General features: G+C 73.4%; 111 protein-coding genes, 3 tRNA genes and 3 pseudogenes (1 of these 117 only partly in view). 47 read left to right on the forward strand and 70 right to left on the reverse strand.

The window, feature by feature from the left end:
- Positions 1-118: 118 nt before the first annotated feature.
- The 9 genes from K8Z61_RS10980 to K8Z61_RS11020 form a co-directional block, all read right to left on the reverse strand.
- Entirely contained in the window at positions 119-439 is a 321-nt protein-coding gene (locus K8Z61_RS10980; protein ID WP_224129427.1) for a hypothetical protein, read from the reverse strand.
- 352 nt (positions 440-791) lie between these two features.
- The gene (locus K8Z61_RS10985; RefSeq protein WP_224129429.1) at positions 792-1145 is read right to left on the reverse strand and encodes a hypothetical protein; all 354 of its coding nucleotides are present in this window, start codon (positions 1143-1145) and stop codon (positions 792-794) included.
- On the reverse strand, positions 1142-1462 hold the full coding sequence (locus K8Z61_RS10990) for a hypothetical protein (protein WP_224129431.1): 321 nt from the start codon (positions 1460-1462) through the stop codon (positions 1142-1144). The genes K8Z61_RS10985 and K8Z61_RS10990 overlap by 4 nt, the downstream gene beginning before the upstream one ends.
- 150 nt (positions 1463-1612) lie before the next feature.
- A complete protein-coding gene (locus K8Z61_RS10995; protein ID WP_224129432.1) occupies positions 1613-1930 on the reverse strand; it encodes a hypothetical protein in 318 nt (105 codons plus the stop codon).
- Positions 1927-2133, reverse strand: coding sequence for a hypothetical protein (locus K8Z61_RS11000; protein WP_224129434.1), 207 nt, complete (start codon positions 2131-2133; stop codon positions 1927-1929). The genes K8Z61_RS10995 and K8Z61_RS11000 overlap by 4 nt, the downstream gene beginning before the upstream one ends.
- Positions 2134-2225: 92 nt before the next feature.
- Positions 2226-2963 (reverse strand): hypothetical protein, encoded by a 738-nt coding sequence (locus K8Z61_RS11005; RefSeq protein ID WP_224129436.1) that lies wholly within the window; start codon positions 2961-2963, stop codon positions 2226-2228.
- Positions 2960-3742, reverse strand: coding sequence for a BRO family protein (locus tag K8Z61_RS11010; protein ID WP_224129438.1), 783 nt, complete (start codon positions 3740-3742; stop codon positions 2960-2962). Before K8Z61_RS11010 ends, K8Z61_RS11005 begins: the two co-directional genes overlap by 4 nt.
- A complete protein-coding gene (locus tag K8Z61_RS11015) occupies positions 3739-3945 on the reverse strand; it encodes a helix-turn-helix domain-containing protein (protein ID WP_224129440.1) in 207 nt (68 codons plus the stop codon). Before K8Z61_RS11015 ends, K8Z61_RS11010 begins: the two co-directional genes overlap by 4 nt.
- Complete coding sequence (locus tag K8Z61_RS11020) at positions 3945-4226, reverse strand: hypothetical protein (protein WP_224129441.1); 282 nt, start codon at positions 4224-4226, stop codon at positions 3945-3947. Before K8Z61_RS11020 ends, K8Z61_RS11015 begins: the two co-directional genes overlap by 1 nt.
- Before the next feature lie 186 nt (positions 4227-4412).
- On the opposite strand from K8Z61_RS11020, the gene K8Z61_RS11025 reads away from it, so the two are divergent.
- The 7 genes from K8Z61_RS11025 to K8Z61_RS11055 all read left to right on the forward strand — a co-directional run bounded on the left by K8Z61_RS11025 (position 4413) and on the right by K8Z61_RS11055 (position 8606).
- Positions 4413-4937, forward strand: a complete 525-nt coding sequence (locus K8Z61_RS11025; RefSeq protein WP_224129443.1) for a hypothetical protein — start codon at positions 4413-4415, stop codon at positions 4935-4937.
- A gap of 279 nt (positions 4938-5216) precedes the next feature.
- Positions 5217-6011: a RelA/SpoT domain-containing protein gene (locus K8Z61_RS11030; protein ID WP_224129445.1), complete on the forward strand. Its 795-nt coding sequence runs from the start codon at positions 5217-5219 to the stop codon at positions 6009-6011.
- An 18-nt stretch (positions 6012-6029) separates the two neighbouring features.
- Positions 6030-6287 (forward strand): hypothetical protein, encoded by a 258-nt coding sequence (locus tag K8Z61_RS11035; protein WP_224129447.1) that lies wholly within the window; start codon positions 6030-6032, stop codon positions 6285-6287.
- Positions 6288-6388: 101 nt separating this feature from the next.
- Positions 6389-6832 carry an ImmA/IrrE family metallo-endopeptidase gene (locus K8Z61_RS11040; RefSeq protein ID WP_224129449.1) on the forward strand — a complete coding sequence of 148 codons (444 nt, stop codon included), beginning with the start codon at positions 6389-6391 and terminating at the stop codon, positions 6830-6832.
- 51 nt (positions 6833-6883) lie between these two features.
- A complete protein-coding gene (locus K8Z61_RS11045; RefSeq protein WP_224129451.1) occupies positions 6884-7975 on the forward strand; it encodes a site-specific integrase in 1092 nt (363 codons plus the stop codon).
- Positions 7975-8424 (forward strand): HNH endonuclease signature motif containing protein, encoded by a 450-nt coding sequence (locus K8Z61_RS11050; protein WP_224129453.1) that lies wholly within the window; start codon positions 7975-7977, stop codon positions 8422-8424. The genes K8Z61_RS11045 and K8Z61_RS11050 overlap by 1 nt, the downstream gene beginning before the upstream one ends.
- A 108-nt stretch (positions 8425-8532) precedes the next feature.
- Positions 8533-8606, forward strand: a tRNA-Ile gene (locus K8Z61_RS11055).
- Positions 8607-8618: 12 nt separating this feature from the next.
- On the opposite strand, the gene K8Z61_RS11060 is transcribed toward K8Z61_RS11055, so the two are convergent.
- The gene (locus K8Z61_RS11060; protein ID WP_224129455.1) at positions 8619-9413 is read right to left on the reverse strand and encodes a TSUP family transporter; all 795 of its coding nucleotides are present in this window, start codon (positions 9411-9413) and stop codon (positions 8619-8621) included.
- 78 nt (positions 9414-9491) lie between these two features.
- Here K8Z61_RS11060 and K8Z61_RS11065 point away from each other — a divergent pair, with 78 nt between their 5' ends.
- Positions 9492-9899 (forward strand): hypothetical protein, encoded by a 408-nt coding sequence (locus K8Z61_RS11065; protein ID WP_224129457.1) that lies wholly within the window; start codon positions 9492-9494, stop codon positions 9897-9899.
- Between the two features lie 34 nt (positions 9900-9933).
- Here the strand turns inward: K8Z61_RS11065 and K8Z61_RS19305 are convergent, their stop codons facing one another.
- The 7 genes from K8Z61_RS19305 to K8Z61_RS11100 all read right to left on the reverse strand — a co-directional run bounded on the left by K8Z61_RS19305 (position 9934) and on the right by K8Z61_RS11100 (position 18596).
- A complete protein-coding gene (locus tag K8Z61_RS19305; protein WP_224129459.1) occupies positions 9934-10806 on the reverse strand; it encodes an ATP-binding protein in 873 nt (290 codons plus the stop codon).
- Positions 10807-10859: 53 nt separating this feature from the next.
- Positions 10860-11810, reverse strand: coding sequence for an ADP-ribosylglycohydrolase family protein (locus K8Z61_RS11075; RefSeq protein ID WP_224129461.1), 951 nt, complete (start codon positions 11808-11810; stop codon positions 10860-10862).
- Positions 11807-13486: a nuclease-related domain-containing DEAD/DEAH box helicase gene (locus K8Z61_RS11080; RefSeq protein ID WP_224129463.1), complete on the reverse strand. Its 1680-nt coding sequence runs from the start codon at positions 13484-13486 to the stop codon at positions 11807-11809. Before K8Z61_RS11080 ends, K8Z61_RS11075 begins: the two co-directional genes overlap by 4 nt.
- A gap of 187 nt (positions 13487-13673) precedes the next feature.
- The gene (locus K8Z61_RS11085; protein WP_224129465.1) at positions 13674-14981 is read right to left on the reverse strand and encodes an HNH endonuclease signature motif containing protein; all 1308 of its coding nucleotides are present in this window, start codon (positions 14979-14981) and stop codon (positions 13674-13676) included.
- A gap of 356 nt (positions 14982-15337) precedes the next feature.
- Positions 15338-16543, reverse strand: a complete 1206-nt coding sequence (chrA, locus tag K8Z61_RS11090; protein ID WP_224129467.1) for a chromate efflux transporter — start codon at positions 16541-16543, stop codon at positions 15338-15340.
- Positions 16540-17760: an MFS transporter gene (locus tag K8Z61_RS11095; protein ID WP_224129469.1), complete on the reverse strand. Its 1221-nt coding sequence runs from the start codon at positions 17758-17760 to the stop codon at positions 16540-16542. The genes chrA and K8Z61_RS11095 overlap by 4 nt, the downstream gene beginning before the upstream one ends.
- Complete coding sequence (locus K8Z61_RS11100; RefSeq protein ID WP_224129471.1) at positions 17757-18596, reverse strand: PIG-L deacetylase family protein; 840 nt, start codon at positions 18594-18596, stop codon at positions 17757-17759. The genes K8Z61_RS11095 and K8Z61_RS11100 overlap by 4 nt, the downstream gene beginning before the upstream one ends.
- A 165-nt stretch (positions 18597-18761) precedes the next feature.
- Between K8Z61_RS11100 and K8Z61_RS11105 the strand changes: the two genes are divergently transcribed.
- From K8Z61_RS11105 to K8Z61_RS11115, 3 genes are read left to right on the forward strand one after another with little or no spacing between them, the layout of a single operon-like run.
- Positions 18762-19901, forward strand: coding sequence for a flippase-like domain-containing protein (locus K8Z61_RS11105; protein ID WP_224129473.1), 1140 nt, complete (start codon positions 18762-18764; stop codon positions 19899-19901).
- On the forward strand, positions 19898-20998 hold the full coding sequence (locus tag K8Z61_RS11110; RefSeq protein ID WP_224129475.1) for a glycosyltransferase family 4 protein: 1101 nt from the start codon (positions 19898-19900) through the stop codon (positions 20996-20998). The genes K8Z61_RS11105 and K8Z61_RS11110 overlap by 4 nt, the downstream gene beginning before the upstream one ends.
- Before the next feature lie 2 nt (positions 20999-21000).
- Positions 21001-22800: a phosphatidylglycerol lysyltransferase domain-containing protein gene (locus K8Z61_RS11115; RefSeq protein ID WP_224129476.1), complete on the forward strand. Its 1800-nt coding sequence runs from the start codon at positions 21001-21003 to the stop codon at positions 22798-22800.
- A 58-nt stretch (positions 22801-22858) separates the two neighbouring features.
- Here K8Z61_RS11115 and K8Z61_RS11120 read toward each other — a convergent pair whose 3' ends face one another.
- Positions 22859-24190 (reverse strand): cell wall metabolism sensor histidine kinase WalK, encoded by a 1332-nt coding sequence (locus K8Z61_RS11120; RefSeq protein ID WP_224129478.1) that lies wholly within the window; start codon positions 24188-24190, stop codon positions 22859-22861.
- Positions 24187-24861 (reverse strand): response regulator transcription factor, encoded by a 675-nt coding sequence (locus tag K8Z61_RS11125; protein ID WP_224129480.1) that lies wholly within the window; start codon positions 24859-24861, stop codon positions 24187-24189. The genes K8Z61_RS11120 and K8Z61_RS11125 overlap by 4 nt, the downstream gene beginning before the upstream one ends.
- 101 nt (positions 24862-24962) lie before the next feature.
- Between K8Z61_RS11125 and K8Z61_RS11130 the strand changes: the two genes are divergently transcribed.
- Both K8Z61_RS11130 and K8Z61_RS11135 read left to right on the forward strand, forming a co-directional pair.
- Positions 24963-26258 carry a hypothetical protein gene (locus K8Z61_RS11130; RefSeq protein ID WP_224129482.1) on the forward strand — a complete coding sequence of 432 codons (1296 nt, stop codon included), beginning with the start codon at positions 24963-24965 and terminating at the stop codon, positions 26256-26258.
- 108 nt (positions 26259-26366) lie between these two features.
- Positions 26367-27074 carry a DUF6629 family protein gene (locus K8Z61_RS11135; RefSeq protein ID WP_224129484.1) on the forward strand — a complete coding sequence of 236 codons (708 nt, stop codon included), beginning with the start codon at positions 26367-26369 and terminating at the stop codon, positions 27072-27074.
- Positions 27075-27123: 49 nt separating this feature from the next.
- Here the strand turns inward: K8Z61_RS11135 and gabT are convergent, their stop codons facing one another.
- Positions 27124-28485, reverse strand: a complete 1362-nt coding sequence (gene gabT / locus K8Z61_RS11140) for a 4-aminobutyrate--2-oxoglutarate transaminase (RefSeq protein ID WP_224129486.1) — start codon at positions 28483-28485, stop codon at positions 27124-27126.
- Positions 28486-28604: 119 nt separating this feature from the next.
- Here gabT and K8Z61_RS11145 point away from each other — a divergent pair, with 119 nt between their 5' ends.
- Positions 28605-29495: a LysR family transcriptional regulator gene (locus tag K8Z61_RS11145; protein ID WP_224129487.1), complete on the forward strand. Its 891-nt coding sequence runs from the start codon at positions 28605-28607 to the stop codon at positions 29493-29495.
- A 12-nt stretch (positions 29496-29507) separates the two neighbouring features.
- Here the strand turns inward: K8Z61_RS11145 and K8Z61_RS11150 are convergent, their stop codons facing one another.
- Genes K8Z61_RS11150 through K8Z61_RS11160 form a run of 3 tightly spaced genes read right to left on the reverse strand, consistent with a single transcriptional unit; the run spans position 29508 to position 32040 of the window.
- The gene (locus K8Z61_RS11150; protein ID WP_224129489.1) at positions 29508-30545 is read right to left on the reverse strand and encodes a cation diffusion facilitator family transporter; all 1038 of its coding nucleotides are present in this window, start codon (positions 30543-30545) and stop codon (positions 29508-29510) included.
- The gene (locus K8Z61_RS11155) at positions 30542-30910 is read right to left on the reverse strand and encodes a metalloregulator ArsR/SmtB family transcription factor (RefSeq protein ID WP_224129491.1); all 369 of its coding nucleotides are present in this window, start codon (positions 30908-30910) and stop codon (positions 30542-30544) included. Before K8Z61_RS11155 ends, K8Z61_RS11150 begins: the two co-directional genes overlap by 4 nt.
- 20 nt (positions 30911-30930) lie before the next feature.
- Positions 30931-32040, reverse strand: a complete 1110-nt coding sequence (locus K8Z61_RS11160) for a hypothetical protein (protein ID WP_224129493.1) — start codon at positions 32038-32040, stop codon at positions 30931-30933.
- 156 nt (positions 32041-32196) lie between these two features.
- Here K8Z61_RS11160 and K8Z61_RS11165 point away from each other — a divergent pair, with 156 nt between their 5' ends.
- The 7 genes from K8Z61_RS11165 to K8Z61_RS11195 all read left to right on the forward strand — a co-directional run bounded on the left by K8Z61_RS11165 (position 32197) and on the right by K8Z61_RS11195 (position 37938).
- On the forward strand, positions 32197-33582 hold the full coding sequence (locus K8Z61_RS11165; protein ID WP_224129505.1) for a substrate-binding domain-containing protein: 1386 nt from the start codon (positions 32197-32199) through the stop codon (positions 33580-33582).
- A gap of 104 nt (positions 33583-33686) precedes the next feature.
- On the forward strand, positions 33687-34919 hold the full coding sequence (locus tag K8Z61_RS11170; protein ID WP_224129507.1) for a PKD domain-containing protein: 1233 nt from the start codon (positions 33687-33689) through the stop codon (positions 34917-34919).
- A complete protein-coding gene (locus tag K8Z61_RS11175; RefSeq protein ID WP_224129509.1) occupies positions 34919-35551 on the forward strand; it encodes a MotA/TolQ/ExbB proton channel family protein in 633 nt (210 codons plus the stop codon). The genes K8Z61_RS11170 and K8Z61_RS11175 overlap by 1 nt, the downstream gene beginning before the upstream one ends.
- Entirely contained in the window at positions 35548-35871 is a 324-nt protein-coding gene (locus tag K8Z61_RS11180) for a DUF2149 domain-containing protein (RefSeq protein ID WP_224129511.1), read from the forward strand. The genes K8Z61_RS11175 and K8Z61_RS11180 overlap by 4 nt, the downstream gene beginning before the upstream one ends.
- Positions 35868-36584 carry an ABC transporter permease gene (locus K8Z61_RS11185; RefSeq protein ID WP_224129513.1) on the forward strand — a complete coding sequence of 239 codons (717 nt, stop codon included), beginning with the start codon at positions 35868-35870 and terminating at the stop codon, positions 36582-36584. Before K8Z61_RS11180 ends, K8Z61_RS11185 begins: the two co-directional genes overlap by 4 nt.
- A complete protein-coding gene (locus K8Z61_RS11190) occupies positions 36581-37546 on the forward strand; it encodes an ATP-binding cassette domain-containing protein (protein ID WP_224129515.1) in 966 nt (321 codons plus the stop codon). The genes K8Z61_RS11185 and K8Z61_RS11190 overlap by 4 nt, the downstream gene beginning before the upstream one ends.
- 5 nt (positions 37547-37551) lie before the next feature.
- On the forward strand, positions 37552-37938 hold the full coding sequence (locus K8Z61_RS11195; RefSeq protein ID WP_224129517.1) for a molybdopterin-binding protein: 387 nt from the start codon (positions 37552-37554) through the stop codon (positions 37936-37938).
- Between the two features lie 142 nt (positions 37939-38080).
- Here K8Z61_RS11195 and K8Z61_RS11200 read toward each other — a convergent pair whose 3' ends face one another.
- The gene (locus K8Z61_RS11200; protein WP_224129519.1) at positions 38081-38473 is read right to left on the reverse strand and encodes a tautomerase family protein; all 393 of its coding nucleotides are present in this window, start codon (positions 38471-38473) and stop codon (positions 38081-38083) included.
- A gap of 163 nt (positions 38474-38636) precedes the next feature.
- Here K8Z61_RS11200 and K8Z61_RS11205 point away from each other — a divergent pair, with 163 nt between their 5' ends.
- Positions 38637-39119, forward strand: a complete 483-nt coding sequence (locus K8Z61_RS11205) for a DUF2505 domain-containing protein (protein WP_224129521.1) — start codon at positions 38637-38639, stop codon at positions 39117-39119.
- Between the two features lie 31 nt (positions 39120-39150).
- Here K8Z61_RS11205 and K8Z61_RS11210 read toward each other — a convergent pair whose 3' ends face one another.
- A complete protein-coding gene (locus tag K8Z61_RS11210) occupies positions 39151-39492 on the reverse strand; it encodes a DUF6912 family protein (protein ID WP_224129523.1) in 342 nt (113 codons plus the stop codon).
- Positions 39489-40931, reverse strand: a complete 1443-nt coding sequence (locus K8Z61_RS11215; RefSeq protein WP_224129525.1) for a wax ester/triacylglycerol synthase family O-acyltransferase — start codon at positions 40929-40931, stop codon at positions 39489-39491. Before K8Z61_RS11215 ends, K8Z61_RS11210 begins: the two co-directional genes overlap by 4 nt.
- Positions 40932-41024: 93 nt before the next feature.
- Here K8Z61_RS11215 and K8Z61_RS11220 point away from each other — a divergent pair, with 93 nt between their 5' ends.
- Positions 41025-41462, forward strand: coding sequence for a hypothetical protein (locus K8Z61_RS11220; protein WP_224129527.1), 438 nt, complete (start codon positions 41025-41027; stop codon positions 41460-41462).
- Positions 41459-42886 (forward strand): hypothetical protein, encoded by a 1428-nt coding sequence (locus K8Z61_RS11225; RefSeq protein ID WP_224129529.1) that lies wholly within the window; start codon positions 41459-41461, stop codon positions 42884-42886. Before K8Z61_RS11220 ends, K8Z61_RS11225 begins: the two co-directional genes overlap by 4 nt.
- On the opposite strand, the gene K8Z61_RS11230 is transcribed toward K8Z61_RS11225, so the two are convergent.
- Together K8Z61_RS11230 and K8Z61_RS11235 are read right to left on the reverse strand one after the other, a co-directional pair.
- Positions 42849-44174, reverse strand: coding sequence for a hypothetical protein (locus K8Z61_RS11230; protein WP_224129531.1), 1326 nt, complete (start codon positions 44172-44174; stop codon positions 42849-42851). The genes K8Z61_RS11225 and K8Z61_RS11230 overlap by 38 nt on opposite strands.
- A 24-nt stretch (positions 44175-44198) precedes the next feature.
- Entirely contained in the window at positions 44199-44891 is a 693-nt protein-coding gene (locus tag K8Z61_RS11235; RefSeq protein ID WP_224129533.1) for a hypothetical protein, read from the reverse strand.
- 100 nt (positions 44892-44991) lie between these two features.
- Here K8Z61_RS11235 and K8Z61_RS11240 point away from each other — a divergent pair, with 100 nt between their 5' ends.
- Positions 44992-45234 (forward strand): helix-turn-helix domain-containing protein, encoded by a 243-nt coding sequence (locus tag K8Z61_RS11240; RefSeq protein ID WP_224129535.1) that lies wholly within the window; start codon positions 44992-44994, stop codon positions 45232-45234.
- A 40-nt stretch (positions 45235-45274) separates the two neighbouring features.
- On the opposite strand, the gene K8Z61_RS19310 is transcribed toward K8Z61_RS11240, so the two are convergent.
- Genes K8Z61_RS19310 through sigE form a run of 3 tightly spaced genes read right to left on the reverse strand, consistent with a single transcriptional unit; the run spans position 45275 to position 47898 of the window.
- Complete coding sequence (locus tag K8Z61_RS19310) at positions 45275-46777, reverse strand: S1C family serine protease (protein ID WP_224129537.1); 1503 nt, start codon at positions 46775-46777, stop codon at positions 45275-45277.
- A gap of 57 nt (positions 46778-46834) precedes the next feature.
- A complete protein-coding gene (locus K8Z61_RS11250) occupies positions 46835-47317 on the reverse strand; it encodes a hypothetical protein (protein WP_224129539.1) in 483 nt (160 codons plus the stop codon).
- Positions 47314-47898 (reverse strand): RNA polymerase sigma factor SigE, encoded by a 585-nt coding sequence (gene sigE / locus K8Z61_RS11255; RefSeq protein ID WP_374227940.1) that lies wholly within the window; start codon positions 47896-47898, stop codon positions 47314-47316. Before sigE ends, K8Z61_RS11250 begins: the two co-directional genes overlap by 4 nt.
- A 153-nt stretch (positions 47899-48051) precedes the next feature.
- On the opposite strand from sigE, the gene K8Z61_RS11260 reads away from it, so the two are divergent.
- Positions 48052-48711 carry an O-methyltransferase gene (locus tag K8Z61_RS11260; RefSeq protein ID WP_224129544.1) on the forward strand — a complete coding sequence of 220 codons (660 nt, stop codon included), beginning with the start codon at positions 48052-48054 and terminating at the stop codon, positions 48709-48711.
- Positions 48712-48748: 37 nt separating this feature from the next.
- On the opposite strand, the gene K8Z61_RS11265 is transcribed toward K8Z61_RS11260, so the two are convergent.
- The 7 genes from K8Z61_RS11265 to dapE form a co-directional block, all read right to left on the reverse strand.
- On the reverse strand, positions 48749-49114 hold the full coding sequence (locus K8Z61_RS11265; RefSeq protein ID WP_224129546.1) for a hypothetical protein: 366 nt from the start codon (positions 49112-49114) through the stop codon (positions 48749-48751).
- Complete coding sequence (locus tag K8Z61_RS11270; protein ID WP_224129548.1) at positions 49111-50826, reverse strand: M17 family metallopeptidase; 1716 nt, start codon at positions 50824-50826, stop codon at positions 49111-49113. The genes K8Z61_RS11265 and K8Z61_RS11270 overlap by 4 nt, the downstream gene beginning before the upstream one ends.
- Before the next feature lie 16 nt (positions 50827-50842).
- Entirely contained in the window at positions 50843-51010 is a 168-nt protein-coding gene (locus K8Z61_RS11275; RefSeq protein WP_166191440.1) for a DUF3117 domain-containing protein, read from the reverse strand.
- Between the two features lie 100 nt (positions 51011-51110).
- Positions 51111-51524, reverse strand: a complete 414-nt coding sequence (locus K8Z61_RS11280) for a hypothetical protein (protein ID WP_224129550.1) — start codon at positions 51522-51524, stop codon at positions 51111-51113.
- Positions 51521-51838 carry a DivIVA domain-containing protein gene (locus K8Z61_RS11285; RefSeq protein ID WP_224129552.1) on the reverse strand — a complete coding sequence of 106 codons (318 nt, stop codon included), beginning with the start codon at positions 51836-51838 and terminating at the stop codon, positions 51521-51523. The genes K8Z61_RS11280 and K8Z61_RS11285 overlap by 4 nt, the downstream gene beginning before the upstream one ends.
- Positions 51835-52602 carry a TIGR00730 family Rossman fold protein gene (locus K8Z61_RS11290; protein ID WP_224129553.1) on the reverse strand — a complete coding sequence of 256 codons (768 nt, stop codon included), beginning with the start codon at positions 52600-52602 and terminating at the stop codon, positions 51835-51837. The genes K8Z61_RS11285 and K8Z61_RS11290 overlap by 4 nt, the downstream gene beginning before the upstream one ends.
- Complete coding sequence (gene dapE / locus K8Z61_RS11295; protein ID WP_224129556.1) at positions 52599-53699, reverse strand: succinyl-diaminopimelate desuccinylase; 1101 nt, start codon at positions 53697-53699, stop codon at positions 52599-52601. The genes K8Z61_RS11290 and dapE overlap by 4 nt, the downstream gene beginning before the upstream one ends.
- Positions 53700-53760: 61 nt before the next feature.
- Here dapE and K8Z61_RS11300 point away from each other — a divergent pair, with 61 nt between their 5' ends.
- A complete protein-coding gene (locus tag K8Z61_RS11300; RefSeq protein ID WP_224129558.1) occupies positions 53761-54627 on the forward strand; it encodes a TIGR03619 family F420-dependent LLM class oxidoreductase in 867 nt (288 codons plus the stop codon).
- Positions 54628-54863: 236 nt separating this feature from the next.
- Here K8Z61_RS11300 and ileS read toward each other — a convergent pair whose 3' ends face one another.
- Entirely contained in the window at positions 54864-58181 is a 3318-nt protein-coding gene (gene ileS, locus K8Z61_RS11305; RefSeq protein WP_224129560.1) for an isoleucine--tRNA ligase, read from the reverse strand.
- Between the two features lie 394 nt (positions 58182-58575).
- Here ileS and dapD point away from each other — a divergent pair, with 394 nt between their 5' ends.
- Together dapD and K8Z61_RS11315 are read left to right on the forward strand one after the other, a co-directional pair.
- Positions 58576-59526, forward strand: a complete 951-nt coding sequence (gene dapD / locus K8Z61_RS11310; protein ID WP_224129562.1) for a 2,3,4,5-tetrahydropyridine-2,6-dicarboxylate N-succinyltransferase — start codon at positions 58576-58578, stop codon at positions 59524-59526.
- 102 nt (positions 59527-59628) lie between these two features.
- Positions 59629-60639 (forward strand): hypothetical protein, encoded by a 1011-nt coding sequence (locus K8Z61_RS11315; RefSeq protein WP_224129564.1) that lies wholly within the window; start codon positions 59629-59631, stop codon positions 60637-60639.
- A gap of 58 nt (positions 60640-60697) precedes the next feature.
- On the opposite strand, the gene dapC is transcribed toward K8Z61_RS11315, so the two are convergent.
- Both dapC and fdxA read right to left on the reverse strand, forming a co-directional pair.
- Positions 60698-61801 (reverse strand): succinyldiaminopimelate transaminase, encoded by a 1104-nt coding sequence (gene dapC / locus K8Z61_RS11320; RefSeq protein ID WP_224129566.1) that lies wholly within the window; start codon positions 61799-61801, stop codon positions 60698-60700.
- Between the two features lie 5 nt (positions 61802-61806).
- Complete coding sequence (fdxA, locus tag K8Z61_RS11325) at positions 61807-62133, reverse strand: ferredoxin (RefSeq protein ID WP_224129568.1); 327 nt, start codon at positions 62131-62133, stop codon at positions 61807-61809.
- Positions 62134-62201: 68 nt separating this feature from the next.
- Here fdxA and K8Z61_RS19315 point away from each other — a divergent pair, with 68 nt between their 5' ends.
- A complete protein-coding gene (locus tag K8Z61_RS19315) occupies positions 62202-63119 on the forward strand; it encodes a GNAT family N-acetyltransferase (RefSeq protein WP_224129570.1) in 918 nt (305 codons plus the stop codon).
- 106 nt (positions 63120-63225) lie between these two features.
- Positions 63226-63546 carry a hypothetical protein gene (locus K8Z61_RS11335; RefSeq protein WP_224129572.1) on the forward strand — a complete coding sequence of 107 codons (321 nt, stop codon included), beginning with the start codon at positions 63226-63228 and terminating at the stop codon, positions 63544-63546.
- Between the two features lie 10 nt (positions 63547-63556).
- Here the strand turns inward: K8Z61_RS11335 and K8Z61_RS11340 are convergent, their stop codons facing one another.
- From K8Z61_RS11340 to K8Z61_RS11360, 5 genes are all read right to left on the reverse strand, one after another.
- Complete coding sequence (locus K8Z61_RS11340; protein WP_224129573.1) at positions 63557-65281, reverse strand: VanW family protein; 1725 nt, start codon at positions 65279-65281, stop codon at positions 63557-63559.
- 10 nt (positions 65282-65291) lie between these two features.
- Positions 65292-65711 (reverse strand): hypothetical protein, encoded by a 420-nt coding sequence (locus K8Z61_RS11345; RefSeq protein WP_224129575.1) that lies wholly within the window; start codon positions 65709-65711, stop codon positions 65292-65294.
- Positions 65708-66625, reverse strand: a complete 918-nt coding sequence (gene mshB / locus K8Z61_RS11350; protein WP_224129577.1) for an N-acetyl-1-D-myo-inositol-2-amino-2-deoxy-alpha-D-glucopyranoside deacetylase — start codon at positions 66623-66625, stop codon at positions 65708-65710. The genes K8Z61_RS11345 and mshB overlap by 4 nt, the downstream gene beginning before the upstream one ends.
- A gap of 4 nt (positions 66626-66629) precedes the next feature.
- Complete coding sequence (locus K8Z61_RS11355) at positions 66630-67346, reverse strand: NUDIX domain-containing protein (RefSeq protein ID WP_308116774.1); 717 nt, start codon at positions 67344-67346, stop codon at positions 66630-66632.
- A 307-nt stretch (positions 67347-67653) separates the two neighbouring features.
- Positions 67654-70776, reverse strand: a complete 3123-nt coding sequence (locus K8Z61_RS11360; protein WP_224129578.1) for an Ig-like domain-containing protein — start codon at positions 70774-70776, stop codon at positions 67654-67656.
- 302 nt (positions 70777-71078) lie between these two features.
- Here K8Z61_RS11360 and K8Z61_RS11365 point away from each other — a divergent pair, with 302 nt between their 5' ends.
- Together K8Z61_RS11365 and K8Z61_RS11370 are read left to right on the forward strand one after the other, a co-directional pair.
- On the forward strand, positions 71079-72722 hold the full coding sequence (locus tag K8Z61_RS11365) for a hypothetical protein (protein WP_224129581.1): 1644 nt from the start codon (positions 71079-71081) through the stop codon (positions 72720-72722).
- 10 nt (positions 72723-72732) lie between these two features.
- Positions 72733-73092: a YidH family protein gene (locus K8Z61_RS11370; protein WP_224129583.1), complete on the forward strand. Its 360-nt coding sequence runs from the start codon at positions 72733-72735 to the stop codon at positions 73090-73092.
- A gap of 37 nt (positions 73093-73129) precedes the next feature.
- Here the strand turns inward: K8Z61_RS11370 and K8Z61_RS11375 are convergent, their stop codons facing one another.
- Both K8Z61_RS11375 and K8Z61_RS11380 read right to left on the reverse strand, forming a co-directional pair.
- Positions 73130-75337: a DEAD/DEAH box helicase gene (locus tag K8Z61_RS11375; RefSeq protein WP_224129585.1), complete on the reverse strand. Its 2208-nt coding sequence runs from the start codon at positions 75335-75337 to the stop codon at positions 73130-73132.
- A gap of 299 nt (positions 75338-75636) precedes the next feature.
- Positions 75637-76683, reverse strand: a complete 1047-nt coding sequence (locus K8Z61_RS11380; protein WP_224129587.1) for an NAD(P)-dependent alcohol dehydrogenase — start codon at positions 76681-76683, stop codon at positions 75637-75639.
- A gap of 159 nt (positions 76684-76842) precedes the next feature.
- Between K8Z61_RS11380 and K8Z61_RS11385 the strand changes: the two genes are divergently transcribed.
- The 3 genes from K8Z61_RS11385 to K8Z61_RS11395 all read left to right on the forward strand — a co-directional run bounded on the left by K8Z61_RS11385 (position 76843) and on the right by K8Z61_RS11395 (position 80985).
- Positions 76843-77973, forward strand: coding sequence for an XdhC family protein (locus K8Z61_RS11385; protein ID WP_224129588.1), 1131 nt, complete (start codon positions 76843-76845; stop codon positions 77971-77973).
- Positions 77974-78137: 164 nt separating this feature from the next.
- Positions 78138-80477 carry a molybdopterin cofactor-binding domain-containing protein gene (locus K8Z61_RS11390; RefSeq protein ID WP_224129590.1) on the forward strand — a complete coding sequence of 780 codons (2340 nt, stop codon included), beginning with the start codon at positions 78138-78140 and terminating at the stop codon, positions 80475-80477.
- A 19-nt stretch (positions 80478-80496) separates the two neighbouring features.
- Positions 80497-80985 carry a (2Fe-2S)-binding protein gene (locus K8Z61_RS11395; RefSeq protein WP_224129592.1) on the forward strand — a complete coding sequence of 163 codons (489 nt, stop codon included), beginning with the start codon at positions 80497-80499 and terminating at the stop codon, positions 80983-80985.
- Positions 80986-81026: 41 nt separating this feature from the next.
- Here K8Z61_RS11395 and K8Z61_RS19320 read toward each other — a convergent pair whose 3' ends face one another.
- From K8Z61_RS19320 to K8Z61_RS11440, 9 genes are all read right to left on the reverse strand, one after another.
- On the reverse strand, positions 81027-82271 hold the full coding sequence (locus tag K8Z61_RS19320) for a CdaR family transcriptional regulator (protein ID WP_224129594.1): 1245 nt from the start codon (positions 82269-82271) through the stop codon (positions 81027-81029).
- 120 nt (positions 82272-82391) lie between these two features.
- A complete protein-coding gene (locus K8Z61_RS11405; RefSeq protein ID WP_224129596.1) occupies positions 82392-83180 on the reverse strand; it encodes a hypothetical protein in 789 nt (262 codons plus the stop codon).
- 241 nt (positions 83181-83421) lie between these two features.
- Positions 83422-83494 (reverse strand) — tRNA-Ala (locus K8Z61_RS11410).
- Between the two features lie 80 nt (positions 83495-83574).
- Entirely contained in the window at positions 83575-84534 is a 960-nt protein-coding gene (locus K8Z61_RS11415) for a hypothetical protein (RefSeq protein WP_224129598.1), read from the reverse strand.
- Positions 84535-84710: 176 nt separating this feature from the next.
- The gene (locus K8Z61_RS11420) at positions 84711-85358 is read right to left on the reverse strand and encodes a GNAT family protein (protein ID WP_308116775.1); all 648 of its coding nucleotides are present in this window, start codon (positions 85356-85358) and stop codon (positions 84711-84713) included.
- Entirely contained in the window at positions 85355-85840 is a 486-nt protein-coding gene (locus K8Z61_RS11425; RefSeq protein WP_224129600.1) for a molybdenum cofactor biosynthesis protein B, read from the reverse strand. The genes K8Z61_RS11420 and K8Z61_RS11425 overlap by 4 nt, the downstream gene beginning before the upstream one ends.
- Positions 85837-86274, reverse strand: coding sequence for a cyclic pyranopterin monophosphate synthase MoaC (gene moaC, locus K8Z61_RS11430; RefSeq protein WP_374227951.1), 438 nt, complete (start codon positions 86272-86274; stop codon positions 85837-85839). Before moaC ends, K8Z61_RS11425 begins: the two co-directional genes overlap by 4 nt.
- Positions 86275-86315: 41 nt before the next feature.
- Positions 86316-87611 carry a gephyrin-like molybdotransferase Glp gene (gene glp / locus K8Z61_RS11435; RefSeq protein ID WP_224129604.1) on the reverse strand — a complete coding sequence of 432 codons (1296 nt, stop codon included), beginning with the start codon at positions 87609-87611 and terminating at the stop codon, positions 86316-86318.
- 2 nt (positions 87612-87613) lie between these two features.
- On the reverse strand, positions 87614-88990 hold the full coding sequence (locus tag K8Z61_RS11440) for a UTP--glucose-1-phosphate uridylyltransferase (protein WP_224129606.1): 1377 nt from the start codon (positions 88988-88990) through the stop codon (positions 87614-87616).
- Between the two features lie 24 nt (positions 88991-89014).
- On the opposite strand from K8Z61_RS11440, the gene K8Z61_RS11445 reads away from it, so the two are divergent.
- Positions 89015-89647 carry a 5-formyltetrahydrofolate cyclo-ligase gene (locus K8Z61_RS11445; protein WP_224129608.1) on the forward strand — a complete coding sequence of 211 codons (633 nt, stop codon included), beginning with the start codon at positions 89015-89017 and terminating at the stop codon, positions 89645-89647.
- Positions 89648-89693: 46 nt separating this feature from the next.
- Here K8Z61_RS11445 and K8Z61_RS11450 read toward each other — a convergent pair whose 3' ends face one another.
- The gene (locus K8Z61_RS11450; protein WP_224129610.1) at positions 89694-92375 is read right to left on the reverse strand and encodes a penicillin acylase family protein; all 2682 of its coding nucleotides are present in this window, start codon (positions 92373-92375) and stop codon (positions 89694-89696) included.
- 101 nt (positions 92376-92476) lie between these two features.
- On the opposite strand from K8Z61_RS11450, the gene K8Z61_RS11455 reads away from it, so the two are divergent.
- From K8Z61_RS11455 to K8Z61_RS11470, 4 genes are all read left to right on the forward strand, one after another.
- Complete coding sequence (locus K8Z61_RS11455) at positions 92477-92815, forward strand: FmdB family zinc ribbon protein (RefSeq protein ID WP_224129613.1); 339 nt, start codon at positions 92477-92479, stop codon at positions 92813-92815.
- Positions 92816-92893: 78 nt separating this feature from the next.
- Complete coding sequence (locus tag K8Z61_RS11460) at positions 92894-93568, forward strand: SAF domain-containing protein (protein ID WP_224129615.1); 675 nt, start codon at positions 92894-92896, stop codon at positions 93566-93568.
- Between the two features lie 51 nt (positions 93569-93619).
- On the forward strand, positions 93620-94003 hold the full coding sequence (locus tag K8Z61_RS11465; protein ID WP_224129617.1) for an MscL family protein: 384 nt from the start codon (positions 93620-93622) through the stop codon (positions 94001-94003).
- A gap of 28 nt (positions 94004-94031) precedes the next feature.
- Positions 94032-95075, forward strand: coding sequence for a hypothetical protein (locus K8Z61_RS11470; protein WP_224129619.1), 1044 nt, complete (start codon positions 94032-94034; stop codon positions 95073-95075).
- Between the two features lie 4 nt (positions 95076-95079).
- On the opposite strand, the gene K8Z61_RS11475 is transcribed toward K8Z61_RS11470, so the two are convergent.
- Together K8Z61_RS11475 and K8Z61_RS11480 are read right to left on the reverse strand one after the other, a co-directional pair.
- Positions 95080-95289 carry a hypothetical protein gene (locus tag K8Z61_RS11475; protein ID WP_224129621.1) on the reverse strand — a complete coding sequence of 70 codons (210 nt, stop codon included), beginning with the start codon at positions 95287-95289 and terminating at the stop codon, positions 95080-95082.
- Positions 95286-96461 carry an LCP family protein gene (locus K8Z61_RS11480; protein WP_224129623.1) on the reverse strand — a complete coding sequence of 392 codons (1176 nt, stop codon included), beginning with the start codon at positions 96459-96461 and terminating at the stop codon, positions 95286-95288. Before K8Z61_RS11480 ends, K8Z61_RS11475 begins: the two co-directional genes overlap by 4 nt.
- A gap of 140 nt (positions 96462-96601) precedes the next feature.
- Here K8Z61_RS11480 and K8Z61_RS11485 point away from each other — a divergent pair.
- Both K8Z61_RS11485 and K8Z61_RS11490 read left to right on the forward strand, forming a co-directional pair.
- Positions 96602-96677: transfer RNA gene (locus tag K8Z61_RS11485), tRNA-Arg, on the forward strand.
- Positions 96678-96855: 178 nt separating this feature from the next.
- Entirely contained in the window at positions 96856-97203 is a 348-nt protein-coding gene (locus K8Z61_RS11490; RefSeq protein ID WP_224129625.1) for a hypothetical protein, read from the forward strand.
- 45 nt (positions 97204-97248) lie between these two features.
- Here K8Z61_RS11490 and K8Z61_RS19485 read toward each other — a convergent pair.
- The 9 genes and pseudogenes from K8Z61_RS19485 to K8Z61_RS11530 form a co-directional block, all read right to left on the reverse strand.
- Positions 97249-98301, reverse strand: a pseudogene (locus K8Z61_RS19485) (recombinase family protein); the annotation flags it as partial.
- Entirely contained in the window at positions 98298-98885 is a 588-nt protein-coding gene (locus K8Z61_RS11500) for an ImmA/IrrE family metallo-endopeptidase (RefSeq protein ID WP_224129627.1), read from the reverse strand. The gene K8Z61_RS11500 and the pseudogene K8Z61_RS19485, both read right to left, overlap by 4 nt.
- A gap of 16 nt (positions 98886-98901) precedes the next feature.
- Positions 98902-99291 (reverse strand): helix-turn-helix domain-containing protein, encoded by a 390-nt coding sequence (locus K8Z61_RS11505; protein WP_224129629.1) that lies wholly within the window; start codon positions 99289-99291, stop codon positions 98902-98904.
- 84 nt (positions 99292-99375) lie between these two features.
- Entirely contained in the window at positions 99376-99801 is a 426-nt protein-coding gene (locus K8Z61_RS11510; protein WP_224129631.1) for a WhiB family transcriptional regulator, read from the reverse strand.
- Between the two features lie 73 nt (positions 99802-99874).
- Positions 99875-100684 (reverse strand): replication-relaxation family protein, encoded by an 810-nt coding sequence (locus K8Z61_RS11515; protein ID WP_224129633.1) that lies wholly within the window; start codon positions 100682-100684, stop codon positions 99875-99877.
- A 97-nt stretch (positions 100685-100781) separates the two neighbouring features.
- Positions 100782-103073, reverse strand: coding sequence for a type IV secretory system conjugative DNA transfer family protein (locus tag K8Z61_RS11520; protein ID WP_224129635.1), 2292 nt, complete (start codon positions 103071-103073; stop codon positions 100782-100784).
- 227 nt (positions 103074-103300) lie between these two features.
- Entirely contained in the window at positions 103301-103435 is a 135-nt protein-coding gene (locus K8Z61_RS18960; protein ID WP_263430964.1) for a hypothetical protein, read from the reverse strand.
- Positions 103436-103664: 229 nt separating this feature from the next.
- Positions 103665-103853, reverse strand: a complete 189-nt coding sequence (locus tag K8Z61_RS11525) for a hypothetical protein (RefSeq protein WP_224129637.1) — start codon at positions 103851-103853, stop codon at positions 103665-103667.
- 9 nt (positions 103854-103862) lie between these two features.
- Complete coding sequence (locus K8Z61_RS11530) at positions 103863-104192, reverse strand: hypothetical protein (protein ID WP_224129639.1); 330 nt, start codon at positions 104190-104192, stop codon at positions 103863-103865.
- Positions 104193-104464: 272 nt separating this feature from the next.
- Here K8Z61_RS11530 and K8Z61_RS11535 point away from each other — a divergent pair, with 272 nt between their 5' ends.
- The 4 genes and pseudogenes from K8Z61_RS11535 to K8Z61_RS11550 all read left to right on the forward strand — a co-directional run bounded on the left by K8Z61_RS11535 (position 104465) and on the right by K8Z61_RS11550 (position 110474).
- Positions 104465-105016, forward strand: coding sequence for a hypothetical protein (locus K8Z61_RS11535; protein WP_224129641.1), 552 nt, complete (start codon positions 104465-104467; stop codon positions 105014-105016).
- 33 nt (positions 105017-105049) lie between these two features.
- A complete protein-coding gene (locus tag K8Z61_RS11540) occupies positions 105050-107668 on the forward strand; it encodes a hypothetical protein (protein WP_224129643.1) in 2619 nt (872 codons plus the stop codon).
- 94 nt (positions 107669-107762) lie between these two features.
- A pseudogene (locus K8Z61_RS11545) lies at positions 107763-108953 on the forward strand (IS3 family transposase).
- A gap of 513 nt (positions 108954-109466) precedes the next feature.
- Entirely contained in the window at positions 109467-110474 is a 1008-nt protein-coding gene (locus tag K8Z61_RS11550; RefSeq protein WP_224129645.1) for a hypothetical protein, read from the forward strand.
- A 224-nt stretch (positions 110475-110698) separates the two neighbouring features.
- On the opposite strand, the pseudogene K8Z61_RS11555 reads toward K8Z61_RS11550, so the two are convergent.
- Positions 110699-110703 (reverse strand): annotated as a pseudogene (locus tag K8Z61_RS11555) (leucine zipper domain-containing protein); its annotated part runs 263 nt beyond the window's last position; the annotation flags it as partial.

The following is a 110703-nucleotide window of genomic DNA, read 5'->3' on the forward strand; positions in this document are numbered from 1 at the left end:
TCCACACCGGACTCGCGCACCCGGCCGTCCCCAACTTTCCAGGACAGGAATCTCTGCCACATGCTTGACGCGAGACAGGGCGAGCTGGGGTGTGCGTGTGCGGGGTCGATGTGGATGGTCATCGGGTCCCTCCGGTCTGGTGGTCGGTGTTGGGGGTGCAGGTGTGGAGCTGGCGCCACGGCATGTCGCGGGCTTCGTCTTCGGCGTCGGCCTGGGAGCAGCCGCGCTGCCACTGGAGGTGCTCGACGAGCGCGGGGAAGCGCCAGGCGCGGCGGCCGAGGACGGGGTAGGCGTTGGGGACGCTGGTGGTGTGGCCGTTGAGGTCGCCGGGGTTGAAGGGCCGGTTGGCGGGGGTGAACGGGGAGCCGAGGAACTCGACGGGGGCGCCGCAGTTGATGCAGCGCGGTGTGGTGGTGCGGCGGCGGGTCACTGGCAGCACCCCCGCTGTGTGGGGGTGGTGAAGCAGAGCCCCGGGGAGCAGGCGAGCGTGGCCCGCCGGACGGAAGGGGTGCGGCGGCGCGGGGCGGTGGTGCGCGCGCGGGCTGCCTTCGGCGGAGAAGAAGTCGCCGTTGACTCCCCGGGGTGGCTGGGGGCCGTCCCCGGGCGCGGGTCAGGCCGCGGCCCGGGGACGGTGGTGACGCTGCCCGACCCCCATCGGGTCAGCGTCAGGGTGTCCCGGGCCTGCCGCGCGAGAGGGCGCGGGGTCGACGGGAACACGATCGTGAGGGCGCGCGCGAGGGCGTGGGTGGCGGTGCGGCCGGCGATGCGGGTCAGCGGGGTGAAGGGCTCGGTCATGCGGGCTCGCCCTCCCCGGTGTGGGGGTGCTGCTGGTCGTCGGTGACGAGCCGCAGCCCGGGCGCCTCAGCGGGCCCGCCGGCGGCGGCGGGGGTGTCGTGGCCGGGGTAGCCGTGGACGTCGGGTGCGGTCTGCACCTCGGCGAGGAGCTGCTCGAGCACGGCGAAGTCTGCGCGTGCGGTCGCGGCGGCGACGCGGATCTCGGAGGCGGCCCAGAGCCAGCTGGGGCCAACGTCGTGGAGCCGTCCGGTGCGGACCATCGCCTCGACGATCGCGGCGAGGTCGGCTGCCTCCTGCGAGGTGAGGGACAGGATCACCAGGTCCTGGCCGACGGGGGCGGTGTACTTCACGGCGCCACGTCCTCGGTGTAGGGCCTGTTGCGCCCGCCGTATGCCTCGGCCTTGCAGGGCATGAGCCAGCCGATGTGCTGGCCGTCCTGATCGATGACGGCGGCGCTGTCTGCGTCCGTGCAGCGGAGTCGCCAGCCAAGGGCGGCGAGCGCGGCGAGGTAATGGGCGCCGAACAGGGTCTCCGAGCTGGGGAGTTCGTTCGTCGCAGCACCCATCTGCGTGGCGCGGGACCCGTTGAACTCGTAGTCGAAGAAGACCATGCGGTCGGCGTGCCGATCGGACAGGTCGGCTCGGATCGCAAGGACGCGATCGGTCACCAGCTCCTCGATGGGGGCCGCCGGCGAACCGCACAGCCCAGAGCGGCAGAGGCTCTTCGTGCTCAGGGAGGCCAACCTGCTGGCAGAACTGGCAGTTGCACTCGTGGGGCTCGGCCGGCGGAAGCACGGCGTCCCAGTCCAGGCGGGCGCTCACGGCTTCACGTCCTCGTCCAGGCCGGAGGTCAGGTACTCGTGCGAGAGGTCGAGCAGAAGCTCAGTGCTCCGCAGGGTTCGCGAGGCGGTGAGCACGCAGTACCCGGCGACGACGACACGGTGCCGGCGCGGGTAGTGGCGGCGGCGGAACGCTTCGGTGGCAGCGTCAAGCCGATCGCCGATCGCAAGGACGGCGTCGACGTCCTCCCGGGTGGGTCGCGGGTTCGCGGCGAGCGCGGCCGTCGCGGCCCGGCGCTGCGCGTACAGGTCGACGAGCCCGCGGGCGTCAGCCTCGACGAGGATCGGGAGGCTCACGCGGCACCGCCGGTGGTGTCGTCGGCGTGGAGGAGGGCACGGAGGCGCTGGTTCTCGACGGCGAGGTGGTCGGCGTGCTCGGCGGTGTGGCGAAGCGCGGCAGCCATGTCGACGAGGACGATGACGGCGGCGACGCTGCCGGTGAAGACGATGATCCAGCGGCAGGCGTGGAGCACGTCGGCGAGTGCGGTGAGGTACTGCATGGGGGTGGCTACCCTTCTTCTCGAAGTGGGGAGACCCGGTCTGTTCTTGGCGGAGCGGCCGGGTCTTCTGCTGTCCCGGGACAGGGCGGTGGTCAGGCGGTGGCGGTGAGGTCGCGTTCCCAGGGGGTCTGGTAGCCGCCGGCGCGGTCGATGCGGTCCTGGCGGGCGCGGGCCTGTGCGCGGAGCCGGTCGTCGGCGGCGCGGTCGGCGGCCTTCTGCTCGAGCGCGTCGCGGGTGTCGGGTGCGAGCGCGACGAGGCGGGCGGCGGCGATGGAGGCGTTGAGGGCCTGGTCGAGTCGCCACCGGGCTAGGAGGTCGGTGGAGTCGGCGCGGTCGGTCGGTGGCCGGTGGAGCAGCGCGGGGCCGTGGGTGACGGACAGGAGACGCCGCAGCTGGGTGAGGGCGTCGTGGTGGGTCTGCGCGGCCGTGGAGCCCTGGCCGGCGGTCGCGGTGCTGCACGCGGCGAGCCAGGCGTGGGCCTGGGCGAAGTCCCTGAGGTCGAGGTGGCCGAACGCGGTGGCCTCGGCGTCCCGGCCGGCCGGGGCGGCGACCGCCGGCGAGGCGGGCAGGGCGGTCAGGCAGGCCCGGCAGAACCGGCGGGGCAGCCGGGCGACCGGAGCGTGGCCGGCGTGTACCACGGTCAGCCGCCGGTACGGGCGGCCGCACACCGGCCGGGCGCCGGCCGCGACGTAGCGGCCCGAGCTCGTGACGGGCGCGCCCGGGGCGACGACGTGCACGACACCCGTCGACGCGCGGCGAGCGAGGAGCCCGCCGGCCGCGAGGTGCGCGACCACGCGCAGCGCCGGGGAGTACGACGACGGGGCGCTCACGCTGCGCCGCCGTCGATGACGGTGAGGGCCTGCTCCGAGAGGCGGTCGCGGAGGCGCTCCAGGCCTCGTGCGGTGACGCGTACCTGGGGGTCGGCCTGCTTGCGCTCGCCGGTGCGCTCGTCGTAGTAGCCGGCGGTGACGCGCTCGACGAGAAGGCCGGCGTTGACGGCGGTCTGCATGGCCTGCCAGCGCTGCGCGCGGCGGAAGATCCAGCCGTTGTCGTTCATCCAGTCGAAGAGCTTGCGGGGGCCGGTGGCGATGCCGTCGCGGGCGAGGATCTTCGCGGCGTCGGACACGGTGAAGTCGCCGTCGGCGGCGGCGAGCCCGTTCCAGGCGGCGGCTGGGGCCTCGAGCGCGCGGGCCGCCGCTTGGGCGGCGTCGATGCGTTCCTGCAGTCCACGGATGACCTGGGCGGTCATCTCCTCGAACGAGATCGCGGCCGGGGCGTTGTAGGTGCCGGTCTTCCGGATCGCGGGGAGGACGTCGTGGGTGACCCAGCGCTTGAAGGCCTTCGCCTCGGGGACGCGGCTGCGGATGATCGCCGAGTAGAGGCCGGCTTCGCTGATGACGGTGACGGTCTGCTCGCCGCCAGGGGTACGCACAATGTGCGGACCCTTCTCGTCGTCGTCGAGCATCCGGGTCAGGTCGGAGGCCATGCGGAAGCCGAGGATCCGGGCGACGTCGCCGGCGACGAACCAGGGCTCGCCGTCGATGACGACGACGTGGACCTCGTGGTCCTCGTACCGGAACAGGTCCAGTGCCCCTCCCCCGGCGCTCACGACACCCTCCGGGCAGCGGTGGTCTGGTGGTTGCAGGACTCCCCCATGACCCACGCGTCGAGGCACAGGATGTGGAAGCGCCAGTGCCCACCGGGTCGCCGCTGCGTCCCGTGGAGCTCGCCGGCCTCTGCGGCCTTGCGGACGGTCTGCGGGTGCCGGCTGGTGTACCCGGCGGCCTGAACGGTCGTGTGCCAGATCTGCATCAGGCCACCCGCCTCTGACGAACGCCCAGCGAGCCGGTAGTCACTTCCGGCACGAAGAGGGAGCCCGGAGGGGCGTTCAGGGCCCTTTCGATAGCAGTGGCCGTCTTGGGCGAGCACGTCGTCCGCTCGCCGGACCGCAGGTGGCCAATGATCTGGCGCCCAACGCCCGGCCCGGTCTTTGCCGCCAGAGAGCGATTGGTCTCTCCGCGGAACTCCATGTACTGCCGGAGCGCCTGCGCGCTGATGAGTCGCACCCAGAGCCTCCCTGAGTCGTAGGTCATCTCGTCCTCCTGACCGTAGCCGGATTGGCTAGTGCCTGTCTAGGCACTAGCCAATGTAGCCAGCGGCGGCTACAGGCGCAAGACGAATCTGGCCGCCAAATGCCGCTTACGCCGCTGTAGTTTGTAGCCACCTTGGCTACACGCTTCATTGCTCGGTAGTCATCCCCACCACGAGAGTCCGTAGCCGTGACTGAGTTGTCCGACCTCCTGCGAGCGAACCTGCCGAAGGGCTGGAGCGCGCGTCAGGTTGCCCGCGAGGCCAGGAAGCGTGGCCACAAGCTCAGCGACGCGGCCGCTACCTCGTACATCGGCGGCCGACATGGCACGCCCTCAGATCAAATGCTTGAGGCCCTAGCCGACACACTCAGGATCCCCCTGGCACGGCTGAGATCGGCCGCAGGCCTGGTCGCCCAGGTAGGCGACCCCTGGGTTCCGCCGGAGAGCTCGCGTTACCTGCGCGGAGACCAACGAGCGGCCTTGGAGCGATTGATCGCGACGATGGTGATCCGAGAGGAGGAGGGCCGAGGCGAGCAGGCCGAAGCGAGCTCAGCCGACGACCAGCAGCAGACGTCACGGCCGGCGCTGGCGGTGGCAGATGGCGGCGCAGACGAGGGCGAGGCAGCCGCCGCTGCCGCTCAGGCCGCCGAGTCCGCAGCTGCGCAGCGGAGGGAGATCGCGGAGATGAAGGAGCGGCAGAAGCGTGGCGAGTAGCGGCCCGCGGAGCGTGGCCTGTGGACGCGCGCGCGTTGCTGCTGCAGCAGCATCTACCTCTTCCTCTACCTCTGTGAGCGTTACTTCGCTGCTACCAACGCGTTGGCAACGGCGTTACATCGGTTCGTTTCACGCTCAGCAGGGCTCTTGGGTGCCGTTTCCACAGGCCTGTGGAGAACGCGAGGGCTTGCGATGTTGGCGGCAACAACATCGCGAGAGGTCGCTTTCGCGCCTGTCTAGACCGGGGATCGAACAGTCCAGTTATCCACAGGAACGCGCTTGTCGCAGGGCGCCAAGCTCAAGCAGAAGTTCCACTCCAGGTCGATGACTCCCGAGATGCCCAGCGGCAACCAGATCGACAAGGCAGGCAAGTACCTGCGCGACATCCGGACGGGCCGAATCCCCTCGAGCGAGGTCGACCCCGAGAAGCGCGAGCGGTCCGTTGAGATCGTGACGACGTTCCGAGAGGCGCACGCGGCCCCGATGAACTCGATCCGGATGGGGCTCGAGTCGATGAATCGAAGCCTGCAGCTAGGGGCGGCGATCTCTCAGCGCCACAAGCGGGTTCCGCGGATCGTGCGCAAGCTGACTCGCATGAACGGCACTGGCCTGAGCCGACTCGAGGACATCGGGGGATGCCGCGTGGTCGTAGCTGACATCGCTCAGATGCAGCTGCTGGGAGATCGAATCCGGAAGCGGTGGGCTGCGGACTTCGTTCGACCGCCGCGTGACTACGTGGCCGGCCCTAAGTCGATGGGGTACCGGGCGCACCACTACGTGGTGCGGCGTCACGGGCGAGCGATCGAGGTTCAGGTCAGGACGCAGGGCCAGCAGCGGTGGGCTGACGCGGTTGAGCAGATGGATGCGCGGTGGCTCGAGCTCGGCGCGTTTCTGTCGACGGAGACGATCCAGCTCAAGGACGAGATCGGGCCGACTGCTCTGAGGCGCTACTTCGAACTCGCGGCCGAGATCATCTGGCTCGGCGAGGCCGGTCTCCCAATCCCACCCATGCTGCACACCAACTTCATCCGCGCAAGGACCGAGGTGATCAACGCTGGCTACTACTCAGCCTGACGCGCGTATGCTCTCGTCATGCCCCTGACGATCCACTATCTGCTGGTCTACAGCTACAGCGAGCAGATGCTGATCCGTGAGGTCGCGTTCACCGATGCTGGCGCCGCGACCGTCGCCTATCGCGAGGCCGAGGAAGAGTTCAGGGGCAGGTCAGACCACTTCGAGGTCGTTCTTCTCGGCGCTGACAGCCGCGAGACCATCATGAAGACCCACGGTCACTACTTCGCGTCAACCGGCACCCGCGACGCTTTCGAGGATCTACTCCCCTCCCTCTGAGCCGTCCTCCGCTCTCACGCGGCCAGGCATCACCTCGTACCGATGTCGCTGACCTAGACCAGCGAGCGTCGCTGTCGGTGCTCGCGCCTACCGTTCCCGGGGTGTACCACCCCTGGCGCGCGTTGCGGCATCTCGGCGAGGCCGTGACGATGGCCATCGAGCCGACCGTCGGCAACAAGCCGGCGTGGTACTCCCCCGCGCACGAGCACGTGTCGATCCGGCCTGGCCTGCTCCAGGTCGAGCGCCGCTGCGCGCTCGCGCACGAGCTGGCCCACCGCGACCTCGAGCACACCGGCCAGTGCCGCTACCCCGATGCGACGCGGCAGACGGCGCGGCAGGAGAAGGCAGCCGATCACCTCGCGGCCCGGCGGCTGATCCTGCTGCCTGACCTGATCGACGCCCTTTGCTGGTCGGATGAGCCCGCCGAGGTGGCCGACTGCCTGTGGGTGACGGAGCGGTTCCTGCAGGCCAGGATCGACAACCTGTACGGCGGGGAGGTCGCGATCGTGCGGCAAGCGTTGACCGCGAAGCTCGGCGGCGCGTGACCCATCTCCCGGCGCGTAGAGCGTGGGACCATCGAACGAAGGAGGCCAGGCATGGCGTGGACGGAGCGATTGCCCAGCGGGAAGCATCGCGGCGTCTACCGCGACGCCCAGGGCCGCCGACGTAGCGCCGGGACGTTCGGCCACAAGGCCGAGGCGCTCCGCAAGGCGAGCGCGGCCGAGGAGGACGCGCGGCGACGCACGCGTCGCGACCCGGACGCCTGGAAGCAGCCGTGGGGCGAGTGGGCGAAGACGTGGTGGGCCGCGCGCGACGTCGCGCCTACGACGGCGAAGGCCGACGAGGTCCGGCGCCGTCTCCACCTCGAGCCGCGGTGGGAGAACGTCCCGATCGGGGAGATCACCCGGCACGACGTGAAGGACTGGATCGCGGACCTGCGCACCGAGGGCCGCTCCCCCGAGCTCGTGCGCCGCATCGTGCATCTGTTCTCGGCGTCGATGGTCGCCGCGATGGACGCCGAGATCATCGAGGCGAACCCTGCGGCCCGGCTGAAGCTCGCCGGCGGCGCGAAGGCCCAGGAGCGCTACCTCGAGCGCGAGGAGTACGAAGCCATCCGCGAGCAGCTCCCGACGACCGGGGACCAGCTGCTGGCCGACCTGCTCGTCTACACCGGGATGCGCTGGGGCGAGCTCGCGGGGCTGCACTGGTCTCGGGTGAACCTGCTGAAGAAGCAGCTGCGGGTAGCCGAGACGTTCGACGAGGTCGACGGCCGCATCAAGGCCTACCCGAAGGGCAAGCGGATCCGGGAGGTCCCGCTAACCGACGCCCTGGTCGAGGCGCTCGGCGAGGCCGGCGGCCGCGGCGGTTGCGGGGTCGAGCACGTCGCCGGCGTGTGCAGGAGCAGCCTGGTGCTGACCACCGAGACCGGCCGTCCGGTGCGGAACTCGAACTGGTCGGTGGTGTGGCGCAACTCGGTCGAGCGCGCGGGCGTGGGGCACGTCCGCATCCACGATCTGCGGCACACCTACGCGTCATGGCTGCTGCAGCGCGGGGTCGCGCTCGCTGAGGTCGGGCGGCTGCTGGGCCATGTCTCGACCCAGACGACCGCGAGGTACGCGCACCTGGCCGAGACGCCATGGGACGACATCAGGAGCGCACTGGAGCAGCCGACGCGGAGGGTGGAGTGATGGAGGATCGCTACTGGCGGATGAGCAACGCCAACCCCGAGCGCCGGCGCGAGATCCTCGAGGCGAGGATTCCGGAGGATCAGTCTGGCTGCTGGGAGTGGCCGGGTCGTAAGACCGCGGGCGGGTACGGGGTGATGCGGGCTGGGGTCAGTGGGTCGCACGCGCGGCTCTACGTGCACCGTGCCGCCTACGAACTCTGGGTGGGCCCGATCCCTGAAGGCTTGGTGATCGACCACCTCTGTCGCAACACGCTGTGCTTCAAGCCTCAGCACCTCGAGCCCGTGACGCCAGCGGAAAACACCCGTCGCGGCGAGGCTCCGTCAACCGCGCAGGCGCGCGCCAAGGTCTGCGCCAAGGGACATGAGTACGAGCCTGGGGCCCGGTGCCGGGCCTGCTACAACGCTTGGCAGCGCGAGCGCAGGGCAGCGAAGAAGCAGGCGGTGTCCTGAATGTACGCTCGCGTGGCCGAGACGCCGAGGGACGACATCAGGGCCGCGTTGAGCGTTGCCCCACGATTGCCCCACGACGACGAGGCTCAGGCCTGATTTCACGCCTGAGGGGCGGTAGCTCAGTCGGTCAGAGCAGAGGACTCATAATCCTTGGGTCGTGGGTTCGAGCCCCACCCGCCCTACCCAGTGGTGGCTCACCGGGCGGCCAGCCCGAGGTAGGTCGCGCCGAGGGCGACCGCGAGGACGCCCAGCAGCAGCGTCAGCGCCCGGGTCGGGACGTGCGGCTGCAGGCGGGCCCCCAGGTAGCCGCCGAGCAGGCCGCCCAGTCCGCAGGCGAGTCCGACCGGCCAGTCGGGGGCGATCGAGCCGCTCACCTGGGTCGCGAGCACCGCGTAGGTGGCGGCGCCGACCAGCGAGGTGACGAAGGTCGAGGCCAGCGCCGCCGGCGCGACCACGGCGACCGACAGCCCGCTGCCGACGAGGATCGGCGCGAGCAGCGACCCGCCGCCGATGCCGTACACCCCGCCCACCACGCCGACGACGGCCGCGAGCGCGACCGTCGTCAGGGCGCCCAGCGGCGGCCGTCCGACCGGAGCGGCCAGGACGCGACGGACGAGCCACAGCCCGATCGCCAGCAGCACCGCCCCCACGACCACGCGGAACGGTCGCGGCCCCGGCAGGAGGTGCACGCGGACGATCGAGCCCAGCACCACTCCGGGCGCCGTGCCCCGGAGCAGCAGCCGGGTCAGCCGGCGGGTCTCCTCCGCGACGCCTCCCGACGTCGGACGGCGGCGGTAGCGCCACAGCCCGCCCGGCGCCGCCACCACGTTGAACAGCAGGTTCGTCGGCGTGACCGCCGGGTTGGGGACGTGCAGCACCGCCAGCTGCACCGGCAGCAGGAACACCGCGCCGGAGACGCCGACCGGCGTCGTCACGACCGCGATGCCGAAGCCGGCGAGGAGTCCCAGGACGAGGTCAGCGGGCGGCACGCAGCGACCTCACCACGTCCACGGGTCTCCTCGGAGCCGCGTCCAGCGTCGCGCGCCCGATCGTGATGGGATCTCCCCATGACGAACCCGGCCTTCTCGGAGCCCTCCGCCACCCCGCCCCTGGCGACCCTGCGCCTGCACATGCAGGGCAGCCGCCTCTTCCAGACCCTGACCCCCTCGGTCTACGTCAACGGCGCGATGCAGCGCGTGGCCTTCGGCCCGAACGACATCGTGATCTACGCGGGTCCGACGCACGTGCACTGTGAGGCCCAGTGGATGCGTACGTACGGACAGGCGGACCTGACCTTCGAGGCGACGCCGGGCTCGCTGACCGAGGTCTGGTACGCCCCGCCGGTCAGCCAGTTCTCCCGCGGCAACATCGGCCACGAGCCACAGCGGACCGGCGGCGTCGGCGTGCTGGTGGGGGCGTTCGTCGGCACGCTGCTGCTGATCGCGCTGGTGGTCGTGCTCGTCTCGCTGGGCTGAGCCTGCGGCCCCTGCTCCGCTGCTCGGCGCCGGCTCAGGCGAGGTCGAACTCGAACCAGCTGGTGCAGCGCAGGTCGTCGCGGCCGCTGCGGTCGGCGAGGGCCTCGACGATCTGCAGTCCCCGGCCGGACGTCTCGACGTCCTCCGGCGCGCGGAGCCGCACCGACCCGGCCGAGCCGCGGTCGACGACCCGCACGGCCAGCACCCCGTCGGAGCAGCGCACCTCGATCCGGCAGCCGGCATGGGTGTGGACGATGGCGTTCGCGCAGAGCTCGCCCAGGCAGAGCACCGCGTCGTCGAGCAGGTCGTCGGCGACGTCGTGCTCGGCGAGCCGGCTGCGCAGGAACCTGCGCGCGCGGGCGACGTCGGACGGCTCGTCGCCCATGTCGAAGACCGCGGCCCCGGGCTCGTCGGCGCCCACGAGCGCCGGCCGCCGATGCGCGGCCCGCAGGGCGTCCAGCCGCTCCCCGATGCCGGCGCCCAGGGCGTCGAGCATCGCGACGTCGAGGTCGGCCGGCGGCGCGGGCACGTAGACGATGAAGCCGCCGAGCACGCGTCCCTCCACCGTCAGCGGCGCGGCGCCGACCCCGTGGACGCCCGCCTCGCGCTGTCCCGCGACGAAGTCGGGGAACGCCGACTCGAGCGCGTCGAGGCTGCCGACGGTCGTGCGGCCCTCGCGCGCCGCCACCGCCAGGGGCACGTCGGCGGCGGCGTCGATGGCGCACCAGTCGAGCGACCCCTCCGCGTCGGCGCCGCGCTCGAGGCGGTCGTCGGAGGTGAACAGGAGCCGCCGGCCGCCGCCCTCTGTGAGCGCCAGGCCGACCCGCGAGACACCGTCGAGCCCGGCGAGCAGGGCGAAGACCTCGGTCGCGAAGGCGTCGAGCGCCGTCGGGTCCGCCTCGCTCACGTCGCCATCGTAGGCACCGGTCCAGACCGCGCGAGCGGATCGCTCGGGGCGTCTCAGCCGGCGACCGCCCGGACGGCCAGGTCCGCGAGGTCCTCCCCCGTCAGCCCGGGGTGCCCGTGCACGAGGGCACGCCAGCTGCTCGGCAGCGCCTCGGCCCCGTGCACGGCCCCGAGGAGCCCGCCGGCGATCGCGGCGACGGTGTCGGTGTCGTCGCCGATGGCGATCGCCGCCGCCAGCGCCTCGGCCGGCGAGGTCGTCGCGTGGATCGCCGACCAGGCGGCCTGGAGCGCCGTCACCACCCAGCCGTTGGGCCGGAAGCGCGCCGGCGGGCCCTGCTCGGCCTCGTCGAGCCGCGCCGCCCAGAACGCCCGGGCGTCGGCGGCGAGCGCGTCGAGCCCGATCCGGACAACCTGCTCGCCGGTCAGCACGGCGTGCCGGATCGCGAGGGTCCACAGGACGCAGGCGTCGCCGGCCTGCGGATCGTGGTGGGTCAGCAGGCTCACCCGGCGGGCCGCCAGCGCCGCGGCCCCGGGGTCGTCCAGGTGCGCGAGGGCGACGGGAGCCGTGCGCATGAGGGAGCCGTTGCCGCCGCTGCGGCCCGTGCGCTCGTGCACCGCCCGGGCCGAGGCGACGGCGGCCGCAGCGGTGGGCGCGCCGGCCGGCACCGCGCCGAGGACGGCGCGGGTCTGGATGCCGATGTCGGGCGGTCCGCTCGCGGCCCAGGCCACGAACCGCGCCGTCACGGCGTCGAGGGCCGCCTCGTCGCGCAGGTCGGCGCCGGTGGCGGCGACGTCGAGGACGGCCCAGGCCATCGTCGTGTCGTCGGTCCACTCCCCCGGGGCGAAGCCGCCGAGGCCGCCGCCGATCATCTCCGGGCCCTCCGGGCCCAGCGGCGCCGAGCCGAACTCGTAGCCGGCGCCGAGGGCGTCGCCCACCGCGGTGCCGAGGACGACGCCGCGCACGCGGTCGAGCCGTGCGGCGTCGAGGACGAACGGGACTCTCATCGGGACTCCTCCGCGCTCAGCCCGAGGCGGCGCGCGACCTCCGGGCCGCCGGCAGCGGCGACGATGGCGGGCTCGCCGACCACGACGAGGACGTCGGTGGCGCGCGACATGCCCACGTAGAGCCGCTCGCGGGCGCGGTCGCGCGGCTCCGGCTCGTTGAGGCACAGCACGACGCAGGCGCGCTCGAGGCCCTTCGAGCCGAGCACGTGGCCGTAGAACACGTCCTCGCCCTCCCAGAAGGAGCGCCAGTAGCCGACCTTGCCGTGCCGCTCGACCTGGGCCGTCTGCTCCGGGTGCCGGTGGCCGGTGGTCAGCAGCGCCACCCGGCCCGGCTCCCAGCCCTCCTCGAGCAGCTGCTCGACGGCGTCGTCCGCGGCCTCGAGCACGGCGTCCGGGCCGGGACCCGCCGCCACGAACCGGACGGCGGGCCCCTCGCCGCCACGCGCCTGCATCCGCGACGGGGCGAGCGGGCCGAACGCGTCGTGGATCTGGCGGGTGTTGCGCAGGTTGTGGTCGAGCACGAGCGGCACGAGCTGCACCGGCGGGCGTCCGAACCGGGCGAACAGCCGCTGGTTCTCGTCGGCGAAGACGAACAGGCCGCCGTCGCGCTCGTCGCGCAGGGCGCCGAGCAGCGGGGCCCACCAGGACTCCGCGAAGTCCTGGGCCTCGTCGACCACGACAGCGTCGAAGCGGCGGCCGTCGGGGAGGTGGGCCGCCTGCTCGGCCATCAGCGCCGGCAGGCGCGACTCCCAGAAGTCGCTGTCGTCGTCGCGCGCCATCTCCAGCCCCCAGAGCCGCCCGAGCTCCTCGTAGGTGCCGACGAACGCAGGGCGGTGCCGGCGCGGCCAGCCGGCGACGACCCGCTTGAGGTACTCGGCGAGCCCGACCGAGTAGCACAGCAGCGCGACCCGCTCGGCCGGTCGTCCGCCGCCGCCGCGGCTGAGGTCCTTGGCCTTCTGCAGCGCGAGCACGGTCTTGCCCGAGCCGGCGCCGCCGCGGATCTCGACCCTCCGGAGCAGCCGGGTGACCTGGAGGACGGCCGCCTGCTCCTGGGTGAGCCGGTCGGCCTCGTCGGCCCGCGCCTCCGCGTCGGCGTTGGGGTCGAAGGCCGTGTGCGCGCGGCCGGCGAGGATCTCCGCGACGAGCTCGACGTCGTCGAGGGTCGGGATGCGACAGCCGTGCGCGAGTCCCCAGGCGTTCTGCGGGAGGCGCTCCCCGAGCAGGGCGAGCTCCTCGAGGTCGTGCAGGGCCCACCGGGGCAGCTCGGGCACCGCGAACTCGTGACCGAACCGGCTCGCCGGGGCGACCACGCCGTGCGACCACGCCACCCGTCCCCGGCTGCCCCAGCGGGGGTCCTGCTCGACGTAGCGCCGCAGCGCGTGCTTGGCGTCGCGCGCCTGGTCGACCGGCCAGCACCGCTCGGGGCCGCGGGCCCGGCTGATCCACCAGCCCTCGTCGTCGTGCCACAGCGACCCGCCCTTCACCTCGAGGACGAGGACCCCTGCGTCCGGGATCAGCGCGACCAGGTCGGCCTCGTGGTCCTTCTGCTCGTCGGTGAGCCGCAGGTTCGGCAGCACGAGCGAGCCGCCGGGCAGGCTCTCGCACGCCCGCCGCCACACGCGCTCCTCGGAGGCGGTGACGAACGTGGGGCTCTCGGGGATGCTGCGCGCCGGCATGGCGGCATCCTGACGCGCGCCGCCGACAGTCGCCAGGACTCCCGGGCGCACCGGCAGCCCGATCACCGGGTGGTGTCGGGCTGTGGGCCGTGCGTGCGGTGGGCGAGCTGGCCTGTCGGTGGTCGAGCTGGCCTGTCGGTGGTCGAGCTTGTCGAGACCGGGGTTTCGACAAGCTCAACCACCGGGGTCAAGCTCGACCACCGGGGTCAGGCTCGACCACCACCAGGGTGGTGCCGTGGCGGTCGCGCCTGAATCGGACGCCGTTCGGTGATCGCCACAGGTAGACACCGGGTTGGTCGGGTCCTGCTGGCTTGTAGCGCCAGCCGTCGTGGGTCTTGTGGCGGTGGTGCTTCCTGCACAGCGGCGCCAGGTTGGACGACGCGGTCGGCCCGCCAGACTCGTACGACTGCACGTGGTCGGCGTCGCAGGCCCTGGCCGGGCGGGTGCAGTAGGGAAACACGCAGGTGTGATCGCGGAGGATGATCTGCTCGCGGATCAGGTCCGGCACCTCGTAGGCGTCGCTGTACCGCTCGGCTGCCAGGTCGAGGATCGGCCGGACGGTCACGGTAGTGCCGGCGGTCTGGCACCACGCCTTGATCACATCGACACCCAGCGGCGACCGGGACGCCTCACTGCGAGCGACGTCGCCCAGCGCGCCGGTGACGGCGTCGACCGAGAGGTGCACGTAGAGCGTGAGGTGTCGTGAGCGGGTCTTCGTGGTGTTCTCGATCGGAGCGGTGTCGAGCGGAAGAGCCTGCTCGCCACGGGCGAGCATCCCCGCGGCCTTGGCGCGCCGGACGCTCAGCGTGTCCTCCGAGCCGGCCTTCTTCAGCTGCTCGGCGAGGGCTGCGATGGCACGTTCGAGGTCAGCGGCGTCGGGCTGGTCGAGGATCGCGGACACATCGACCGTCCCGTCGAAGCCGGTCTGGCCGAGCCACACGTCGAATCGTCGGTGCTCCGCCTCCCGGGCCTTTCGCAGGATCGCGTCCTCGGGGTTCGTGTGCTCCTGTGCCAGCCGGCAGATGTTGCTGATCTGGGTCCGCGACACCTGGTGGGCGTAGGCGGCGATCCGCGCGTCCACCAGGTCAGCGGCTTCAGCGGAGAGGGGGATGGTGTCCTCGGTGATCCGGCGGACCTGCCACACCGCCAGCTCGCCGCGCAGCAGCCGCGACCACACCCGAGGCAGCCGTACGCACGCCTCGAGCGCGTGGCCCACGTAGAAGGAGCCCGCCTGCTGCGTCATGCCCAACGCGGTGATGAACTCGGTGACCGCGTGCTCCTGCACCTCCGGCGCCCCGGGGCCTGCCAGCGGAAGCATCATCCCGGTGTCGATCACATACCCAGCTACGTCACCGGACCCGGCCACGTGAGCGATCGCCCAGTCCGCGGCGGCGATGAAGACCTCGCGCTCGGACTGCTCAGCGGCAGCCCGCGCAGCCATGGCCGCGCGCAGGGCGTCGCTGTCACGCAGCAGGCGAGGGGTCCGAGAGGGCATAGCCTGATTCTATGCGAACACGCGTTCGAAGAGAAGTGGATATCCCCAGATCAGAGGAGGTTTTCGAAGCAGCGACCACAGCCAACTGAGAGAGACGAACGGTGAAGCCGGCGACGGCGAACGGGGAACACCCGAGGTACCGAGACGGCGAGCGACCACCGAGTGCCATCACCGCGTCAGGGACCACCGCCGACCAGTGAGCCGACCGCGAGCACGGCGATCGGGTGCGGGGGTCTCGACAAGCTCGACCACCGACATGCGCTCAACCACCGGGGCCGCGCTCGACCACCGAAGCGCGCTCGACCACCGACATGCACTCGACCACCGGGGCCGCGCTCGACCACCGCGACTCCCCGTCAGAGCAGCACCGCGCCGACGAGGGCCGCGCCGACGACCACCCCCCACGGCGGGCAGCGGAGGCGCTCGAGCACCAGGTAGGCGGCGAGCGCGAGCAGGGCCGCACGCCACGAGGTGACGCCCTCGGAGAGCACGGGGTCGTAGAGCGCGGCGGCGAGCAGCCCGACGACGGCGGCGTTGACGCCCATCAGCGCGCTGCGCGCGGGCGCCGACGTGCGCAGCCGCTGCCAGAAGGGCAGGGCGCCGAGCACGAGCAGGGCGGCGGGCAGGAAGATCGCGAGCGTCGCGACCACCCCGCCCAGCACCCCGTCCCGCAGCGAGCCGAGGAAGGCGGCGAAGGTGAACAGCGGACCCGGCACCGCCTGGGTGGCGCCGTACCCGGCGAGGAAGTCGGCGCGGTCGACCAGACCGGGGTCCACCAGGTCGGACTGGAGCAGCGGCAGCACGACGTGGCCGCCGCCGAAGACCAGGGCGCCGGCGCGGTAGAAGATCGCCGCGAGCTCGGCGAGACCGCCGAACGCCGTGCCGACCAGCGGCAGCACGACCAGCAGCGCCGCGAAGAGGCCGAGGCAGCCGACCGCCAGCCGGCGCGGCACCTCGACCAGCGGCGCGAGGTCCGTCTCCGTGCCCGAGGGGACGAGCGGGCGCAGCAGCACGAGGCCGAGCAGCCCTGCACCGACGATGAGCAGCACCTGCGTCGCCGCTCCCGGCAGCAGCACGGCCAGCAGCAGGGTGACGACGCCGATCGCCGCGCGCCGCGCGTCCGGCGTGAGGGAGCGCGCCATCCCGAGGACCGCCTGCACGACGACGGCGACGGCGGCGGCCTTCAGCCCGTCGATCCAACCGGCGCCGGCGAGATCGCCGGACCGTGCGACGACCAGTGCGAACGCTCCCAGGGCGAGCGCCGAGGGGAGGGTGAAGCCGACCCAGGCGGCGAGCATCCCGAGCAGGCCCGCGCGCTGCAGCCCCAGAGCCATGCCGACCTGGCTCGAGGCCGGGCCCGGCAGCAGCTGGCACAGGGCGACGACGTCGGCGTAGGCCTGCTCGCCGAGCCAGCGCCGCCGCACGACGAGCGCGTCGCGGAAGTAGCCGAGGTGCGCGACGGGGCCGCCGAACGACGTCAGCCCGAGCCGCAGGAACACCGCGAGCACCTCGCGGGCGCTGCCCCGCCCGGTGTGCGCGTCCGGACCGCCCTCCGGGCTCACCGGACCCTCCGCAGGACGCCCACCAGCGCGATGCCGCCGAGCAGGTTCGCGACCAGGACGACGCCCACCGCCAGGCCGATGGACCGGTCGTAGGCCGCTCCGATCAGGGCACCGCCGGCCAGCAGCGACGCGCCGCGCACGAAGGCCAGCCAGCCGAAGCCGACGGCGCGGGAGGCGCCGGGCACGAGCTCGGTGACGACGGCCTTGGCGGTGGAGTCGAGGACGCCGTTGACGACGCCCCACACCGCGATGCCGAGCAGCACCGGCCACACGGCGTGCGCGAACGCCAGGGCGGATCCGGCCGCCGCCACCGGCACGGCCAGCAGCGTCCAGGGGCCGCGCGCGTCGTAGACGCGGCCGACGAGCAGCCCCGCGGCGCCGTCGACCGCCATCGCGACGGCGAACAGCAGCGGCACCTGCGGGGCGGTCAGCACGCCGGTCGTCTCGGCGTGGAAGGCCAGCAGCGGGAACGACACGACGCCCAGCGAGAGGACGCCCAGCGCGGCGGCGTAGGCCCAGAAGAGGCGGGGCAGCGCGGCCGGCGGGGCGGGCGCCGGGGCCGTCCCCGCGCTCGCGCCGCTCGCCGCGCTCGTCGGCTCCTCCTCGTAGGAGCGCGGGTCGGGCACCCGGCCGCGCAGCCACAGCAGCAGCACCAGGACGACGACGCCCGGCACCGCGAGCACGCCGAAGGCGAGGCGGTAGTCGCCGTCGCGCCAGCCCAGGACCGCGGCGAGCAGGAGCGGGCCGAGCACCGCGCCCGTCTGGTCGAGGGCCTGGTGGACGCCGAACGCGCTGCCCCGACCGGTGCGCGCCGAGGCGTACGACAGCAGCGTGTCCTTCGCCGGCGATCGCACGGCCTTGCCGAGCCGCTCGGTGCCGTAGAGCAGGAGGGCCGGCACCAGCGCCCCGGTCGCCCCGACCAGCGGCACGCTGAGCACCGTGAGCGCGTAGCCCAGGATCGTCCACGTCCAGTAGCGCTGCGTGCGGCGCACCGCGTAGCCCGAGACGACGCGCAGGCCGTAGCCGATCAGCTCGCCGACGCCGGCGACCAGGCCGACGACGAACGCCGAGGCGCCGAGCGTGGCGAGGTACGGGCCGATGATGCTGCGGGCGCCCTCGTACACCATGTCGGCCAGCAGGCTCACCACGCCGAAGGCGACCACGAACCGCCACGGCGTCAGGGCGGGACGCGGGGGCGCGGGCGCGGACGCGGTCACGGCGCGAGTGTGTCAGGCCGCTCGGGCCGCGCGGGTCTGTCCGGCCGCTCGGGCCGTGCGGCCGCGGCCATGACGTCGTCGAGCGGACGTCCGCCCGCCACGGCGCCGACCTCGCGGAACCACTCCCGTCCGAGCACGGCCCGGGCCAGCGGCCCGGGGAGGCGACGCAGCACCGTCACCGTCCGCAGCCCGCGGCCGCCGGTCTGCTGGCTGCCGTGGGCCGCCAGCGCCTCGATCTTTGCCGGCACGAACGCGCGCACGTCGACCCGGTGCGTCAGCTCCTCGCGGGCGAGGTAGGAGACCGCGAGCCGCTCGAGGTCCATCTCGGGCGCGCCCGGCAGCCGGTGCAGCAGCCGCGCCGCCCGCAGGAGCAGGGCCCGGTCGACGCTCGCCTCGAGCAGCCGCAGCCGCTGCCCGTCGGCCGCGGCGAGTCGGGCGGCCGCGCGCGCGACCCGGTGCACGTGCACGTGGTCGGGATGCCCGTAGCCCCCCGACGGATCGTAGCCGGTGAGCACGCCGGCGGACTCCTCCGCGAGCACGGCGTGCAGCTGGGCGGCCGGACCGTCGACGCCGGCCGCGGCGAACCCGCCGTCGACGTGGCCCAGCGGCACGACCCGCGCGACGCCGAGCCGCGCGGCGGCCTCCTCCAGCTCGGCCAGCCGTCGACGTCCGAGCTCGGCGCCGCTGCCCCAGGAGGGGTCGGCCAGCCCGGCCGCGCCGTCGGTCGCGGTCACCAGCACCGTCCGGTGGCCCTCGGCCGCCGCCCGCGCGAGCGTGCCGCCGGTCAGGAGCGACTCGTCGTCGGGATGCGCGTGGAAGGAGACGAGGGTGGCCACCGGCCCAGGATGTCGCACGCGGGACGCGCGCACGGCGAGGAGTGGTCCAGTCCACCCGTGCAGGGAGGCCCGCAACACCCGATAGTCAGGTGGCAGACAGATTGACGACCCGACACTGAGGTCGAAGTCCCGGGCACCAGCGTCGGCGCCCGGAGGAAGGCACGGATGAGCGCGGCACCCACTCGGGCGCGTGGCGCCGCCTCCCTGGCGGTCTCCGCTGCGGCCCTCGCCCTGGGGGTCGGGCTGCTCGCCCTGCTGCCCCTGCTGCTCGGCACGACCTGGCGCGAGATCTCCCGGATCATCGGCGCGGTGCACCCCGGGGTGCTGCTCGGCCTGGTGCTCCTGTGGGCGGTCGGCCTGCTGATCCACCTGCCGGTGCTGTGCAAGGCGCTGCCCGGCCTCAGCGCCCGCCAGGCCCTCGGGCTCAACCTCGCCGGCTCCGCGGTGACGAACGTGATGCCCGCCGGCGGCGCGGCCGGTGCCGGGCTCGGCTTCGCGATGGCGCGCAGCTGGGGCTTCACGGCCGAGGCCTACGCGGCGTTCGCCCTGGTCAGCAATCTGTGGAACGCGCTCGCGCGGCTGCTCGTCGGCGTCGGCATCCTCGGCACGGCGGCGCTGCTGGGCGTCGACCTCCCCGGCGGCACCGCCGGGGTGGCGCTCACCGCGCTCGGCCTGGTCGTCGTGCTCGGCGGCGCCTCGGCGCTCGCCCTGCGATCCGAGCCCGCCGCCGCGGCGGCCGCCGACCGCTGCGAGCGGCTGTGGCACCGCCTGCGCTCGTTCGGCCCGCGCGGACGTCGTCCGGCCCCGCCCGTCGGCGGGCTGCGGGCGCGGGTGCTGGCCAGCCGGCGCGACCTGATCGTCAGCGTCGCCGACGGCTGGGCGACGATGACCGTCGCCGTCGTCGCCTACGTGCTCTGCCAGGGCCTGCTGCTGGTCGCCTGCCTGGCCGCCGTCGGCGCCGACGCGTCCCGCACCGCCATCTGCATCGCCTTCGCCCTCGAGCGGCTGCTGACCCTCGTGCCCCTGACGCCCGGCTCCGCCGGCCTGGTCGAGCTCGGCGGCGTCGCCGCCCTCCACCTGCTCGGCGTCGACGCCGCGGACGCCGCCGCCGGCGTCCTGCTCTACCGGACGCTCACCTACGCGGCCGAGATCCCGATCGGCGGCGCCGTCGCGCTGGCCTGGCTGCACGGCCGCCGACGCCGGCCGCAGCCCCCGGCGCCCGAGCCCGTGGGCCGTCCCGCCGAGGCGGACGGGGCCGCCACGGCCGGGGCCGCCACGACGTCGCCGACGGAGGTCGCCGCATGAGGATCGTCCACGTCACTGACACCTACCTGCCGCGGGTCGGCGGCATCGAGCTGCACGTGGCCGATCTCGCGGCCCGCCAGTCCGCCGACGGGGCCGACGTCACGGTCGTCACCGCCCGGACGCCCGGCACGGACGCGCGGCCGCACCGCTCGCCCGAGGGCGTCCGGATCGTGCCCGTGCCCAGCGTGCCGGGCGCGCTCGGCGTCGACCGCCGGCTGCGGCGCGTGCTCGCCGACCTCGACGCCGACGTCGTCCACGGTCACCTCAGCGTCGCCTCGCCGTTCGCGTGGGCGGGGCTGCGGCAGGCGCGGCGGCCGCGGGTCGCGACCCTCCACTCCATGCTCCCGGCGCACGCCGGGCTGGTGCGGGCCGGCCTGCGGGTCGCGGTGCCGGCCGGGGAGGTGGCGTTCACCGCCGTCAGCCGGGTCGCCGCCGACCGCCTCGCCGCCGCGCTGCCCGAGGGCGTCGAGGTGGGGGTGCTGCACAACGGGATCGACGCCGATCGCTGGCGGCTGACGCACCGGCCCACCGGACGCTTCGAGATCCTCGTCGTCGGACGCCTCGCCGCTCGCAAGCGCACGCTCGTCGTGGTCGGCGCGCTCGCCCGGCTGCGCGACCTCGCGCCCGACCTCGACTGGCACGCCACGATCGTCGGCGACGGTCCGCAGCGCGCCCGGGTCGTCGACGCCGTGCGCCGCCACCGGCTCGAGCGCCACGTCCACCTGCCCGGCGCGCTCTCGCGCGAGCAGATCCGCGACCACCTGGCCCGGGCCGACGCGTTCGTCGCCGCGGCCACGCTGGAGTCGTTCGGCATCGCCGCGCTCGAGGCGCGCTGCGCCGGGGTGCCGGTCGTCGCGATGGCCGCCGGCGGGGTCACCGAGTTCGTCCGCGACGGCGTCGAGGGGCTGCTGGCTCGCGACGACGCCCATCTGGCGCCTACGCTGCTGAGGCTGGCCCAGGATCCCGCGCTGGCCGCACGGATCCGCCGCCACAACGCCGAGGTCGCCACCGGCATGGAGTGGACCTCGGTGCTCCGCGAGCACCGCGAGCTCTACGCCCGCGTGCGCGCCGACCACCTCTCGGGAGCCCTGCAGTGACGATGACCGACCCGCGCCCGAGCCGCTCGACGGCTCGCCCCGCCGAGGCCGCCCCGCCGAGCGCGTGCAGCGCGCACGAGCTCACCGGCTGGCGCCGCTACCTGACCACGCCGCTGGCGATCTCCCGGATCGTCCTGCTGCTCGGCCTCATCACCCTCGGCAGCGCGGCCTCGCCCACGCTGCACGACCGGCTGCGCGCCCTGGCCCACCTGGTGCCGGGCGCCGTGCCGGCGGCGGCCACCACCGCCGACCTCGCCGTGGCGACCGTGCTGATCGTCGTCTCGCGGGCGGTGCGCCGCGGCAAGCGTCGGGCGTGGGCGCTGTGCGTCGTGCTGGTCTCGCTCTCGATGGTCTTCGACCTCGCCAAGGGCCTCGACGTGGAGGAGGCGGCGTTCGCCGCGTTCCTGCTCGCGCTGCTGGTGCTCGGGCGTCGGCACTTCACCGCGCGGCCCGATCCCCGCTCGACCGGCCGCGTGCTCACCGTCCTGCTGGCCGGGCCGGTCGTCGCCACCCTGCTCGGCACCCTCTGGCTGAGCGTCGACCGCTACGGCCAGGCCCCGGGCACCACGCTCGGCGAGCGCTTCCGCGAGGCGGGCCACGGCCTGCTCGGCCTCCCCGGCCCGATCCGCTGGACCTCCGAGCGCGCCGACGACGCGTCCGCGATCGCGCTGGCGGTGCTCGGCCTCGCGGTGCTGCTGGTGCTGCTGCTGGCCCTGATGATGCCGGCCGACGGCCCGCACCCGCTCACCGACGAGGAGGACGCGCAGGTGCGCGGCCTGCTCGCCCGGCACGGCGCGCGCGACTCCCTGGGCTACTTCGCCACCCGCCGCGACCGCTGCCTGCTGGCCCTCCCGACCGGACGCGCGGCCGTCAGCTACCGGGTGCTCGGCACGGTCTCCCTGGCGGCCGGCGACCCGCTCGGCGAGCCCGACTGCTGGCCCGACGCGATCGCCGCGTGGCTGGAGGAGTGCGAGTCCTACGGCTGGTCGCCCGCGGTGCTCGGCGCCGGCGAGGCCGCCGCCGAGGCGTACCGGCGGGCCGGGCTCGACGCCCTGGAGATCGGCGACGAGGCCGTCCTCGACACCGCCGGCTTCAGCCTCGAGGGACGCGCGATGCGCGGCGTCCGGCAGGCCGTCACCCGCTGCCAGCGGGCGGGGCTGAGCGCCACCTGCGCGCGCGTCCGCGATCTCGACGACGCCCAGCGCCGGGAGATCCTCGACTCCGCCGAGGCCTGGCGCGAGGGCGCCGAGCGCGGCTTCTCGATGGCGCTCGACCGCGTCGCCGACCTCGGCGACCCCGAGGCCGTCGTGGTGTGCGCCCGCGACGCCGACGGGGTGCTGCACGGCGTGCTCGGCCTGGTGCCGTGGGGCCCCGACGGCCTCTCGCTCGACCTCATGCGCCGCCGCCGCGACTCCGCCAACGGCATCGTCGAGCTGCTCGTCGCCACCCTCGCGCTCGAGGCGGGTGCCCTCGGCGTGCGCCGGGTCTCGCTCAACTTCGCCGTGTTCCGCGGCGTGTTCGCCCGGGGCGACCGGGTCGGCGCCGGGCCGGTGCTGCGGCTGTGGTGCGCGGTGCTGCGGTGGGCCTCGCGCTACTGGCAGATCGAGTCGCTCTACCGCTCCAACGCCAAGTACCACCCGGAGTGGAGCCCGCGGTTCCTGTGCTTCCGGCGGGCCACCGACCTGCCGCGCATCCTCACCGCCGCGCTGCGCGCCGAGGGCTTCCTGGTGCTGCCCTCGCCGAGCCTGCGGCTCCCGGGCGCGCGACGTCCCGTCACCGAGGGGACGTCGGTCGACGCCTGACGCCCCGGCTCTGGAGCAGCGGAGCGGCGGAGCGGCGGAGCGGCGGAGCGGCGGAGGGTCAGTCGGCCGCGCCGGGCGCGTCGACGACGAACCGCGCCCCGCCGAGCGTCGCGTCCTCGATCCGCACCGAGCCGCCGGCGAGGGTGACGACGTCGCGCACGATCGCCAGCCCGAGCCCCGCGCCGCCGGCGTCGCGGGCCCGCGCCTCGTCCAGCCGCACGAACCGCTCGAAGACCGCCTCCCGCTCGGCCGGCGGGATGCCCGGCCCGTCGTCCTCGACGACGAGCACCGCGCGGCCGCCGGCCTCGCCCAGGCTCACCAGGACGCGCTCGCGCGCGTGCCGCGCGGCGTTGCCGAGCAGGTTCGCCACCACCTGCGTCCACAGGACGGGGTCGCCGTGCACCCGCGCGGCGCCGACGCCGTGCCGGTCGATGACGAGGCCGCCGTCGCGCACGCGCAGCCGCTCGACCTCGCCGTGGACGAGGTCGTCGAGGTCCAGCACCTGGGTGGTCGCCACCGCGCCGTCGTCGAGCCGCGCGAGGGTGAGCAGGGCGACGACGAGATCCTCCATCCGCTGCTCCTCCGCCGCGACCTCGCGGGCGAGCTCGACGGCGCTCGTCGACTCCGGGTGCCGCTGCGCCACCTCCACCAGCTGCCGGACGACGGCCAGCGGCGAGCGCAGCTCGTGCGAGGCGTCGGCGACGAACTGCCGCTGCCGGCGCTGGGCGGCGTCGATGCGGTCGAGCATCCCGTTGAGCGTGGCCGCGAGCAGCGGGATCTCGTCGTCGCCGGGCGGCACCGCCAGCCGGCGGTGCAGGTGCTCGGCGGTGATCGCCGCGGCCTCGCGGCGCATCACCTCCACGGGGCGCAGCGCGCGTCCGACCGCCACCCACACGACCGCGCCGACGAGCAGCACCGCCAGCGGGACGCCGGCGGCGACGAGCCCGTAGGCGACCCGCATCGAGCGGTCGAGGTCCTCCTCGGAGGTGCCGACGACGACCAGGTGGCCCGACGCCGCGCGCTGCGCGACGACGGCGAACCGGTCGTCGAGCACGGGCACCGCGATCCCGGCGGCGTCGCCGGGCGTCCGGACGATCGGGGTGGTCAGCTCGGGATGGTCGGTGGCCAGGATGCGGCCGGCCCGGCCGAGCACCTGCAGCACGACGTCGTCGCGGCCCGACGCCACCGCCGCCTCGGGCGTGCTGCCGGCGGCCAGGCGCGCCGCGACCGACGCGGCCTGCTGGCGCGCGCCCTCGAGCAGCGAGCCCTGGAGGCTCTGGTGCAGGGCGCCCAGGAAGAGCACGGCGCCGGCCAGCGCCGCCAGCAGCGTGACGCCGACCGCCGCGAGCGTCACCTGCACGCGCAGCCGGTGACGCAGCCCGCCGCTCATCCGTCGGCCCGGAGCCGGTAGCCGGTGCCGCGGACGGTCTCGATCGAGGCGCGGCCGAACGGCCGGTCGACCTTGCGCCGCAGCCGCCCCACGTACACCTCGACGACGTTCGGGTCGCCGTCGAAGTCGAAGCCCCAGACCGCCTGCAGCACCTGCTGCTTGCCGACGACCACGCCCTGGTTGCGCAGGAGCACCTCCAGCAGCGCGAACTCGCGGCTGGTCGTCTCGATCACCGCCTCGCCCCGCCGCACCTCGCGGGTGGCCGGGTCGAGCGCGAGGTCGCCGCAGGTCAGCACGGTCGGCCGCTCGGCGACCTGCCGGCGCGCCAGCGAGCGCAGCCGGGCGAGCAGCACGTCGAAGGCGAACGGCTTGGTGACGTAGTCGTCGGCCCCGACGTCGAGGCCCGCGATCATGTCGGGTCGGGCGTCGCGGGCGGTGAGCATGAGCACCGGCGTCCAGTCCTCGCGGGCGCGCAGCCGGCGGCACACCTCGAGGCCGTCCAGCCCCGGCAGCATGACGTCGAGGACGATCACGTCGTAGCGGTGCTCCTCGGCGTGCCAGAGGGCCTCGGGACCGTCGACCGCGACGTCGACGGCGTGGCCCTCCGCCTCCAGACCGCGGCGCAGGGCGGTCGCCAGCCGCGCCTCGTCCTCCACCAGCAGCACCCGCATGTGCCGACCCTCCCCCATCGGACGGTGCGGCGTCCCGGTACCCGGCGATCGCGCCCGGATCTGTCAGTCCGCTGTCAGGCGCGGCGTCCAGGGTCCTCACCATGAGCACGACCACCACGACTCCCCCGGCCCGTCCCGACGCGCGGGCCCTGCTGAACAAGGTCCCCGAGGTCACGCTGTGGTTCTGGGTGATCAAGATCCTGTGCACCACCGTCGGCGAGTCGTTCGCCGACTACGTCAACGAGACCCTCGGCTTCGGCCTGACCAACACGACGATCCTCTTCACGGTCGTGTTCGTGGTCGTGCTCGGCGCCCAGCTGCGCGCCCCGCGGTACGTGCCGGGCCTGTACTGGCTGACGGTCGTGGTCGTGAGCGTCACCGGCACGCTCTACACCGACATCCTCACCGACCAGCTCGCCGTGCCGCTGTGGATCTCCAGCGCGGTGTTCTCCGCCCTGCTCGCCGTCGTCTTCGGCATCTGGTACGCCCGCGAGCGGACGCTCTCGATCCACTCGATCGTCACCCTGCCCCGTGAGGCCTTCTACTGGCTCGCGGTGCTCGTCACCTTCGCGCTCGGCACCGCCACCGGCGACTGGACGCTCACCCTCACCGGGTGGGGCGCCGGCACCTCGATCCTGCTGCCCGCCACCCTGATCGCGATCACGGTCGTCGGCTGGCGGATGGGCGGCAACGCGGTCCTGTGCTTCTGGGTCGCCTACATCCTCACCCGCCCCCTTGGCGCCAACATCGGCGACTTCCTCGCCTCGCCCCGTGACCCCCAGGACCTCACCGCCGGTCTCGGCCTGGGCACGCTGGGCACCAGCCTGGTCTTCCTCGGCGCCATCCTCGCCACGGTGGTCTACCTGACCGTCTCGAAGGTCGACGTGATCGGCTCCGGCAGCACCGCGACGCCCGCCGTCACGGACGCGCACCGCCGTCTCGGCCGCGAGCGCGCCGTGCTCGCCCTGTTCGGCGTCGTCGCCGTCGGCACCGCCGGGCTGCTCACCTACACCGACAGCCAGCCCCACGCCTCCGCGCTCGACGACGCCCCGGCGCCGTCCTGCTCGGCCGGGAACGCCCCGACCGACGACGCCGCCGCGCACCAGCTGCTCGTGCAGAGGTTCCCCGCCGCCGACGTCACCACCTTCGCCACGCTGACGAAGGACATCCGCACCGCCGTCGACGCGGGCGACGCCCGGGCCGCCGGCACCGCCGCCACCGCCCTGGAGAGCGCCTGGGACAAGCGCGCCGACGCCCTCACCGCCACCGACTGCCAGGCCTGGACCTACGTCGACCAGCGGATCGACCCCGTCCTGTCGTCCGTGCGCGCGCACCGGCCCGAGCAGGCCACCGAGGACGCCGCCCTCACCCGGCTCGCCCGCACCCTGGGCGGCTGACCCGCACCACCCCGATCCGGCCCGGCCGGACGACCACCCCTAGGGCGTCGTCCGGCCGGGCCTCTGCTGTCTACCGTCGGCGCCACCCGCCCACGAAGGACGCTCCCCATGTGCTTCTCCCCCGAGATGGACCTCGCCGCCGGCACCGCCGTCACCCTGGTGGGCCTCGACGCGCTGCGGCACGTCACCCGGCCGCGCCAGTGGCCGCTGGCCGCCCTGCCCGTCGTGTTCGGCGTGCACCAGCTGGTCGAGACGCTCGTCTGGTGGGAGCTGCAGGGACGGCTCACCGGGAGCGTCCTGGGCCAGGAGTGCCGGGTCGCCGGATCGGTGGCGGCCTGGGCCTACGTGCTGATCGCGATCTGCGTCGTCCCCGTGCTGGTGCCGGTGGCGTTCGCGGCGCTGCGCACGAGTCGTGCGCCGGCGGCTGACGTCGTGTTCGTGACGGCCGGGGTCGTGGTGGCGCTCGTCGGCCTGCACGCGCTGCTGGACGGGCCGCTCGGCCGCCGGATCGAGGGGCACCACGTCGCCTACTCCGTCGACCCGCCCGTGGCCACCCTCTTCGTCGCCGTCTACGTGCTCGCCACCTGCGGGCCGGGACTGGCGGCGCGCTCCCGTCCGCTGCTGGCCTTCGGGGCGCTCAACCTCGTGGTGGTGGCGCTGCTGGCCTGGCTGATGCAGGACGGCCTGATCTCGCTGTGGTGCGTCTGGGCGGCGGTCACCAGCGTCCTGGTGGCGGTGCACCTGCGACGCGAGGCGCAGCGGGCGCCCGCGGCCGCGCCGGCGCTCGCCGACCGCCGGATCGACGCCGGCACCTGACGCCGGCACCCGACGTCGGCACCCGACGCCGGCACCTGACACCGGGACCTCAGGAGGCCGCGAAGGCCGCCTCGAGCACGTCGAGCGCGTCGTGCAGCAGGGCGTCGGAGATCGACAGCGGCGGCAGCAGCCGCAGCACGTTGCCGAAGGTGCCGCAGGTCAGGACGACGACGCCCTGCCGGTGCGCGGCGCCCGCGACGGCCTTGGCCAGCGCGGCGTCCGGCTCCCCGGAGGCGGGGTCGACGAGCTCGACGGCGAGCATCGCGCCGCGTCCGCGCACCTCGCCGATGCGGGCGTCGCGCTGCCGCAGCTCGCCGAGCCGGGCGGTGACCAGCGCGTGCACCTCGCGGGCGCGGGCCACGAGCCCGTCGGCCTCGATGGTCTCGATCGCCGCGAGCGCCGCGGCGCAGGCCAGCGGGTTCCCGCCGTAGGTGCCGCCGAGGCCGCCCACGTGCGCGGCGTCCATGATCTCGGCGCGACCGGTGACGGCCGAGAGCGGGAGTCCGCCGGCGATGCCCTTGGCGGTGACGATCAGGTCGGGCACGACGTCCTCGTGCTCGCAGGCGAACATCGCGCCCGTGCGGGCGAAGCCGGTCTGCACCTCGTCGGCCACGAACACCACGTCGTTCGCGCGGCACCAGGCGAGGAGCGTCGGCAGGAACCCCTCGGCGGGCACGATGAAGCCACCCTCGCCCTGGATCGGCTCGATCACGACGCAGGCGAGGTTCGCGGCGCCGACCTGGGCCTCGATCTGGGTGATCGCGCGGCGGGCCGCCTCGGCGCCGTCGAGGCCGCCGTCGCGGAAGGGGTACGACAGCGGCGCGCGGTAGACCTCGGAGGCGAACGGGCCGAAGCCGTGCTTGTAGGGCATGCTCTTGGCGGTCATCGCCATCGTGAGATTGGTGCGGCCGTGGTAGGCGTGGTCGAAGACGACGACGCCCTGCCGGCCCGTGTGCGCGCGGGCGATCTTGACGGCGTTCTCGACGGCCTCGGCGCCGGAGTTGAACAGCGCGGTGCGCTTCTCGTGGCCGCCGGGCGTCAGCCGGTTGAGCGCCTCGGCGACCTCGACGTAGCCGGCGTAGGGCGTGACCATGAAGCAGGTGTGGGTGAAGGCCGCCACCTGCGCCTGCACCGCCTCGACGACGCGGGGCGCGGCGTTGCCCACCGTCGTCACCGCGATGCCGGAGCCGAGGTCGATCAGGTGGTTGCCGTCGACGTCGACGACGATGCCGCCGCCGGCGCGCTCGGCGAAGACCGGCATGGTGGTGCCGACGCCGGCCGCGACGGCCGCCGACTTGCGCTCCATCAGCGCCCGCGAGCGGGGGCCGGGCAGCTCGGTGACGAGCCGGCGCTCCTGGGCCGGGGCCCCCGCGGCGGGAGCGGACGGGGTGGGGTCGGCGGTGAGCGTCACGGGGTCCTCCAGGCGGCACGGGCTGAGGAGATCAGTGTCCGAGGCGACGCCCATGCTGTCCAATGCCTGATCGGCGCGGAAACCATGCTCGTCGGGCATGGGATGCCTAGGCTGCGGCCATGGAGCTGCGCCACCTCCGCTACCTCGTCGCCACGGCCCGCGCGGGCGGCGTCACCGCCGCGGCCGCCGAGCTGCACCTGACCCAGCCCGGCCTCTCGCGCCAGCTGCGCGATCTCGAGCGGGAGCTCGGCGTCGACCTCTTCGAGCGGCGTCCGGGGCCGCTGCGGCTCAGCCGGGCGGGCGAGGAGCTGCTGCCGCTCGCGGCGGCGGCCCTCGACGCCGCCGACGAGCTGCGTCGCGCCGCGGCCCTGCGCGCCGAGGGGCGGCTGTCCCGGCTGCTCGTCGCTGCCCCCACCGTCACGCTCACCGACGTGGTGGCGCCGTTCGTCGCCGGCCTGGCCATCGACGACCCCGTGGTCGACGCCCGGGTCGCCGACGGCGTGACGGCGCGGGCCATGCTGCTCGACGGCGTCGACCTCGCTCTGGCGCCCGCGCCGGCCGCGGCGCCCTTCGTGGCGCGTCCGCTCGCGACCCTGCCGGTGTGGGCCTGCGTGGCGCCGGCGCACCCGTGGGCCGCGCGCGGCACGGTCGGCGTCGGCGAGCTCGCCGACGGCGCGGGCGGCGCCGCGATCGTCGTGCCGCCGGCCTTCACCGCCCGCGCCGCCCTCGAGACGGCGCTGGCGGCGTCCGGTCGCGCGCTCGGCGAGCACGTCGAGGCCGGGACGGGCGCGCTGGCGCAGGCGCTCGCCGCCGCGGGCCGCGGCGTGGCGATCGTCTCCGACGAGCCGCGGTTCGGGCTGCGCCCGGTGCGCCTCGCCGACGACGACGGGCGGCCGGTGGTCGTCCGGCTGCACGCCTCGTGGGACCCGCGCCCGGCCACCGGCGCCACGGTCGAGGCCCTGGTCGACCGGCTCGCGGCCTTCGTCGACCGGGCCTACCCGGCCGCCTGATCCGACGGGGGCTCAGGCCCGCCGGGCGGGCTCGGGCACGACCTCGACGACCACGTCGCCGAGCCGGCGCAGGTCGTGGCGCAGCGAATGCCGGGCCTCGTCCGCGACGACGCCCGCCTGCACCAGGTCGAGCCCGGTGGCGCCGACCACGCGGGCCTCGGCGTGCAGCGTGTGGCCGACCCACCGCAGGCGCACCCGCTCGACCGCGACCACGCCGTCGACGTCGGCCAGCGCCGCACGGGCGGCCGCGACGTGCGCGGGGTCGACGGCGTCCATCAGCCGGGCGCCGACCTGCGCGGCCGCCGAGCGCAGCACGCCGACGATCGCCACCGAGATGAGCAGCCCGACGACCGGGTCGGCCCACTCCGCCCCGAGGGCCACGCCGAGGGCGCCGACCACCACGGCCAGGGAGGTGAACCCGTCGGTGCGCGCGTGCAGCCCGTCGGCCACCAGCGCGGCCGAGCCGATCTGGCGACCGACCCGGATGCGGTACTGCGCGACCACCTCGTTGCCCGCGAAGCCGATCACGCCGGCCAGCGCGACCGCCCAGACGTGGTCGACCGCCCGGGGATCGAGCAGCCGGCGGATCGCCTCGCCGGCGGCCAGCACGCTCGACAGCGCGATCATCAGCACGACGACGACCCCCGCGAGGTCCTCCGCGCGGCCGTAGCCGTAGGTGAGCCGGTCGTTCGCCGGACGCCGGGCGAGCGCGAAGGCGGCCAGGAGCGGCAGCGCCGTGAGCGCGTCGGCGACGTTGTGCAGGGTGTCGCCGAGCAGCGCGACCGATCCGGTCAGCACGACCACCGCGCCCTGGGCCGCGGCCGTGACCCCGAGCAGCGCGAGGCTGAGCCAGAGCGCCCGACGGCCCCGCGCGTCGGCCTCGAGCGCGTCGTCGACCTGGTCGGCCGCGTCGTGGCCGTGCCCGGCGCCGAGCAGGTGCCCGCCGAGGTCGCGCAGCCGGGCCCACGGGCCGAGCCGCCCGTGCCCGTGTCCGTGCCCGTGCCCGTGGCCGAGGTCGTGGTCGTGCGGGGAGTGGACGTCGTGGCTCATGCGGGCCGCACCCCGCCGCGTCGCTCAGCCCGGTGATGCGCCGGCACCACGTCCAGCAGGTGCTCGACGTGGCCGACGGCGTCGAGCACCAGCTGACGCACGTGGCCGTTCTCGACCCGGTAGAGGGCCGACGTGCCGACCCGCCGGGTCGTGACCAGCCGCGCCATGCGCATCTTCGCCAGGTGCTGGGAGACGGCCGGCACCGGGCGCTCCAGCGCCGCCGCGAGCTCGGAGACCGAGCGCTCGTCGTCGAGGAGCAGGCCGGCCAGGCGCAGCCGCGTCGGGTCGGCCAGCATGCGCAGCACCTCGACGGTGAGCGTGACGACGTCGTCGTCCCACGGCATGGCTTGCGTGTTTGCGTGCATGCGCAAACACTAGCGGAGGGCTAGAGACCGGCGGCCACCGCCGGGGCCAGCTCGGTGCGTCCGCGGCGGGCCCGCGCGGCGCTCACCGTCACCGCGCCGACGCTGCCGAGCACCGCCCAGGCCGCGAGCACCAGCAGGGGCCGGACGATCGCGTGCCCGTCGAAGTAGAGGAGCCCGCGCAGCAGGTCGACGCCGGCGCCGTTCACCAGCCACGGCCCGACCGCGCCGAGCGGCGTCGGGAGGAAGTCGTAGGGCACCGCGCCGCCGGCGGTCGGGTTGCCGAGCACGACGAAGAGCAGGATCACCAGGCCGGTGCCGGCGGTGCCCAGCAGCGCCTGCAGGGTCACCGCGACGGAGGCGACCGCGTAGCCCACGAGCGCGCAGGCGAGCGTCGCGGCGAGCAGGTGACCCTCGAGGAGGCCGAAGGACAGGCGGGCGAGCGCCACGACCGCCACCGCGGAGACCAGCGCGTACGCCGCCATGCCCCCGAGCCGCTCCAGGGCCAGGCGTCCGCGGGCGGCCGCCGGGGTTGCCAGCAGGCTGAGGACGGTGACGCCGAGGTAGCCGCCGAAGGCCATGACCAGCACGAGGTAGAAGGGCGCGGTGCCGCGACTGTCGGCCTGCGGCAGCGGCGCGACGTCGACGACGTCCAGCCGCCGGCCCTCGCGCGACTCCGCGTCGCCGACCTGCTGCCGGATCAGCTGGGCCTGGGCGACGCCGGCTGCGCTGGCCACGTAGAGCCGGTCGGTCGTGTCCGAGCCGCCCCCGCCCAGCACGAGCGCGCCCGCGGCGTCCCGGTCGACCTCGACCGCGGCCCGCGCCGAGGCTGGATCGGCCGCCACGCGCACCTCGACGGCGTCGCCGCCCTCCCGCTCCAGCCCCGCGGCCGCCTGCCGGGCCGCGCCGGCGCCGCCGCCGCCCGTCGTGGCCGCCACCGAGATCGGCACCTCGTGCGGCGAGGGGTCGTGGAACGCACCCAGGTAGCTCAGCGCGAAGAGCACCTGGAGCACCACGACCGCGACGAGCGCGCCGACGATCACCCGCCGCGGCGGACGCTCCGGCGGCACGTCGGCGCGGTGCGAGTGGGCTGCGGGGGCCGAGGAAGCCGCGGGGCGGGACGCGTCGCTCACGGGGGCCAGTGTCGCGGCCGCGCGGCCGGCGTTCCACACCCCCGCGGGCTGACCCGTCCGGTCCTCCACCGACCCGTCCGCGAGACGATCGGTTCCGAAACACCTAGGAAGAACCTAGGATCCAGATCCATCCCCAGCGGTCTCGGAGGACCCCTCATGCCCCGTCCCATCCCCCGTCGCGTGCGACGCTCCCTCGTCGCCGCGACCGCGCTCGGCCTCGCCGCCGCAGCCGCGCTCGGGCCCCTCGGCGCCTCCGGACCGGCGAGCGCGGCCGACCGCACGCCGTTCGTGCTGGTCGGCACCAGCGACGTCTTCGACTCCGGTCTCGTGCAGAACGTGCTCGAGCCGGGCTTCGAGCAGGCCTATCCGCAGTACGACCTGCAGTACGTCAGCAAGGGCACGGGCGCGGCCATCGCGTTCGCCCGCGCCGGCACCGCCGACGCGATGATCGTCCACGCCGCCAGCCTGGAGAACCAGTTCGTCGGCGACGGCTACTCGCTGGAGCGCTACGGCCGGGCGACGTTCTGGGGCGACTACGTGCTCCTCGGCCCGCAGGACGACCCCGCCGGCGTGCTCGACGGCGCGCCGCGCGACATCGCCACCGCGTTCGAGAGGATCGCCGCGGCCGGCGCGCAGGGCAAGGCGAACTTCGTCTCCCGCGGCGGCACCCCCGGCACCACCGTGCAGGAGCACGCGATCTGGGCGCTGACCTCCCCCGGCGAGAGCCTCACCACCTGCACCGTCAGCGCGAAGGACGGCGGCGGCTCCTCGCCGAGCACCGCGTCGGGCGCCTGCTCGAACCCGATCTCGTACCCGTCCTGGTACCACGCGACCGGCCTGACCCAGGGTCCGAACGTGCTCAACGGCTCGGTGTGCAACTACGACGGCGGCGGGTGCTACGTGTTCACCGACCGCGGCACCTTCGCCTACCTCCAGTCCACCGGCCAGGCGCAGAACCTGCAGATCGTCACGCGAGACAACTCCCCCGACGCGCGGGGCGGCCAGCCGCTGCTCGTCAACTCCTTCCACGCCTACGCCGTCAACCCGGCGAAGTTCGCCGACACCCCGAACGTCTCGCTCAACACCCCGGCGGCGCGCGCGTTCCTCGACTGGGTCACCAGCAGCGACGTGCAGACCCGCATCGGCGGCTACCTCGCCGACCGGGGCGCCCCGTTCCTCCCGTCGGCCGCGCCGCGCATCACCGGCGCGCCGACCCGCAAGATCGTCGACCGCGGCGCGTCGGTGGGCCTGCGCGGCACGCTCGCCAACGTGGTGCCCGGCACCCCCGTGCTCGCCGGGGTCAAGGTGCGCATCTACGCGGTGAAGCCGGACGAGATCCCGGCCCGGCCGCGCGCCGTCGGCACGGCGACCACGAACCGGCTCGGCCAGTGGTCGTTCGCCGTCCGCCCGAGCGCGACGACCTTCTACCTGGCCGGCACGCTGCGGCTGAACGAGATCGTCGACGAGCGGCTCGACCCGCCGTTCGGCGACATCCTGGTCGGCGGCTCGAAGCGGCTCGGCACCGTCAAGGTCCGGCGCTGAGCCGCACGGCGGTCCGGCTCGCCGCCGCGCTCCTCGGCGCGGCGGCGGGCCTCCCGCCGACCCTCGTCGTCGCCCACGCGGCGCAGGCGGCCGAGCCGGCCGGCGTGCGGATCGAGGTCGTCACGGGCGCGGGCACCGTCGTCGCCACCCGCACCGTCACCGCCGACCAGCTCTACTGCGCGCCCTCGTGCGAGGTGCGCGGCGCCTACGCACTGCGGACCCCGTCCGGCGACGCCTCGACCACCGACCAGGCGCAGTGGACGAGCATCGCGACCCTGATCCGCGACGCCGGCGCCGATCCCGCCCGCGTCACCTACGCCGAGGTGCTCGACGCGACCGGGGTGAGCCACCCGGTCGACGGCGCGCGTCTGCTGCCGGCCGACGGCGACCCCGCCGGGGGACCCGACCGGGTGCCGGCGGTCGCGACCAGCGGCTCCTCGGTGGCCTACGTGCGGCCCCTCCAGGGCGCGGACGACGCCAACCTCACCGCCGACCCCGACGCCAACGGCTACTTCCAGACCAGCCCCGCGCAGGGGCAGACCCTCGTCGTGCGCGCGCACCTCACCGGGCGCTGGCTCCGGCCGGCCGTCACGGTCACGCCCACCGCCCCCGGCACGCGCCGGACGCTCGCCGCGACCCTCGCCGACCCGCCTCCCGGCCTCGCCTACGCCTGGGACCTCGGCGACGGCGCCCGGGCGTCCGGACCCCGGGTCGCCCACACGTGGACCGCTCGCCGGGCGCCGTACGTCGTGACCCTCGTCGCCACCGCGCCCGACGGCTCCTGGGGCCGCGCCCTCGCGGTGGTCGCCACCGGCGCGACGCCCACGCCCAGCCCCAGCCCCACGCCCACTGCGTCGCCGGGACCCGGGCCGTCGCGCGAGCCATCGCGAGGGCCGGGACGCGCCGGACCCGCCGGGCCGCAGCCCTCGGCGGCGCCCGGGCCGGGCACGGCCGGCCGTCCCGGGGACGCCGCACCGGGCGCCACGAGCGGCGCGACGAGTGGCCCGGTCGCCCCGACCGCGCCGTCAGCGCCCTCCCTCAGCGCACGCCCGTCCGCCTCGTCGACCCCCGCCCCGACGACGCCGGCCGGCGAGCCCGTCACCGGCCTGCTCCTCGCGGCCGAGCCGCGGGCCGGCGGCCTCACCCTCCCGACGCCGCCCCGTGGCTCGGCGGCCGACGTCGCGCAGCCCGGGGCGGCCGCGGACGGTCGCCTGCACCTGCCCGGCTGGGCGCTGGTGATCGGCCTGGTCGCCCTGCTCTACGGTGGCGCCCTGGCGCGCGAGCTGCGCGCCGGACGCGGCGGCCGCATCGGCCGCACGGGGCGCGGGGAGGCCTGATGGAGCGGATCTACGACGCGGTGTTCGCCGTGTCGGCCGCCCTGGAAGGGCCGGTCGTGCTCGCGTCCCTGCTCGCGCTCCTCGCGGTCGTGGCCGAGGCCGGCGTGTTCACCGCGGAGGTCGTGCGCCGGCGCGGCCGCTCGCTCGAACGGCTCGAGACCGCTGGCACGGCCGCCCGCGAGGCGCTGGCCGACGGCGACCTCCCCGCCGCCCAGCGCGCGGCGGCCGACGTCGGGCACGGCGAGGCGATGGTCGAGGCCGCCCGGGCCCTGGTCGAGGTGAGCGCCCGGCCCCAGCCGGACGCCGGCGTCGCCAAGCGCCTGGCCGACTTCGACGTCCGCTGCGAGCGGCGGCTGGCGCGCACCCGGCTGCTCGTCCGGCTCGGCCCGGCGCTGGGCCTGATGGGCACCCTGATCCCGCTCTCCCCCGCGTTGGAGGGCCTGGCCCGCGGCGACGTCGCGACCCTGGCCGACAACCTGCGGGTGGCCTTCTCGATCACCGTGCTCGGCCTGCTGGTCGGCGCGGGCGCCTTCGCGCTCTCCCTCGTGCGCGAGCGGCTCTACGGCCAGGACTTCTCCGACCTGGAGTACCTCGCGGCGCTGCTCACCGAGCCGGGCTCGGGGCCGTCATGACCTCGGTCTCCCGCCGCGCGCACCGGCGTCACGACCGGGCCGGCGACCCGCTCGACGGGCTGGTCAACCTCTTCGACCTCGGCATCGTCCTGGCCGTGGGCTTCCTGCTCGCCGCGCTCTCGTCGATGTCGCTCACCGACGCGCTGCGACCCGCGGGCGCCCGGCAGCAGCCGCAGGTCGTCGTCCCGTCCGACGCCGCGGTGCAGGACGTGCCGTCCGACGGCGGACGGGTCGTGGGCCGCGGCCAGCGGGTCGGCGAGGTCTACCGGCTCGCGGACGGCCGGCTGGTGTACGTCGTGCCGCGGGAGGCGAGGCCGTGAGGTTCTTCCTCGACGGCCTCGCGGAGGCGTGGCGGATCATCGTCGGCGGCGAGCCGTGGCTGTGGCAGCTGGTGGGCGTCACGCTGCAGGTGGCGCTGATCAGCACGGCGGTGGCCCTCGTGCTCGGACTGCCCGTGGCCCTGCTGCTCGGGCTCGGACGCTTCCGCGGCCGCGGCGTCCTGATGACCCTGGCCAACGCGGGCCTGGGCCTGCCCCCCGTGCTGGTGGGCCTGGTGCTCGCGCTGCTGATGTTCCCTGCGGCGCCGCTCGGCCGGTTCCAGCTGCTGTTCACGCTGAAGGGCGTGCTGATCGCCCAGACCCTGCTGGCCCTGCCAGTGATCGTCGCGCTGGGCGCGGCCGCGCTCCGCGAGGTGCCCGCGGGCCTGCTCGACCAGGCCCGCGCGCTGCACGCCGGACGCTGGCAGGTGGGCCGCCTGGCCGTGCGGGAGGCCCGCACCGGCCTGCTGGCGGCGATCATCGCCGCCGTCGGCTCCGGGCTCTCCGAGGTCGGCGCGGTCGTGCTCGTCGGCGGCAACATCGAGGGCGTCGACCAGACCCTCGCCAGCGCCGCGCTGCAGCGGGTCGAGGCCGCGCGGTTCTCCGAGGGCCTGGCCATCGGCATCGTGCTGCTGGGCCTCATCCTCGTCATCACCGCGCTGCTCACCCTCGTGCAGTCGGGTCGCGCGCTGCGCCGCGTCGGGACGTCGTCGTGAGCGCCGACATCACCCCTGCTCCTCCGGGCGCCCCGGCCGGGCTCACCGCGCTGCGGCTGGACGCGCTGACGGTGCGGCGGGGCCGGCGACCGGTCGTGCTCGACGTCGACCTCACGCTCGCGGCCGGGGAGACCGTCGCCCTGATCGGCCCCAACGGCGCCGGCAAGTCGACGCTGCTCCAGGCCGCCAGCGGCCTCCTCCCCGCCCACCGGGGCCGCGTGACGGCCACCGGCCGCACCGCCACGGTGCTGCAGGACGTCCGGCTGGCCCGGCGCAGCGTCCGCGCCAACGTCGAGCTCGCGCTGGCCTGGTGGGGCGTGCCGCGCCGCGAGCGTCGGCGCCGGGTCGAGGACACCCTCGAGCTGCTCGGCGTCGCCCACCTCGCGCGCCGCCCCGCCGGCGCGCTGTCCGGCGGGGAGGCGCGTCGCGTCCACCTCGCCCGCGGCCTGGCGGTGCGCCCCGACGTCCTGCTGCTCGACGAGCCGTTCGCCGGCCTCGACCCGCAGGCCCACGAGCGGCTCGTCCTCGATCTCGGACCGGCCCTGGCCGCCAGTGGCGCCGCGGTGCTCGTCGTCCTGCACGAGCGACGCGACGCCTGGGCGCTCGCCGACCGCGTGGCGGTGCTCCTCGAGGGCCGGCTGGCGGCGCTGGACGCCCCCGAGCGGCTCCTCGCCGCGCCGCCGAGCGCCGCCGTGGCCCGCTTCCTCGGCTACGAGTCCGAGCTGCGCCTGCCCGACGGCTCCCGGCTGGTGCGCGATGTCGACGTCGTCCTCGATCCCGCGGGGCCGCTCGGGGGCCGCGTGATCCGCACCCTGCGCCGCGAGCACGACGTCCGCCTGCACGTCGCCACCGACGCCGGCACCGTCTGGGTCGCGGCTCCGCTCGCGCCGCCCACGCCGGAGGTCCGGCTGCGGGTCGTCGGCGGCTTCCCCGTCGACGCCGCCGACCCTGACCTAGCCTGAGCGTCATGACCCTCCTGCGCATCGGCGAGGTCGCCTCCGCCCTGGGCGTCAGCGTCGACACGCTGCGCCGCTGGGAGGCCGAGGGCCGGGTCGCCTTCGAGCGACGCAACGGCCAGCGCGTGCTCGACGCCGCCGCGCTGCCCGGGCTCACCGCCGCGCTGGCCTCCCGCAACCGCTCCTCCAGCGCCCGCAACCGCTTCACCGGCGTGGTCACCGCGGTGCGCACCGACGCGATCATGGCCCAGGTCGAGCTCGCCTGCGGCGACTACCGCGTCGTCTCGCTGATGAGCGCCGAGGCCGTCGCCGAGCTCGGGCTCGAGGTCGGCAAGCCCGCCACCGCCGTCGTCAAGGCCACCAACGTGGTGGTCGAGGTGGAGGGGGTCAGCGGGTAGGGCTGGCGCCGTCGGTTTCCCCGGTCGACCGGGGAAACCGATCGATGAGGGGCGAAGTTTCGCCTGTCATCGATCGGTTCTGCCCGTCCTGATCCCTCCCGACCCGCCGAGGTCGACCCCGCGGGTCGTCCGGGACGACGCCTCAGGGCAGGTCGCCGGTGAGGAACTGGGCGGTGCCGCCGCCGAAGGACCAGTCGGCGGGCCCGTTCTCGACGATGCTCACCATCAGGTCGCTGGACGCCACCCCGCAGCGCTCCTCGAGCACCTCGGCGAGCCGACGGTAGAAGTCCTGCTTGGCGGGCTCGGTGCGCTGCCGGCTCGTCACCCGGATCATCACCACGCGGTCGGTGCGCTCGAAGCCCAGCCCGGTGTCGAGCAGGACGAGCTCGCCCGGGTCGTGCTGGGTCAGCACCTGGTAGCGGTCGGTGTCGGGCACCTCGAACGCGGCGACCATCGCCTCGTGCACCGCGTCGAGCAGCGTGCGCAGCTCCTCGGGGCTGCGTCCGCGGACGACGTCGACGGCGATGAGCGGCATGGAGACCTCCGGGGATGCGGGACGGACGCCCTCGACGCTAGGTCGCGCGCCTGTCCGCCCCCTCACCCTCAGGGCGGGCGGGGCGGGACCCTCGGGCATGATGGCGCTCGCCCATCCCCTGCCGGGTCGACTCGACGGCCCGCACGCCTCGGAGGACTCCCGCATGAGCAAGCGCATCCGTCACGAGCTCACCTACGACGCCCCGCTGGCCGACGTCGCCGCGATGCTCGCCGACCCCGCCTTCCGCGAGCGGGTCTGCGCCTTCCAGGGCGTCACCCGTCAGACCGTCGCGATCGACGGCTCGGGCGCGGGCATGACCGTGAGCATCGACCAGGTGCAGCCCGCGAAGGGCATCCCGGCGTTCGCCACCAAGTTCGTCGGCGACGAGGTCAACATCGTCCAGCAGGAGACCTGGAGCACGGTCGACCGCGCCGCGCTCACCGTCACCATCCCCGGCAAGCCGGGCGAGATGGAGGGCACCGTCACCCTCACCGAGGCCGGCGGGGTCACCACCGAGGTCGTCGACCTCGAGATCAAGGTGCGCATCCCGCTCGTCGGCTCGAAGATCGAGGGCCTGATCGGCGACCTGCTCACCAAGGCGCTGCGCGCCGAGAACAAGGTCGGTCGGGAGTACCTCGCCGGCTGACGCAGGGCCCGGACGGCCCTCGGCTGGCGACTCAGTCCGCGAGGCCGAGGAGGTCGCCGACCTCCTGGGTGGCGTACCACGCGAGGTCGTCGTCGGCCTCCGCGCCGGGCTCGACGTCGACGTGCACGCTCGCGACGTGCCGCCAGGGCGCGGCCAGGCCCACGGTCGGGACGTCGACGGCCAGCACCACCCGACGCGGGTCGTCGCTCCCCGCGGCCCGCTCGGCGGAGGCGACCGCGGCGTCGAGCAGCGCGTCGTACTCCGCCTCCTCGGAGGTGTCGGAGGCGGTGACGGCCTCGGTGGTCGGCACCTCCCCCGCGGCGTGGAACCGCGCGAGCTCGGCGTAGGTGGCCGGCACGTACGCGCGGGTCACGGCGCGGCCTTGCTGCTGCGACGACGGCCGCGCGGCACCCGCGGGCGGGTGCCGGTGACGGTGTCGAGGAGCTCGTCGAGGGCCTCGGTCAGGCATTGGCCGAGCACGTCGGCGTCGGGCACGCGCGCGCCGTCGGCGGTGATGCCGTACGCGACGCTGCCGTCGTAGCTGGTGACGCCGATCGCGAGCGCCTGGCCGGGCAGCAGCGGCGGCACGGGGTAGGTGAGCTCCATCCGGGCGCCGGCGGCGTAGAGCGGCGACTGCGGGCCCGGCACGTTGGTGACCATCAGCTGGAAGCTGCGCCGCGCCTGCTCCGCGGCCACGCGCGAGCCGATCGCGTGGAACGTCGTGGGCGCGAAGCCCGCGATGCCGGCGAGCCGGTTGGCGGCCACGCCCCGACCGGTCTCCTTGTGCACCTGGAAGGAGTAGGAGACCTGGTGCAGCCGCACCACCGGGCTCGGCTCGGCGATGGGCAGGTCGACGAAGTGCGCGGCGATCTGGCTGCCGAGCGACGTGGCCTCCAGCTCGCGGTCGATGACCGACACCGGCACCAGCGCTCGCACCTCGCGGAATCCCCGCAGGGACTCGTCGTGGGTGAGCAGCCAGCCGCGCAGACCGCCGGCGATGGTGGCCAGGATGACGTCGTTGACGGTGCCGCCGTGCACCTCGCGGATGCGCCGGTACGCGGCGAGCTCGGTGACGACCGAGACCACCTTCCGCTGCTGGGAGTGGGCGGTGAGCATCGCGCCGGTGCGCCGCGGACGCCGGCCGGTGAGGCCGGCCGCGGTGCGACGCGCCGTGCGGCGCCACTGGTCGGCCGTGCGCATCACGGCGTCGGACGTGGTGTGCACGGTGTCGGAGAGGAGATCGGGCGAGGTCAGGGTGCCGACGACGGCGTCGGCCACCAGGCCCGCGCCGGACGGCGGGCGCTGGGGCTGCCACTCGTCGGCGCCGAGCACCTTCGGCGTCGGGCTCGCGTCGAGCAGCACCTGGCCGAGGTCGACGGTGTCGACGCCGTCGACGAGCACCTGGTGCGCCTTCGACAGCAGCGCCAGGCGTCCGCCGGCGAGCCCCTCGACGAGGTACATCTCCCACAGCGGCTTGGTGCGGTCGAGCGGGCGGGACACGATTCTCGACACCAGCTCGCGCAGCTGGTCGGGCGTGCCCGGCCGCGGCAGCGCGGAGCGCCGCACGTGGAAGCCGAGGTCGAAGTCGGGGTCGTCGACCCAGACCGGGTTGGCCAGGCGCCCCGGCACCTGCAGCAGCCGCTGGCGGTAGCGCGGCACGAAGGCGATGCGGTCGGCGATCAGCTCGAGCAGACGCTCGTGGTCGAAGCCGGAGTCGCCGGGGTCGAAGATCTCGACGGTCGCGTTGTGCTTGGGCGTGGCCGGCGACTCCTCGGCCAGCAGCGCGACCTCGCGCGCTCGCAGTCGGTGCACCACCGCGCCCTCCCTCCCTGGCCCATCCACTCGCGTGCGATTCTGTCAGAGGCCGCCGCGGCGGCCCCGCCCGTCCCACCGCGAAGGATCTCCATGCGCCTGGCCGCCACCGCACTCGCCTTGACCGCCGCCCTCGCCCTCGCCGGCTGCGGCGGCAGGGCCGACGCCCCCAGCACGACCCCCGCCGCGCCCACCACGGCCGGCGGGACGCCCTCGGGAAGCCCCTCGGGCTCGGCCTCCGCCGACGCCTCGCCGTCGACGCCCGCCGGCACGACGATCGACGTCACCGTCACCGGCTCGGACGTCCAGCCCAACGGCGAGCGGGTGAAGGTGCCCGTCGGCCAGCCGGTGACGCTGCGGGTCACCGCCGACGCGCCGGGCGAGGTGCACGTGCACTCCACGCCGGAGCAGGAGTTCGAGTACCAGAAGGGCGTCACCGAGCTGACCCTGACGAACCTCGACCAGCCGGGCATCGTCGAGGTCGAGTCGCACACCCTCGACAAGCTGATCCTGCAGCTCCAGGTCTCGTGATCGGACTCGTCGTCGCCGCGTCCGACGTGACGCGCGACGTCACCTCCGCGCACAGCATCGGCGGCGCCAAGGACCTCCCGATCCCCGCCGGTCTCGCGATCGCCGGGGCCGTCGCCGCCCTGGCGGTGTCCTTCGTCGTCCTGGCGATCGCCTGGCGCACGCCGCGGTTCGAGCCCGGCACGGACGGCCGGGCGCTCCCGTGGCTGACCGCCCTCGTCGACTCCACCGCGTTCCGCCTCGGCGCCCGCGTCGTGGGGCTGCTGGTCGTGGGCTGGGCCGTGTTCGCGGCCGTCTTCGGCCAGGACGTGCTCAACAACCCGTTCTTCGGCATGTTCTACGTCTGGCTGTGGGTCGGCCTGGTGCCCGCCAGCCTCCTGCTCGGGCCGGTGTGGAAGGCGATCAGCCCGGCGCGCTCGGTGCACTGGCTGGTCTCGCGCGCCACGGGCGGCGACCCGGGTCGCGGCCTCTACGAGTACCCCGAGCGGCTCGGACTGTGGCCCGCGGCCCTCGGCCTCTACGCCTTCGTCTGGCTCGAGCTGGTCTACCCGTACTCCACCGAGCTCGGGCCGGTGCGGCTGTGGGTGGCGGTCTACGCGGCGGTCATGCTGCTCGGCGGAGCGCTCTTCGGCGAGGTGTTCTTCGAGCGGGCCGACCCCTTCGAGGTCTACTCCTCCATGGTCGCCCGGCTGTCGGTCTTCGGCCGCCGCTCCGCCGAGGTCACCGGCACCGCTGCGCGGGGCGGACGTCCGCGACCGCCCGCCGACGCCGGCCAGATCGTGGTGCTCAGCCCGCTGAGCAACCTCTCGTCCCTGCCCGCCCGGCCCGGGCTGATCGCCGTGGTGTCGGTGCTCTTCGGCAGCACGGCCTTCGACTCCTTCCGCGACTCCACCCACTGGGTGCGGTTCATCCAGGACACCCCGGTGATCCGTGATCGCGTGTGGGCCAACCAGCTGGCCAACAACGCCGGGCTGCTGGCCTTCGTGCTGCTGGTCGCGCTGGTGCTCGTGGTCGGCACGGCGTCGACCGGGGTCGAGGCCGGCACCCGACGACGCGGGCTGCCGGTGCAGTTCGCGCACTCGGTCGTGCCGATCATCGTCGGCTACGTGGTGGCCCACTACCTCTCGTACTTCGTCGAGGTCGGCCAGGACACCGTGATCAAGGCCAGCGACCCGCTGACGAACGGCTCGAACCTGCTCGGCACCGGCGACCTGACGGTCAGCTACTGGCTCTCCTACCACCCGACGTTCCTGGCCAACACCAAGGTGCTGGCGGTGGTGATCGGCCACGTGCTGGGCGTCGTGGCGGCGCACGACCGCGCGATCCGGCTGCTCCCGGCCCGCCACCACGTCACCGGGCAGCTGCCGCTGCTGGTCGCGATGGTGGGCTTCACCGCCGGCGGCCTCTACCTGCTGTTCTCCGCCTGAGCCGACCCCCGGACGCCGGCGGCTCCGGCGCGCCGACGAGGTGGGCGGCGAGCGTGCGCACGGCCCGGGCGGCCGGACCGTCGGCGTCGACGATCGCCGCGCCGGCGGCCTGGGCCCGGTCGACGCCGGTGGGATCGTCGGGGACGATGCGGATCGCGAGCGCCTCCCCCGCACCCGCCAGCACCCCGCGCAGGGTGGCGACGATCTCGCGCTCGGACCAGGCCAGGCTCCCGCGCATCCGGTTGAGCACGGCGACCTCCGGTCGCACGCCGATCTCCCGCAGCTCCGCGACCCCGCGGGCGAGCCGGGCCAGGCCGACCGGATCGGGGGTGCCCACCGCGACGACCGCGTCGGCTGCGTCGAGCGCCTCGAGGGTCAGCTGCTGGCGCGGCGGCCGTCCGGCGAGCTCCGCGGTGGGATCGTCCTCGAGGCTCGCGCCGACGTCGACCACGACGTCGGCCTCCGCGGCGAGGGCGGCGAGGAGCCGCTCGAGGACGCCCACGCGCACCTCCGCCCACCGGTCGGCCCGCGGCAGCCCGGTGACCACGCCCCAGCCCGCCCCGACGCCGCGCACGAGCGAGCCGGCCTCGGCCTCGAGGCGTCCGGCGGCGTCGAGCCGGGCCGCCGCGAGCAGGCCCGAGACCTCCTCCACGACGCCCAGCTGCAGGGCCACCGTGCCGCCCTGCGGATCGGCGTCGACGAGCACGCAGCGGCGTCCGGACGCGGCGAGCGAGGCGGCCAGGCCGACGGCCAGCGTGGTCCGCCCCGGGGCGCCCGCCGGCCCCCACACGACGTGGACGCGGCGGTCCGGTCCGCCCGGCACGAGGGGCCCGGAGGTCTCGTCCGGGACGGCGAGGGTCGAGGACCCGGACGGCGCGGACGTCGGCGGCGTCGCGGGCGGGGGCGCCGAGGACGTCCCCCGCCCCTCGGCGGCCATCGCCTCGACCAGCGCCTCGACGTCGGTCTGCGGCAGCACCCGGCGGGCGCCCACCCGGTCGGCGTGCGCCTGCGCACGCTCGGCGGCGGGATCGTCGGGGCCGGGTCCGACGACCACGGGCGCGACCCGCAGCGCCCGGAGCCGATCGAGCGCGGCGGCGTCCAGCCCGACGGCGTCCAGGCCCACCACCGCGACCGCCGCCTGCCCCGTCGTGGCGCTGGCCAGGAGGTCCTCGACGTCGACGCAGCGCTTGAGCACCACGACGTCGCGACGACCGGAGAGCGCCGCCAGCAGCGGCGCCTCCCAGCCGGCGCCGGCCGCGGCGACCAGCGCGACGACGGGCCCGCTCATCGGGGCGACCCCGGCCGCCGGCGCTCAGCCACGGCGGACCACCGTGACCTGCGGGCTGGTGACCGCTCCCAGCGCGCGGAAGAAGCGGGCGGCGTCCGCCTCCGGCACCGCCAGCACCAGCCGCCGCCGACCGCTCACCGCGAAGCTCTCCTCGGAGGTGCGGGCGTCGACCACCGTGACCCCCGACAGCACCGGCGCGCCCCCGCCCGCGCCGCCCGAGCCGCCCGCGCCGCCCGTGCCGCCCGCGCCGAGCAGGTAGACGTCGACGACCGCCCCCTGCTGCACGGAGTCGGGCACCTGCTCGGGCTCGACGGCGATCGGCACCTCGACGGTGCCGGTGACCGTGCCGAGCGCAGCGCGCGGCACCAGCTCGCCGGCGCCGACCGGACGCAGGACGCCGGCGCCGCTCGGCAGCGGCTCGTCGGCGGGCAGGTACCGCCCGAGATCGGCCGCGGAGTCGAGGCGCACGCGGGTGCGGACCAGGTCGTCGGCCCGCAGCGGCGCCCCCGCGCCGAGATCGGCCCGGGCCGCCCACACCGGGACGGTGTCGTCGGCCGCCGCCACGACCCGCGCGCCCAGCAGCACCGAGCCGGCCACCAGGGCCAGGCCCACCCAGAGCCGGGGATCGCGCCATCCCGGGGGCCGGGTGCGCCCGGCGGGCGGGGTGTGCGGCGTGGGCGGCGCGGTGCGCGACGACAGGGAGGTCCCGAGGTCCATGCAGTCCGTCTTCCGGATGCGGACGGGCCGCAAACCGCTCATCCACAGGCGCGCGGGGCGGGCCGACGGGCGCCGGCACGCGGGTGCGAGACTGGGACCCATGGTCGCCTCGCCACGCTTCCTGACCCTCGCCGACGTCGCCGAGGTCCTCAACACCTCCAGTGCGCAGGTCTACGCGCTGGTGCGGCGCGGCGAGCTGCCGGCGATCAAGATCGGCGGACGCGGCCAGTGGCGCGTCGAGGGCGAGCGGCTCGAGGAGTACATCGCCCGCATGTACGACGAGACGCGCACGTTCGTCACCGAGCACCCCTACGCCGAGAGCGACCTCGAGCAGCACACCTGATCCGGCACCGCCGCTGACGCCGCCGGGCCGCGGGCGGGGCTCAGCCGATCTGGCCGTCGAGCCGCACCGGCAGCGTGCGCTGCTCGCCGTCACGCACCACGGTCAGGCCGATGGTCTCCCCCGGCTGGTGCGTGCGGATCGCGACGATCAGCCCGATGCCGTCGGTCACGCGCGTGCCGTCGACCGCGGTGACGAGGTCGTCGACCCGGATGTCGGCGTCGGCCGCCGGGCCGCCCGGGGTGATCTCCTGGATCACCGCCCCGGGACGCTCCGAGCCGGTGTCGCCGCCCGTGCGCACCTGCGCGCCGATGACGGGGTACTGCGCCTTGCCGGTGCGCAGGATCTGGTCGGTGGTGACCACCACCTGCTCGATCGGGATCGCGAACCCGACGCCGATGCTGCCCGACTCCGTGCCGGCGCCGCCGCCGGTCGTCGCGATCGCCGAGTTCACGCCGACGACCTGCCCGCGCAGGTCGACCAGCGGCCCCCCGGAGTTGCCCGGGTTGATCGCGGCGTCGGTCTGGACGGCGTTGATGTAGGACGACTGGTCGGCCGACCGACCGGTCGTCACGGGGCGGTCGAGGGCGCTGACGATGCCGGCGGTCACCGTCGAGCCCAGCCCGAGCGGCGACCCGAAGGCGACGACGGTCTCGCCGACCCGCAGCCGCCGCGATGCGCCGAGCCGCGCCGGACGCACGCCGTCGAGCCCCTCGACCGCGAGGACGGCCAGGTCGTAGACCGGGCTGCGGCCCACCACCCGGGCCCGGTGGCGATCGCCGGCCTGGTCGACCACCGTGATCGGCCCGTCGTCCTCGGCGGCGGAGGCGACGACGTGGTTGTTGGTGATGACGTGGCCCTGGCGGTCGAGCACGAACCCGGAGCCGGTCGCGCCCTCGGCGTCGCCCTCGTACTCCGCGACGATCTGGACGGTGGAGGGCAGCAGCGTCCGCGCGACGCTGGCGACCGACCCGTCCGGCACGGTGGCCGGCGCGGCGTCGCCGAGGTCGACGGCGGAGAGACCGCCCGGCACGAGCAGGTCGTTCGCGGTGGAGCGCTGGTAGAGGGCCGAGCCGGCCAGCCCGCCGACCAGGCCCAGGACGAGCGCGAGCAGGCTGATCAGCGGCCACGCCCAGGCGCGCGGCGCCCGCCGGTCACGGGGCCCACCGGGCCCGCCGGGCTCACCGAGATCACCGGGCTCCCTGCGCGCCCGGCCGGGCTCGGGTCGGTAGCCCGCCTGCTGCGCGCCGGGGTACGAGAGCGGCACCGTCGCCGGGGCGGGCTGCCACGACGTCGGGGCGCCGCCCGTCCGGTCGTGCCCCGGGTCGTATCCGGCGCCGTACGCCGGGTCGTACGCCTGGCCGTAGGCGGGGTCCGGTCCGTAGGACGGGGTGGCCGGAGAGGTCGGCGTCTCGCTGCCATACGCATAGGGGTACGGGGGCGGCGGGTCGAGAGGCGGGTCGAACGGCCGGTCCACGGGCAGGGAGGGGTCGGACGCCTCGGGCACGTCCGGCGACGAGGGCTGCTCGGGATCCTGCGGGCTCACCGCACCATCATGCCGGGCGGGGCGTCACCGCCCACGCCCGCGCGGGGGACGGGACGCTCAGCGCACCAGACGGCGCACCGGCACGAGATCGCCCGTGCCGGGCACCCGCACCGACACCGTCGGGGCCGACGGGGGCGTCGGCGCCGGACGCTCGGCGCTGGCGCCGAAGGTCAGCACGCCCATCACCGCGGCCCCGGCCGCACCGCCGCCCAGGGCGGCGAGCGCCAGCGCCCCGCGACGCGGCCGGTCGTCCGGACGCCGTGCCGCCGCCGGGGAGCCCGCCAGCGGCGAGCCCGTGGACGGGGGCCAGGGCGAGCCGAGCGGATCGTGCTTGAGCAGCCCCTTCAACGCGTCGGGGGCGGCGCCGACCGCGCCGGGCGCGCCCAGCCCCGAGAGCCGGGTCTTGATCCAGCCCTCGCGCTCGACCAGGTCGCGGCACGGGTGACAGGCGTGGACGTGCTCCCATGCGCGCTCGGCCTCCTGCTGCGGCATCTGGCCGTCGAGGAGGGCGCTGACCCGCGCGCCGAGGTGGCCGATCACCGGCTTCCCGCCAGCGTGCCGGACGCCGGACCGGAGAAGCGGGTGCGTCCGTCGCCCGGGGCGCGGTGGGCCAGGGCGGAGCGCAGCATCGCGCGGCCACGGTGGATGCGCGAGCGGACCGTGCCGATCTTGGCGTCGAGGATCGTGGCGATCTCCTCGTAGGAGAGCCCCTCGACGTCGCACAGCACCACGGCGGCGCGGAAGTCGGGCGGCAGGGTCGCCAGGGCGCGCTCGACGTCGTCGTCGAAGCGCTGGTCGTGGTAGGCCGCCTCGGGCGCGGCCTGCGGGCTGGTCAGCCGCGCCGCGCGCTCGTCGGAGAGGGCGTCGAAGCGGATGCGCTGCCGACGGCGGGCCTGGTCGAGGAAGAGGTTGGTGGTGATGCGGTGCAGCCAGCCCTCGAAGGTGCCCGGGGTGTAGGTGTCGAGGGAGCGGAAGACCCGGACGAAGACCTCCTGCGTGAGGTCCTCGGCGTCGGGCCGGTTGCCGGTGAGGCGGTAGGCGAGCCGGTAGACGCGGTCGGTGTGGCGCTCGACGATCTCGTCCCACGTGGGGACGCCCGCCTGGGGGGCCTGCTCGCTCATCGCACCTCTTCGGGTCCTCATCGGACTGCTCCGCCGATCATCTGCCCTCCCGGACGCTAGCGGCCACCCCTGAGGGGAGCCTGTGAGCGAGGCGCTCTCGCACCCCGTCGAACGGTCCGCGGCCCGGCGGGGTTCCCGCGATAGGTTGCGCCCATGACGAGCGCCCCGCTGCCTCCCGTGTCCCCCGCGAGCTGGACCTACGCGGAGACGTTCGTCGGCGAGGACGCCGTGCTGGCCGCCGCCCGCGAGCGGGCCGAGGAGGTCGGCGTCGTCCCGGTCGGCAGCGGCGCCGGCGCGGTGCTGCGGTTCCTGGCCTCGACCCTCGACGCGCGCTCGGTCGTGGAGGTCGGCACCGGCACCGGCGTCTCCGGGCTGTGGCTGCTGCGCGGCATGCGCGCCGACGGCACGCTCACCACCGTCGACATCGAGGCCGAGCACCAGCGCCTGGCCCGCCAGACCTTCACCGAGGCCGGCATCGCGCCGCAGCGGGTCCGCACCATCTCGGGCGCGGCGCTCGACGTGCTGCCGCGGCTCACCGACGAGCACTACGACCTCGTGTTCTGCGACGGCGAGAAGACCGAGTACGCCGCCTACCTCGACGAGGCCCTGCGGCTGCTGCGACCCGGCGGCGTCGTCGTGTTCGACAACGCGCTGTGGCACGACCGCGTCGCCGATCCCGCCCGGCGCGACGAGGAGACCGTCGCGGTGCGCGAGCTCGGACGCGCGGTGGCAGCGCACGAGTCGCTCGTGCCGGTGCTGCTGCCGGTGGGCGACGGCCTGCTGTGCGCGCGCCGGCTGCCCGAGGCCGGCTGAGCAGGCTCCGGCCGGCCCTGAACCGGCGCCGCGCCGGTCAGTCGAGCTCGGCGGCCGGCGTCGCGAAGCCGTCCCAGCCCTCCGCGAGCCCGAGCACCTCGCACGGCTCGACGAGCGCCGGCGGCGCACCGACGACCCGCGACAGCGCGGTGCCCGCGCCACCGACCTCCAGCGCCTCCTGGTGACGCTGCCGGCTCGCCTCGTCGGCGAAGAGCAGCACGCACTCGAACCACGCCCCGCGCACGGCGCGCCACTGCGCGAACCGCAGGCCGGCCTGCCCGGTGTGGCGGTCGTGCTCGGGTCCGGCCACATGGGTGGCGAGCTCGTCGACGACGTCGTCGGCGGTGTCGACCAGCGACCAGCGGACGGTGAGCCCGAGCAGCGGCCGGACGGACCGGCTCACCGCGCGCCGACGCCCGCGAGCGGGTCGGCCGAGCCCAGCCAGGAGAGCAGGAGGCGGGCGCCGAAGCCCGACGGCCCGGCGCTCCACTCGTAGGACTCCGACGGGGAGTCGCCGACCGAGGCGAGGTCGAGGTGCGCCCACGGCAGTCCGCCGGTGAAGTGCTGGAGGAACAGCGCCGCAGTGATCGCACCGGGACCGCCGGCCGCGTTGTCGGCGTCGGCCACCGGCGAGGCCAGGCGGTCCTCGTAGGCCGACAGCAGCGGCAGCCGCCACAGCGGCTCGCCGGCCGACTCGCCGGAGGCGCGCAGGGCGTCGGCCAGGGCGTCGTCGGAGGCGAAGAGCCCGCCGGTGCGCTGGCCCAGCGCGACCTTGACCGCGCCGGTGAGGGTGGCGACGTCGACGAGCGCGGCGGGGCCGATCTCGGCGACGGCGTAGGCGAGCCCGTCGGCCAGCACCAGCCGGCCCTCGGCGTCGGTGTTCGTGACCTCGCTGGTGCGCCCGCCGTAGTGCCGGACGACGTCGCCGGGGCGCATCGAGGAGCCCGACACGGCGTTCTCGGCGCAGCACAGCAGGCCCACGACGCGCACCGGGCACCCGACGTCGCGCAGCGCGGCCATGGTGGCCAGCACGACGCCAGCACCCGACATGTCGCGCTTCATCGTGGCCATGGCCTCGGCCGGCTTGATCGACAGGCCGCCGGAGTCGAAGGTGATGCCCTTGCCGACCAGGACGACCGTGGGGGCGGACGCCGCCGCACGGCGTCCGCGTCGGCCGGAGGCCTCGGGGGTGTAGTCGAGACGGATCAGCCGCGGCGGCGTGGCGGAGCCCTGGCCGACGCCGAGGAGGCCGCCGAAGCCCTCGGCGGCCAGCTGCTGCTCGTCCCACACGCGGTGCTCGAGGCCGACCTCGTCGGCCAGCGCGATCGCCTGCTCGGCCAGCCAGGCCGGGCTCTTGAGGTTCGAGGGGACGGTGGCGAGCATCCGCGCCCGCCATCCGGCGGCGCCGATCGCGACGGCCCGGGCCAGCGCGGGGGCGCGCTCGGGGCCGCAGCCGGCGAGCACGACCTCGGCGGCCGGTCGCGCGGCCGGGCCCGAGGAGCGCCAGTGGAAGCCGTACGACCCGAGCACGACGCCGACGGCGAACGCCTCGAGCCCGGCGTCGTCGGCGAGGGCGGCGATCGAGGTGGCGACGCGTCGACCCGGCACCTCCTCGGCCGGGGCCTCGCCCGGCGCCGAGACCGAGCGACGCGCCACGGCGCGGGCCAGGGTGGCTCCGGCACGGCGCAGGGACGTGGGCGAGACGTCGCCGACGCCCAGGAGCAGGACCTGCCGCAGCCCGGGGGCCGCGGTCGTGCCCTCGAGCACGGGCACGCGGACGACCTCGCCGACGCGTCCGGTGTGCCGCTCGAGCTCGAGCAGCGCCAGCAGGTCGAGGTCGAGCAGCTCGGCCAGCTCGGCGGCGCCCGGACCGAGCAGCGGTCCGGTCGCGGTGGTGGCGTCGCCCGTGGCGGGCGCGGCAGGGTCGGCGTGACCGGCGGGCTCGGAGGCCCCGACGGCGTCAGCGCCGGCGTCGGGACGATCCGGCGCGAGCACCGGGACGACGACGACGTCGACCCCCTCGATCGCCGACACGGCGTCCTCGCTGAGGAGCAGTGCGGGCGGCGAGACCTGCGTGGGCAGGTCCGGGCGGGGGGTCGACGTCGTCGTCACCATCGAGAGGGGGTCGGCGTCAGCCGACGACTGCCTTGAGGGCATCGCCGAGCGCACCGGCCTCCTCGGCGTTGAGCTCGACCACCAGGCGGCCACCGCCCTCGAGCGGGACGCGCATCACGATGCCGCGGCCCTCCTTGGTGACCTCCAGCGGACCGTCGCCGGTCCGCGGCTTCATCGCCGCCATGCGGCACCTCTTCCCCAGTCGTGCGTGCAGTGAGCGCCCATTATCCCCCATCGCCCCGGTGCCCCGGGCCACCGCCCCCCACCCGGAGGGCGGGGCCGGATCAGACCGTGCCGCGAAGGTAGACCCAGGTGAACAGCACCGTGGCCAGCAGGAGGCCGACGTGGGCCAGCACCGAGAGCCAGGGGCCGCGCGTCCAGGCGTCGGCGGCGCCGCTGTGCGCGTGGCGTCCCTTGCTCGGGAGCCAGCGCATCAGGACGGCCAGGCCGGCCAGCGAGGCGACCCACCAGCCGCCGAGGGCGAGGACGCCGGCGCCGGGCCCGCCGAGCAGGGTGTCCGGGCCGGCCAGGAGGAACGCGCTCCACAGCACCGACGCCGCCAGGCCCGCGCCGGTGTGCAGCGCGAGGAGGCCGGCTCCGACGGTCGGGGTCGCAGCGCGCAGCCGCACGCGCGTCAGCACGACGACGACCAGGCCGAGCCCGGTCAGCGCGCCGACCACGGCCTCGATCGGGGTCACGCCTCCTCCCGGGACTCCTGGCTCCGGGCGTCGCGCTCGGGCTCGGGCTCGGGCTCGGGCTGGAGATCGGGCGCGGCCTCGCGCTCGGCGGCGAGCCGGTCGAGCAGGGCGTCGACCTCGCTCATCCGGTAGCCGCGGAACGCCAGGGAGAAGCGGACCCCGCGCAGGTCGTCGGCGCGCAGCGGGCCGTCCGCGGGCAGCAGGGTGTCGGGACGGTCGCCGAGGTCGTCCTCCATCGGCGCGCCGCGGCCCGCGGCGACCGCCGCGACGCCGCCCATGACGAGCACCACGAGGATGGCCAGGAACCAGGTCATGCGTCCCTCCCGGAACGGTCGCGGGGGACGTCGCGGGAGGCGAGCATCGCGGCGACGGCCTCCTCGACGTCGTCGGTGACCACCATCATGTCGAGGTCGGCGGCGCTGATCGTGCCGGCCGCCAGCGCGGTGGCGCGCAGCCAGTCGAGCAGCCCGCCCCAGTACGCGGTGCCGAGCAGGACGATCGGGAACCGCGTCACCTTGCGGGTCTGCACCAGCGTCAGGGCCTCGAAGAGCTCGTCGAGGGTGCCGAGGCCGCCGGGCAGGACGACGAAGCCGCGGGCGTACTTGACGAACATCGTCTTGCGCGCGAAGAAGTAGCGGAAGTTGATGCCGAGGTCGACCCAGTCGTTCAACCCGGCCTCGAAGGGGAGCTCGATGCCGAGCCCGACGCTGACGCCGCCGGCCTCGCTGGCCCCGCGGTTCGCGGCCTCCATCGCGCCGGGGCCGCCGCCGGTGATGACCGCGAAGCCCTCCTCGGCCAGCCGGCGTCCGAGGGCGACGCCCTGGGCGTAGGCCGGCGCGTCGACGGGGGTGCGCGCGGAGCCGAAGACGCCGATCGCCTCGCCCAGCTCCGCGAGGGCGCCGAAGCCCTCGACGAACTCCGCCTGGATGCGCATCACGCGCCACAGGTCGGTGTGCGGGTCGAGGCGGCCCTGGTCGAGGAGGCGCTGGTCGGTCGTCGAGGCGTCCGTCCGGGTGCGCCCGCGGCGCTGCACCAGGGGACCCTCCGCGTGCTGCGCGGGGTCGAGGGGGGCGCTCATCGGGCCAGCCACTCCCGCAGCACCCGGTGGCAGCGCTCGATCTCCTCGACCGCGACGCGCTCGCCCTGCGTGTGCGCCAGCAGGGGGTCGCCGGGGCCGTAGTTGACGGCCGGGACGCCGAGCGCGGTGAACCGGGCGACGTCGGTCCAGCCGAACTTGGGCTGCGGCTCGGCCCCGACGGTGGCGACGAAGTCGCGGGCCGCGGGCCGGTCGAGACCGGGGCGCGCGCCGGGCGCGGAGTCCGTGACCACGACGTCGAGCCCGGCGAAGACCTCGCGGACGTGGGCCAGCGCCTCGGCCTCGCTGCGGTCGGGGGCGAAGCGGTGGTTGACGGTGACCACGCAGGAGTCGGGGACGACGTTGCCCGCGACGCCGCCGCGGATGCCCACGGCGTTGAGGCCCTCGTGGTAGCGCAGGCCGTCGACGACCGGCTGACGCGGCACGTAGGCGGCCAGCCGCTGCAGCACCTCGACGGCGGCGTGGATGGCGTTGACGCCGCGCCAGCTGCGCGCGGAGTGGGCGCGCACGCCCGAGGTCGACACCTCGACCCGCAGCGTCCCCTGGCAGCCGGCCTCGACGCCGGCGTTGCTCGGCTCCATCAGGATGGCGAAGTCGGCCTCCAGCAGCTCCGGGTGCTCGCGGCTGAGCCGGTACAGGCCGTTGGACTCGGCGTCGATCTCCTCGGCCTCGTACAGGACGAACGTGAGGTCGCGGGTCGGCGTCAGCTCGCCGCGTCCGACCTCGTGGGCGAGCCGCAGGACGACCGCGTCGCCGCCCTTCATGTCGCACGCGCCCAGGCCGTGGAGGACGCCGTCCTCGAGCCGGGCCGGCAGGTTGTCGTTCGCCGGCACGGTGTCGAGGTGGCCGGCCAGCACGACGCGCTCCTCGCGGCCGAGCGCCGTGCGCGCGACGATCGTGTGGCCGTGCCGGACGACGTCGAGGTGCGGCAGATCGCGCAGCGCGTGCTCGACGGCGTCGGCGATCACCTGCTCGTGCCGGCTCTCGGACGGGATGTCGACCAGTCGGCGGGCGATCGTGACGACGTCGGCGCCGAGGTCGAGGACCGCCGCGGGGGCGTCGCTGGCGGTCGGATGCACGGGCTCAGTCAATCAGACCACGGATCTAGAACACGTTCTCATCGTGCCGTAGTCTCCGCCCATGCGCCACGGCATCGTGCTCTTCACCTCCGACCGCGGCATCACCCCCGCCGCCGCCGCACGCGCCGCGGAGGAGCGCGGGTTCGCCACCTTCTACGTGCCGGAGCACACCCACATCCCCGTGCGACGCACGGCCGCGCACCCCGGCACCGGCGACGAGACGCTGCCCGACGACCGGTACCTGCGGACGCTGGACCCGTGGGTCGCGCTGGCCACCGCCGCGGCGGTGACCACCCGGATCGGGCTCTCGACCGCCGTGGCGCTCCCGGTGGAGTCCGACCCGATCACCCTGGCCAAGACCATCGCCTCCCTCGACCACCTCTCCGGCGGGCGGGTCGCGCTCGGCGCGGGGTTCGGCTGGAACACCGACGAGCTCGCCGACCACCACGTGCCCGCCGAGCGCCGCCGCACGGTGCTGCGGGAGTACGTCGAGGCCATGCGGGCCCTGTGGACCCAGGAGGAGGCCGCCTACGCCGGCGAGTTCGTGTCCTTCGGACCCTCCTGGGCCTACCCGAAGCCCGCCCAGGCGCACATCCCGCTGATCATCGGCGCCGGCGGCGGCCCGAAGACCTTCGCCTGGATCGCCCGTCACGCCGACGGCTGGATGACCACCCCCACCCAGCAGGACATCACCGGCAGCATCGAGCGGCTCCACGCCGCCTGGCGCGAGCACGGCCGCGAGGGCGTCCCGGACGTCCGCGTGCTCATCACCTTCCGCCCCGACCCCGCCGACCTCCAGCGCTGGGCCGAGCTCGGCGTCACCGAGCTCATCTGGGGCGTCCCCGACGCCGCCCCCGACGCCGCCGAGGCCCACCTCGACAAGCTCGCCGCCCGCCTCGGCGTGGCGCCGGCGGCACTGGTGGGATGAGGCATCCAGTTTCATCGGCTGACCGATGAAACTGGCGCCTGCACGGTGGAGCTTCATCGGCCAGGTGCCGGTTCCGTGCGGCACCAGACCGCCCATGGCGACAGGTTCAGCGGCTGACCGCTGAAGGTCCAGCGGTCGGCCGCCGGAACCATCGGTGGGAGTTCACAGCTTCGAACGCCCACCGACAGGTTCGGCGGCTGGCCGCCGAAACTGTCGTCGGCGCGTCCCCGGGCCCCTCAGGCCCGCGCCACGCCCACCGACACCGCCTGGCCGTCGCCCACCGCCAGGTCGGCGGCGGGGTCCTCGACCACCGTCGACGACGTGGCCAGGGTCTCGGCGGCGATCAGGTCGCGGTGGGCGTCGAGGGCGGCGCGGACGGCGTCCTCCCCCGGCCGCACACCGAGGGTGAGCGCGATCCGGTCGGAGACCTCGAGGCCGGCGTCCTTGCGCGCCTGCTGCACCGCCCGGACGACGTCGCGCGCGAGACCCTCGGCGGCGAGCTCGGGGGTGACGACGCAGTCGAGCACCACGAAGCCGCCGGCCAGCATGCCGATCGCGACCGAGTCGTCCGCGGATCCGGCCACGGTCTCCAGCGCGTACTCCCCCTCGGCCAGCGCGAGACCGCCGGCGGTGACGACGCCGTCGGCGTCGACCGACCAGTCGCCGGACTTCGACGCCCGGATCGCCACCTGGACGTCCTTGCCCAGCCGGGGTCCGGCGGCACGGGCGTTGACGGTGAGCCGCTGGGAGACGCCGTAGGCGCCGGCCTCGGCGGAGTCGGCCGCCAGCAGCCGCACGGAGCGGACGTTGACCTCCTCGGCCACGATGTCGACCAGGCCGGGCAGGCCCGCGAGCGCGTCCGGGTCGGGCACGACGACGGTGAGGGACGACAGCGGCAGCCGGGTGCGCAGCGAGCGAGCCTTGCGCAGGGCCGAGGTCGCCGAGCAGATCTCGCGCACCTGGTCCATGGCCGCCACCAGCGCGTCGTCGGCCGGCAGGGCCTCGACGGCGGGCCAGTCGGCCAGGTGCACCGAGCGGCCGCCGGTGAGGCCGCGCCAGATCTCCTCGCCGACCAGCGGCAGCAGCGGCGCCGCGACCCGGCACACGGTCTCCAGCACCGTGGCGAGGGTGTCGAACGCCGGCCCGGAGACCGCGGCGTCGTCGGACCAGAACCGCTCGCGGCTGCGGCGGATGTACCAGTTGGTGAGCACGTCGAGGAAGCCGCGGACAGTCTCGCACGCCTCGGCCACGGCGTAGTCGTCGAGCGCCGCGGTGACCTCGGCGACCAGGTCGCGGGTCTTGGCCAGCAGGTACCGGTCGAGCACGTGCGGGGAGTCGACGGCGTCCAGCCGCGCGTCGTGGCCCGACGCGTTGGCGTAGAGCTGCAGGAAGTACCAGCTGTTCCACAGCGGGATGAGCACCTGGCGCACGGAGTCGCGGATGCCCTGCTCGGTGACGATCAGGTTGCCGCCGCGCAGGATCGGGCTGGACATGAGGAACCAGCGCATCGCGTCGGCGCCGTCGCGGTCGAAGACCTCGCGCACGTCGGGGTAGTTGCGCAGCGACTTGCTCATCTTGTTGCCGTCCGAGCCCAGCACGATGCCGTGGCTGACGCAGCTCTGGAACGCCGGCTTGTCGAACAGCGCGGTGGCCAGGATGTGCAGCGTGTAGAACCAGCCGCGCGTCTGCCCGATGTACTCGACGATGAAGTCGCCCGGGAAGTGGCCCTTCGCGGCGGCGGTGCCGTCGAACCAGTCGGCGTTCTCGAACGGGTAGTGCACCTGCGCGTACGACATCGAGCCGGAGTCGAACCACACGTCGAGCACGTCGGCGACGCGGCGCATGGTCGAGCGCTCGCCCTCGGGACGCGGGTCGTCGGGGTTCGGACGGGTCAGCTCGTCGATCCACGGCCGGTGCAGGTCGCGCTCGCCGTCGGCGTTGCGGGGCAGCCGGCCGAAGTCGCGCTCGAGCTCCTCGAAGGAGCCGTAGACGTCCAGGCGCGGGTACGCGGGGTCGTCGCTGCGCCACACCGGCACCGGGGAGCCCCAGAACCGGTTGCGGGTGATCGACCAGTCGCGGGCGTTCTCCAGCCACCGGCCGAACTGGCCGTCCTGGATGTGCTCGGGCACCCAGCGGATCTCGCGGTTGAGCTCGAGCATCCGCTGCTTGATCGCGGTGACCTCGACGAACCACGACGAGACGCCCTTGTAGATGAGGGGCTCGCGGCAGCGCCAGCAGTGCGGGTAGGAGTGGTCGTAGGTCTCGCGGCGCAGCAGGATCGTGCCGGGCGTGACGGCGCCAGCCGCCTCGCCGGTCTCGCCGCGGGTGGCGGCCTTGAGGTGCTCGATGACCTGCGGGTTGGCGTCGAAGACCTGCATGCCGGCGTACTCGGCGACGGGCGCGGTGAACCGGCCGTCCTTGCCGACCGGCATGACCGCCTCGATGCCCTCGCGGTCGGTGACCTCCTTGTCGACCTCGCCGAACGCGCCGGCGGTGTGGACGACGCCGGTGCCGTCGGTGGTGGTGACGGCGTCGTCGGCGGCGACGACGCGGAAGGCGTTCGCGTGGCCGGCGTAGTAGGCGAACGGCGGGGCGTAGGTGCGGCCGAGCAGGTCGGCGCCGCGGTAGCGGCCGAGGACGGCGGGCTCCTCGGCGTCCGGGAAGAGCTCGCGCTTGTACGCGGGCAGCCGGGCCTCGGCGAGCAGGTAGCGGGCGGTGGCGCCCTCGACGCCCGGCACCGGGCCCTCGACCACGACGTAGTCGATCTCGGAGCCGACCATCACCGCGAGGTTGCTGGGCAGCGTCCAGGGCGTGGTGGTCCAGATCAGCACGTGGGCGCCGTCGAGCACGGGGTCGTCGCCGCGCTCGTCGAGGCGGTAGCCGACGGTGACGGCGGGGTCCTGACGCCGCTGGTAGACGTCGTCGTCCATGCGCAGCTCGTGGTTCGACAGCGGCGTCTCGTCGTTCCAGCAGTAGGGCAGCACGCGGAAGCCCTCGTAGATCAGGCCCTTGTCGTAGAGCGACTTGAACGCCCAGATGACCGACTCCATGTAGTCGGGGTTCATCGTGCGGTAGTCGTTCTCGAAGTCGACCCAGCGGGCCTGCCGGGTGACGTAGTCGCGCCACTCGCCGGTGTACGTCATGACCGACTCGCGGCAGGCGTCGTTGAACCGGTCGATGCCCATCTCGACGATCTCGTCGGTGGTCTTGATGCCGTTGAGCCGCATCGCCTCGAGCTCGGCGGGCAGGCCGTGGGTGTCCCAGCCGAAGCGCCGCTCGACCCGCTTGCCGCGCATGGTCTGGTAGCGCGGGATGAGGTCCTTGACGTAGCCGGTGAGCAGGTGGCCGTAGTGCGGCAGGCCGTTGGCGAAGGGCGGTCCGTCGTAGAAGACGAACTCGCCGGAGCCGTCGGGCCCGGCGTCACGCTGGTCGATGGAGGCCTGGAAGGTGCCGTCGGCCGCCCAGTAGGCGAGCACCCGCTCCTCGATCTCGGGGAAGCGCGGGCTGGCGGGGACGGCGCCGTGGCCGTCGGTGGTCACCTTCGGGTAGGTCATCGCGGGTCCTGATCTGGTCGTCGACGGGAGTCTGCTCTGACCAGGGACGACCCTCGCGGACCGCGGTACCACCCTGCTTGCCCCGCGCTCGGGGCCGCTTCGTTGACGGCTGTGACGGGCCGGACCCGTCCGGGTCTACTGGGCGGGCGGACCCGCTGTTCTTCCGGAGGCTCGCCGCTGATGACGGCTCGGACGCCTGTGACGCCAGCGTACGGGCGGGGCGGCGGCGGGGTCGAATCATCTCGACGCGCCGATCGACGTGCGCGGCGACCTGATCGAGGTCCGCGACGTCGCGGTGCACGTGAGGAGCACGCCCGTCACTGCGGCCACGCCGACCTGCTGCGCGAGTGCGTGGACGGGCGCGTCGGCCAGCAGCCGCCGCTCCCTAGAGTGGATGCCCGTGACGACCTCCGCCTGGGGCTACGGCCTCGCCACCGTGACCACCGACGGCGCCGTGCTCGACGTCTGGTTCCCGACGCCGGCCCTCGGCGCGCGACCCGACGACGCCGAGGCGCCGGCCGAGCTCGCCGACCTCGCGGGCAGCGACCACGCGCGCCGGGTGCGGCGCGAGGTGCGGCTGGTCGAGATCGCCGACCTCGACGCGGCCCCGGTCGACACCGCGGACGTGTGGCTGCGCCTCCACCTCCTCTCGCACCGTCTCGTCCGGCCGCACGGCCTGAGCCTCGACGGCGTGTTCGGGCTGCTGGCCAACGTCGTGTGGACCTCCGCGGGCCCGTGCGCCGTGCAGGGCTTCGAGCTCACCCGCGCCCGGCTGCGGGCCCACGGCCAGCACGTCACCGTGTTCGGCGTCGACAAGTTCCCGCGCCTGGTCGACTACGTCGTCCCCTCGGGCGTGCGCATCGCCGACGCCGACCGCGTGCGTCTCGGCGCCCACCTCGCCGAGGGCACGACGGTGATGCACGAGGGCTTCGTGAACTTCAACGCCGGCACGCTGGGCGCCTCGATGGTCGAGGGCCGCATCTCCGCGGGCGTGGTGGTCGGCGACGGGTCGGACGTCGGCGGCGGCGCCTCGATCATGGGCACCCTCTCCGGCGGCGGCACGCAGGTGATCTCGCTCGGCGAGCGCTGCCTGCTCGGGGCCAACTCGGGCCTGGGCATCCCGCTGGGCGACGACTGCGTCGTCGAGGCCGGCTGCTACGTCACCGCGGGCACCAAGGTGTCGCTGTTCGAGGAGGCCGGCGGCGGGTCGCGGGTGGTCAAGGCGCTGGAGCTCGCCGGCGCGAGCAACGTGCTCTTCCGGCGCAACTCCCAGACCGGCGCGGTCGAGGCGGTGCCGTGGAAGGGCCAGGGCATCGCGCTCAACGCCGACCTGCACGCCAACTGAGCCGGGGCCCGGCCTGAGGTCTGCCTGAGAGGCCGGCGAGAGGTCGACGAGAGCCCGTCCCGTCCGCTCGGATCGCGCCGGTCGGCTGGTTAGGCTCACCTCATGTCGACTGCGAGGGGCCGCCGTGCACCCCGCACGGTCGCCCGTCGCGGCACCGGCCTGCGCCGCACCCTCGCGGTCACCCTCGCGCTCGCGATCGGCGTGATCGGCGCGGTCGCGCTCGGCGTCGACCGGCTGGTCAAGCCGTACCTCGGACTGCGCGGGTGCGTCGCCACCGTCGACGGCCGCAGCGTCTCCCTGAGCCTGGAGCAGGCGGAGAACGCCTCGGTGATCGCGGCCGTCGGCGTCCGACGGGGGCTGCCGGCGCGCGCGGTCTCGATCGCCCTGGCCACGGCGTACCAGGAGTCGAAGATCCGCAACCTCGCCGGAGGCGACCGCGACTCCCTGGGCCTCTTCCAGCAGCGTCCGAGCCAGGGCTGGGGCACGCCGGAGGAGATCCGCGACCCGGTGTACGCGGCCAACGCCTTCTACGACGCGCTGGAGAAGGTGCCCGACTACCGCAGCCTGGAGATCACCCAGGCGGCCCAGGCCGTGCAGCGCTCGGGCTTCCCGGACGCCTACGCCGACCACGAGGACGACGCCCGCGTGCTGGCCTCCGCGCTCACCGGGTTCTCCCCCCACGCGCTCACCTGCACCGTGGAGCCCTCGGCCGACGCCGCGTCGGGCGACCTGGATCGCAGCGGCCTGACGCCGCGCGCGGCGCGGGTGCGCACCGAGCTCGAGGACGTCTTCGGCCGCCAGTCGCTCGGCGGCTTCGCCCCGGGCGGCGTGCGCACCGGCCACATGCCCGGCTCGGCGCACTACGACGGACGCGCCGTCGACGTGTTCTTCCGGCCGATCACCCCCGCACGCCGGGTCGACGGCTGGGCGGTCGCGCAGTTCCTCGTCGCCCAGGCCTCGCGCCTGCAGATCGCCACCGTCATCTACGACGGGATGATCTGGACCGCGCGCCGCTCGGGGCAGGGCTGGCGTCCCTACAGCCCGGCCTCGCGCTCGGGCGACCGCGCGATCCTCGAGCACCGCGACCACGTGCACGTCGACGTCTTCGCCTGAGCCGAACCGCTGCTGGCTCGGGCCGGCTCGGCCTGGCTCAGGCCGGTCGGGTCGGCCGTCAGGCGAGGCGGGCGACGGCGGCCTCGACGCGCTCGTCGGTCGCGGTGAAGGCCACCCGCACGTGCTGGGCGCCCGCAGTGCCGTAGAAGGCGCCGGGCGCCACCAGGATGCCGAGCTCGGCCAGGGCGGCGACGGTGGTCCAGCAGTCCTCGTCACGGGTGGCCCACAGGTAGAGGGACGCCTCGGAGTGATCGACCCGGAAGCCGGCGGCCTCCAGCCCGGCACGCAGCCGGGCGCGTCGGGCGGCGTAGCGGGCGTGCTGCTCGGCGACGTGGGCGTCGTCGTCGAGCGCGACGGCCATCGCGACCTGCTGGGGGCCGGGCAGCTGCAGGCCGAGGTTCTTGCGCACCGCCAGCAGCTCGGTCACCACCCGCTCGTCGCCGACGACGAACGCGCAGCGGTAGCCGGCCAGGTTGGACCGCTTGGAGAGCGAGTGGACGGCCAGGATGCCCTCGGACGAGCCGCCGCAGACGTCCGGGTGCAGCACGGAGACGGGCTCGGCCTCCCAGGCGCACTCGAGGTAGCACTCGTCGGAGACCAGCAGGGTGCCGCGCTCGCGGCACCACGCGACCACCTCGCGCAGGCGCTCGGGCGGCAGCACGCGGCCCGAGGGGTTGCCCGGGGAGTTGAGCCACAGCAGCGCCGGGGCCTCCTCGCCGAACGCGGCGAGGTCGTCGGTGGCCACCGCCCGGGCGCCGACGAGCGCCGCCCCGACCTCGTAGGTGGGGTAGGCGAGCGCCGGGTAGCCGATCAGGTCGCCCGCGCCGAGGCCGAGGTGCAGCGGCAGCGAGGCGATGAGCTCCTTCGAGCCGACCACGGGGAGGACGTGCTCGAGCCCGAGGCCGACGACGCCGTGACGGCGGGCCAGCCAGTCGACGACGGCCTGCCGCGTGCGCGGCAGGCCGATCGTCGTGGGGTAGCCGGGGTTGTCCGCCGCATCGCGCAGCGCCTGCTGGACGATCTCGGGCGTGGCGTCGACGGGCGTGCCGACCGAGAGGTCGACGAGGCCGTCGGCGTGCGCCCGGGCCTTGGCGGCGTAGGACGTGAGGCGGTCCCAGGGGAAGTCCGGCAGCCGGCCGGAGACCGGCGCCGGCGAGGCCATGCGGGTCAGTGGTCCTGGTTCTGCGGCGGGAGCGCGGCCACGAAGGCGTGGTCGTGGTCGATCTCGCCCATCTTGGCGGCGCCGCCCGGCGAGCCGAGGTCGTCGAAGAAGTGGACGTTGGCCTCGTAGTAGTCCTTGCTCTCGGCCGGGACGTCGTCCTCGTAGAAGATCGCCTCGACCGGGCAGACGGGCTCGCAGGCGCCGCAGTCGACGCACTCGTCGGGGTGGATGTAGAGCATCCGCTTGCCCTCGTAGATGCAGTCGACGGGGCACTCGTCGACGCACGCGCGGTCCTTGACGTCGACGCACGGCTGGGAGATGACGTAGGTCACCGGGTTCCTCCTCGGGACGGCGCTGGCGCGCGCGATCGGATGCTCGGCGGTCAGCCTAGTATCCGAGCGTGGTCGATGAGCGGGAACCCCACCCCGTGGGCAAGCACCTGCTTGGTGCCCACGTCGTCGGACAGCGCGTGGTCGTGCGCCGTCGCCTGAGGGGACGCGGCCCCACCGGCGGCCCGGCCCTCACCGACGTCCTCGGCACCTGCCTGACCTGGGACGACGCCGAGCGCTACTGCGTCATCGCCCCCGAGCAGGGCGAGCCCGTGCGCATCCCGCTCGGCGAGATCGTCTCCGGCAAGCCGGTGCCGCCACGGCCCTCGACCCGGCTCCGGGTGGGCGCCCGGGAGGCCCAGGAGCGCGCCGGAGCGCTCTTCCCGCGGCTGCGGACCACCCCTCTGGGCCCGTGGACGCTGCGTCACGACCCCGCGTCGACGTCGCGCCGGGCCAACTCCGCGCTGGCGTTCGGCCCGTCGGGCGACGTCGATCCGGCCCTCGTCGAGGAGCTGGCCGCGTTCTACCGCGAGCGCGACCTGCCTCCGCTGGCGGCCGTCGAGGTCGACGCCGTCGAGGAGGAGCTGCTGCGAGGGCTGGGCTGGGTCGAGCACCGTCCCGGCACGGACGCCGTGCTCGCGCTGGCGTCCGTGGCGCGGGCCGCGCGCGCGGCGCCGTCCGACCTGCCCCCGGCGCGGATCGAGCCAGTCGACGGCCTGACGGTCGTGCGGGTCGGCGACGACGCCGTGGGCAACGGCGTGGTCGATCGCGACTGGCTGGGCATCGGCGGGGTCTCGGTGGCCGAGCCCGCCCGGGGCCGGGGGCTGGGGATGGCGGTCGTGGCCGCGCTGCTGGAGTGGGGCGCCGAGCAGGGCGCGACCACCGCGTACCTGCAGGTGCAGGAGGGCAACGAGGTCGCGCGGCGGCTCTACGCCGGCCTCGGCTTCGTCGACCACCACCGCTACCGGTACCTGACGCCGCGGTCCTGACCGCCCGCGCGCCGCGCACTCCGGTTTGATCTCACATTCGGGGATCGCGATCCAGCATGCGGGACGCACATGCCGATGAAGCCGATCGGCTCACTACGGTTTCGTCATGTCCGTCACCGCTGCCGTCGTCACCGCCCCCCGCGTCCTGCTCGTGGACGGGTGCGAGGCGTGCGCGGGCCGGACGACGGTGCTGCGCGGTCAGGCCCGCGCCGGCGAGGGCACGCTGCGCTACGTCGAGGTGAGCCTCGACGCCGGCGCCACCTGGGACGAGGCGTCGCTCACCGGCCCGAACCTGCCGGGCGTGTGGGTCGAGTGGGAGCACCCGTGGACCCCGTTGACCCCGGGCGTCCAGGAGGTGCGGCTGCGCGTCACCGACGCCGCGGGCACGGTGCGCGAGGGCGTCACCGCCCACCTGCACGTCGACTGACGCGCGGGCCTCAGCCGCCCGCGCCCGTGCAGATGACGCGGTCGGCGGCGATGTAGGTGGTGCGGAACCGCTGGGTGCGCACCACCTCGCTGCTGCCCGGACGCCGGAAGGTGCGGGTGACGTCGACGCTGAAGCCCGGCGCGCCCGCGTTCGGCACGCAGTCGGCGGTGGCGATGCGCCGCACCGACGGCTGCGTGACGTCGTAGCGCGGGCCGGTGCTCGAGGAGACGTCCCAGACCTTCGTCGACCACATCGTCACGGTGATCGAGCCGCGGGAGGACGGCGTCGAGGGCACCACCCGGGTGTCGACGAGCACGCCGTAGCGGGTGTCGTTGCGGAAGCGCAGGTCGACCGAGCCCCAGGCGACGGTCGCCTCGCGGCCCACCGGGTAGCGGTCGATGTAGAGCGAGTGCGCCTTGTGCTCGACGTCCTGCAGGCCGGCGAAGAACATCGCGTTGAAGGTGGTGGTGGCCACCTGGGAGACGCCGCCGCCGAGGTCCTCCTTGAAGATGCCGTCGCTGATGATGAAGCCCTTGGTGAAGCCGTTCTCGACCGTCCGCTCGCCGACGATGCCGTTGAGCGAGAAGGTGCGGCCGGGCGGCAGCACGATGCCGTCGATCAGCTCGGCCGCGCGGCCGATGTTGACGTTGCGGTACTCCGCGTACGGGAAGTAGGTCGTGAACGAGGAGACCTTCTCCCGGATCCGCCAGTCCGTCGCCTGCTTCGTGGTGATCTTCGGCTGGGCGGTCGTGGCGCGCACGGTCACCTCGCGGCGTCCGGACGGCCGGGTGAGGGCGTCGAGGAACGCGCGCTGCAGGTCGGCGGAGCGGTACCGGACGCCGACCCGGGCGGGGCGCACCTGCGGACGGCCGTCGACGAGCACCACCGTGGCGTCGACCGGCTTCTCGGCAGCGCCCAGGCGCGGCGCGACGAGGGCGGCGAGGGCCGCGGCGTCGACCCGCGGCACCAGCACGCCGTCGCTCGGCTCCATCGACAGCACCGAGGCGTACTGGCTGGGCCGCAGCTCGACGTCGGTGCGCCCCAGGCGCAGCGTGATCGCGGCCGACATGGCGGGGTTCGCGAACTCGTCGAGCGCGCGCTGGAGGTCGGCGGCGTCGATGTCGGGGTCGGTGACGGTGGCGCTGAGGTCGATCGGCGCGGGCGGATCGGCGAGGAACGCGGCCTCGAGGGCGTTGCGGGCGGCCTCGACGTCGATCGCGCGCCCCGGACGCGGCGCGGTGGTCTCGACGCCGGTGGCCGTGAACCGCACCTGGGCGTCGCGCGGCTCCTCCCCGTCGCGCTCGGACAGCCCGTCGAGGAACGAGCGCATGCGCGCGGCGTCGACCCGCACGACGGGATCGAGGCGCTGACGGTCGGTGAAGTGGCTCCACAGGCTCCGCGGCGACCAGCCCGTCGGCCGCTGGGCGGCGGCGACGGAGGCCGCGTAGTCGACGCTCAGGCCGGCGTCGGCGGGGTCGACCTCGCGCTGACGACCGTCGACGCGCACCGCGAGCGGCGTGGCGACCCGCGCGGCCAGGCCGTCCTGGAGCCGGGCACGGGCCTCGTCGGGCGCGAGGCCGCCGACGCCGATCCCCGCGATGCGGGTGTCGCGCGGCAGCCGGTCGCCCGCGAGGGCGTGGGCCGCGGCGTACCCGCCGCCGACGAGGAGGACCAGGACCACCACGATCGCGACGACCGCCGAGGCCCCGCTGCGCTCGCGTCGCATCGACTGCATGCGGGCGATCCTACGGAGCGGGCGGAGCCGGATCGGCCTCGGCGGGGTCGGCGCCGACGGCGCGACGCGGCCGCTCCAGCGTGACCGCGGACCCGAGGGCGAGCACCATCGCGATCGCGAGCAGCGCGTAGCCGAGCACGTCCTGGCCGACCAGGTAGTCGCCCTCGGGACGCGCCTGGGCCAGCAGGTAGACCGTCGCCGCCCAGGCCAGCGCGAACGCCAGCCGCGCCGAGAGCCGGGGCGGCAGCGCCGCGAGCGTCGCCACCGCGGTGGCGACCCCGAGCACCATCCCCCACCACAGGCTGTGGACGAGCGTCGTCGCGGCACCGCCGAGCGCGCCGCCGAGCACCGAGCCCACCGCGACCGCGGCCCGGAGGAGCGGCCCGGGACGGCGCACGGCGCCGACCGACGGCGCGCCGGGATCGCTCACGCCTCGACGAGCCCCGCGAAGAGGTCGGACTCCAGGCCGTCGTCGCCGACCGGACCCGGCGTGCCCTTGACCAGTCGGTAGACCTCGACGCCCATCGCGGCGGCGCCGACGTTGTTCGACAGCGCGAAGAACGGCCCGTCGGTGGCGACCTGGGTGGGGTAGGCGCGCAGGGCGTCCATCTTCTGCTCGACGTGGGCGCTGGCGTCGACGGCGCAGGTGAGGTCGGCGTCGGGCACGACGAACGGCGGCAGCGGGCCGTCGGGGTCCATGCCCTCGAACGCGGTCTGGTCGCCGGCGTCGCGCAGCATCCGCAGGCCCGCGCGCATGCGGCTCTCGGACATCGCGCCCCAGTAGACCTTCGCGACGTCCCACGCCTCGCCCAGGTCGCGGCGGTACGAGGGGGCCGCGGCCAGCAGCACCGCGTACATGGCGACGCGGTGCGCCTGGATGTGGTCGGGGTGGCCGTAGCCGCCGAACTGGTCGTAGGTGACGAGCACCTGCGGGCGCACCTCGCGGATGACCTCGACGAGGTGGTCGGCGGCGACGGTGAGGTCGGCGCGCCAGAAGGCGTTGTCGTGGATGTCGTCGGCCGGCACGGCGTAGCCGTCCTCGTGCCACTTCATGCCGGAGTCGCGGAAGCGGCCGAAGCCGCCCAGCCAGCGGTGGTCGGTGACGCCGAGGGCCCTCATGGCGTCGGCGATCTCGCCGCGGCGGTGCTCGCCCAGACGGTCCTCGCGGTCGGCCGCCAAGTGGGCGAGCTCGGGCACGAGGATCTCGCCCTGCTCGCCGGCGGTGCAGGTGACCAGCGTGACGCCGCGACCCTCCGCGGCGTACTTCGCCATCGTGGCCCCCTGGCCGATGACCTCGTCGTCGGGGTGGGCGTGGACGAGGAGCAGGCGCTGGGCAGGCGGCATGGGCTCAGCCTAGTGGCGGCCGCTTGAGCCGCCGCGGGGCGTCGGGCAGCGGCAGGGCGGGACGCGGCGCCGGCGCGGGGGCGTCGTCGACCAGCCAGCCGTCGACCTCGTCGAGGAGCAGCTCGAGCAGCAGGACGGGCGCGTCGGTGACGACCGCCCACGGCTGGTCCTCGTCGTCGTCCTCGCCGGCGAGCCGCTCGCGCTCGAGCAGCGCCTCGTAGCCGTCGGCCCGCAGGCGCTCGGCCACGCCGCGGGCGTCGTCGTCCTCGAAGAGCACCGCGCGGCGCCAGCCGGCCGCCTCGGCGCGCAGCAGGACGAGCAGCTCGGGCAGGAACGCGGTGTCGGACTCGAGCCAGGCCGGCGCGTCCGGCCCGCTGAGCTCGTCGGGGCCCAGCCAGCGCAGGGCGTCGTGGGAGACCCCGTCGGCCTCGGGCTCGGCGGATCCCCGCGCCCGGACGACGCCGACGCGCAGCGTCCGGCCGGCACCGAGGTCGACGCGCGTCGCCAGCCAGCCCTCGACCTCGACGTCGACGCCGAGCTCCTCGCGCAGCTCGCGCCTCAACGCGGCCGCGGGCTCCTCCCCCGGCTCGACCTTGCCGCCGGGCAGCTCCCAGCGTCCGGCGAGCGCGGGCGGGCCGACGCGGCGGGCCGCCAGCACGCGGCCGCCGCGCAGCAGCGCGGCGCCGACCACCAGACCGGCGGGATCCTCGGGGTGCGACACGCCCGCGATGCTAGTGCGATCGGCCCGCGCGTCCGGACCGCGCCGTGGTGGATCGACTCGATCGGGAATCACCCGGAATGCGCCGTTCCCGCCCGTTCGGGCCCGATTTCCCGCAGGCCCCGCCAATGCCGCGGAGAAAGGCCCGCACCACGGCCGGGCGAAGGGAGGAATGCCGGAATGCGTCGAGCCGCGGAGGCGGGAATCGTGGTGATTCCCGCCCCCGCGGCTCATCGTCGTGCGAGCGATCCGGGGCCGATCCCAGCAGCGGCGGAGGACCGGTCCCGGACCGCGTCCGGTGGGCCGTCGGTCAGCGGACGGCCTTGCGGTTGGACGTCCCCTGCTTGGTGTCCTCGGAGGAGAGGACGCTGGCGACGTAGGTGGAGCGGCTGTTGCCGTTCGTGTCCTTGACCAGGATGAACGTGCGACCCGCGACGCCGACCTTCGAGGTGGCCACGAGCGGGCCCTTCTTGCCGGTCGAGGTGATCTTGTAGATCTTGATCGTCGCGCCCGCGGCCTTGGCCGTGGTGTCGACGGTCAGCTTGTCGGAGTACGGCCCGTTGTCGGGGCCCGACAGGACGACCCGGATCGGGGTCTTCTCGGCCGGCGGGGTGGTCGCGTCGCGCACGACCACCTGGTCGGTCAGGGTGCGGGTGCCGGTCGGGCCGCTGATCGCGGCGCTGACGGTGGCGGTGCCGGCGCGGGTGCCGATGAAGGTGTAGTAGGCCTCGCCCTTGGCGTTGGTCCGCGTGGTGAAGTTCGAGTCGCCGGTGCCCTCGGTGCCGGGACCCTGGCGCAGGAACGACACGTCCACGCCCTCGATCGGCTGACCGGCCGAGTCGAGCACCCGGACCGTCTCGGTGACGGCCTGGCCGACCAGCGCCTGGCTGTCGACGTCGTCGTCCAGCGTGGCCATCGCGGTGGCGATGGTGAAGGCGTAGACGGTGTACGACCGGCTGCCGGTCAGCGTCTCCGTGCCGGGCACGGCGACCGGGGGCGTCGAGGCGTCGTAGGTGCTGGTGTCGGCCTGCCAGGTGCCGGTGACGGTGACCTCGCCGGTGCCGGTCGAGCGGTAGGCGTAGACGTCGGCGTCGTCCGCGAAGTCGGACGTCACGTTGGTGGTGTTGAGGAACGTCTGGCCGGCGCCGGTGGCCGAGAGGTCGACGGACTCGCCGCCGACGACGTTGCCGAACTGGTCGGTGACCTTGACGTCGAAGGCGACCTCCTGGTCCTGACGCACCTGCGGCAGCGCGGTCGACTCCTGGAACTGCGCCGGGGCGAAGGCGATCTTGACGTCGCCGCCGTTGAGCGGGTCCGAGCTGTCCCACTGGCCGGTGGCCGAGCCGGTGGCGGAGCCGGCCGTCGCGGTGATCTTCGCGTCGACCAGGCCGTCGTCGTCGAAGCCGGCGTCGCGGGCGATCGCGGTCGTGACGACGACCTCGCCGTTCTCGTCGGTCGTGGCCTTGATCGAGGTGCCCAGGTTCTTCAGGTTGCCGGCGTCGGCGCCGCGCACCGGGGTGGTCGCGGGGGTGCCGTCGGTGAAGAAGCCGTGGTCGAGGGTCAGGGTGACCTCGGTGTTGGCCAGCGGCTGCGGCTGGACGCCGGTCTGGGTCGGGTCGCTGTCCGCGGAGACCGTGACGGTGTACGACTTCGTCAGGCCCGGGGTGCTGGCCGAGCCGAAGTTGCCGACGACGTCGATCTGCGCGGGAGCCAGGCTCACGAGGAAGTCGACGTCGGCGGTCTCGGTGCCGCCGAGGGCGCCGGCGTCGGCCGTGACCGTGCCGGACTCGGGCGTCGCCGGGGTGGCGGGGTCCTTCACCTCGACGGTGAAGGTGCCGGCCAAGCCCGTGGAGTAGGTGCGGGTCGGCGCCGGGTTGCCGGTGGCCTGGACGATGCCGGCGTTGCCGCCCGCGTAGTCGACCGCGACCGTCCGGCCGGCCAGCGCGGTGCCGTCCTCGAGGGCGACGGTGCCGACGACGGTGGCGGTGCCGCCGATCGCGGCCTGGGCGCGCTTGGGCTTGAGGCTGAGGTCGGCCTGGCCGGCCTTCACCGAGAGCAGGCGGGAGACGGCGATCGCGTTGTTGCCGAGGCCGTCGGCGCCGAGGCGGCCGAAGAGCTCGTAGGTGCCCGACGGGCCGCTGGGCAGCGCGACGGTGAACCGGCCGTTGGTCTCGCTGGCCTGCTCGGAGTAGACGGTGCCGCCCTGGGCGTCCTTGGCGGGCACGTACTGCACCGGGCCGCCGTTGAAGGGGGTGATCGCCCAGTAGTACTGGAGGGTCTGGCCGGTGGTGTCGAAGTTGCGGCCGTTCTGGTCCTTCACCTGGACGGTGATGTCGCCGGCGGCGTACTCGTCGACGTCGAAGGCGGCGCCGTCGGTGGAGGTCGCCACGAGGCTGGTCGGGGCCGCGGCGTACTGGCCGACGGTGAGGTCGGAGGACTTCACGTCGCCGAGCACCGGCTCGTAGCCGTTGCTGTTGGTGGCGTCGGCGTAGTAGGCCTGGCTGGAGCCGCCGGCCTGGGTGAAGGTGGCCTGGCCGTCGGCGTTCGTGAACTCCGTGGCGTTGGCGCCGACGACGCCCACGCGGGCGCCGGCGATCGCGTTGCCGCGCTGGTCCTTGACCGTGACGGTGACGGCCGAGGAGCCCGGCGAGGGGACGTTGGGGTCGGCGGCGACGGCGGTGACCGAGGTGATGGTCTGCTTGTACAGGCTGAACGCCTCGGTGTCGTCGGTCGCCGCCAGTGCGCCGGAGCGGACGAGCAGCTGGTCGCCGTTGCCGTAGGCGTAGCCGGTGATGTCGAGGACGGCCTTCCACGCGTTGACGCTGGAGCCCGGGGCGGGCGCGGCGGGCACGGCGGTCGGCGCGGAGAAGGTGTCCGTGCCCTGCAGCCAGGTGACGCCGACGCTGCCGGCGTACGACGCGGTGCCGGAGACGACGACGCTCTGCTGGTCGTTCGGGGCGGCGTACGGGGACTGGAAGACGCCCAGCGCCGAGCCGGCGGTGACGTTGGTGCTCGCCTCGGTCGAGCTCGCGGTGATGGCGGCGGCGTCGGTCTGGGCGCCGGCGACCGCGCGCACCTGGAGGCCGGCGGCGCCGATCAGGCTCGCGGGCACGGCCCACTCGTACGCGAAGGCGCCGTCGTCGGCGGTCGCGGTGCCGATGGGGGTCCAGGTGGTGCCGTTGAGCGAGTACTCGAAGGACACCGAGGTGACGCTCGAGCCGGCGCGGGCGGTGAGGCGGACGGTGGAGTCGGTGCCGTCGTTCAGGGTCGAGACGGTGCTGCCCGGCTGCGGGCTGACCAGCTCGACGCCGGTGGTGCTGCCCAGCGCGAGGGTCGCCGCGGAGGCGGTGGAGGCGAGGAACGGGAGACCCGTGATCGCCAGGGAGGCGATGGCGGTGGCCGCCAGGCCTCGGGAGATGCCGCTGCTGTTCATGAAAAGAGGTTCCTTCCGGCGGTTGCATGCGCGCCGGGATGGCCCCGGGAGCGCGACGGCGGCATTTCGCCCATCGGGGGGAAATGCGACCGAGACGGCGTCGAGCGACGCCTGAGATGAGTGCCGAACCTAGGTTTAAAGAACCTGGACTAGACCGTTTGTGCGGCGCCGGATTTTACTTGCACGAAATCCGCACGAGCCGCTCGATCTGTGGCCTGATGCGCGCGAGACCCCTGTCACCCCAGAAGCGAGACCCCATGGCGCCGGATGCCGCACGCTCCGAGCCGTCGTCCCCTCCCCCCATGGCGGACGACGGCCGCGCGGACGCGCCCCGGCGCCGCGGCCGGCCCCAGCGGCTGCCGTTCGACCCCACCCCCTTCGACGCCGCCGAGCTCGACCCGTGGCCCCGCGTGGCCTGGCTGCTGGCCACGACCCGCCTGCTCGGCGAGCGCCGCGACGACGTGGCCGCACCCGCCACCCGCAGCGCCTTCGTGGCGAGCCTGCGCGAGCGCGGCATCCCCGCCGACCTGACCCGCATGAGCCGCTGGGAGTCGGGGCAGCACCCGGTGCCGGCCCGGGTCGTCCTGGCCTACGAGGCGGTGCTCGGCCTGCCGAGCGCCGGCCTGCTGGCGCTGGTGCGCGAGGTGCACCGCACGAGCGGACGCCCCGGTCCGCCCGCCGTCATGGTGGCGCCGGAGGAGCCCGACGCCGACGGGCCCGACGTCGAGACCCTGCTGGAGAGCGCGCTGACCGCCGCCGAGCCGGTCACCGGCGGGGACTGGCTGCGTCTCGGCCTGGGCCTGACCCGGTTCACCTCGGTCTTCCTGCCGCGGGCGGTGTGGAGCGTGCTGTGCGCCCGCCTGCTCGGCGAGATCGCCCGTACCTCGGGACTCGACCAGCTGCGCCGCTACGAGGCGGCGGTGCTGCTCATCCAGCACCCCCACGGCCAGGCGCCGATGGTGCGGGCGCTGGGCGAGTGGCTCATGCGGAACGACGTGCAGGTCGTGACCCCGATGCTGGCCCTGCTGCAGGAGATCGACGTCGACGCCGCCAACGGCCTGATGCTGCGGCTGCTCGACGCCGACGTCGCCGCGATCCGCGACCACACCCTCGGCGTCGCCGCGGTGAAGCTCGCACGCGGGCACGTCGACGCCGCGACCGTCGCGAGCCTGGAGCGGCACGGCGTGCGGCACATCGGCGACGCCCACCACCCGCTGCGCGTCCAGCACGGGCTCGACGTCGCGGCGCACCTGCCGTCGGACGCCTTCGAGTCGGTCGTCCAGGCTGTCCCCGACCGGCTGGTGCGCTCCCGCGCCGAGCTCGCCCGCGAGCACGGCGAGCTGCTGCCGGCCAAGCTGGGACGCGCGCTCGCCCGCGCCGTCAGCCTGCGCGCGCAGCGGCCCTTCCTGAGCGCCGGCGGCGAGTCGGACCGGATGCTGACGCACCTCGTCCACGAGCTGCTCTGCCACGTGCACGAGCCGCGGCGCACCACCGCGGGCCACCTGCTCGCGGCCAGCCCGTACCGCCGGGCGCTCGAGACCGCGCTGCTCAGCATCGCCGACGACGACCGCGACCTCGTCGCCCAGCGGGCCTGGGACGCGCTGCGCACCCTCGGCCACACCGCGCACCCCGCGGTGGTCGCCGACCGCGCCGCGGCCGAGCGTCGTCCCCGGGTGGCCGTCGCGGCGCTGGCGGCGCTGCGCTGCAGCCCGCGTCCGCTCGGCACCGTGCAGGCCAACGCGCTCGTGCGGGTCGTGCGCGAGCACGCCGAGCCGGCGTCCGAGACCGTCGCCCACGCCGTCACCGCGCTCGCGCTGCGCGCCCCCGAGACGCTGCCGCGCCTGCTCGACCACGGCTCGGGCCCGGCCCATCTCGGCCTCACCCGTGCCGTACGGTGGTGGCGCGAGGTCGGCTCGATGCTGGTCGACGACGACGCGGAGAGGTGAGGGAGCCGGGTTGAGCGAGCGCCGTCCCCCGTGGGTCTACGACGCCGGGGAGGAGCCCGATCCCCGCTTCAGCCTCGCCAACGAGCGCACCTTCCTCGCCTGGGTGCGCACCTCCCTGGCCCTGATCGCCGGCGCGGTCGCCCTGCACTCCCTGGGCGTCCCGGACGTGCCGTGGGCGCGGGCGACGCTCGTCGTCCTGCTCGTCGGCCTGGGTGCCGGCATGACCGTCCTGGCCTACCTGCGGTGGGCCCGGGTCGAGCGGGCGATGCGCCTGCGCGAGCCGCTGCCGGCCTTCTCCGTGGGGCTGTGGATGACGATCGCGATCGTCGTCATCGCGGTGCTGCTCGCCGTCGTGCTGCTGCTCGGCTGAGCCGCCCCCGCCGTCCGGGAGGCCCGATCGCGGTCGCTCAGGAGCGGACGACGATGCGGCGCGGCGTCCCCGAGGCGAGCTCGCGCTCGAGCGCCGCGGTCAGCAGCGCGACCAGCGCCTCGAGCTGGATGTCGGCCGAGGCGCCGACCTCGACGTCCGAGCCGTCCAGGGCGCGGGCCGCGAGCCCGGCCTTGGAGTCGATCAGCTCGGCGATGCGGGTGTCGACCGTCTGCGCGGCGATGACCCGCCAGGCCGTCACCGGCTCCTCCTGGCCGATGCGGTGGATGCGGTCGATCGCCTGGGTCTGCTCGGCGTCGGTCCACGGCAGCTCGGCGAGCACCAGGTTCGAGGCCACCTGCAGGTTGAGGCCCACGCCGGCGGCCATGAGCGAGCAGACGATCACGGCGACGTCGGGGTCGGTGGTGAAGGCGTCGATCGCCGCCTGCCGCGCCTTCGGCGTCTGGTCGCCGCGGATCGAGGCGTAGCGCAGGCCGCGCTTGGCGAAGACCTCCTCGGCGACGTCCATGACGTCGATGTGCTTGGCGAAGAAGACGACCTTGCCGACGTTGCGCGCCAGCTGCGCGGCGTAGTCGGCGGCCAGCCCGGCCTTGGCCTGGCCGATGCGGCGCACCATGGTGAAGACGTTCTCGCCGTCCTTGCGGTCGGCGCCGTCGGCGAGCTCCCAGCCGGCCACCCGCCGCACGAGCTCCTCGTCGATGCCCTCGGTGCGCACGCCGCTGGTGCGGGTCTCGAGCGCGGTGAAGTAGCGCTCGACCATCCGCCGCGCGAGCTCGCGCTCGGCGTCGCGGATCGAGCGGCCGGCGGCGTCGTCGAGCTCGACGGGCAGGTCGGCGACGCGACGGGCGGGCAGGTCGGCGGCGACGTCGAGCTTGCGCCGCCGGACGATGCCCATCTCGATCACGCAGGCGCGGGCGGCGCCGTAGAAGGCCGGCTCGGCGGGCGTGAGGCCGGTGTCCTCGAGGCGGTCCATGAGCCGGCCCAGGGGCTTGACGTCGTCGATCCAGCCGAGCAGCTGCCAGATCGCGCGGAAGTCCTCGAGGTCGTTGATCAGCGGCGTGCCGGTGAGGGCCATCATCAGCGGCCGGACGGTGCGCGCCCGGATGCGCTCGGAGAGGTGCAGCACGTGCTGCGAGCGCTGGGACGTCTTGTTCTTGATGAAGTGGGCCTCGTCGACCACCATGCCGCGGAACCCGAACTCGCCGAGCCAGCCCACGTGCCGATCGAGCACCTCGTAGTTGACCACCACGATGTCGGCGAACCCGTCGACGTCGTCGCCGTCGCCGTGGATGACCGTGACGGCCCGCTGCGGGGTCCAGCGCGTGGCCTCGCGCGCCCAGTTGGTCTTGACCACGTTGGGCACCACGACGAGCAGCGGGAACGCGTCGGCGGCCTGGGCCGCGAGCAGCGCCTGCGCGGTCTTGCCCAGACCGGGCTCGTCGGCGAGCAGGTAGGTGCGGTGGCCCTGCGCGGCCGACGCGACGAGCTGCGCCTGGTGGGGCATGAGCTCGAGCCCGGCGGGCACCAGGCCGGTGAGCGGGAGGGACGACGCCTCGGGCAGAGGCATGCAGGCCGGGGCCCCGCCGACGTACTCGAAGGAGCGGAAGAGCGGGCCGAGCAGCTCCCAGCCCGACAGCCGGCGCGCGACGCCCGAGCCGGGCTGCGCGCCGGAGAAGTCGGGCACGAGGAACGGGTTGGCCAGTCGGCGGGCCACCACCGACTGCGGCACGACGCGGCGCTCGACGTGCAGCGCCAGCACGCCGTCGGCCTCGGGGTCCTTCTCGGCCTCCTCGACCACGGCGTCGTAGCCGGCGGCGCGGAGCATCTCGGCCTTCAGCTCGCGCGCCGACTCGCTCAGCTGGGCGTCCTCGGCGAGCAGGGCGAGCAGGGACGGCTCGCGCGCGGCGGTCTTGGCGAGGATTGTCGCGATGCCGTCGAGCCGCTTGAGCTCCTCGCCGCGCTGGTGCTCGGTGAGCTCCGCGGCGGCCTTGAGCCGGGCACGCTCCTCGCGCACGAGCAGGGCGACCACCTGGAAGGTGCTGCGGGTGCGGGAGTCGACGCGTCCGCGCTGCACCGCGATCTCGACCTCGCGCACCGCGCGGGCGAGCACCGGGATCAGCCCGTCGTTGTCGAGTCGGCGACCGTTGCGACGGCGCTGTCCGCCGCGCTGCTGCGCGCGACCCGAGCCTCCGCCCTGGCCGCCCTGGCGCTGACCGCCTCGAGCCACTTGCCCCTCCTGCACGGCACGTCCTCGTGCCGGTCCGGCACCCCGGCCCCGCGGGTCGAGGTGCGACGCGCCCACCCCGGCGCGGGGCGGGCGACGATGCTCTCCGGAGCCGGCTGCTGCAGGCCCCGCATCGTCCGGTGGGACGCGACGGGCGTGCGACCGGACGAGGGCAGCGGCGGCGCCTGGGAAACGACACGGCGGCGTGCTGCCACGCCGAGGATAGCGTGCGGCACGCCGCCGTGCGGGAATCCGCGCCGGTCGGTGACCGGCCGCAGACCCGGACGTCCGGGGCGGGGACGTCAGAGGGTGCTGGTGTCGATGACGAAGCGGTAGCGCACGTCGGAGGCGAGCACCCGCTCGTAGGCCTCGTTGATCTGCTCGGCGGAGATGACCTCGACGTCGGCGGCGATGCCGTGCTCGGCGCAGAAGTCGAGCATCTCCTGGGTCTCGCGGATGCCGCCGATCTTCGAGCCGGCGAGGCGGCGGCGGTTGGTGAAGAGGTTGAAGATGCCGAGGCTGATCGGCTCGCCCGGGGCGCCGACGTTGACCATCGTGCCGTCGAGCTTGAGCAGGCCGAGAAGGCCGCCGAAGTCGAGGCTGGCGCTGGAGACGGTGTTGACGATCAGGTCGAAGGTGCCCGCGAGGTGCTCGAAGGTGTCGCTGTCGGACGTCGCGTAGTAGTGGTCGGCGCCGAGCCGGAGGCCGTCCTCCTGCTTCTTCAGCGACTGCGAGAGCACGGTGACCTCCGCGCCCATGGCGTGGGCGATCTTGACCGCCATGTGGCCGAGGCCGCCCAGCCCGACGACCGCGACCTTCGAGCCGGGGCCGGCGTTCCAGTGGTGCAGCGGCGAGTAGGTGGTGATGCCGGCGCACAGCAGCGGGGCGGCGGCCTCGTAGGGGATCGACTCGGGCACGTTCAGCACGAAGTCCTGGTCGACGACGATCGACTCGGAGTAGCCGCCCTGGGTGACGGTGCCGTCGCGGTCGGTGGAGCCGTAGGTGCCGATCTCGCCCTTCAGGCAGTACTGCTCCTCGCCGGCCTTGCAGTTCTCGCACTCGCGGCAGGAGTTGACCATGCAGCCGACGCCGACGCGCTGTCCGACCTGGAACTTCGAGACGTTCGAGCCGACCGCGGTGACCTCGCCGACGATCTCGTGGCCGACGGTCAGCGGGTAGGGGACCTTGCCCCACTCGCCGCGCACGGTGTGGATGTCGGAGTGGCAGATGCCCGCGTAGCGGATCGCGATCTGCACGTCGTCGGCCCCCACGTCACGGCGCTCGATGGTGGTGGCCTCGAGCGGGTCGGTGGCGGACGGGGCGGCGTAGGCCTTGACGGTGGTGGCCATGTCTTCCTGCTCCTCATGCATGGGGGACGGGTGGCGCCGGCGGGTGGCCGACCCCTCGACGCTACGCGCGCTCCCGGCGCCTCCCGAGGCCCTCAGGGGTGAGCGCACCGGGCCGCCGCGGACGAGGCCCGGATCACACCCGTGGCTAGGGTGACCGACGTGCGCGACCCCTGGGACGACCTCCTCGCCTGCTGGCGCGAGCGCCGGACGGCGGCGCTGGCGACCGTCACGTCGGTGCGCGGCTCGGCGCCGCGCGAGGTGGGCTCGGCGATGCTCGTGCGCGACGACGGCACCGTCGTCGGGTCGGTCTCCGGAGGATGCGTCGAGGGCGCGGTCTACGAGCTGGGACGCGAGGCGATCGCCACCGGGCGTCCCGTCCGCGAGCAGTACGGCATCGCGGACGAGGCGGGCATCGCCATCGGCCTGACCTGCGGCGGCGAGATCGAGGTCTTCGTCGAGCCCGTCTCCCCCGCGGCCTTCCCCGAGCTCGAGGCCGTGGCGGCGCTCGTCGACGCCCAGCGTCCGGTCGCGATCGCGACCGTCGTCGAGCACCCCGACGTCGCGGTGGTCGGGCGCCGGCTCCTGGTCGGCGTCGACGACCAGCCGTCCGAGGCGTCCCTGGGGTCGGCCCGGCGCGACGCCGCCGTGCGGGCCGACGCGGCCGGGGTGCTGGCCTCGGGCCGCTCCGCCACCCTCACCTACGGCCCCGACGGCGAGCGCCGCGGGCTCGGCATGCGGGTGCTCGTCCAGGCCTTCGCGCCGCCGCCGCGGCTGCTGGTCTACGGCGCGGTCGACCACGCCGCCGCCCTGGCCTCGGTCGGGTCGTTCCTCGGCTACGACGTCACCGTCTGCGACGCCCGACCGGTCTTCGCCACGCCCGAGCGGTTCCCGGCCGCGGCCGAGGTCGTCGTCGACTGGCCGCACCGGCACCTGGCGGCCGAGCAGGCGGCGGGGCGCGTCGACGCGCGCACCGCCGTCGCGGTGCTCACCCACGACCCGAAGTTCGACGTGCCGCTGCTGACCGTCGCCCTGCGGCTGCCGGCGATCGGCTTCGTCGGCGCGATGGGGTCGCGCCGCACCCACGACGACCGCCTGGCCCGTCTGCGCGCCGCCGGGCTGGACGACGCCGAGCTCGCGCGGCTCTCCAGCCCCGTCGGGCTCGACCTCGGCGGACGCACCCCGCAGGAGACGGCCGTCAGCATCGCGGCCGAGCTCGTGGCGGCCCAGTGGGGCGGCTCGGGACGGCCGCTGCGCGCGGTCGCGACCCCGGTCCACACGCCCCACGCCTGACCGCTCGACGGGTTGGTGCTCGCGACAGCGAGCACCCGACAACGTTGTGCCGCCCCACATAGATCGAGTTATGTGGCGCGTGTCACGCTGACGGCCGCCGGCCTCCCTCCCCTGCCCCCCAGCCGGGCCGGCCTCTCGGGGGGATCCCCAGCCTGGAGCAGTCGATGACGACACCGACCGTCGAGACCACGACGTCCGATCACGAGGACGGCCCCGGAGGCGTCGAGCGCCGGCGCTTCCTCGGCTACGTGCTCGCCGGCACGACGCTCGCGGTGGCCGCCGACCTCAGCCTCGGCACGCCGAAGGCGATGGCCGCGATCCCGTCCGCGCCGCAGATCTCCGACGTCTACGACCTCGAGGACCTCCAGACCGACGCCGCGCTGCCGACGTCGGCGCTGATCTCGATCACGATCCGCGAGAACGGCACCGCGCACTTCGAGTTCCCGCGCGCCGAGGTCGGCCAGGGCATCATCACCTCGACCGCGATGATCATCGCCGAGGAGCTCGACCTCCCGGTGCGCCGCGTCGAGGTCACGCTCGCGCCCGCCCGTCCCGAGCTGCTGCTCAACCAGCTCACCGGCGGCTCCAACACCACCTTCTCCACCTACACGCCGGTCCGCGTGGCCGCGGCGCTGGCCCGTCAGCAGTTGCTCGCGGCGGCCGCGATCGAGCTCGGCACCACCGCCGACCGGCTGGTCACCATCGCCGGCGTCGTGCGCGACCCGCTGACCGGACAGAGCCGCAGCTACGGCGACCTCGCCGTCAGCGCGGCCAGCCAGGTGCTCAAGACCGTCGAGGTCGCGCTGCGTCCGGAGAAGGACTTCAAGGTCATCGGCAAGCCGCACTCGCGGCTCGACGCCCACGACGCCGTCACCGGGGCGAAGAGGTTCACCACCGACCTGAAGGTGCCGAACGCGCTGCCGACGATGGTCTGCCGCGCCCCGCAGCACCAGGGCACCCCGAAGCGCCTGCTCAACCGCAGCCAGATCCTCCGGATGCCCGGCGTCACCCACGTCGCGCAGGTGCCCACGGGCATCGCGGTGCGCGCGCGCACCTTCGGCCAGTGCATCGACGCCGTGCGCGCGATGCGCGTGGAGTGGAACGCCGGCCCCGCCGACGGCCAGTCCGACGCCACCGTCCTGAAGGCGCTGCGCGCGGCGGAGCTGCCGCTGGTCGTCCCGTCCACCCCGCTGACGCAGACGATCGACGTCGACGTCGCCTTCGCCTTCCGCTCCAGCGCGGCGCTGGAGACCTACAGCGCGATCGCGGACGTCCGGCCCGACCGCGCCGAGATCTGGGCCGGCCTGAAGGTGCCGATCCTGGCCCAGCAGAACATCGCCCAGATGGCCGGCCTGCCGCAGGACAAGGTGAAGGTCCACGTCATCACCAGCGGCGGGTCGTTCGGCCACAAGCTCTTCAGCGACCACGCCCTCGAGGCCGCCACCATCTCCAAGGCCATGGGCGTGCCGGTCAAGCTCATGTGGCACCGGGCCGACGAGCCGCGTCAGGGCCGACTGCACCCGATGGCCACCTCGCGTGTGCGGGCCTCGATCCTCGCCGGGCAGGTCGTCTCCTTCGAGCAGCGGCACACCAGCGTCGTCACCGACTTCAGCCACGGCCTCGGCGAGATCCTCACCTCCACCGCCGACGAGCTGCCCACCGGGCTGGGCGGCTACGGCTTCTCGCAGTCGATCTTCCTGCTCACCCAGCAGCTGCCCTACAACTTCGGCGTCGTCACCCAGCTGCTCAACGAGACCGACGGGGCGTTCAAGACCGGCTCGATGCGCAACATCTACTCCCCCGACGTCGCGGTCGCCGCCGAGCTGGCGATCGACCAGATCGCGAAGGCGCTCAAGGTCGACCCTGTCGAGTTCCGCACGGCCCACCTCAAGGACCCCCGCGTCGTCAAGGTGCTCGAGACGGTCGCGAAGGCCGGACGCTGGGGGCGCCGCCTGCCGAAGGGCGTGGCGCAGGGCGTCGCGGTGCACAAGGAGTACAAGGGCTGCACCGCGGTGCTCGTCGAGCTCGACTGCCGTCCGACGACGGTGAACCGCGACCTCGGTCCCGAGACCGTCACCGGTCCGCGGGTCACGAAGGCGGTCATCGCGGTCGACCCCGGCCTGGTGATCAACCCCCGCGGACTCGAGGCGCAGATGCAGGGCGGCTTCATGGACGGCCTCGCGCTCACCCTCACCAGCAGCTGCCACCTGCGCGACGGGAAGTTCCTCGAGGCCAGCTGGGACAACTACTTCTACACCCGGCAGTGGAACGTCCCGCCGCAGGTCGAGGTGCACATCGTCGACTCCGGCGTCACCACGCCCGGCGGCGCCGGCGAGGCCGCCGTCGGCACCTCGGCGGCCGCGGTGGCCTGCGCCTACGCCCGCGCCACCGGACGCATCCCCGAGATGTTCCCGATCAACCACGGCACGATCTCGTTCAAGCCGAAGACCTTCGTCCCCCCGATCCCCCCGGCGCCGACCAACGGCCTCAAGACCGCCCGCTGACGGCGTAGGAGACATCGACATGCCCAAGCAGACGTTCATCCTCAACGGCGAGAAGGTCACCGTCACGGTGGAGGACGACGTGCGGCTCCTGTGGGTGCTGCGCGACATCCTCGGCGTCACCGGACCGAAGTACGGGTGCGGCATCAACGTGTGCAAGGCCTGCACCAGCCACATCAACGGCAAGGCGTTCAACCCGTGCTCGGTGCGGGTCGGCGACCTGCAGTCCGACGACGAGGTCACCACGATCGAGGGTCTGGCCGACACCGCTCCGGGCCCGGGCCTGCACCCCATGCAGAAGGCGTGGATCGACCGCGACGTCGCGCAGTGCGGCTACTGCCAGCCGGGCCAGATCATGGAGGCCGTCGCGCTGGTCAGGCGGCTGCAGAAGGAGGGCCGGCCGCTGCGGGAGTCCGACTTCGACTCCATCCGCAACATCTGCCGCTGCGGCACGTACACGCGCATCCGCGAGGCGATCGAGCAGGGCGCCCGCGCCATGGGGCGCTCGTGACGGTCGGCTGAGGCGGGACCCGCACAGCACGCCGGCGTGGCTCAGGCCGCGCCGGCGTCGGCCCGCAGGCGGTGGGCCTCCGCGGCGAGGTGCAGGTGCACCACGTCGGCCGGACGGCGCAGGTCGCGTCCGGTCAGCGTGGCCAGCTTGCTGAGGCGGTAGCGCACGGTGTTCGCGTGGCAGTGGAGCGCCGCGCCCGCCCGCTCGGCCGACCCGTCGGCGTCGAACCAGGCCACGAACGTCTCGAGCAGGCGCTCGGCCTCGCCCGCGGGCAGCGGCGCGAGGGCGCCGGCGAGGTCGGCGCGGAGGTCGTCGGCCAGCGTCGGCGCGCCGAGCAGCAGCCCCGCGACGCGGGCGTCGTCGTAGGCCGTCACCCGGCCCGGCGCCGCGGCGTCGCGGGCCAGCCGCGCCTCCGTCACCCCGGCGGGGACGTCGGCCAGCGTCGGGTGGACCCGGCTGACGCCGACCCGGCGTCCGGCGAGCGGGACGTCGCCGAGCGCGACGAGGGCCGCGGCCAACGTCCCGCGGGCGCCCGGCGCGAGGGTCGCCAGACCGAGGTCGCCGTCGGCCTCGGTGCGCCAGGCGGAGCGGACGCCGAGGCCGGCGAGCACGGACTCCGGCGTGGGTCCGCTGCCGGCTCCCCCGTCGGCGCCGGGGTCGGCCTCGGCGTGATCGGCGGCGATCACGGCGAACGGGCCGCCGAGCGGCAGGCCCAGCACGTCGGCCATCTCGGCCAGCGTGCGACCCTGCGGCGGCGCGCCGGTGAGCACGGCCGTCAGCGCGGACTCCCGCAGGCGGGCGTCACGACGCAGCTGCTCGACCTCGACCTCGCGGTAGGCGGCGGCGAGCTCCTGGGAGTAGAGGTCGAGGGCCGTCCACAGCCGCTCGCCGGAGGCCAGCAGCGCGCGGGCGGCGTCGGGGTCGGGGCCGCACAGCTCGACGAGCTCGTTCCACACGCTCAGCACCCCGAGGCGGTAGGCGTGGAGCACCGGCGGCAGCGGCACCCCCTGGGCCGCGCGGACGCGTCCGGTGTGCCGCGGCGGGGCGAGCGGGGTGCCGTCCTCGGAGATGAGCGACTGGACGATGCCGACCAGGTTCGGCCGCACCGACTCGGCGAGCTGCTCCGGCGTGACCGCGGTGCGGTAGACGGCCTCGGCGTCGCGGATCTGGGCGCAGACCCGGGCCGTGAGGCCGTCGAGGTCGTCGAGCACGCGCCGGCAGGCGGCGACGACGCGGGGGTCGGTCGGCCGGGCACGCCCGTCCGACCGCGGAGGGGAGGCGGTCACCTCCCCACCCTGCCACACCCGCTGTGACGACCGTCACCGGCGGCGTCGGACCGAGAGCCCCTGCGGACGAGCACGAGCCCCGGCCGGTCGGCCGGGGCTCGTGGACGGAGCGGAGCGGGGTCAGCGCGAGACGGGCAGACCCGGCAGCCCGGGCGCACCGGTCGGGACGGGCACCGACGGGGCGCCTCCGCCGAGCATGCCGATGAGGCCGTCGACGGCGTCGGTGACCGTCGAGACGGCGGTGCGGACCGGGCCGGTCAGGGGCGTGGTCGCGCCGCCCGAGCCGCTGTCGAGGGCGTCGGCGACGGTCTCGACGACCGGGTCGAGCGCGCTGCCGAGCGGGCCCTTGGTGGCCGAGGGGCTCGGGCTCGGCGCGGTGGTCGGCGTCGGCTCGGCCGACGGGCTCGGCGCGGCTGGCTCGGTGACGGGCGAGGACGGGGCCTCGGACGGCTCGTCGCCGTCGCCGACCTGGATGACCGGACCGGGAGCGTTGGGGTCGTCGCGCTGCTCGTCGCCGAAGCCGCGGGTGCCGGTGGACCCCGTGAGCGTGAGGCCCTGCGGCAGCGCGGCGGCCGACGGGCTGGGGTCGTCGAGGCCGTCGATGAGCCCGTCGATGAGCGTCGGGCCGTCGTCGGTGGCGTCGGCGCTGGGCTCCGCGGCGGGCGCGGCGGCCGGCGTCGGGTCGTCGTCACCGAGCAGGTGCACCCCACCGGCGACGGCGCCGCCGAGCAGCAGCACCGCAGCGGCGACGAGGAGGGGCGTGCGGACGCGGTGCCGGGCGGCCTCGGCCGCCGCGGCCTCGCCCGCAGGCTCCTCGACGGGGGCGGCGTCGGCGGCGACGGGGGCCGCGGCCACCTCGGCGTCGAGCGCCTCGGGCGCGCTCTCGTCGGACTTCTTCCTGCCGAACATGAGGACTCCTGCTGTTCCGGGGGGAGGGAGCGGGCATGCCCTCGCGGGCATGCTCCGGCGTCGAGTCTGGGCCATCGGACGTGACGGCGCCGAGCGTATCGGGCGGTCCGTCTGTGACGGTCATCTCGGGTCGCTCGCGGGCACCACCGGTCCAGACGGGTGCGAGGCGACGACGCCCCCGGACGCAGCGATCCCGCCCGGGGAGCCGGACGGGATCGGGGTGGGCCCTGCCGGGCCTCGGTGGAGCTGAGGGGATTCGAACCCCTGACCTTCTCGATGCGAACGAGACGCGCTACCAACTGCGCCACAGCCCCAGTGCGCCTCGCGGCGCGTCGGGAAGGCTAGCACCCGCGGCGACCGGTTCCGAATCCGGCCGGGCTGCGGGCGGGAGGCCTCAGGAGCCGGTCGCGCGGCCGCCCTCGTCGCTGCGGCGGACGTCGCGGCGACGCTGCTCGTCGGCCTCGCGGGCGATCGACGCGTCGGCCTCGGTGCGGCCCGACGTCCACACGCCGGTGGAGTCGAGGTCGATGGTGCGCACGCTGCGACGCACGGCCGCGGGCTTGGCGACGTAGGTCGGCAGGGTGACCGGCACGGGGTCCCAGAGGCCGGGCGCGGTGACCGGTCCGTCGACCACAGCGGCGTCGACCGGAGCGGACTCGCTGACGACGGGCACCTCGGAGGTCAGGTCGGGGTCGAGGTCGGCGAGGGAGGCGTCCTCGACGGCGGTGGCCGCGGCCTCGGCCAGCGACGGCCGCGACCGGACGCGCTCGGCTGCGGACCGTGCGGGACGCCGCACGGCGCCGAGGCCCCGCTCCTGGCGCACCATCAGGCGGCACGCGACCAGCCAGGCGATCAGCAGGGCGATCGGCGCGCTCGTCCACGCCCACCCGACGACGCCCGCAGCGGCCAGGGCGACGACGGCGAGGAGCAGACCGGTCAGGGTGCCGAGCACGCGGCGGCGGCGCTGCGCCGCACGACGGGCCGCCTCCCGGCGGACGGCCGGCGGGACGCGGCGGGCCACGGGCTCCGCCCGGCGCTGCTCGTCGGCGGCCGGGGCGGCCGCGGCGGCCGCGGCGGCGGGGCTGGTGGCGGGGCTGGTGGCGGCGGTCGGCGCGGCGACGCGCGGGGCGGGCGCCTGGACGGCGGGCGCCTCCGGCGTGCGTCCCGGCGTCACGACCAGACGGGCGCGGCCGCGGTCGGTGGGCTCGCGGCGGGCGAGCACGCGCATGGTGGTCGAGAAGCGGTCGATCGAGCGGCTGCGGTGGACGTCCTCGTGATACCGGAGCGCCTTCGGCACCAGGTAGGCCGCCCACGCGACGGCCAGGGCGACGAAGATCAGTCCGCTCAGGTCCACGGCCGCAGCCTAGGAGCGCGACGAGGGCGTGAGGCGGATGTCAACCCGTGTGTCGCATATTGCTCGTGTGACGGACACGTTCCGATCAGGACGGGCGAAGTCGATCGATGACAGGCGAAGTTTCGCCCGTCATCGATCGGTTTCCCCGGTCGACCGGGGAAACCGACGGTCCTCGCTCACCCCGGATCCCGCACCAGCCGCTCGCACAGCCCGAGCGGCACCTCCTCCTTGGTGACGGCGAAGAGCCGGTGGTCGCGCCAGCCGCCGTCGATGTGCAGGAAGCGTGGGGCGTAGCCGATCTCGGGGATCCGCAGCTTCTCCACGACCCGCAGCGAGTTGGAGTTCTCGGGGCGGATGGCGATCTCGATGCGGTGCAGGCGAGCGGAGGTGAAGCAGTGGTCGATCACGAGCGCCACCGCGCGGGGCATGACGCCGCGGCCGGCGGCGTCCCGGTCGATCCAGTAGCCGATCGAGGCGAACTGGGCCGAGCCGCGCACCACGTTGTTGACGGTGACCTGGCCGACGAACCGGCCGTCGAGGTCGATCGCGAAGGGGTAGGTGCGGCCGGCGCGCGCCTGGGCGCGCAGGCGACGCACGAGCGCGCGGAACGTCGTCGGACGCGGGTCGCTGCCGGGCGGCACGGTGGCGTCCCAGGGCGTCAGCCAGGCGGCGTTGCGGGCCCGGGCGCGCTGCCACGGCCCGGCGTCGGAGCCGCGCAGCGGCCGGACGACGACGTCGGGGTCGCCGGGCGGCGCGACGTCGAGGTCACGCCAGCGCAGGGTCGCCGGCCACGCCTGGCTCAGCCGGCCGGCGGCACCGCTCAATGGTCGCTCCCGACGATCTGCTCCAGCGCGTGGCGCAGCACGGGCTCGAGCACCGCGAGGGCGTCCTTCACGCCGCCCCGCGAGCCGGGCAGGTTCACGACGAGCGCGTCGCCGGCGACGCCGGCGAGGCCGCGGGAGAGCACGGCGGTCGGGACGCCTTTCGCGACGCCGTGCGCGCGGATCGCCTCGGCCAGGCCGGGCACCTCGCGGTCGAGCAGCGGGCGGGTCGCCTCGGGCGTGCGGTCGGTGGGCGTCAGGCCGGTGCCGCCGGTGGTGAGGACGACCCGGGCCCCGGCCGCGAGCGCGGCGGCGATCGCGTCGCCCACCGGGTCGCCGTCGGGCACGACGGCGGGCGCGTCGACCTCGAGGCCCTGGGCCTGCAGGAAGTCGACGATCAGCGGGCCGGTGGCGTCCTCGTAGACGCCCGCGGCGGCGCGGTTGGAGGCCACGACGACGGCCCCGCGCGGCGACCCGGCGCTCACGGCAGGTCCGCCCGCGTCCAGTCGCCGGAGCGGCCGCCGGACTTCGCCTCGACCCGCACGTCGGTGATCACCGCGCCCTTGTCGACCGCCTTGACCATGTCGATCACGGTGAGCGCGGCGACGGTGACGCTGGTGAGCGCCTCCATCTCCACCCCGGTGCGGTCGGCGGTGCGCACGGTCGCGGAGATCTCCACGGCGTCGTCGGCCACGTGCAGCTCGACCTCGACGCCGGAGATCGCCAGCGGATGGCACAGCGGGACGAGGGCCGGCGTCTGCTTGGCGGCCATGATGCCGGCGATCCGGGCGACGGCGAGCGCGTCGCCCTTCGGCACGCCCTCGCCGCGCAGCAGCGCCACGACCTGGGGCGAGACGAGCACGCGCCCCGACGCGGTGGCGGTGCGGGCGGTCACCTGCTTGCCCGAGACGTCGACCATGCGCGCCGCTCCCGAGGCGTCGACGTGGGTCAGCCGGTCGCTCACGACGCACCCCCGTCTCGGGAGGCGGGCGCCCACGACGGCAGCGGGATCACGTCGACCTCCGCGCCGTCCTCGACCGAGGTGAGCTCCTCCGGGACGACGATCAGCGCGTCGGCGTGGGCGAGGAAGCCCATCAGGTGCGAGCCGGCGCCGCCGACCGGCGTCACCGTGCCGTCGGCAGCGAGGCGCCCGCGCAGCAGCTGGCGGCGTCCGGCGGGCGAGCCCACCGCCCCGACCAGCCGGGCGCGCACGGTGGGGGTGGTCAGCGCGTCGTCGGGCAGTCCGAGCTGACGGCGCAGCGCGGGCTTGGCGAAGACCTCGAAGGACAGGTACGACGAGACCGGGTTGCCCGGGAGCGTCAGGATCGGCACCGACCGCGGCGCGTCGCCGTCGGTGCCCGAGCGATCGAGCAGCAGGCCGAAGCCCTGCGGCTTGCCCGGCTGCATCGCCACCGGCCCGAACCACACCTCGCCGTCGGCGGGGTCGAGCGCGCGCAGCGCCGCCTTGACGACGTCGAAGTCGCCCATCGAGACGCCACCGGAGGTGACGACGAGGTCGACCCGCGGCAGCAGCCGCTGCAGCGCCGGCCAGAGCCCGTCGACGTCGTCGTCGAGCCGGCCGACGTGCACCGGCTCGACGCCGGCCTCGAGCGCGGCGGCGGCCAGCAGCGTGGAGTTGGAGTCGTAGATCGCGTCGGGGCCCAGCGACTCGCCGGGCGCGCGCAGCTCCGCACCGGTGGAGACCACCGCGACCCGCGGCCGCGGGTGCACCCGCGCCGTCGGGCGTCCGATCGCCGCGAGCAGCCCCAGGTGGCGCGAGGTCAGCCGGGTGCCGGCCTCGAGCAGCAGCGCCCCGCGGGCGACGTCGTCGCCGACCGGCCGCACGTGGGCGCCGGCCTGCGGCGTCTGTCGCACCTGCACCGTCTCGGCGCCGGCGTCGGTCCACTCGTAGGGGACGACCGCGTCCGCGCCCGGCGGCAGCGGCGCGCCGGTCATGATCTTGACCGCCGTGCCCGCCTCGACGACCGCCTCCGCGCCGGCGCCCGCGCCGATCGAGCCCCGCACCGGCAGCGCCACGGGGGCGTCGTCGGCCGCGCCGACGAGGTCGGCGGCGCGCACCGCGTAGCCGTCCATCGAGGAGTTCGCGAAGGACGGCAGGTCGAGGTCGGCGTGCACGGCCTCGGCCAGCACCAGACCGTGGGCCTGGAGCAGCGGCACGTCGCGCGGCGGCAGCGGCGCGACGGCGTCGAGGATGCGGCGCAGGTGCGCCTCGAGGGGGACGGCGGCGTCGGGCACGCTCAGCCCTCCAGCACGGTCTGGGGATCGAGGCGGGTGGTGGAGCCGGTGCGCACGGCGGCGTCGCCGCGCACCGCCACGCCCTTGCCGAAGACGACGTCGCCCTCGACCCGCAGCGAGGACGCCTCCTTGAGCGACGGCGCGCCCTCGGGGAAGCGCTTGTCGAACTCGCCGACGAGCTTGTAGTAGCGGGCGTCGAGGTCGACGAACGGCACCGCCGGGGCCACCTGGTCGAGCACGAAGTCCTCGCCGATCGCGTAGACGTCCGAGCGCAGCACGAGGAGGTCGTTGGTGGTCTTGACCGGGACGAACCGGTCACGGCCGACCTCGATCAGCGTGGCGCCCTCGAAGACCTCGATCGCGGCGCCCATCGCGGTCTCGATCTGGATCACCTCGGGGCTGGAGGCGTCGCCCGGGTCGACCGTCTTGACGTTGCGGATGAGCGGGAGGCCGAGGATGCCGTCGCGCTGGTCGAGCAGGTCCTTCATGGCGCGCAGGTCGAACCACAGGTTGTTCGTCGAGCAGTAGGCGTGCCGGCTGAGGTCGGCCAGCGCCGCCTTGTCCTCCGGCAGGGTCTGCGCGGTCTCGCGCAGCACGATCCGGCCATCGGCCTTGCGCCGGGCGAAGTGGCCGCCCTTGACGTCGGACGGCGTCCGCCGGACCGCCTCGATCGCGAACGGCGCGCCGGAGGAGGCGAACCAGCCCGCCACGCGGGCGTCCGGCGTCGCGCCGAGGTTGTCGGAGTTGGAGACGAAGACGCGCTCGTACCCGGCCTCCAGCAGGGCGTCGAGGAGCCCCGTGCCGCGCAGCGCGGTGTAGAGGTCGCCGTGGCCCGGCGGACACCACTCGAGCTCGGGGTCCTGGGGCCAGCTGACGGGCGTGAGGTCGGAGGCGAGGAGCTTGGGCTCCTTGTTCTGCAGGAACTCCAGCGGCAGGCCCGCGACCGGCAGGTCGGTGTAGCGCGCCAGCGCGGCCATGGTGTCGCCGCTGGTGCGGAAGGAGTTCATCAGGATCAGCGGCAGCGGGGCGTCGTAGCGCTCGCGCAGGTGCAGCACCTGGCGGGCGATGATGTCGAGGAACGACAGCCCGCGCCGCACGCACAGCAGCGACTTCGCGCGGTCCATGCCCATCGAGGTGCCCAGGCCGCCGTTGAGCTTGATCACCGCGGTCGTGCGGATGGCGGCGGCCGCGACGTCGTCGGGCACGTCGACGTCGGCCAGGGAGTCCATGCCGACCGGATCGATGCTCGACTCGGGGATCATCCCGGTCTCGCCGTGCTCGAGGAGCCGGTGGTAGTGGGCGAAGGTCTCGATCGCGACGTCGTCGATGCCGGCCGTGCGCATCTTCTCGCGTGCCTGCTGCAACCCGGGGGAGGTCATGTCGGCCAGCCTAGGCTGACCCGCGTGTGCGCGTCGCAGGCCCCGGGCAACTCGGCGGGAGACGCCGCGCACGCGACACCGCGCACGGCGAAGGCGGAGCTGCGCGATCGGCTCCTCGCGGCCCGGCGCGACCGCCCCCCGGCCGAGCGGGCGCAGGCGGCCCGGTCCGTCGCCGCGCATGCGCTCGCCGCGCCCGAGGTGCGCCGGGCGACCACCGTGGCCGCCTACGTCGGCGTGGGCGCCGAGGTCGGCACCGCCGCGCTGCTCGCTGGCCTGCGCGCCGCGGGCGTCCGGGTGCTCCTGCCGCTGCTGCGGCCCGACGCCGACCTCGACTGGGCGGTCCTCACCCGCGAGGAGGACCTGCGCCCGGCGTCCCGGGGGCTGCGGGAGCCCGAGGGCCCACCGCTGGGGCTCGAGGCGATCGCCACGGCCGACGTCGTGCTCGTGCCAGGCCTCGCGGTCGACGACGCCGGGCGGCGGCTGGGGCGCGGCGGCGGCTCCTACGACCGCGCCCTCGCACGCGTGCCCGTCGGCACCCCGGTGTGGGTCCTCCTGCACGACGACGAGGTGGGCGTGCCCGTGCCGGTGGAGCCGCACGACCGTCCGGTCACCGGGGCCCTCACGCCGTCCGGCCTGGTGCGCCTGCCCCGCCGGTGAGCGGGGGGCCAGGTCGCTCGGCGGTCGGCGGCCCGGGTCCGCCGACTCAGCCGTCGGCGCCGGGCACCAGCCGCAGCCGGTCGCGGGCCGCGGCGTCGACGGCCGGCCGACCGAAGGCCCACGGCAGCGTCTCGCCGCGCGCCCACAGGTCGGTCTGGTCGGTGTAGTGCGCGCTGAACGGGTGCCCGGAGACGCCGGTGAGGCTGATCCACCGGGACGCGTCGAGGTCGGCCAGCGAGACGACCATCCGCATCGACGGCGCCGTGGTCACCGCGTACGGCCGCGCCGAGGACGACGCGGCGTCCCACGAGGCGGCGTCGACCGCCGAGGTGCCCCCGCCGACGAACCACGGACCGCGGTTCACCAGCGCCTCGACCGGCGCGATCCCGCTCTCCCCCAGGGTCGGCGAGCGCAGGTCGAGCCGGTGCACCCGGCCCCACGTCCAGCCGGAGAGGTCGCGCGACATCAGCCGGGTCAGCTCGTCGCGGCCCTGCAGGAGCGCGGCGCGCAGCACGTCGTCGCGGGTCTCGCGGACGGTGGGCGTCGTGACGTCGTCCCAGAACGGGTCGTCGGGGCGCTCCAGCAGCGACTCCATCACCGCGTACCAGCGCTGACCGCCGTCGGGCCACAGGTCGCGGGGCAGCTCGTCGTGGAACGTGCGGGCCAGCAGCGCGCGCCACACGGCGTTGAAGTAGGCCGCGGCCGCGCTCTGCGGACCGTCGGCCGGCTGGGTGAGGTCCCAGCCCTCCAGCAGGCGCTGCGCGTCGCGGTAGAAGGGGTCGGACAGCGGCACCCGCAGCAGCCGCGGGACGAGCGTGGCCGCGATCGGGTTGCGGGAGTCGAGCTGCAGCGCGGCGAGGTCGTCGACGCCCACCCGGCCGCCGTCGGCCAGCATGCTGCTCAGGCGGTCGCGGATGCGCTGGGAGCGGTAGCCGCGGTCCCAGTCGCGGGTGAGCAGGTAGGGGTAGTCGCGGCCGACGACCGCCTGGTTGGCGGTGACGACCAGGCCCTCCCGCGGGTCGAGCACCGAGGGCAGGGCGTCGAACGGGACGTACCCGCGCCACTCGTTCTCCGGACGCCAGCCCGCGACCGGCAGCCGCCCGTCGCCCGACACGCGGATCGGCACGCGGCCCGGCGCCTGGTAGCCGATGTGGCCCCGCCGGTCGGCGTAGACCAGGTTCTGCGCCGGCACGGCGAACGACGCCGCCGCGGCGCGGAAGGAGCGCCAGTCGGTGGCGAGGTCGAGGTCGAGGATCGCGTCGGCCGTCGGCGCGGGGTCCAGCGCGGTCCAGCGCAGGGCGACGCCGGTGCCCTCGCCGAGGCGTCCCTCGGCGGACGCGGCGGCTCCGACGCGACCGCCCCGACCGGCCGTCGTCGCGCGGGCGGCGAGGTCGTCGCCCGCGGCCAGGCCGGCGTCCGGGAGGTCGGAGAGCAGCGGGCCGTGCCGGGTCGCGCGGACGGTGAGCCGCTCGTCGGCCTGCCCGCGCACGCGGATCGTCTCGGTGCGCACCGTGAGCGGGCGCAGCCGGCCGTCGTCGAGCCACCGCCGCCCGCGCAGCCGCTCGACGTAGAGGTCGGTGACGTCGGCGCCGAGGTTGGTGAAGCCCCAGGCGATGTCGGCGTTGTGGCCGATCAGCACCCCGGGGACGCCGGAGAAGGTGAAGCCTGCGACGTCGAGGGGGCACGAGGTCGACACGGTGCGGCAGTGCAGGCCCATCTGCATCCACACCCCCGGCAGGCCGACGCCGAGGTGGGGGTCGTCGGCGAGGATCGGACGCCCGGTGACCGTGTGCCGGCCGGCGACCACCCAGCTGTTCGAGCCGACGCCGTCGCCGCGCCCCAGCCAGGCCGGCGCCGCGGTCAGCGCCCGACCGGTGCGGCGCAGCGCGGCCACCTGGGCGGCGTCGAAGGCCGGACGCAGGGGCTTGCGGGTGCCGCCCGCGCGGGCGTCCTGCTGGTAGACCCCGTCGACCACCGCGCCCTGGGTGACGATCGGCGCGTGCCGCCGCTCGTCGTAGGGCGGGAAGAGCTGTGCGGCGCGGCGCGGGCCGACCGCGGCGATGCTGAGCGCGCGGTCGATCTCGTCGTCGAGGTTGCCCCGCAGGTCCCAGGCCATGGCCTTGAGCCAGGCCAGCGAGTCGACCGGCGACCAGTCCTCGGGCCGGTACCGCAAGCCGCCGGCGGCGAGCACCGCGTACTCGACCCCGAGGCGGGTCGTCCCGCGGCTGTGCAGGTAGGCGTTGACGCCGCGGGCGTAGGCCTCCAGGAACGCGCGAGTGTCGGGACGCACCAGCGCCAGCTCGCGCTCGGCGACCCGGCGCCAGCCGAGGGTGCGCACGAGCCGGTCGGACGGCAGCGCCTCGGGCCCGAACAGCTCGGCGAGCCGGCCGGCGGTGGCGTGCCGGCGCACGTCCATCTCGAAGAAGCGCTCCTGGGCGTGCACGAAGCCCTGGGCCGCCGCGAGGTCGGCCACGGAGTCGCCGTAGAGCTGCGGGATGCCGTGCGCGTCGCGCACGACCTCGACCTCGGCGCCGAGGCCCGGCAGGGTCAGCGTCCCGTCGACCTGCGGAAGGGGACGCCGGGCGACGACCGTCCCGCCGATCGCCGCGGCGATCAGCACGAGGACCAGCGCGACGCTCCCCCAGGCGCCGAGCCGCAGCGGTCGCGGCAGCGCCCGGAAGGCCTCGAGCCGGGCACGGACGGACGGGCGGCGGGACGCGTCGGTCATGGTGCGGCCATGGTGCCACCCGGCTCGGACGTCCCGTAGAATTGGCACTCGCGCCATCCGAGTGCCAGGCGCACGCCACTCCGATCTGCCGAGGGACCCGCATGCCCACCTACCAGTACGCCTGCACCGAGTGCGACCACGCGTTCGAGCAGGTCCAGAAGTTCTCCGACGACGCCCTCACCGAGTGCCCCCAGTGCCACGGCCGGCTCCGCAAGGTGTTCAACGCGGTCGGCGTGGTGTTCAAGGGCTCCGGCTTCTACCGCACCGACTCGCGCTCGGGCTCCTCCACCTCGTCGACCTCGTCGACCTCGTCGACCTCGTCCAGCGCGAGCGCGTCGTCCGGCGGCACGGGCTCCTCGGGCGACTCCGGCTCCGGCAGCTCGACCAGCACGAGCACCGGCAGCACATCGGGGCCCTCGACGAGCTCCTCGGCGTCCTGACCGCGCCGGCGCCCGCGCGTCCGGCGCCCTGTGGAGGGCCCGCACGGACGGCACCGCGGTCGGCCTAGCGTCGCGGGCATGTCCCTCGAGCAGGCCTTCCCGACCGTCGTCACCGGCTCGCGACGCCTGCGGCGCGCGGTGCGCGCCCGCCGCCGGCTGATCGGCGTCCTGCTGCTCGGCGCCGCCGCCGCGCTGTCGCTGCGGCTCCTCCAGCCGCCCGCGACGCCCACCGAGCCGGTGCTGGTGGCGGCCCGTCCGCTGGCCGCTGGCCAGGAGGTCTCCCCCGGCGACGTCCGCGTGGCGCGCTACGCCGTCGGCACCGCGCCCGCCGACGCCGTCGCCGGCGCCGCGCCGGTCCTCGGACGCCGGGTCGCGAGCGCCGTCGGGCCCGGGGAGCCCGTCACGCCGCTGCGGCTGCTGGGCGCCGAGGTGACTCCCCGGACGCCGGGCCGGGTGGCCCTGCCGGTGCGCCTGCCCGACGCCGCGCTGGTCGAGCTGCTGCACCCGGGCGAGCGGATCGACCTGCTCGCCACCGGCTCGACCTCCGCCGCCGCCGGGTCGACCGTGGACGAGGACGCCGACGCCGCCGTGGTGGCGCGCGACGTCGTCGTCCTGGCCGTGCCGCCGGCCTCGACGACCGCGGTCTCCGACGCGCCCGGGCGTCCGGTGGTGCTCGACGTCGCCGCCGACGACGTGCCCCGCATCGCCGCCGCCGCGGCCCGCCTCCTGCTCGGCTACGCCTGGAGTGACTAGCGTGCGGGGCGTCCCCGAAACCCGAGTCCCGAACCCCACGAGGAGCACCCCATGCTCGGCGGCTTCAAGAGCTTCATCCTGCGCGGCAACCTGGTCGACCTGGCCGTCGCGGTCATCATCGGCACCGCGTTCGGCACGGTCGTCACCGCGTTCACGGCGTGGCTGACGGCGAAGATCCCGAGCGCCGGGTCGGTCTTCGCCGACGCGAAGTCCGGCAGCCTCGGCTTCTTCCTCAACGCGGTGATCTCCTTCGTCATCCTGGCGGCGGTCGTCTACTTCTTCGTCGTGCTGCCCTACACGCGGGTCAAGGAGCGCTACTTCCCGAGCGCTCCGCCGGGAACCCCCGAGGACGTCCAGCTGCTCCGCGAGATCCGCGACCTCCTCCTCGCGCAGCAGGGTGGTGCCGCCGGCACCGGCACCGGCAAGCACGTCTGATCCGGGCGGCGTCGCCTACGGTCGGGGCATGACTCCCCCCACCGCCCGCGCCGAGGAGCTCGCCCGGCGGCTCCTGGACGCGCAGGTCGCCCACCACGTCGAGCGGCTCACCGGCGACACGCTGACCGTCGAGGTCCGCGCGCTCGCCACGGAGCTGCTCGCGGCGGCCGAGGCCCATCCGATCGCCGACGTGGTCGACGTCGAGGCGGTCGCCGACGTCGTCGAGCGCGCCCTGGCCACCGTGCCGCCGAGCGCCGCCGTCAGCGGGGTGATCGAGATGGCCACGACCCTGGTGCTCGACGGGCCCGAGCGGCCCCACGCCGTCGGCGCGCTCGTCGACCGGCCGCAGGTGGAGCGGATCGTCGACGCCGTGCTCGCGCTGCACCCGCTCGTCGAGCAGCGCCTCGACCGGCTCGCCGAGGCCCCGACGGTCGGCGTCGTGGCGTCCCGCTTCATGGGCCGCATCGTCGGCGAGGTCCTCGAGGCCAACAAGGCCGTGGCCGGCAAGGTGCCGGGCCTGGGGTCTCTGGTCAGCCTCGGCACGGGGGCCGCGACGAAGGTGATCGGCGCGGCCGACAAGCAGCTCGACGGCCTGCTGGGCGACGCCGCCGGACGCGGGGGCGCGCTGGCCGTGCGGCGCCTCAACCGGATCCTGGTCGAGACCCTGCGCGACCCCGCGACCCGCGACGCCGTCCTGCAGGTGTGGGACCTCGTCGCCGCCGAGCGGGTCGCCGGCGTCGACGACCCGGACGCCCGCACGCGCCTGGTCGCGGTGGTCGACGCCGCGCACGAGGCGGTCGTGGTCGCGGCCGGCACCCCGGAGGCGGCCGCCCTGGGGCGCACCGTCGTCGAGGCGTTCTTCGAGCGGTTCGGCGGCTACACCGGTCCCGAGCTCCTCGACGAGCTCGACCTCGACCGCGACGCGCTGCTCGACGACGTCGAGCGCCTGGCGCCGCCCGTCGTCCGGGCGCTGCACGACTCCGGCGCGCTGGAGCGGCTGCTGCGTGCGCGGCTGGCGCCCTTCCACGCCGATCCCGCGACGCTGGCCCTGCTGGAGGACGCGCTCGGCTAGGCCGTCAGACGGGGCCGTGGTGCGGGGGCACCTGCTCGCGCAGCCAGGCGTCGGCGTCGCGCGGGGCGGCCGCGTCGCGGGGGTCGCGCTCGTCCGAGGTGGTGGCCGGCTCGACGTCCCCGAAGACCTCGGCGAGGCGGCGGCGACGTCGCCACTCGGCATCCCGCTGGGCGGAGGGCTGCTCCGGCTGCTCCGGCTGCTCGGCGTCGCTCACGTGCACAGCCCGGCCGACTTCAGCGCCTGCGTCTGGGCGGTCGTGCGCTTCGCCCTCTTCGTCGCGGACGAGCCGTCGGGCACGTCGGCGGCGCTGATGGCGTCCTTGGTGGCGCTCGCGGTGAGCGGCTCGTCGTCCTTGACCCGCTGCCAGACGCCGTCGGCGGCGGGCGTCCACACGAGGTGGTTGGGGTTCTGCGGGTCGACGGTGTTGGGGATCGTCGTGAACTTCACCTCGCCGAGCCCGATGCCCGCGACGGTCGAGCCGAGGTCGGCGATCTTGAGCAGGTCGCCGAGGCCGCGGTCGAGGGTCAGCGACTTGGTCGCCGCCTGCAGGAAGCCGAGCAGCCGGTCGGGGCGGGCGAGGGTGCCGGCGGAGACCACCGAGCGCACCATCGAGGCGATGAACGCCTGCTGGCGCTTCATCCGGCCGACGTCGGAGCCGTCGCCGACGGCGTGCCGCTCGCGGACGTAGTCGAGCGCCTGCTCGCCCTTCAGCACCTGGGTGCCGGGGTCGAAGTAGATGCCGCGGCGGCGGTCGTCGATCACCTGCGGGATGCACACCTGCACCCCGCCGATCGCGTCGACCATGCCGCGGAAGCCGCGGAAGTCGACGACGACGAAGTGGTCGACGCGGATGCCGGTGAGGCTCTCGAACTGCGCGACCGTGCACGCCGGGCCGCCGATGCCGAAGGCGGCGTTCCACATCTGGTAGGTCGCGGGCGGCACCACCTGGCCGGCGAGGCTCTTGCAGGCGGGCCGGTCGACCATGGAGTCGCGCGGGATCGAGATGCCGTAGGCGCGCTTCCGGTCACCCGAGACGTGCAGCAGGATCGTGGTGTCGGAGCGCTGGCCACCGCCGACCTGCTTGTCGACCGCGTTGCCGACGCCGTCGCGGGTGTCGGAGCCCATCACCAGGATGTTCAGCGGCTCCTGCGGGCCGGTGGCCGGCGCCTTCGTGGGCCGCGGCCCGACGATCTGCTGGTCGATGTCGACGAGCGTCAGGTTGGCGTTGAGGTCGCGGTAGACGTACGCGGTGCCGAGCCCGGCGACCAGCGCGAGCGCCAGGAGGGTGACCAGGACGCCGAGGCCGACCGAGTGCCGACGCCGTCGCCGTGCCCGGCGCTTGCCGCGCACGGGGGCGCGGCGGGAGGGGGCGTCGGACGGGCTCACGGGGCGCCATTCTGGGAGACGTTCCTGAGCGTCTCCAAAGCGACGGGCTCGGCGACGGCGGCGGATCGGGCGGCCCGGCTGCCGTCCGGAGGCGCCACGCGGGCTAGGCTCCGACCGGCCGGGCCCGTCGGGACGGCCGCGCCCCAGTAGCTCAGTGGATAGAGCAGCCGCCTCCTAAGCGAAAGGTCGCCAGTTCGACTCTGGCCTGGGGCACCAACACCGACTCTTTCAAACTGGCGCCGTTGCGCCTTTTTTCAAACTTCGACCGCGTCTCGACTCGCCGATAGACCTCCTGGTCGATCGCGGTCGTGAGCTGATCGCCCTCGGCGATCTCGCGAAGCGTCGCGTAGGGCTCGTTGAGCTGACCGTCGGTTGCGAGATCTCGCACGTAGAGGTGACTGAAGAGCGCCTGGTTGAGCGTGCGCCGCTCCCTCGGCCGCGCCTGCTCATAGGCGGCACCCATGTTCTCGATGAGATCCAAGGCGCAGCGCAGGTTCTCGCGAACCTTCTCTTGGCTAACTTCCATGGTGCTGAGCCGCTGCTCAGCGCTCGCGCGCTGACGCCCGAGCCGCTCCTGCTCGCTAGCGAGCAGGTCCAACGGCACGGCACCCGCGTAGTGAGCTTGCAGCAGCTTGGCTTGCTGGTCCTTCACCGTGCGCAACTGCGTCAGCAGCGTCTGGCGCTCGCCCTCCTGCACGGCCGCGACCTTGTCGAGCACCGCAGTCAACCTGGCTTCGACTGACTTTCGAGCAACCGCCGACAACTGCACCGACTTGTAGAACGCAACGACCTCGGACTCGACATCACTGATCAGCACAGCCTTCGCGGTGCAGTCGTTGCGCTTCTGATGCCGGCTGCCACAGACGAAGTAGGGATAGACCGTGCCGTAGTTGTTCTTGGCATGAGTGATGATCAAGCGAGCGCCACACGAGCCGCAGAAGACACTGGACTTGAGGTAGTGGTTGTGAGAGCGCTCCTTCTCACCCGTCCGCTTTAGCTTGAGCATCTCTTGCACCTTGTGCCAGGTCGCCTCGTCGATGAGCGGCTCATGACGACCGGGGTACTCGACCCCCTGCCAGACGACGACACCTCGGTAGTAGGGCGACCGAAGCATCTGGTGAACTTGACTCACCGCCAGTGGCTTGCTCGGCCGCTTCGCAGAGGGACGCGAGGCGAGGCCCCGATCTGCAAGCTCGGCCGTCAGCCGATTCAGGGACCACTGGCCAGTCGCGTAGGCCTCGAATGCCCAGCGAATATGAGGGCCACGCTCCGGATCGACCTCGACCGTGCGCACTTCGCGGCCCTCTGCCGAGATGATCCGTGTGTTGCGATAGCCGATCTTCGCCATGCCGACGGTGCCGCCACCCTTGGCCTTCTGGCTCATCCCCTTGAGCACCTCAGTCGCCAGGTTGCGGCTGTAGTACTCGGCGAACGAGCTCATGATCCCGTGCAGCAACATGCCGTTGGGCGTCTCGTCGATGTTCTCGGTTGCCGACACGAGTGCCGCTCCGGCGGCCTGAATCGCGAGATTGATCTCGACGTCGTCGACTCGGTTTCGCGCGAGCCGGTCGACCTTGTGGACGATCACGTAGTCGACTGGTTGCCGCGAGATGAAGTCGAGTAGCGTCTGCAGCTGTGGGCGGTCGGCCGACCGTGCTGACTCGCCGCGATCGACAAATTCAGCAACGATCGATGCGCCAAGTGACTCCGCCTTGCGAGCGTTCGCTTCCCGCTGCGCGGGGATGGAGTACCCCTCGGGATCACCTTCGCGGTCAGCTTGCTCCTTCGTGCTGACGCGCAGGTAAGACACGGCGCGAGTCGGCCCACCCGCCTCACTCATGCCGCCACCGTTCTAGCGGATGTCAGCCGGCCGTCCGCGCGAAAGTAGTCGGCGATCGGACGCCGGTCATCTCCGATGAGGCCCAGGAAGATCAGGCGGTTATGCATGGCTTCGACGCTGACCTTGAACAGGCCGGCCAGGGCCTCCTCGTCCTGTATGCCACTTGCGTAGGCGCGCTTGACCCAGGTGCGCGGCATCAGAAAGCAGGCGGCGAAGTAGTTGCAGACCAGCTCGATCTGTTGGTCGTGCTTCGTCTGGTCACCGCGGCCAAGGTGCTTGTAGGCGACCTTGTACGACGGGTGGTCGAGGACATGCTTGAACTCGTGCGCCAGCGTGAAGCGACGCCGCCCGGTCGGACCATCTCGGTTGACGACGATCAGCCACCGACCGTCGGCCCACTGCGAGAAGCCCGCCAGGCTCGGCATCCGGTGGCGGGGCTCCATACGGACCTCGATCTTCGGCAGCTCAGTCAGACGCGCGACGTCGACCGCCGGCCCCGTGATACCGAGACACTCGATCAACTTCGCGGCCTGAAGCTCGGCGACCTGATATGCCTCCGACAGCGTCAAGGTGCGCTGCGGCATCAAGCCGCGAACGTCTCTAGTGATGTTTGCTCGTTCCATGGTTCCCCTCCTCTCGGTTACTCCCCGTCGCCTTGTAGCGGGCGACGATCGCTTCAATCTGCTGCTTGGCCTCGGCTACGGCGTCTTCCGGCAGGTCGTACTCAGCGCGTAGTAGTGCCTCCACGCTCGGCAGATCCGTCGGCGTTGGCAGGCCGGCGACCAGGAACAGGTCACTGGTCCGCAGCTCCAGAACAGGAGCGAGACGCATCAGCACAGCCGGCGCCGGCTTCTTCACTTCGTCGCGCATCAACCGAGCCACGATCGTGAGCTGTACGTCAGCGGCCTCTGCCAACTGGCGCAGACTGAGGCCTGCGTCCTGACGGGCGGCTTCCAGGTATCGCCCAAGGGTCATATCGTTCTCGGACATGGTGATGGTCCTCCGTCTACTAGCTCCAGTGTACAACGCCTGTACACATTTGTGTACGTAGAATCGACAACATCTGCTGCCGACTCATCGCTCGATGCCTTCGTCGAGCTCAACGAGCGTCTGTTCAGTTGTCTCAGCCGCGTCCGGCCGCGGTAACCACTGAGGTCGAGGCCGCCGAGGCGCCTTCTCCAGCGCACCGGTTTCGAACGCCAGCCAACTTCGGGCCCGCCTCACCTCGTGCGCGCTCAGGCCGGCGATCACGCCGCGCGTCGGCGGCGCGGGGCCGTGCAGGGCGTTCTGCAGACACTCGGGGGCGACCACGCAGCGCGCGCAGATGTTCTGCGCTGCCTTGCGCCGCACCACATCGCGCTGGAAGTTGATGTCGAAGAACTTGTGCGCGACGAGTGGGTTCAACTCCAGGCAGGCCGCGCCGTCGAGGTTCCTGGCTCCGTAGGCCCCAAGTTCGAGCTCCCCCGTGCGGGGAGAACCGTCGTGGTTAGCGCTAGGCATCACCGGCCTTCAGATCCGGATTTCTCATGAGTGCTCCTTTCGTTAGGTTGCATGCGACTGGACGGTTCGACACTCATTCATCGAACGCCGCCAGCAGAGTGACGACCGCTCGACCGCTAAGGCAGACTGTGAACAGATCAGTCGCCGGGTAGGGCAGCCGACGAAGTAGCGTCGTAACGGCCTCCAGGCGGCCGTCTGACGTCACGACCAAGACCACGCGAGGCACGGTCCCACTCGGGCCACCGAGGCCGCGGGCGACGAAGCCGAGATAGTTCCGGAGCTTGCGCTCAAGCGCAGGCAACGACTCTGAGCCGAGGTCGATTTCGACCCACCAGTGCATGGTGAGGCTTGCCGATTGCAGCCGCAGGTAGGCGTCGGGCTTCAGGTAGTTCCCGAGGCCATCGGGCATCCAACTGGCAGGCTCGGTGACGTACGTGGCGAGCTGGTAGTCGGGATGGCGGCGCAGGGCAAGGACAAGGTCCGCAGCAAGCTGGCTGGTCGCGATCGTGTGGGCCGTGAACCGGTCGGTGTATGGCCTTGTTGGCCGAGCAGCAGCGGGAAGGGCAATGGCATGGCCGGCTGCAGTCAGTCGGTAGATGCCGCTGGCAGAACCTTTTGCGCTTCCCCCGACGCGGCGATCAACAAGCTCGAGCAGATTCCAGTCAACGAGGCGACGCAGTACGCGGCCGCGCACGACAGGGAGGCTCGACGGACTGAGATCGTCGAAGGCCAACTGCTCAAGCTGTTGGCCGGTAGCCAGCCTGAGGCGGGCAACCCAGTCGAGGACCAAACGGTCACGCTCTGACAGCCTCGACTCCAGCCACTGGCGGCGGTTGGCGGAGATTCGGTGCGCACTCATGCAGTGGCCTCCGAAGGCGGCCACTCTTTCGGCAGCCTTGCAGGGCCGTCTCCGCAGGTCAGCTGCGCTACGACCTCAAGCGCGAGATGAACGCTGATCTGAACAGCGAGAAGAACGTCGGTCACGATTCGCCTCTACGCGTCTCTCGACCGAAGCTCCGACCGGGCCGACTCCATCTGTCTCGGGCCGATCGAGCTGACATCGCGGCTTCGATATCGGATCGCGCCATCCCGTAGCGGGCAGCAGCCTCCGTTGCCAGGCGCCTTGGATCGGTGATCGCGGCAGGCAAGGGGAGAGTGGTGCCAGTGACCGGCATGAGCGTTTGGCCACCGACGGAGGGGCGGATCGCCACCTCGAAGGCCTGGAGCCCTTGTAGGTCATCCTTCGTCAGCGGACTGAAGCGCCGCTCAAGGATCCGGGCGTCGTCGTAGTCGACGGCGAACGCAAGCTGGGTTCGGACCGTTCCGAGGATGGCGGTTCGGACAGCGTCTGACAGCTGCGCGACATATTGGTTGGCGAGTGTAATGCCGAGCCCATAGCCGCGGGCTTGAGCCAGCATGTCGGCAATCGCGAGCGGCAATCGGACGATGTCTTGAGCCTCGTCGATCACCGCGAAGGCGGGCCTTCGCTGATCGGCCGGTACCGCAGCGCGAGTAAGCGTTGCCTGCCACAGCGCGGCCACGCTGAGCGCCCCGAGGAGACTGGTGGTCTCAGCGCCGAGCTGACCTTTATCCAGCGCCAGCAGGATCGTCCGGCGCTCCGTGAAGATGTCGGTGATGTCGATGCCATCGCTCTGTCCGAGCATGAGGCGAATCGCTGTGCGACTAGTGAAGGCGTCAAGCTTGTTGAGGGTCGGACCAATGACCTGGGCACGCTCACCGTCACTCATCGCGTCATAGCGCTGCCAGAACAACGCGAGATCCGCGGGCAGGGTTGCTCGACTGAGCAGATCACGGCGAAAGGCCGCGTTCGTGAGGAGCGGGCTCAACTCCACCAGGGTGTACTGCTCGTCGCCGGGCGCTCGCGCAAGTGTCAGCGTGCTGAGTCCGGAGCGCATGACCCAGTCAGTGCGCGGCCCCCAGAATCCGTGCCACAGCTCTCTGAAGATGTGGACCACGTTGTCGACGACGAGTTCCCGGCTGGACTCGGACCCAAGGTGCTGCAGCACGTTCAGACCGACAACCTGACGACGATTGCTTGGGTCGATGACGACGATCCGCTCCTCGTCGGCAGGACGCACGCGGGCCAGGATGTCCCGCACGAGATCACCCTTGACGTCGATCACGAAGGTGCCGCGCTGCTGCTCGATATCTTGGAGCACTGCATTCGCGAGGAGCCAGCTCTTCCCAGATCCGGTGGGCCCTACGTAATAGGCGTGCCGAAGGCGATCGACGGTCGACAGCGCGAGGGGACGTCCCTCTTGTCCCGGGTAGTTGCTGTGCGCTAGCACGAGACCGCGCCGAGGCAGAGACGCTGGGGCAGGCAGCTGCCGAGCAGCTCCGCGGCTCACACCAGGGATGACTAAGCCCCCGACCGGCAAGCCCGCGATGCCCGCCACCTCCTTGGCGTTCAGGAGCAGCGGCCAGCGCACGAGCGGCAGCCGCAGTCCCTGGAGTCGGGCAGCGGAAACACGGCTCGGCGCGTACCGGCGCACCAGCCGAACTCCGGGCGCATTGAGAGTCTGGAAGCTGCTCCAGCTGCGGCTGATGAGCCTATGCGCGGTCGCGGGGCTTGGGCCCGTAACGCCCATCCGCAGACTCGCCAACAGGAGTGGCGCCTCGTACTTCCTTCGAAGCTGGCTGACCGCCTCCGCGTCGATCGGCGCCTCACCCTCGATGAGCCACGTCAGCCGCTGCGTGTGAGCACTGGATGGCGCTTGCTTGACCGGACTCGGCGTTCCCGCGGAGGTGATGACGAGCTGACTGACGAGGCCGTAGCCGGCCGGCATCGGCTGCAAGCTCGATAGGAAGGCGTCAGTTGCAACCTGAGTCCGATCGACGGCAAGTGGACGACTGCGGCTGGTAATCGCCAGTTCGAGGCACTCCCGCATCCGCGGCCGCCGGTAGTCCTGGAGTTCCTGAATGCGGACGCCTGGCAGGGTGGCTTGCAAGCTGGCGAGGAGTGCTGACTCGTTCTGCGGCGCGAGGAGCAGCACGTGAGCCACACCGCGGCTCGTGCTCACGGTCTCAATGACCAGTGGAGGAAGCGGTAGAAGCGACCAGTTCGGTCGGTGGGTGATGGCGCTCGCCGCGGTGAAGAACGCAGTGAGATCGTCCACCGACGCGCCAACAGGCAGCGTGATGCGGAATGCCTTCAGGCATTGACGCCAAGAAGCTGCCTCAAGGTGCCGCGCGAACACCACGGCGCCGGCCATAGCGAGGCCGGCGCCGAGGAGCACGAGCGGAAGCGTCACGCTGCGTCTCCGGTTGCGGCACCCTCCGACTTCTCCTTCGCCTCCCGCGCGATCTGGCGTTCAACCATCGCCAGGATCACCTGAGCGAGGAGGCCAGTATCCACCTCGTCTCGCAGCGTCCCGATGATCCGAATTCGACGATTTCCCATGCTGCCTTCCTCCTTACCCCTACTTCTTCTTGTACACATTTGTGTACATCTCTGCAATGTTTTATGCACAACGGGGCGCTAGCGCCGGAAGAGCAGGCTGAAGATGAAGCTCAGCACCACCAGCACGATGAGCGATGGCAGCAGGGGCGCGAGCAGCTCGAAAGCCACCCGCGCCCCTGCGGCGACCGCGAGCACGATGAGCAGAGCGCTCATCACAGAACCCGGCAGCGCCGGCCCGCGGTTGTTCATCTCTAGCTGCGGCGCTCGCGCACCGAATCCCGCATCGCTGCGAGCGTCGCCCGCGTCACCTGCTCCATGCGGCGCTCTGCGTCCAGACGTCGAGCGAGGATCTCGCTTCGCGGCCTTCCGCGCCCCACTCGCCACCCCACCAGGACGCCCACCGCCAGGAAGTTCATCGCGATCCCGACGACTACGGCGGCGCTCACGACGAACCGCCGAGGCTGTCGTCGATCAGGTCATCCAGAGTTGCACTGACGCCGCGCAGCAACTCCTCGGCGAGCGAGCCCGCTTCCGGGAAGAGGGCCAGGAACCGCGACGCCTTCTCCTTGATCTCCTCAACCAGCCCGTCGCAGCCCACCGAGGCCGGCAGGTAGTAGATGACGGCGTCCATGACGTCGATCTACTTCCGGCGCATCTCGCGACGGGCGTCCTCGATGACCTCGAGAGCCATGAGCACGTGGTTGTCGGCCAGAACCGCCAACCGACCAGCCAGCTCCGGAGCCTGCTGCTCCAACTGCTTGTGCATGCCGTTCACCCGCGCCACCGCCATCATGGCAGCGCCGGTCAGGTACGACAGCTGCTCGACCTTCTCGGCCGCGACATCGGTCTCGTCGGCAACCCGTGCCCGCCGGACCTGGGCCACGGTCGCACTGCGCTCGATGGAACGAGCAGCCCGACGGTTGTCGCGCGAGATGACGCCACCTGACGAATACGGGACAATGTCGCTCACTTGGCCACCTCCCCAGCGTTCACGATCGGCATGTCCGGGTGGTCCAAGCCCCACTCGGGACTGAACCAGAAGCAGTCTCGTTCGATGTATTCGTCGGGCTCCATGGCATTCTCACCTCTCTAGCCGGAAGCAACGGTCGTTGCTCGCCCTCCAAGATTGAGATCAAGCACCCTTCCAATTCATCCCCGCAAAATGGGAAATATTCCCATTTCGTGGAGTTGAAACGGGATTCAGTCTTGACATATGTGCGAAACTGTTCAAACATGAGTTAGTTGGACCAGTTTTCAAACCACCAGCCTGGAGAGTTCAAGCATCCGCCTGCTGAGCGGTCTCCTTTCAGGCTGGAAATGCTCAGCCAGCAACACATACTGGCACTCGGACGTGCCGTGATGCTGAACAGAGATGCGGAGTTAGACGCGACCCGAACAGAACGCTCAGGTCCCGACTATTTCGTTCGCAGCGTTATCGTCTCCCAATACCTCGTCGACGCTTTTCGCTCCGATCTGCGGCGCTACCTGACCCGAGATCTGGACACCGGCCTGTCGTTCTACCTTTCCACGCTGCGCGGACACGAGGACGAACATGAAAACATCTTAGCGATGATGGTGGATTGCACGCCCGCGTTCTTTCCCGACTTGGATGATGCGAAAAAGCGAGGTAGATCGATCTTGTCGCGCGCGCAGACTGACGAGTTGCTCGCAGTGCTTGCTGAGGTCGAGAGAGATGCCAGCTTCGTTCAGGACGATGCCCTAATCATGATGCACCGGCTGTTCGACGGCGAGGTGCTGGAGTCCGACCAGATCGCTCGCTACAAGACGGACTAGATTTGATGGGGTCGGCGCTGGCACTCTCAACTGGTGACTGAACCGCGCGGCAAAGGGCTCGACTACCAGATCGGTGTTGCATGCCGACGGCCACTCGATGCCGTGTTCCTGCCGAAGAGCTACGCGGCTGACCTCGCCAAGTTGCCCGACCTGGCCGCCGAAGTTGCTCGGGTCCGACCCTTGCACTGGAAGTCGTCTCCCAACGAGGCGTTGTACGTCACGCTGAAGTCCGCCGCAGCAGCTACGGGCAAGGACACATCCCCGCCGAACTTCCTGCCGATGGGTTGGGCTGAGCTCGCTGGCGTGATGATCGGGCGGGCAGATCCGCCAAACAAGCGGCTCGATTACAATTCGCGACTCAAGCTGATCCGCGACACCTTCACTCGCTCGGTCGACACCGAATCCGAGAGAGCTCTTCGTGCGCAGTTGTGGATCCACTTCGCGACCGCCTTGAGGGAGCTGGACGTGGCGCAGGCAGCGCCGCAACAGGCCGCGTTCGAGGACCGGTTCAAGGGAGAGATTGCTCGCGCCGAGCTCTACTCCGAAGCTCGCTGGTCGCTCCGGCAGGCAGTGCGGACGGTGGTGCTGCGCGGCGAGTCGGGCAACGGCAAGACCTATCTTGCGCGCCAACTCGTCCGCGATGAATACGCGGGTCGCCGAGTGCTCTGGCTCGGAGAGGACGTAGGTAACCCGTCGCCTTACGATCTTGCCCTGACTGCCTACTTGGAAGAAAAGGGCATGTCCCAGCAGGCCAATGGCGGTGCTGCTGCACGAGATGCAGCCCTACTCAGACTGCTACATGATCCAGAGAGTCTTGACCTACTCGTGCTGGACAACGTGTCACACGGGCGGGCTCGCCTCCTACTTGAGCAGTCCGCTGTGCAAGCCTTGCTCACCAGTCGATGGGAATTCACCCTTCCTAACACGTCATCTGTCCCAGTCGGTCCCTACTCTGAACCCGAGGCAATCGCCGCTGCGCGAACTGGCTTCGAGAGGGCGACGGACTCGGAGATAGCGCGGTTCTGCGGCGAGGTTGGATATAGACCCCTCGTCATTGATATCGCTTGTCGGCTCGCGACCAACACCCAATTCCGCCTCGACGATATCAGGGAGACAGTACACCTAAACGCGGCTGAGGCGATCGATAGTTTTGCCGAACTCGTCCCGTCTTACTCGAACGCCACCGGCGACCGAGTTAGTGCGACCATGACAGAGGTCTATCGACGCTTGGCCGACGCCGTATCGTCGAACGTATCCAGCGCGGTGGTTTTGGACGTTCTTCTTTGGCTGCCGCGAACATCGAGCGTTGGACTCGTCTGCACAATCGCCGAGGGACTGTCGCCGCGAATAAATCTCACAATGGCGGCTGGAGGAATCGCGCGGCTGAGTTTGCTGGGCGTTATTGACATAAGCGGCGACGAAATTCAGATGAACGATCTGACGAAGAGCATGCTTCGCGCACTACAGTTTCAGCGCTCTAGTGCCGCGATCTCTGCGTTCTTCTACAAGGCTTCTGAGCACATCGACATGGCATTGATTCGAGGTGCCATCAATCGCGGCGAATGTCCCGTCACGTCTTTGGAGCGGAAATATCTTGACGCGCCTGCGCGGGACGCCTACTGGAAATTCCATGGATCGAATCTGCAACTTTCGCAGATGGTTTACGAAATGTTTGCGAAGGACCGATCCGTGGGCCTTATGCAAGTCGCGCCTCTGGAATACATAGCATTCCAGCGCGATTTTGAACTCTTCGAGAGTGGTCGCGTCAACGAATTTGCCTTTATCGAAGCCCCCGCCGAATTGCCCGCCGTGGTGACAAGTTCGCGGGGTAGACGAAAGCTCCTGCGGCACCGACTAAAGCTAGTGTCGGCTTACATACTCGTCCACAATGTCGCGCTCCGCTCGAGCGGCATTGACGAGGCGGCCCCGCCGTGGGGTTACGGCGTCCGCATTTGGCCCACTGCGCCACGCAACGATTGCGCACATTACCTCGTGTCAATCTTCCCGTCCAACGTCGCAGCCAGCCTCGGCGTCAACGTCTGGTCGCGGTGTGGAGAGAATTTTGTTCCACTCGCTACTCTAAAAGACGCGCAGCAATGCGATTCGTGTGAAGCCTTCGAACCTGATCCAACTCATTCTGACTACCGGCTTGACATCTTGGCGATGCTGAAGGTTCTCGATGTGGCTTCAGCGCCATGGGAGCGCAGCTACGAGATTTTTTCAGCAGTCACTGCAATTTACCTCGAAATTGGAGAGCTCCCTCCGCTCGGGATAGATTTTCTCGATATCTCTGGTGCCGATCCTCATACTAGAGTTATGCACGCATGTTGGTATGCGATCTCAAGCTTGGCGTCCATCGCGGACAAGGACTATCGCTCCTCGGGATGGCAGGAACGAGCCGCACCGTACCTCCAGATGGGAGTGGATGCGTTACGCGGAGGTCGCGACCTACTGACAGCCGACGAGACAGCGATTATCGCCACCATCCTTGGCTGGCGGGACCTGGAGTTGGGTCCGGCGAATCGGGCCGCGGAGCTATCTGCGATCGCGATCCAAAGCTTTTTGAGCGCAAGCGACGAAGTTGCGCGGGAGTGGTTATGGCAGGCGGAACTGTTGGCAAAGACGGCGGCTTCCGGACCGAGCCCAGCGTGAGAATCAACCTCTCTAGGCACGAAGCCAGGGACTGCCCCCAGTTGGGTTGACACCTGACCTCTGAGGTTTCGGCCTCAGGAGGAAGGATTTCCCCGTGGCTAAGCCCTATCCCCAGGAGTTCCGCGACGACGTCGTGGCCGTGGCCCGCAAGGGCCAGGCGCCGCTGGCGCAGATCGCGAAGGACTTCGGCATCTCCGAAGGCTCGTTGACGAACTGGCTGAAGAAGGCAGACATCGAGGACGGCAAGCGCCCCGGCCTGACCGAGGCTGATCGTGCCGAACTGCGTGAGGCGAAGAAGCGGATCCGGCTCCTGGAGCAGGAGAACGAGGTTCTCCGCCGGGCGGCTGCCTACCTGTCCCAGGCGAACCTGCCGGGAAAATAGTCTTCCCGCACGTGGCGAGAGATGGCCGCGGCCGGCGCCCGCATCCGGGTGCCGGTCGCGGTGGCGTTGCGGGTCCTCAAACTGTCCAGGCAGGGCTACTACCAGTGGCTGGCCGATCCTGTGTCCCAGCGGGACTGGGACGACGCGCACCTCATCGACAAGCTCTACGACATCAACGAGGACGACCCGACGCTGGGCTACAGGTTCCTCACCGACGAGCTCGACCTGCAGCACGGTGTCCTCGTCGGGGAGAACCGCGTCCACCGGCTGTGCCGGATCGCCGGGGATCACCGCCTCGCACCACAAGAAGCGAGCAAGGCCGGCTCCACCGGACCGGCACCCCATGACGACCTCCTCGCCGTGGTCGATGAGCACGGCGTGGTGCGGCACGAGTTCCTCGCCGACGGTCCGAACAAGGTGTGGCTGTGGGACATCTCCGAGCACCCCACGCGCGAGGGCAAGCTCTACGTCTGCGCAATCAAGGACGTCTGGTCCAACAGGATCGTCGGCTACTCCATCGACACCCGGATGAAGTCCTTTCTGGCCCAAGCGGCGCTGCGCAACGCCATCGCGCTGCGCTCACCAGTCGGCACCGTGTGTCACTCCGACCGGGGCGGCCAGTTCCGCGCCAAACGCACCCAGCAGCTACTCGCGCACCACGGCCTGACCGGGTCGATGGGCCGCTCCTACGGCGCCGGGGACAACGCCAGCATGGAGAGCTTCTTCGCCCTGCTCCAGAAGAACGTCCTCAACACCCGCCGCTGGGACACCCGCGAAGACCTCCGCCTCGCGATCGTCACCTGGATCGAGACCAAGTACAACCGCCGACGCCGTCAACGCGGCCTCGGCAAGCTCACCCCCGTCGAGTTTGAGATGATCTACGCGACCGCAGCAGCGGCCTGATCCCCGCACACCCCGAGTGTCAACAAGACCGGGGGCAGTCCCCCATTTCATTGTTCACTGCGTCGACTCTGACACTCGTGGCGGACCCCGCCAGCTTCTCGAACACGGCGAGGAGATCTCCATGGTGGCTCTGGTCCAGTCGCCTCGGGGCTTGAACCACTTACCGGACCACGCAGCGGTCAGACCGCGGACCAGCGCGACAGCACGGGCACGGAACTCGGGCGGATATGGGAGAGGCACTCTTGGAGCCTTTCAGTTAGGCCCTCGACTCATCACCAGGACTGGAACCCAAGCTGTAGGGCAGGTCAAGATGTCACCAACACGTGCAGCAGTCCCCTTTTCAAGCAAGGGATGTCCTCACAGATACGACGTCAATCAAATCGCAACAGACCTGAACAGCTCCACGAGTGATCTTGCACGGACTCTAGCGGCACCCGCCTTGAAGCCGTAGGGTCAGGACCACACTCAACTCACTCGGACAAGAGTGTCCCCTCACAAAGATTGGGATTTCGCGTGCACTCAAAGTTCAGGGCTAGCAGCACCTTTGCTGCAGGCATCCTCCTAGCCACTGCTGGCCTCACTGTGGCAACCCAGCCAGCCGCTCTGGCAACACCACCCAACCTCGACTCCACTAGTTCTGTCACTACCGGGGACGGAACTCGAACCATTCCCGCTACTGGTGACTCCATCACCGTCTTCAAGCTCAGTTTCACTGCTGATTCGACCAAGAACTATTATGTTTCGACATCGATCACAGAATCGCAGCCTTCCAGCACTAGTGACGAGCTTCTGTACAGTCAGGTGAACTTGACCTGCGCCGGCCAGGGAACTCAAGTCCAGGGCTCGACAACCAACACATTCGCGGGTCAATCCATCACCGTGACTCCGCGAATGGTTTACGACCCCCAGAGCTCCGGTCCTGTCACATGTTCAGTGACGGCCAAAAGTGGGCGGCCCCGGCCCGCGAGCCCTGACACCCAGCCGAACAGCAACTATTGGACGGTCGACACCGGGTCAAAGCTTTCAATTAGCCAGGGAATGGATTCATGGACTGGAGAGGTCGGCCAGACATCGCCCAACAGGCTCTTGACTTCGTCGTCTCCAAACTACACGCCTTCTAGCGACGAAGTCTCGCTGCCGAACTCGCTTACGTCCTTCGATCTCATCAGTGATCACAAGCTGACGGTTTGCACCTCAGACAGTGGTGGTGCCGGCGGAGAAGACGGCGCCGACTGCTCCGGATACATCGACAGGAACGGATCCTCGACCGTTCAGCTCACCGTTAAGGTTCGCCAGAAGTACAGCAATGGTGAGTGGTGCGGCTCGAGCCAAACCGTGATCAGCCGCAGCATCGACATTTCTCGAAACAGGCATCACGTCATGTCCTTCAATAAGGTGAACATCGATCCTATCGTGGGTTGCGCTCGCCGATTCGTGATCACAACCAGTTTCGAACTAGCAAGTGGCAGTACCGCCACGATCGTTCATGGTTCATACGAGAACACGCTTCTAACCTCCTGATTCGAGCAAACCAAGCCGCCCTCCGCGTGATCCAGCGGAGGGCGGCTTGCAATATGGGCCTCACTTTGGCTGAAATCTCCGCCTCCGATCGCCCTCCTGCATTCGTTTCAATTCATTCGCAAAATCGGTGACTCGCGCAGCATTCGGGTCGGAGTTCCTGGGAGTAGCGGGGTTTGAGGGCCGACGATGGGCCGTGAAGACGTAGACGGCCGCCAGCTGGACTGAATCA

The organism is Nocardioides sp. TRM66260-LWL (genome assembly GCF_020075545.1).
Classification (GTDB): domain Bacteria; phylum Actinomycetota; class Actinomycetes; order Propionibacteriales; family Nocardioidaceae; genus Nocardioides.

Excerpts from the sequence above, each read along its gene's own strand:
- K8Z61_RS11000 (WP_224129434.1), bottom strand. The coding sequence starts at position 2,133 with ATGCAGTACCTCACCGCACTCGCCGACGTGCTCCACGCCTGCCGCTGG.
- K8Z61_RS11015 (WP_224129440.1), bottom strand. The coding sequence starts at position 3,945 with ATGCAGATCTGGCACACGACCGTTCAGGCCGCCGGGTACACCAGCCGG.
- K8Z61_RS11020 (WP_224129441.1), bottom strand. The coding sequence starts at position 4,226 with ATGACCTACGACTCAGGGAGGCTCTGGGTGCGACTCATCAGCGCGCAG.
- K8Z61_RS11035 (WP_224129447.1), top strand. The coding sequence starts at position 6,030 with ATGCCCCTGACGATCCACTATCTGCTGGTCTACAGCTACAGCGAGCAG.
- K8Z61_RS11045 (WP_224129451.1), top strand. The coding sequence starts at position 6,884 with ATGGCGTGGACGGAGCGATTGCCCAGCGGGAAGCATCGCGGCGTCTAC.
- K8Z61_RS11050 (WP_224129453.1), top strand. The coding sequence starts at position 7,975 with ATGGAGGATCGCTACTGGCGGATGAGCAACGCCAACCCCGAGCGCCGG.
- K8Z61_RS11065 (WP_224129457.1), top strand. The coding sequence starts at position 9,492 with ATGACGAACCCGGCCTTCTCGGAGCCCTCCGCCACCCCGCCCCTGGCG.
- K8Z61_RS11075 (WP_224129461.1), bottom strand. The coding sequence starts at position 11,810 with ATGAGAGTCCCGTTCGTCCTCGACGCCGCACGGCTCGACCGCGTGCGC.
- K8Z61_RS11080 (WP_224129463.1), bottom strand. The coding sequence starts at position 13,486 with ATGCCGGCGCGCAGCATCCCCGAGAGCCCCACGTTCGTCACCGCCTCC.
- K8Z61_RS11085 (WP_224129465.1), bottom strand. The coding sequence starts at position 14,981 with ATGCCCTCTCGGACCCCTCGCCTGCTGCGTGACAGCGACGCCCTGCGC.
- K8Z61_RS11105 (WP_224129473.1), top strand. The coding sequence starts at position 18,762 with ATGAGCGCGGCACCCACTCGGGCGCGTGGCGCCGCCTCCCTGGCGGTC.
- K8Z61_RS11110 (WP_224129475.1), top strand. The coding sequence starts at position 19,898 with ATGAGGATCGTCCACGTCACTGACACCTACCTGCCGCGGGTCGGCGGC.
- K8Z61_RS11115 (WP_224129476.1), top strand. The coding sequence starts at position 21,001 with ATGACCGACCCGCGCCCGAGCCGCTCGACGGCTCGCCCCGCCGAGGCC.
- K8Z61_RS11120 (WP_224129478.1), bottom strand. The coding sequence starts at position 24,190 with ATGAGCGGCGGGCTGCGTCACCGGCTGCGCGTGCAGGTGACGCTCGCG.
- K8Z61_RS11125 (WP_224129480.1), bottom strand. The coding sequence starts at position 24,861 with ATGCGGGTGCTGCTGGTGGAGGACGAGGCGCGGCTGGCGACCGCCCTG.
- K8Z61_RS11130 (WP_224129482.1), top strand. The coding sequence starts at position 24,963 with ATGAGCACGACCACCACGACTCCCCCGGCCCGTCCCGACGCGCGGGCC.
- K8Z61_RS11135 (WP_224129484.1), top strand. The coding sequence starts at position 26,367 with ATGTGCTTCTCCCCCGAGATGGACCTCGCCGCCGGCACCGCCGTCACC.
- K8Z61_RS11145 (WP_224129487.1), top strand. The coding sequence starts at position 28,605 with ATGGAGCTGCGCCACCTCCGCTACCTCGTCGCCACGGCCCGCGCGGGC.
- K8Z61_RS11150 (WP_224129489.1), bottom strand. The coding sequence starts at position 30,545 with ATGAGCCACGACGTCCACTCCCCGCACGACCACGACCTCGGCCACGGG.
- K8Z61_RS11155 (WP_224129491.1), bottom strand. The coding sequence starts at position 30,910 with ATGCACGCAAACACGCAAGCCATGCCGTGGGACGACGACGTCGTCACG.
- K8Z61_RS11165 (WP_224129505.1), top strand. The coding sequence starts at position 32,197 with ATGCCCCGTCCCATCCCCCGTCGCGTGCGACGCTCCCTCGTCGCCGCG.
- K8Z61_RS11175 (WP_224129509.1), top strand. The coding sequence starts at position 34,919 with ATGGAGCGGATCTACGACGCGGTGTTCGCCGTGTCGGCCGCCCTGGAA.
- K8Z61_RS11180 (WP_224129511.1), top strand. The coding sequence starts at position 35,548 with ATGACCTCGGTCTCCCGCCGCGCGCACCGGCGTCACGACCGGGCCGGC.
- K8Z61_RS11195 (WP_224129517.1), top strand. The coding sequence starts at position 37,552 with ATGACCCTCCTGCGCATCGGCGAGGTCGCCTCCGCCCTGGGCGTCAGC.
- K8Z61_RS11200 (WP_224129519.1), bottom strand. The coding sequence starts at position 38,473 with ATGCCGCTCATCGCCGTCGACGTCGTCCGCGGACGCAGCCCCGAGGAG.
- K8Z61_RS11205 (WP_224129521.1), top strand. The coding sequence starts at position 38,637 with ATGAGCAAGCGCATCCGTCACGAGCTCACCTACGACGCCCCGCTGGCC.
- K8Z61_RS11220 (WP_224129527.1), top strand. The coding sequence starts at position 41,025 with ATGCGCCTGGCCGCCACCGCACTCGCCTTGACCGCCGCCCTCGCCCTC.
- K8Z61_RS11230 (WP_224129531.1), bottom strand. The coding sequence starts at position 44,174 with ATGAGCGGGCCCGTCGTCGCGCTGGTCGCCGCGGCCGGCGCCGGCTGG.
- K8Z61_RS11235 (WP_224129533.1), bottom strand. The coding sequence starts at position 44,891 with ATGGACCTCGGGACCTCCCTGTCGTCGCGCACCGCGCCGCCCACGCCG.
- K8Z61_RS11240 (WP_224129535.1), top strand. The coding sequence starts at position 44,992 with ATGGTCGCCTCGCCACGCTTCCTGACCCTCGCCGACGTCGCCGAGGTC.
- sigE (WP_374227940.1), bottom strand. The coding sequence starts at position 47,898 with ATGAGCGAGCAGGCCCCCCAGGCGGGCGTCCCCACGTGGGACGAGATC.
- K8Z61_RS11260 (WP_224129544.1), top strand. The coding sequence starts at position 48,052 with ATGACGAGCGCCCCGCTGCCTCCCGTGTCCCCCGCGAGCTGGACCTAC.
- K8Z61_RS11270 (WP_224129548.1), bottom strand. The coding sequence starts at position 50,826 with ATGGTGACGACGACGTCGACCCCCCGCCCGGACCTGCCCACGCAGGTC.
- K8Z61_RS11275 (WP_166191440.1), bottom strand. The coding sequence starts at position 51,010 with ATGGCGGCGATGAAGCCGCGGACCGGCGACGGTCCGCTGGAGGTCACC.
- K8Z61_RS11285 (WP_224129552.1), bottom strand. The coding sequence starts at position 51,838 with ATGACCTGGTTCCTGGCCATCCTCGTGGTGCTCGTCATGGGCGGCGTC.
- K8Z61_RS11290 (WP_224129553.1), bottom strand. The coding sequence starts at position 52,602 with ATGAGCGCCCCCCTCGACCCCGCGCAGCACGCGGAGGGTCCCCTGGTG.
- K8Z61_RS11300 (WP_224129558.1), top strand. The coding sequence starts at position 53,761 with ATGCGCCACGGCATCGTGCTCTTCACCTCCGACCGCGGCATCACCCCC.
- ileS (WP_224129560.1), bottom strand. The coding sequence starts at position 58,181 with ATGACCTACCCGAAGGTGACCACCGACGGCCACGGCGCCGTCCCCGCC.
- dapD (WP_224129562.1), top strand. The coding sequence starts at position 58,576 with ATGCCCGTGACGACCTCCGCCTGGGGCTACGGCCTCGCCACCGTGACC.
- K8Z61_RS11315 (WP_224129564.1), top strand. The coding sequence starts at position 59,629 with ATGTCGACTGCGAGGGGCCGCCGTGCACCCCGCACGGTCGCCCGTCGC.
- dapC (WP_224129566.1), bottom strand. The coding sequence starts at position 61,801 with ATGGCCTCGCCGGCGCCGGTCTCCGGCCGGCTGCCGGACTTCCCCTGG.
- K8Z61_RS11335 (WP_224129572.1), top strand. The coding sequence starts at position 63,226 with ATGTCCGTCACCGCTGCCGTCGTCACCGCCCCCCGCGTCCTGCTCGTG.
- K8Z61_RS11340 (WP_224129573.1), bottom strand. The coding sequence starts at position 65,281 with ATGCAGTCGATGCGACGCGAGCGCAGCGGGGCCTCGGCGGTCGTCGCG.
- mshB (WP_224129577.1), bottom strand. The coding sequence starts at position 66,625 with ATGCCGCCTGCCCAGCGCCTGCTCCTCGTCCACGCCCACCCCGACGAC.
- K8Z61_RS11360 (WP_224129578.1), bottom strand. The coding sequence starts at position 70,776 with ATGAACAGCAGCGGCATCTCCCGAGGCCTGGCGGCCACCGCCATCGCC.
- K8Z61_RS11365 (WP_224129581.1), top strand. The coding sequence starts at position 71,079 with ATGGCGGACGACGGCCGCGCGGACGCGCCCCGGCGCCGCGGCCGGCCC.
- K8Z61_RS11380 (WP_224129587.1), bottom strand. The coding sequence starts at position 76,683 with ATGGCCACCACCGTCAAGGCCTACGCCGCCCCGTCCGCCACCGACCCG.
- K8Z61_RS11390 (WP_224129590.1), top strand. The coding sequence starts at position 78,138 with ATGACGACACCGACCGTCGAGACCACGACGTCCGATCACGAGGACGGC.
- K8Z61_RS11395 (WP_224129592.1), top strand. The coding sequence starts at position 80,497 with ATGCCCAAGCAGACGTTCATCCTCAACGGCGAGAAGGTCACCGTCACG.
- K8Z61_RS11405 (WP_224129596.1), bottom strand. The coding sequence starts at position 83,180 with ATGTTCGGCAGGAAGAAGTCCGACGAGAGCGCGCCCGAGGCGCTCGAC.
- moaC (WP_374227951.1), bottom strand. The coding sequence starts at position 86,274 with ATGGTCGACGTCTCGGGCAAGCAGGTGACCGCCCGCACCGCCACCGCG.
- K8Z61_RS11440 (WP_224129606.1), bottom strand. The coding sequence starts at position 88,990 with ATGACCTCCCCCGGGTTGCAGCAGGCACGCGAGAAGATGCGCACGGCC.
- K8Z61_RS11450 (WP_224129610.1), bottom strand. The coding sequence starts at position 92,375 with ATGACCGACGCGTCCCGCCGCCCGTCCGTCCGTGCCCGGCTCGAGGCC.
- K8Z61_RS11455 (WP_224129613.1), top strand. The coding sequence starts at position 92,477 with ATGCCCACCTACCAGTACGCCTGCACCGAGTGCGACCACGCGTTCGAG.
- K8Z61_RS11460 (WP_224129615.1), top strand. The coding sequence starts at position 92,894 with ATGTCCCTCGAGCAGGCCTTCCCGACCGTCGTCACCGGCTCGCGACGC.
- K8Z61_RS11465 (WP_224129617.1), top strand. The coding sequence starts at position 93,620 with ATGCTCGGCGGCTTCAAGAGCTTCATCCTGCGCGGCAACCTGGTCGAC.
- K8Z61_RS11470 (WP_224129619.1), top strand. The coding sequence starts at position 94,032 with ATGACTCCCCCCACCGCCCGCGCCGAGGAGCTCGCCCGGCGGCTCCTG.
- K8Z61_RS11500 (WP_224129627.1), bottom strand. The coding sequence starts at position 98,885 with ATGCCGCAGCGCACCTTGACGCTGTCGGAGGCATATCAGGTCGCCGAG.
- K8Z61_RS11505 (WP_224129629.1), bottom strand. The coding sequence starts at position 99,291 with ATGTCCGAGAACGATATGACCCTTGGGCGATACCTGGAAGCCGCCCGT.
- K8Z61_RS11510 (WP_224129631.1), bottom strand. The coding sequence starts at position 99,801 with ATGCCTAGCGCTAACCACGACGGTTCTCCCCGCACGGGGGAGCTCGAA.
- K8Z61_RS18960 (WP_263430964.1), bottom strand. The coding sequence starts at position 103,435 with ATGAGCGCTCTGCTCATCGTGCTCGCGGTCGCCGCAGGGGCGCGGGTG.
- K8Z61_RS11525 (WP_224129637.1), bottom strand. The coding sequence starts at position 103,853 with ATGGACGCCGTCATCTACTACCTGCCGGCCTCGGTGGGCTGCGACGGG.